Below are 111,957 nucleotides of genomic sequence, written 5' to 3' on the forward strand. Positions count from 1 at the left end.
ATCTGACCGACGTCGTCGGCCTGGCCGTCGCCGACGGCGTGCCCGTGTCGCACGCCCAGCCCTCGGCGGGCTGGGAGACCCTGGGGGTCAACAGCCGCGTCCAGCAGGCCCAGCTCGAACGCATCTGGCAGGGCGAGCAGGCGCGCGTGCTGCTGGAGCAGGGCGTCACCCTGGCGGATCCGGCCCGCTTCGACCTGCGCGGCTCGCTGGCGTGCGGACGCGACGTCTTCATCGACGTGGGCTGCGTCTTCGAGGGCGAGGTGCACCTGGCCGACGGCGTGCGCATCGGGCCGCATTGCGTGATCCGCGACGCGCGCATCGGCGCGGGCACCACGCTGGACGCCTACACCCACGTCGAGGGCGCGCGGGTGGCCGAGGCGGCCCGCATCGGACCCTACGCCCGCCTGCGGCCGGGGGCCGACATCGGCCCGGACGCCCACGTGGGCAATTTCGTCGAACTGAAGAAGACCCGCCTGGGCCGGGGATCGAAGGCCAACCACCTGGCCTACCTGGGCGATGCCGAGATCGGCGAGCGCGTCAACGTCGGCGCGGGCACGATCACCTGCAACTACGACGGCGTCAACAAGTTCCAGACCGTGATCGAGGACGACGCCTTCATCGGTTCGGACACCCAGCTGATCGCGCCGGTGCGGGTGGGCAAGGGCGCCACGTTGGGCGCGGGCACGACGCTGACGCGCGATGCGCCCGCGGGCGAGCTCACCCTGTCGCGGGCGCGGCAGCAGTCCGTGCCGGGCTGGAAGCGGCCGACGCGGAAGTCTTGAGCCTGGATTCGGCGCCTGGGCCCGCCATGCCGGTGCCATGTTCAAAGCGTGGCATCTCTCCACGTCGCGGCCTGCATGCCGCTCCGATTCGTCAGGCGCCGGGCAGTCCGCAGGGACTGCGCGGCGTCCAGACTCATCCCGGGCATCCGAATCGAACGGGACACTAGACGGGGACCGTCATGCGCATTCTGCATCTGAACATGGAAAAGGGCTGGCGGGGCGGCGAACGCCAGACCCTGCTGACCCTGCGCGGGCTGCGCGCGGGCGGCCACGAGGCCGCGCTGGCGGCGCGCGCGGGCGGCCCGCTGGCCGAGCGCGCCGCCGCCGAGGGCATTCCGGTGCACGCCTGCCGCGGTGCCCTGGGCCTGGCGCGCGTGCTGCTGACGGCAGGCTGGCGCTACGACGTGCTGCACGCGCAGACGGCCCAGGCCATGAGCCTGCTGGCGGCGCTGCGGCCGGTGCTGCGCGCCGCCCTGGTGTTCACGCGCCGCACGGCGTTCGACGATCCGGGAGCGGCGGGCCGCCACCGCTGGAAATGGGCGCGCGCCGACGCGCTGGTGGCGATCAGCGAGGCCGCGGCGGCGGCGCCCCGGGCGCTGGGCCTGGCCGTGACCGTCATCCCCAGCGCGGTCGAGGCCGCGCCGGCCGACCCCGGCGGGATGCGCGCGCTGCGGACGCGCTTCGGCCTGGAGGGCCGCCGCGTGCTGGCCACGGCGGCGGCGCTCAGCCCGGAAAAGGATCCGCTCACCCTGATCGAGGCGGTCGCCCTGCTGCGCCGCGATCATCCGGACGTGCTGTGCCTGCACTGCGGCGCCGACGGCGCGGCCGCCGACGCGGCGCGCGCGCGCGTGGCGGAACTGGGCCTGGAGGATCACTACCGGTTCGCGGGCTTTCTGCCGCAGGTGGCCGATGCGCTGGCGCTGGCCGAGGCCTACGTCAGCAGTTCGCGCTTCGAGGCGCTGGGCACCAGCGTGCTGGACGCCTGCCTGGCCGGCCTGCCGGTGGTGGCCACGGACGTCGGCGGGCACCGCGAGATCCTGGCGCCCGACTGCGGGCTGCTGGTCCCGGCGGGCGACGCCGCGGCCCTGGCGCGCCGCATCGCCTGGGTGCTGGACCATCCCCAGGCCGCCCGGGCCATGGGCGGGCGGGCGCGGGAGAGGGCGGCGCGGGAATACGCCGTGCCCGCCATGGTGGCGCGCTACGAAAGCCTGTATCGCGCGCTGCAGCGGGCGTAGCGCCCTGCGCCACCGTGGCGTCCTTCGCCTCCGGAGGGGGATGGCCCCGCAGGGCCGTCGGGCCGGGCCGGCTGCGCCTGCCCGCACCGGCCGCTACAGCGGCCGCAGCGTCTCGCGGTACTGCTGCGCGCGCTCGGCGTAGCTGCGCGCGCTTTCCGCCAGATTGGCGACTTCCTCGTCGCTGAGGGTGCGCACCGCCTTGGCCGGCGCCCCCAGGATCAGCGACCGTTCCGGGAAGGTCTTGCCTTCGGTGACCAGGGCGCCGGCGCCGACCAGGCTGTGGCGGCCGATCACGGCGCCGTTCAGGACCACGGCCTGGATGCCGATCAGCGCGCCGTCCTCCACCGTGCAGCCGTGCAGCATGGCCTGGTGGCCCACGGTGACGTTGCGGCCGATGCGCAGCGGCCTGCCGGCGTCCACGTGCAGCACGGCGCCCTCCTGGACGTTGCTGTTCTCGCCGATGGCGATGGGCTCGTTGTCGGCGCGGATCGCGGCGCCGGGCCAGACGCTGGCGCCGGCCCCCAGCGTGACGGCGCCGATCAGGGTGGCTTCGGCCGCCACGAAGGCGGACGGGTCGATGTGCGGGGTCAGGTCCCCCAGGGCGTAACAGGTCATCGGGTGGTCTCCGGGCGGGCCGCGCGGCGCGCGCGCCCGGCCGTCGAGGGGCCGGGCCGGCGCGGGCGGCGGGGTGTGTGCCGATCGTAGCACGCCCGCGCGGCGCGCCCGTCCGGCGTCATGGGCGGCCCTATAATCGCGCCATGACGACCCGCATCCTCATCGTACGCACGTCCTCGCTCGGGGACCTGGTGCACATGCTGCCCGCCATCAGCGACATCGCCCGGCACGTGCCGGATGCGTCGATCGACTGGCTGGCCGAGGAAGCCTTCGCCGAAATCCCGTCCTGGCACCCGGCCGTGCACGAAGTCATCCCGGTGGCGCACCGGCGCTGGCGCAGGCACTGGTGGGCGGCCGACACCCGGCGCGAGCGCGCGGCCCTGCGCGCCACCCTGGGCGCGCGCCGCTACGACGTCGTGCTGGACATGCAGGCCCTGATGAAATCCATCTGGCTGGTCCGCCAGACGCGCGGCGTGCGCCACGGCCTGGACTGGAAGTCCGCGCGCGAGCCGCTGGCCTCGCTGTTCTACGACGTGCGCCACCGGGTGGAATTCTGGCAGCCGGCCATCGTCCGCCAGCGGGCGCTGGCGGCGGCCGCGTTCGGCTACGCGGTCGAAGGGCCGCCGGATTTCGGCCTGCACGCCCTGACCGACGGCGTGGCGATCGAGCCGGCCGCCCTCATCATGCCGTCGGCCAGCCGCGACGACAAGCTCTGGCCCGACGCCGACTGGCGGCAGGTCTTCGACGACCTGCAGGGGCGCGGCCTGGCGCTGCGGCTGCTGGCCGGCAACGAGGCCGAGCAGGCGCGCGCGCAGGCGCTGATCCGCGGACGGGCGGACGCGGCCGTCCTGCCGCGCATGGGCCTGCGCCAGGTGGCGGACCAGCTCGCCCGGGCGCGGATCATGGTGGGCCTGGACAGCGGCCTGACGCACCTGAGCGCCGGCCTGGGCCGCCCGACCATCGGCATCTACAAGGCCTCGACCCCGGTGCGCACGCCGCTGCAGGGGCCGGCCTACACCGCCAGCCTGGGCGAACGCGGCCAGGCGCCCGACGCCGGCCGCGTGCGGGCCGCCATCGCCGAGGCCCTGGACGAGGCCCGGGCCGACCCGCCCCGCGCGGATTCCCCCGCCCCGATGGGCGGGGCCGGGTGAGCGGCGTGCCGGCCGCGGCCCGGCCGCGCGGGAGCGCGTGATGCGCGCGCTCTATTCCCTGCTGCTGCGCATCCTGTCGCCCCTGCTGCTGGCCTGGATGGCCCTGCGCGCCCGCCGCGCCGGCGGCCGCTGGTCGGTGCTGGGCGCGGCGCGCTTCGGCTGCTACCCGGGCGCCGCGCGCGATCCCGGCGCCGTCTGGGTCCATGCGGTCAGCCTGGGCGAGACCCGGGCCGCCCACCCGCTGATCCGGGCGCTGCTGGATCGCGGCCACCGGGTGCTGCTGACGCACCTGACGGCCACCGGCTGGGCCGAGGGCGGGCGCGTCTACGCGGCGGAGCTGGCCGACGGCCGGCTGCGCCAGGCCTGGCTGCCCTACGATTTTCCCGGGGCGGCGCGCCGCTTCCTGCGCCATTACCGCCCGGCGGTCGGCGTGCTGATCGAGCGCGAGGTCTGGCCCAATCTGGTGCATGCCGCCGCGCGCGCCGAGGTGCCGCTGGTGCTGGCCAGCGCCCGCATGTCGGCGGCCTCGCTGCGCGTCACGCTGCGGCTGGGCGCGCTGCTGCGGCCCGCCTACGGCGCGCTGACGCGCACCTACGCCCAGTCGCTGGCCGACGCCCGGCGGCTGGAGCGCGCCGGCGCGCGGCAGGTCGCCGTGTCGGGCAATTTCAAGTTCGACCTGCGGCTCGACCGCGAGCGCATGGACCGGGGCGCGGACTTCGCCGCCCGGCTGGGCCGGCGCATCGTGGTCATCGCCAGCACGCGCGAGGGCGAGGACGCGCCCTTCGTCGAGGCCATCCGGCGCGAGATCGAGCAGCGGCGCGCCCGCGGCGAAGACTGCGGCCGGCCGCTGCTGTTCATCCTGGTGCCGCGCCATCCGGAGCGCTTCGAGGCCGCCGCCGGGCTGCTGCGGGCCGCGGGCCTGCCCCATGTGCGGCGCAGCCGCCTGCTGGAACTCGGCGACGGCGGCAGCACGGCCGTCGAGGCCTGCCGGGACGCCGCCGTGATCCTGGGCGACACGCTGGGCGAGATGGCCTGGTACTACGCCTGCGCCCAGGTGGCGATCGTGGGCGGCAGTTTCGCGCCGCTGGGGGGGCAGAACTTCATCGAGGCCAGCGCCCAGGGCCGGCCGGTCCTGGTGGGGCCGCACACGGCCCATTTCGAGCAGGCGGTGGCCGACGCGCTGGCCGCCGGCGCCATCGCCCGGGCGGCCGATCCGGCCCAGGCCGTGCGCCAGGCCCTGCGGTGGCTGGACGATCCGGCCGCCCTGCACCGCGTGGGCGAGGCCGCGCGCGACTGGGTCCGGCAGCATGCCGGCGCGGTGACGCGCGTGGTGGACGGCATCGAGGACCTGCTGGCGCGCCCGCCGCGGCGCCCGCCCGGCGCCTGAGGTCCGGATCAGGAATCCGCGTCGGGCAGACGGGCCGGCATCAGGCCGTGGTATTTCCGGCCCAGCGCCAGCGTCGCCTGGAAGAAGCCTTCCTTGCAGCCGCAGTCGTAGCGGACCCCTTCGTAGCGGTGGGCCAGCACGCGGCGCTGCTTCAGCAGCTCGGCGATCGCGTCCGTGAGCTGGATCTCGCGGCCCACGCCGGCCTGGGTGTGGCGCAGGTGATCGAAGATTTCCGGTTCCAGGACGTACCGGCCGACGACGGCCTGGTTCGAGGGCGCGTCCTGCGGGGCGGGCTTTTCCACGATGCGTTCCACCCGCGTGTTGCGCGCGTCGATGGCCGTGCCGGCGATCATGCCGTACTTGCGGCTGTCGGCCGGGTCGATGGTCTGGATGGCGAGCACGCTGCCGTCGTGCTGGTGGGCGGCGTCCACCAGCTGGCGCGTGACGGAGGTGTCGGCGTCCAGCAGGTCGTCGGCCAGCAGCACGGCGAAGGGTTCGTTGCCGACGATGGGCTCGGCGCACAGGACCGCGTGGCCCAGGCCCAGCGGCTGGGCCTGGCGGGTGTAGATGCAGTGGACGTGCGGCGGCAGGATCGTGCTGATCGTCTCCAGCAGGGCCTGCTTGCCCTTGGCTTCCAGCTCGGCCTCCAGTTCGGGCATGCGGTCGAAGTGGTCCTCGATGGCCCGCTTGTGGCGGCCCGTGACGAAGATCAGTTCCGTGATGCCCGCGGCCAGGGCTTCCTCGACGGCGTACTGGATCAGCGGCTTGTCGATGACGGGGAGCATTTCCTTGGGCATGGCCTTGGTGGCCGGCAGAAAACGGGTGCCCAGGCCCGCGACGGGAAAGACGGCTTTGCGGATGGGTTTCATCAGGGGGTGGCGGTGGGAGGGATGGGTGCGCCCAGGATCAGGGCCTGCTGGTTGCGTTGCGACAGCGGCCGGGGCGTGCGCCCCTGCTCGGCCGGCGGTGGACCGAAGAAGCCCTGTCCGTAGGCCAGCAGCGCCAGGTTGGCGACGACGGCGAGTGTCAGCAGGAAACGCATGCGTGGATGGAAATGAGATGCGGAAACGCTGGTCAGTATATCAGCGGTCCTCCGCAGGTTCAGCGGCCGGGCCGGCCCCTGCCGGCGGGCGGGCCAGGCTGGCCAGGCCGTCCAGGACGGGGCTGTCCAGCCGGCACGGCGGCGCGGCGTCCGGGTCCATGCGCGCCAGCGCCGCCCGCAGTTCCGCCTGGACGCGCGGCCAGTCGCCGCCGCTCACGAACAGCAGCGGCCGTGCGCCGGAGCAGGCCTCGGCGGCCAGGCGCCGCTGGCGCAGCAGCGCGCCGGCCTGGGCGGCCGCGATGCCGCTGGCGATGGCGGCGTCGGTGTCGGTCGGGAAATCGACGGGCTCGCCCCGGGCCAGGGGCAGGTCGGCGGTGCCCTGGGACAGGCTGCGGGCCATCAGGGCGGCGCCCGGCAGGATCAGCCCGCCGATGAAGGCGGGTCGCCGCCCGCCGCCGGCCTGCGTCCGCCAGGCCAGGGTGTCGATCGTGGTGGCGGTGCCGAAGCTGGCCAGGATGCAGGGGGCGCCCGCCCGCCAGGCCGGCTCGTCCTCGACGTGTTGCAGCAGGCCCAAGAGGCCCAGCCAGCGGTCGGCCCCCAGCCGCGCCGGCTGGCGGTAGCCGTTCAGCAGCCGGTCGTGCCCGTCGCGGGTGTCGTGCCAGCGCACGGGCAGGTCCCAGGCGGCGCGGCAGGCCCGTTCCAGGGCGTCGCGCACCGCGCCGCCGGCGACGTTGGACCCCAGGATGCGCCGCGGCGTGAAGTCCAGGCGCGCGGCCAGGCCGGGCAGCTCCGCGTGTTCCAGGACCAGGGGCGGGGCGCTGCGGCGGGACTCGCCGGGCGCCAGCCAGGCGATCTTGACCCGGCTGTTGCCGGCGTCGATCAGCAGGATCATCGCTGCAGCCGCACGGAGATCTCGCCCACCGAGATGGCCTGCACGCCGTCGGCGTTGCGCAGCAGCAGGCGGCCGTCGCCGTCGATGCCGCAGGCCGCGCCCGTGTGGCGCAGGCGGCCGTCGTCGAGCACGTCCAGCATGCGTCCCGCCAGGCCGTCCACTTCCGCGTAGCGGGCGGGCAGGTCGGCGAAGCCCCGCGCGGTGGCGTGGTTCAGCGCGTCGTACCAGGCGCGGGCGGCGCAGGCGGCTAGGTCCGCGGCCGTGGCGTGCGCGGCGGCGGAGTCCTCGGCCGCGATTTCGGCCCAGTCCGCGATGCGCCGGTCCAGCGATTGCGAGAGGGCGCGCGCGTCCTCCAGGTTCAGGCCCATGCCGATGATGATGAGGTGGTGGTCGGCGGCCTGGGCGGTGCCCGAGCGGGTGGACTCGATCAGGATGCCGGCCAGCTTGGCCTGGTCCCAGAGCAGGTCGTTGGGCCACTTCATGGTCAGGCGCGTGCGGTGGCGGGCGTCGAGGCGCGTGCGCAGGGCCTGACAGGTGGCCATGCCGATCAGGGGGGCCAGCGTCGGCAGCTGGCGCGCCGGCAGGAAGACGTCGAAGGCGCAGGAAAACATCAGGTTGGCGCCGATGCGGTTCTGCCAGGTGCGGCCGGCGCGCCCGCGCCCCTGGGATTGCAGGTGCGTGCCCAGCAGCCAGGGACGGTCCGGCGGCCCGCCGTCGCGGCGCGCGAGCGCCAGCAGGTCGGCGTTGGTCGAGCCGGTCTGTTCCAGCCAGTCCACCTGACGGAACTGTGGCAGGATCTCGCGCAGGGTCGCGGCCATGACCCCGGGGGGCGGCAGGACGCGGGCGGGATCGGGGGAGGGGCCGGTCATATGGGTAGAATGGGGTCTGGAGCAGACAGGAGAATCCGCGCAGCCATGAGTTTACGCACAGAACAAGCCACATGCCAGGGTCTGGCCGGCCTGATCGAGTACACCGTGGATCATCCGGAGGACGCGCCCTCGGGCTGGGCGCTGGTGCTGCATCCGCACCCGCTGCACGGCGGCACCCGCGACAACAAGATCGTCACCACGGTGTCGCGCGCCTGCGTGCAGCACGGGCTGCTCGCCATCCGCCCCAACTTCCGCGGGGTGGGCGCATCGGCGGGCGCGTTCGACCGCGCGATCGGCGAGACGGCCGACATGGCGGCCGTCGTCGAGCATGTCTTCCAGGCCTGGCCCGAGGCGGCCGCCGGGCCCTGGGTGCTGGCGGGTTTTTCCTTCGGCTCGGCGGTGGCCGCCCAGCTGTACGCCGAGCTGGCCGACCGCGGCCTGCCGCTGCCGGCCCGCCTGATGCTGATCGGCTGCGCGGTCGAGCGCTTCCGCCATCGCCCCCTGTCGATGCCGTCCGATACGCTCATGATCCACGGCGAGCACGACGAGGTCGTGCCCCTGTCCGAAGGCATGGACTTCGCCCGGGCGCACCAGCTGCCCATGACGGTCGTGCCGGATGCCGGCCACTTCTTCCACGGCAAGCTGCTGATCCTGCGCCAGATCGTCCAGGCGGGGCTGCGCGGCCTCTGAGCCTGGTTTCCCGATCCCCGCTTCCCCGGTCCCGGGCCGCCGCATCCGCCAGCCGTCCGGCCTCGTCCGCCGGGCGCCCAGCCGCGTCCTCCAGCCGCTCAGCCGCGTCCTCCAGCCGCCCGGTTTCGTCCGGCGGTGCCCGGGCGGCCGCACAACGCGCCGCTGGCCGCCGGCGCGCCCGGGGGCATGTCGTTTCAGTTGCTTGCGTTTTGTCTCGAATTGGCCGAGCCGCGCGGCCGTGGCGGATTTTCGCCCTGCCTATAATGGGCGCTTGTCGTTTCTTCCCCATCCTGCCGCCGTCATGCCCATGAATGCCTTCCCGCCGCTCCTCCGTCGTTCCCGCCTGGCGCCCCTGGCGCTGGCCTGCTCGCTGCTGGTGTCCGGCGCGGCCTGGTCGCAGGTGGCGCCCGGGCCCGCCGCCGCGGCCGCATCCGCCCAGGCTCCGGCCTCGGCCGCGGCCCCGGCCGGCATCGACATGGTCAGCAGCCTGTCCAACATTCCCGCCCCGTCCCTGAACGCCAAGGCCTGGCTGACCCTGGACGCCACCAGCGGCCAGGTCATCGCCGCGCAGAATCCCCAGGAAGCCGTCGAGCCCGCGTCCCTCACCAAGCTGATGTCCGCCTACGTCATCTTCGAGGCCCTGGAAGACGGCCGGCTGAAGCTCGACCAGAAGGTCCACATCTCCGAAAAGGCCTGGAAGACCGAAGGCTCGCGCATGTTCATCAATCCGAACACGGACGTGTCGGTGGACGACCTGCTGCAGGGCATGCTGGTGCAATCGGGCAACGACGCCACCGTGGCGCTGGCCGAGGCCGTCGCCGGCAGCGAATCCGCCTTCGCCGCGCTCATGAACCAGCAGGCCAAGGCCCTGGGCATGAAGCACACCCACTTCACCAACGCCCCCGGCCTGCCCGATCCCGACCACATGACCACGGTCGAGGACCTGGCGATCCTGGCGCGGGCGCTGGTCCAGCGCTTCCCGCAATACCGGCACTACGACAGCCAGAAGGAATTCACCTACAACAACATCAAGCAGAGCAACCGCAACCGCCTGCTGTGGGCCGACTCCACCGTCGATGGCCTGAAGACCGGCCACACCCAGTCCGCGGGCTACTGCCTGGTGGCCACCGCGCTGCGCGACGGCCGGCGCGTCGTGTCGGTGCTGGTGGGCGCGGCCAGCGACGCCGCCCGCACCGAAAGCAGCCTGAAGCTGCTGAACTGGAGCTTCAAGAACTTCGACACGGTCAAGCTGCTGGACAAGGGCAAGCCGGCCGTATCCGCGCGGGTCTGGGAAGGCGCCACCGAAACCGCCGAGCTGGGCCTGTCCGATGCGCTGTGGGTGACGGTGCCGCGCGGCCGCGCCGAGGACATCAAGACCGAGGCGCGCTACACCCAGCCGCTGATGGCGCCCCTGACCGAGGGCGCGCAGGCCGGCACGCTGGTGATCACCCTGGACGGCAAGGAACTGGACCGGCGGCCGCTGCTGGTGCTGCATTCGGTGGAAGAGGCCGGGTTCTTCGGCCGGCTGCTGGACAAGATCCGCCTGATGTTTGAATAATGGTGTCATGAAACCGATCCGTCCCGAAGACTCCCTGATCGACTATCCCTGCGATTTCCCGATCAAGGTCATGGGGCGCGCGCATGAGGATTTCGCGCGCGCCATGACCGAGGTGGTGCTGGGCTTCGATCCGGCCTTCGACCCGGCCACCATCGAGATCCGCCCCAGTTCCAGTGGCAACTACCTGGGCCTGACCCTGACGGTGCGTGTCACCTCGCGCGAGCAGCTGGACGACCTGTACCGCGCCCTGCACGGGCACGAGATGGTGTCCGTGGTGCTCTAGGCGCGGGCCGGTCATGGTCATGCAGGCACCCGGGCAGACGCGCGTGCCGGCGCCCTTCTCGCCGGCGCCCGTGTCAGCGTCCATGCAGACGCCCCTGCGGACGCGCTGGCTGGACCGTCCCGCCCCCTATCTGCCGGTCTGGCAGGCCATGCAGGACTTCACCGAATCCCGCGGCGACGGCACGCCCGACGAACTCTGGCTGGTCGAGCATGCGCCGGTCTACACCCTGGGCCAGGCCGGCAAGCCGGAGCACATCCTCAATCCCCACGGCATTCCGGTGGTGCATTGCAACCGGGGCGGGCAGGTCACCTACCACGGGCCGGGCCAGGTCGTGCTCTACACCCTGGTGGACCTGCGCCGCCAGGGCGTCTTCGTGCGGGAATTCGTCTCCCTGCTCGAACAGGCCGTGCTCGACCTGCTGGCCGAGCTGGGCGTGGCGGGCGCCTGCCGCAAGCCCGGCGCCCCCGGCATCTACGTGCCCCAGTCGGCGCTGGCGCGGCCCCGGGGCGAGGCCCTGGCCAAGATCGCCGCGCTGGGGGTCAAGATCCGCAACGGCCGCGCCTATCATGGCGTGGCCCTGAACGTGGCCATGGACCTCGATCCCTTCCTGGGCATCAATCCCTGCGGCTACGAGGGCCTGCAGACGGTCGATCTGCGGGCCTGCGGCATCGAGGCCGACCTGGCCGCGGCCGGGAACCGGCTGGCGGAGATCTTTTCGGCGGCCTGGACGGCCGCCGGCCACCAAGGAGACGCACATGACGCAAGCCTCGAACGCCCCGGATGCCCCGAACGCCTCGAACGATCCGGTGCTGGATGAACGCCGCGACGGCGTGCTCACGCTGACGCTGAACCGGCCCGACCAGTTCAACGCGCTGTCCGAGGACATGCTGGCGGCGCTGCAGGCGCGCTTCGACGCCTGCCGGGACGACACCGGCCTGCGCGTGGTGGTGCTCGCCGCCAACGGCCGTGCCTTCTGCGCGGGGCACGACCTGAAGCAGATGCGCGGCCATGCCGGCGACCGGGACTACTACAACGACCTGTTCGGCCGCTGCGGCCGGCTGATGCAGTCCATCGCGCGCTGCCCGGTGCCGGTCATCGCGCGGGTCCACGGCACGGCGACCGCCGCCGGCTGCCAGCTGGTGGCCAGCTGCGATCTGGCGGTGGCCGCCGAGAGCGCGCGCCTGGCCGTCTCCGGCATCAACGTCGGCCTGTTCTGCGCCACGCCGGCCGTGGCGCTGACGCGCAACGTGCCTCTGAAGAACGCCTTCGAGATGCTGGTGACGGGCCAGTTCATCAGCGCCCGTCAGGCCGCCGAGCGCGGCCTGGTCAATCACGCCGTGCCCGATGCCGAGCTGGACCGCGCCGTGCAGGGGCTGGTCGACGCCATCCTGGCGAAAAGCCCGGTGGCGGTGCGCATCGGCAAGGCCATGGTCTACCGGCAGCTGGGCCTGCCGCTGGACCAGGCCTACGACTACGCCGCCGGCGTCATGGCGGAGAACATGCTGGCCGAGGACGTGGGCGAGGGCATCGACGCCTTCATGCAGAAGCGCCCGCCGCAGTGGCGCGGGCGCTGATGTCGGCCTCTCATTGATGCACCACAAGGCGCGGGAGCCCGCTCCTGCGTTCCAATGAAGGGGTCGTCCGAAACGGAGCCCCTCATGCCGCAGTCCCGATCTTCCCCCGATCCTCGTCCGGGCCGCGCCGCGCGCGCCGGCCTGCTGGCCGCGATGCTGGCCTGCGCGGCGGGGATGACCCCGGCGGCCGGCGCCGCGGCCGCTTCCTCCGCCGCTTCCGCTTCCGCCGCCTCCGCCGGCATCGAGGTCGTCGCCATTCCGAGCGGCGAATTCACCTACCAGGCGGCCGGCGAGTTCCTCGACCGGGGCCGGCCCGTGGACGCCCCGCGCGTCCAGGGCCGGGTCGAGCCGGGCCGGGCCATCATGCGCCGCCAGGTCAGCCAGGCGGAATACGCCCGCTGCGTGCAGGCGGGCGCCTGCAAGCGCCTGGACAAGGGCTTCCGGGACCTGAATTCGCCCGACCTGCCGGCCGTGGGCGTGAGCTGGGCCGACGCCACCGCCTACGCGGCCTGGCTGTCGCGCGAGACCGGCCAGCGCTGGCGGCTGCCGGTCTACGCCGAGTGGGTGCGCGCCGCCGCCGACCGCTACCGCGAGGAAGGCGCCCTGCCTTCGGATCCCGCCGATCCCGCCGTGCGCTGGCTGGCCGAGTACGAGCGCGAGATCGCCCGCAGCCGGGGCCGCATCAAGGCCACCCAGCCCTTCGGCCACTTCGGCGTCAACGCCCTGGGCCTGAGCGACATGGGCGGCAACGTCTGGGAATGGACCGACACCTGCTTCGCCAGCCACAGCGTGGGCGCGCTGCCCCTGGCGCCGCGCGAGAACTGCGGCGTGCGCATCCTGGCGGGCGCCCACATCGCCGCCATGGCCGACTTCATCCGCGATCCGCGCAACGGCGCCTGTTCCATCGGCCTGCCGCCGGCCAACCTGGGCTTCCGCCTGGTGCGGGAAGACTGAGCGCGCCATCCGGCGCGGCGGCCCGCGGGAGCGGGGGCGCCCCCCTGGCCGCCGGAAATGTTTGCGACATGTCAATACTTTCCACGAAACCTGAACGACGCCTGAACCGGCTTGATCCAGCGCAATGAGGGTAAACCCAGGCCATGACAAGATGGCAACGTCGAAACAAGACGACACATCAAATCAGGGAGTTGAACATGAAGGTTTTTCGTCTGTGTATGGCCGCCACCGCTCTGGCGTCCTTGCTGGCCGGGGGCGTCGCTCTGGCGGATCCCGCCGACAAGCTGGAGCACATCAAGCCCGTGCTCGTTGCGCCGCCCCATGTGATGGAACATGAACAGGCGACCAAGGCCAAGCCGCGCGTGGTCGAGTTCACGATGACCATCGAGGAAAAGAAGATCGTCATCGACGAAGAGAACGGCACGACGATGCAGGCCATGACCTTCAACGGCTCCATGCCCGGTCCGACCATGGTGGTGCACGAGGGCGACTACGTCCAGCTCACCCTGATCAACCCGGCCACCAACGCGCTGGAGCACAACATCGACTTCCACGCGTCCACCGGCGCCCTGGGCGGCGGCGCGCTGACCAAGATCAAGCCGGGCGAGCAGACCGTGCTGCGCTTCAAGGCGGACCGCACCGGCACCTTCATCTACCACTGCGCCCCCGAAGGCATGGTGCCCTGGCACGTGGTGTCCGGCATGAGCGGCACCCTGATGGTGCTGCCGCGCGACGGCCTGAAGGACCAGGACGGCAAGCCGCTGCACTACGACAAGGTCTACACCATCGGCGAATTCGACCTGTACATCCCGAAGGACGAGAACGGCAATTACAAGGAATACGACACCGCCCTGGAAAGCTACGGCGACACCACCGAGGTGATGCGCGGCCTGATCCCGTCGCACATCGTGTTCAACGGCAAGAAGGGCGCGCTGACCGGCGCGGGTGCCCTGACGGCCAAGGTCGGCGAGACCGTGCTGTTCATCCACTCCTCGGCCAACCGCGACACCCGTCCCCACCTGATCGGTGGTCACGGCGACTACGTCTGGGCCACGGGCAAGTTCATCAACAAGCCCGAACGCAACCTGGAAACCTGGTTCATCCCGGGCGGCACGGCCGGCGCGGCGCTCTACACCTTCAAGCAGCCCGGCATCTACGCCTACGTCAACCACAACCTGATCGAAGCGTTCGAGCTGGGCGCCGCCGGCCACGTCAAGGTCGAAGGCAAGTGGAACGACGATCTGATGAAGCAGGTCGTGGCCCCCAGCGCCATCAAGAACTAAACCACAGTACCCGGGGCGGCCCCGACGGCCGTCCCGACTCCGGAGATAGACAAAATGCTGAAGATCGTGAGCCTCACCGCCCTGTCCCTGGCCCTGCTGCCGGCCCTGTCGATGGCGTCCGACGCCGGAACGCTGAAGACCGGCGAGAAGCTCTACAAGAGCGCGTGTGTGGCCTGCCACAGCACCGGCGCGGCCAACGCGCCCAAGCTGGGCAACAAGCAGGCCTGGGCACCGCTAATCGCCAAGGGCATGGACGAAATGATGAACGTGGCGCTGCACGGCAAGGGCGCCATGCCCGCCCGCGGCGGCACCAAGGCCGACGACGCCACCCTGCGCGCCGCCGTGGAATACATGGTCAGCCGCGCGCAGTAAGCCCCCCACGAGGCGCCCGCTTCGGATTGCGGCATCTCCCCGCCTCGCCGCTTGCAAGCGGCTCGGATTCTCCAGGCATGGGTCAGTCCGCAGGGACTGACCTATGTCCTGTCCAATCCCTCGAAGCGGTAATGCGGCTCGGCCGCGCCGGGAGCGTACACGGCCCAGCGGGCCGTGTTTCCGTTCAGGTCGATGTCGGCGGTGGCCAGGGTGTTTTCCTGGTCGGTGTCGCCGGGCGACCGCCGCAGGATGGGTTCGGCGGCGTCGCCCGTGTCGGCCAGGATCGCCAGCGCGTCCGCGCCCTGCGCCAGCAGGGCTTCGCCGCGCGCCTGGCGGTGCGCCGACGAGGCGGTGATCACTTGCGGCAGGTCCTCCTGCGCCTGGTGCACGGCATGGTTGGCGTGGAGCAGCGGCGCGCGGGCCACGGGGCGGACGGATACGGCCGCCTGGCTGAATTCCACGCTCCAGGTCTGTGATTCGCCCGCCTGTCCCAGGCCCAGGTGGAACGCCCCCATGCGGCCATGCGCCTGCAGGATCGACACCGCTTCCCCCACCGACCCGGCGGCCAGCAGGGCGCGGGTCAGGACCATGCGCGGCATGCCCGCCGCGGCCCGGCGGGCGCGGATGTTGTTGACCGTCATCGCCAGGCCGGCTTCGTTGACGGCGAAGGTATGGCCGGGCAGCGAGCCCGGATAGACGAAGGACGCGAAGGCGGGTGCGCCGGCCGGCCGCACCTCGGCCAAGCCGCAGGCGCCGGCGAAGCCCGGGTCGCCGTCCTCGTTGTGGCTCAGGCGCCGCGGCGCCAGCACCGTGGTGCAGCCGTCGGGCGCCAGCGCCCAGAGGTCGCCGCGGCAGTTCCACAGGAAGACCTCGTCGGGCGGCAGGTCCAGGCCTTCGGCCAGGCCCGCCAATTCGTCCTCGATCCAGGGAAAGGCCTGGCGCAGCAGCGCGCGCATGGCCGGGACTTCCGGCCGGTCGCGGCAGGCCATGATCTGCGCCCAGGCATCCGAGCGGACCAGGTGGCGGTGGCAGGCCTCGGCCCCCCAGCGCCCCAGGGCGCGGCCGACGTCGCGGTGGGCGCCGCGGGCCTCGACCGGCAGCAGTTCGAGCGGGCGGGAATCGGTCGTGTCGTTCATTTCTTATCGTTCGTCGGTAGGCGCCGGTGGCGCGCAGTGGTGGCTCAGCGGTGCGGCGATGGCGCAACAGCGGCTCGTGGCCGGGCATCGATCGTTCATCGGTAGGCGCCGGTGGCGTGCAGCAGGGCTTCCGTGCGGCCCAGTTCGGCCAGGGCGGGCTCGCCCTGGCGGACCAGCAGCTGCTGGGCCAGCATCTCCACCAGCGCCTGGATCGCCACGGTGGTCGGGAAAAAGGAATGTCCCTGGGTGGAGAAGGTCAGCACGCAGTCGGCATGCAGCGCCATCGGGGCGAGCTGGCTGTCGCACAGGGCCAGCACCCGGCAGCCCCGCGAGGCCTCCGGTCCCGGGGGATTCGAGGGATCGCCGTGGCGCAGCGCCTCGGCCAGCTCGATGATTTCGCGGGAGTAGGGCGCATAGCCGATCAGCACCACGGTGTCCTCGGGCCGCAGGCGGTGCGTGTCCAGGCTCAGGGTGCCGCCGGTGTTGTGCAGCAGGTGCACGTCCGGACGGAACAGGCTGCACAGGTAGCGCAGGCTGAAGGCGGCCGGATAGCAGGAGCGGAATCCGGCGACCACGATGCGTCCGGCGTCGGCCAGCAGCGCCACCGCCCGAGCCATGACGGCCTGGTTGACGGGCTCCAGCGCCTGCAGGTTGAGCACCTGACGGTGGATGGCGGCCTGCCAGGACGCCTGCTCGGATTCCGGGCGGTGGACCAGGGACAGCGCGCGCGCCGCGTAGGCGCCGGGCGGATGGAGTTCCTGGGTGAAGACGGCCTTCAGGGCATCCCAGCCCGCGTAGCCCAGGTGCTGGGCCAGCCGCACCAGCGTGGCCGGCTGCACGCCGGCCAGGGCGGCCAGCTTGCGCGCCGACAGGGTCGAGACCTGCGTGGGGTGATCGATCAGGTAGCGCGCGCCCGCCTGGAACTGCGGGCTGAGGCCCGGATAGCGGGATTGGATGAGGCGGGTGAGTTCATCCAGCGAGTGGGGTGCCGACATAGTTGAAAGCCCGCCACGCCGCGCCTTCGGCTCGCGTCCGCCTCGCGGCCTGCATGCCGCTCGAAGGGACGCGTTTCGCCTTGGGACGGCCCGGCGGCAAAAAGAGGGTTGTAGAAAGCGGACCGGGGTATGAATTATACGTTGCTTGATCTATGATACACGAAACATCTGTTGAGCCACGCCATGACCCACGTATTCCATCGCAATCCCCAGCATACGCTCAAGCGCGCCGTGCGCGGCCAGGGAATTTCCCTGTTCGACCAGGACGGCCGCGCGTACCTGGACGCCTCGGGCGGGGCGGCCGTGTCCTGCCTGGGCCACGGGCATCCCGACGTGATCGCCGCCATCAAGGCGCAACTGGACGAGGTGGCCTACGCCCATTCGTCCTTCTTCACCACCCAGGCTTGCGAAGACCTGGCGGACTTCCTGGCCGGCGAGGCGCCGGGCGACCTGGACCACGTGTATTTCGTCTCCGGCGGGTCCGAGGCGGTCGAGGCGGCGCTGAAGCTCGCCCGCCAGTATTTCGTCGAGCGCGGTGAGACGGAACGCAGCCAGTTCATCGCCCGCCGCCAGAGCTATCACGGCAACACGCTGGGCGCGCTGGCCATCGGCGGCAACGCCTGGCGGCGCCAGCCCTTCCTGCCGCTGCTGGCGCCGGCGCATCATGTGTCGCCCTGCTACGCCTACCGCGACCAGTTGCCCGGCGAGACCGAGGAGCAGTACGCCGCCCGCCTGGCCGACGAGCTGGAGCGGAAGATCCTGGAGATCGGCGCGGAACGCGTGGCCGCCTTCGTGGCGGAAACCGTGGTCGGCGCCACCGCGGGCGCGCTGCCGCCGGTGCGCACCTACCTGCGCCGCATCCGCGAGGTCTGCGACCGGCACGGCGTGCTGCTGATCCTGGACGAGGTCATGTCCGGCATGGGGCGCACCGGCCATCTGTACGCCTGCGCCGAGGACGGCGTCGCACCGGACATCCTGGCCATCGCCAAGGGCCTGGGGGCGGGCTACCAGCCCATCGGCGCCATGCTGGCCAGCCGCCGCGTCTACGATACGATCGTGAACGGCAGCGGATTCTTCCAGCACGGCCACACCTACATGGGCCACGCCACGGCCTGTGCCGCCGCCCTGGCGGTGCAGCGCGTGATCCGGCGCGACGCCCTGCTGGACAACGTCCTGGCGCGCGGCGAGCAGCTGCGGACGCGGCTGCGCGCAGTCTTCGCCGACCATCCCAACGTCGGCGACGTGCGCGGCCGGGGCCTGTTCGTGGGCGTGGAATTCGTGCGCGACCGGGCCGACAAGTCCGTGCTGGACCCTGCCCTGAAGACGCACGCGCGCCTGAAGCGCCAGGCCATGGAAAACGGCCTGATGGTGTATCCCATGGGCGGCACCGTCGACGGCGTCCATGGCGACCACGTGCTGCTGGCGCCGCCCTTCATCTGCACGGCGGCCGACATCGACGAGATCGTCGCGCGGCTGGACCGCACGGTGCGCCAGGTGCTGCCCGCCTGAGCCCGGCGCGCACGCCTGGCTGCCCTTCTTCCCCGCCCTGCGGCCCGCCGGCCGGGGGGCGCCACGGAAACCCCCCGCAGACCCCACGGAGATCTTCATGGCCCGAATCGACTACGCCGACCTGAGCCGCGGCGAGGCGGCCGCGCTTGCGGACCGCATCGTCGCCGAGCGCGGCAGCGTGCTGCACCTGTACCAGATGCTGCTGCACAGCCCCCCGGCGGCCGAAGGCTGGCTGAACTACCTGACCGCCATCCGCCACCGCTGCGCCCTGGATGGCGCCATCCGCGAACTGGTCATCATGCGCATCGCGCACCTGAACCGCGCGCCCTACGAGGCCGACCAGCATGCGCCCATCGCCCTGCGCGAGGGGCTGCGCCAGGACCAGCTCGACGCCCTGGCGCTCGACGAAATCCCGGCGGACCGGTTCGATGCGCGCGAACGGGCCGTGCTGGCCTATGCGGACGCGATGACGCGCGCCGTGCAGGTGCCCGACGCCGTGTTCCAGGCCGTACGCGGGCATTTCCCGGACCGGGAGCTGGTCGAGCTGACGGCCACCGTCGCGGCCTACAACATGGTGTCGCGCTTCCTGGAGGCGCTGCAGGTGCATTCCGACGATCAGCGCTGATCGTCGCGCTCCCATAGGATGTCCGGCACTCCCGCCGCGCGGTTCAGGCGGCGCGCCAGCACGAAGCACAGGTCCGACAGGCGGTTCAGGTAGTGCAGCACGGGCGGGTTCACCGCTTCCTGGCGCGACAGCGCCACCACGGACCGTTCCGCCCGGCGGGCGATGGTGCGCGCCATGTGCGCATGCGCGGCGGCCGGGCAGCCGCCGGGCAGGATGAATTCCTGCAAGGGACCCAGTTCGGCGTTGTAGCGTTTCAGGGCCTCGTCCAGGCGCAGCACGTGTTCGTCCCGCAGCGCCGTCCAGCCCGGGATGCAGAGCTCGCCGCCCAGGTCGAACAGGTCGTGCTGGATGCGGTCCAGCAGGGCGTCGACGTCGGCGGGCAGGGCGGCGGCGCGCCACAGGCCGATGGCGCTGTTCAGCTCGTCCACGTCGCCCAGCGCGGCGATGCGCGGGGCGTCCTTGGGCACGCGGGTCTTGTCGCCCAGCCCGGTGGTGCCGTCATCGCCGGTGCGGGTGGATACGATGGAGACGCGGATCGACATGGCAGGCTCCTGTGGGTTCGGGTATGGGTTCCGGCCGGGATGAGAGACCGGGTTCGGGCGGATGAGGGCTGGGCAGGACGGATTCGGGCCGCGGCGGGCGGATTCGGGCGGATTCGGCTCCGGGTGAAAGGGCGGCGCGGTTCAGGCCCGCCCCGCGAGGCGCAGCAGGGCGTCGCCGGTGACGCGCACCACGCGCCAGTCGTCCAGGATCTCGCCGCCGTGGTGCTTGTAGAATTCGATGGCGTTCTCGTTCCAGTCCAGCACCACCCATTCAAAGCGGCCGCAGCCCAGTTCCACGGCCAGCGCCGCCAGGTGCCTGAGCACCCAGCCGCCCAGGCCGCGTCCCCGGTGGGCGGGGGTGATGTAGACGTCCTCCAGGTACAGGCCGCGCCGGTCCAGGAAGCTGGAATAGTTGTGGAACCACATGATGTAGGCGATGGCCGTGGCCGGATCCTCGGCGGTCGTGATGACCAGGCAGCGGGCGGCCGGCTCCGGGCCGAAGAAGCTCTGCCGCAGGCTGTCGTGCGTGGCCTGGAAGATGCCGGTCAGTTTCTCGAATTCCGCCATCTCGCGCATCAGGGCGTGAACGGCCGGGATGTCGGATTCGGTGGCGGGACGCAGGTCGTAGCCGGGGACGGGAGCAGGGGCGGAGGCGGGAACGGCGGCGGAGGCGGAGGCTGGGACGGACAAGGGGATCTTCTCGGTTTGCGGTATGCTGGAAGTGCCCTGGCGGCGTGTCGCCGGGCAGCAGAAAGGAGTTTAGCCCATGCGTTTCCATGCCTTGCGGACCGGGTTCGGGACGTGGCCCGGGATCAGGACTGGGATCCGGATCCGGGCCCGGTGCCTGGCGCTTGCCTGCGCCCTGCCCCTGGCGGGCGGGATGGCCGCGTCGCCGGCCGTGCTGGCGCTGGCGGCGGCCGGCATCTGGAGCCTGCCGTCCGCGGCGCGCGCGGCGGCGCCCGTCCAGGCCCAGGCCAGTGGCGAGGTGGTGCGGGTGAACGCCCCCGCCGGCAAGATCGCCATTCGCCACGGCGCCATCGACAAGCTCGACCTGCCCGCCATGACCCTGGTCTACCAGGTCGATCCCGCCCTGCTGGCGGGGATCGCGGCGGGCGACCGGGTCGAGTTCACGGCCGAGCGCGCCGGCGGCCGCTACCGCATCGTCGAACTGAAGAAGCGCTGAGGCAGCCGCGCCGCGCGGGGCCGCCCGCGCCTACAGCACGTAGCGCGCCAGGTCCTGGCTGCCGGCGGTCTCGGCCAGCTTGTCGTTCACGTAGGCGGCGTCGATCACCACGGTTTCCGCGCCCGGGCTGGCGGCCTCGAAGGACAGGTCCTCCAGCAGCTTTTCCATCACCGTGTACAGGCGCCGGGCGCCGATGTTCTCCGTGCGCTCGTTGACCTCGAAGGCCAGCTCCGCCAGGCGCCGCACACCTTCCTGGGTGAATTCCAGCGTCACGTCCTCGGTGGCGAGCAGGGCGGTGTACTGCTTGGTCAGCGAGGCGTCGGTCTCGTCGAGGATGCGCACGAAATCCTCGGCCGTCAGGGAATCCAGCTCCACGCGGATGGGGAAGCGGCCCTGCAGTTCCGGGATCAGGTCCGACGGGCGGGACAGATGAAAGGCGCCCGAGGCGATGAACAGGATGTGGTCGGTGCGCACCATGCCGTACTTGGTGTTGACGGTGGTGCCCTCGACCAGCGGCAGCAGGTCGCGCTGCACGCCCTGGCGCGAGACGTCGGCGCCGCCCTGCTCCTGGCGCGCGGCGATCTTGTCGATCTCGTCCAGGAACACGATGCCGTGCTGCTCGGCCAGCGTCACGGCGTGGGTGCGCAGGTCCTCTTCGTTGATGCGGCGCGCGGCTTCCTCCTCGACCAGCAGGCGGAAGGCTTCCTTGACGGACAGCTTGCGCGACTTGGTCTTGCCCTGGGCCAGGCCGGCGAACATGCCGCGCAGCTGCTCGGTCATTTCCTCCATGCCCGGAGGCGCCATGATTTCCATGTGCGGCGGCGTCTGGGCGACCTCGATGTCGATCTGCGTGTCGTCCAGCTTGCCTTCGCGCAGGCGCTTGCGGAAGATCTGGCGGGTGTTGTTGCCTTCCTCGCGCTCGGGCTCGCCGCGCGCGTTGCGCGGGGGCGGCAGCAGGGCGTCGAGGATGCGGTCCTCGGCGGCGTCCTCGGCCTGGGTGCGCACGCGGCGCATCTCGGTCTCGCGCGTCTGCTTGATGGCGACCTCGACCAGGTCGCGCACGATGGTGTCCACGTCGCGGCCCACGTAGCCGACCTCGGTGAACTTGGTGGCCTCGATCTTGATGAAGGGAGCGTTGGCCAGCCGGGCCAGGCGGCGGGCGATCTCGGTCTTGCCCACACCGGTGGGGCCGATCATCAGGATGTTCTTCGGCACGATCTCGTGGCGCAGGGGCTCGGGGACCTGCTGGCGGCGCCAGCGGTTGCGCAGCGCCACGGCCACCGACCGCTTGGCCTTGTCCTGGCCGACGATGTGCTTGTCCAGTTCCGAGACGATTTCCTTGGGGGTCATGGGGGTGGCATCAGACATGGAGGCGGGCCTAGAGCGTTTCGACGATGTGGTTCTGGTTGGTGTAGATGCAGATCTCCCCGGCGATCTCCAGGGACTTCTTGACGATGTCGGCGGGCGGCAGGTCGGTGGCGTCCAGCAGGGCGCGCGCCGCCGCCTGGGCGTAGGCGCCGCCCGAGCCGATGGCGGCGATGCCGTATTCAGGTTCCAGGACGTCGCCGTTGCCGGTCAGCACCAGGGTGTGTTCGCGGTCGGCCACGATCAGCATGGCTTCCAGCCGGCGCAGCACGCGGTCGGTGCGCCAGTCGCGGGTCAGTTCCACGGCGGCGCGCATCAGGTGGCCCTGGTGCTTTTCCAGCTTGGCCTCGAAGCGCTCCTGCAGGGTGAAGGCGTCCGCCGTGGCGCCGGCGAAGCCGGCCAGGACCTGGTCGTGGTAGAGCCGGCGGATCTTGCGGGCCGTGCCCTTGATGACGATGTTGCCCAGCGTGACCTGGCCGTCGCCGCCCAGGGCGACGTCTTCGCCGCGCCGGACGCAGACGATGGTGGTGGCGTGAAATTGTTCCATGCGGTTCCCTCGGGTGGAGAAGCCTACATGGGGGCGGGGCGCCGGCTTTTCAAGCGGCGGCGGGATGCCGGCCGCTGTCTGGTGCAAGTGTTATGTTATAACATTGCATTTCGTCCGGCCGAGGTGCCGGGCATCGGCGCCGGGGCGAGCCCGGCATTCCCGCCCCGAGGCACCGGCATTCCCGCTTCGCGGCATCGCAGCGTCTTGGAAGGAAAGGATCTGGAAATGAGCAGCAGGAAGGCACTGGCCGGGATCTGCCTGGCCGCCTGGGGGGCCATGGGCGCGGCGGCGGCCGCGGAGGAGACGGAGCCCGGGCGCCTTGCCGGCCCGGGGGAACGGCAGGTCGCCGAGTTGCCGGGCGTCGTCGTGACGGCCACCGATACCCCGCGCAGCCGGGCCGATGCGCCGGCCAGCGTCGCGGTGATCGAGGGCGAGGCGCTGCGCCGCCGGCCCGTCAACGACCTGGGCGACGCCGTGCGCGATACGGTCGGCGTCGATCTGGAAAGCGCCGGGCTGGGACGGCGCGGGATCTCCATCCGGGGCATGAGCGCCGGGCATACGCTGATGCTCGTGGACGGCCAGCGCATCAGCGCGTCCTCCTCGGCGATCGCCCATTCCGACTTCGAGCTGGGCTGGATCCCGACCGAAGCCATCGACCGGGTGGAGGTCGTGCGCGGTCCGCTGTCCTCGCTGTATGGGTCCGAGGCGCTGGGCGGCGTGGTCAACGTCCTGACCCGCGCGGCGACCGACCGCTGGGAAGGCTCGTTCAGCGGCTATGCGCTGTTCGGCGACCACGACCTGGGCGGCAAGCAGTACAAGAGCGGCTTCTACGTCGGCGGGCCGCTGGTGCCCGGCCGCCTGGGCCTGAACGCCTGGGGGGAATACCGGCACCGCGACGCGCTGCGGGATGCGGCCGACACGGCGCTCACCGCGCTGGACCGGCAGCGCGCGCAGAATGGGCACGTGGGGCTGGCCTGGACGCCGGATGCGCGCCAGCGCATCGACCTGTCCATGGACGCGGGCACCGAATCGCAGTCCGGCATCCGGGAAGCGTCCGCGGGGAGCCCCTATGTCGCCGACAACGACGTCCAGCGCCGCCGCTATGCGCTTTCGCACACCGGCCGGTGGAACTGGGGCGGAACGCGGGTCCGGCTGTACCGGTCCACGCTGTACCGCGAGGCGTGGCGCAGCGACGGCGCGGACTCGACGGGGCCGAACCGGTTCACCGACACCGTGCTCGACGGCCGGGCGGACGTGTCCGTCGGCCGGGCGCATCGGGTGAGCCTCGGCGCGGAGCTGCGGCGCGAGAGCCTGGAGGACCCGAGCGTGAACCGCGCGGGCCGCAAGGCCCAGAACCTGCGGGCCGTCTTCGGCCAGGACGAGATCCGGCTGGGGGAGCGCTGGGAACTGGTGCTGGGCAGCCGCTTCGACCATCATCCCGACTTCGGCTGGGAAGCCAGCCCGCGGGCCTACCTGCTGTTCCATCCAAGCGATGCGCTGACTTTCCGGGCGGGCGCGGGACGGGGCTTCAAGGCGCCGTCGCTCAAGCAGCTGTCGCCGGAATACGAGTCCTGGGCCGCCATGGGCGGGCGCGGCGTCATCCGCGGCAATCCGGACCTGCAGCCCGAGACCAACCAGTCCTACGAACTGGGCGCGGCCTACGACGGGGGCGCCTGGTCGGCGAGCGCGACGCTGTTCCACAACGACGTGAAGAACCTGATCGAGACCGTGCGGCAACCGGTCTGCGACGTGCGCGGGCGGGTCTGCCTGGACTACGAGAACGTCGCGCGGACCCGCCTGCGGGGGCTGGAGCTGACGGCCGGCGCCGAGCTGGCCCGGGACTGGCGGGTGGAGGCCAACTACACCCTGCTCGACGCCCGCGACCGGACGACGGGCGAGCGGCTGGCCGACCGGTCCCGCCACCGCGCCCATGCCACCGTGGAGTGGACGCCGCTGGCGCGGCTCTCGACCCGGCTGCGGGTGGAATACATCGGATCGCAGTACCGTTCGGCCACGCTCGACGACCGCCCCGGCCATACCCTGCTGCACTGGTATGCGGATTACGAACTCAGCCGCAGCCTGAGCCTGCACCTGGGCATCGAGAACCTGAGCGACGAGCGCCTGGCCAACGACGATGCCGACGCGTACGACCGCGCGGACGAGGGACGGCGCTTCTTCGCCGGCCTGACGGCGAGGTTCTGACGATGAGCCGGTCCGTTGAAATGCGCCGGCGGCCGGGCCGCCTGTCGCCGTGGTCGTGGCTGCCCGGGTTGCCGGGGCGGCTGCCGGGATTGCTGCCGGGGCTGTCGAGGCGGCCGGGCCGCCTGCCAGGACGGCTGCCGTGGCGGCTGCTGGGCGTGCTGTGGCTGCTGGGGCTGGGGTGGCTGCCGGGCCTGGCGGCGGGCGCGGCCGCATCCGGGCTTGCGCCCGCCGCGCCGGAGGCCGCCGGTGCCGGCGCGGCGACGGTGCTCGTGCTGCACGATGATTTCGTCTCGGCGGAGAAGTTCCAGCGCCTGCGGGACTTCGCCGGGCCGCAGGCCGTGCCCCTGGGCCACCTGGACGTCGATGCGGCCGAGCCTGGGCTCCTGTGCGCCGCGGTGCGGGCCGCCGCGCTGGTCGTGCTGGACGTGCCGCGCCCCGGGGACCGGACCCGGGTGACGCGGCGCCTGGGCCAGGCCTGCCCCTCCTCGGCGCCGGACGCCGCGCCCCGCCTGACGGTGGGGGGCGGTCCCCCAGCGGGGCAGGGGCTGGCGCCGCCCGTGGCCGGCGCGCTGGCGGCCCTGTATGCCGCCGGCGGCGCGGACAACTTCCGGCGCTTCTTCGCCCTGGCGCGGGCCGTGCGCGACGGGGGCGATCCGCCCGCGCACCTGCTCGCGGCGCCCCGCCGCCTGCCGCAGACCGGCTTCTATCATCCGCGCGCGCCCCGCGTCTTCGAGCGCGTGGAGGACTATCTGGCCTGGCAGGCGGCGCGGCGGGATGCCCCCCGTCCCGCCGCGGGCCGGGTCGCCTTCCTGATCCACGCCGGCGTGGTCGCCGACCTGCTGACCCGGGAAGTGGACGAACTGGTCGAGCGCACCGAAGCGGCCGGACTGCTGCCCCTCGTGTTCTGGGCCGACGCGACCGATCCGCAGGGCCTGGCGGGCATCCTCGGCCCGGGCCGCATCGACGTCCTGGTCAATCTCACCCACCTGCGCGACGGCGCGGCGCGGCGCCGGGACTTCCGGGCGCTGGACGTGCCGGTGATCCAGACGCTCCGCTTCCGCGACGGCGCGGCGGCCGACTGGCCCGCGGCCGCCAGCGGCGTGCCGTCCCGGACGGCCGCCGTGTTCCTGGCCGGCCCGGAGAGCTGGGGGGTCGGCGATCCGCTGGTCCTGTCCGCCTCGACAGCGGGCGTGAGCGACCTGCTGCCCGCCCAGGCCGATGCCCTGATCGCCAAGCTGCGCAGCCTGGTGGCGCTGCGCCGCACGCCGCCGGCGGACAAGAAGCTGGCGCTGATGTTCTGGAACTACCCGGCCGGCGAGAAGAACCTGGGAGCCTCGAACCTGAACGTTCCCCGCAGCATCGTCTCCATCCAGGCCGCGCTGGCGGCGCACGGCTACGATGCCGGCGCGCCGGTGGACGAGGCGCGGGCCATCGCGGCGGGCCAGCGGATGCTGGGCGCGCTGTACGGCAGCGTGGCGCCGGAGGCCCTGCTGGCCGAAGGCCTGGCCGGCCTGTATCCGCTGGAAGACTACGAGCGCTGGCTGGCCGGGCTGCCTGAGCGCCGCCGGACCGGGCTGCGCGCCCTGGGCGATCCCGCCCGGCACCGCGCGGTGCGCGAGATCGGCGGCCGGCGCTATTTCGTGATCCCGTGCTGGCGGCTCGGGCACCTGCTGGTCATGCCGCAGATGCCGCGCCACGCCGATCCTTGGGCCCACTATCACGATACCGCCAGCGTGCCCGACCCGCTCTACCTGGCGGCCTACCTGTACCTGCAGCGGCAGTACGGCGCGCACGCGCTGATCCACCTGGGCACGCACGGCACGCAGGAGTGGCTGCCCGGCAAGGACCGCGGGCTGGCCGCCGACGACTATCCCTGGCTGGCCGTGGGCAGCCTGCCGGTGTTCTATCCCTACATCCAGGACAATGTCGGCGAGGCGATCCAGGCCCGGCGCCGCGGCCGGGCGGTGACCATCAGCCACCAGACGCCGCCTTTCGCGCCGGCCGGGCTGTACGACGAACTGCGCGACCTGCACCAGCTGATCCACGAGTACCAGCAGCTCGATGGCGGCGCCGTGCGCGAACGGGCGGCCGCCCGGATCCGCGAGGCCGCCGCCGCGGCCCACCTGCACGAGGACCTCGGCTGGACGATGCCGCGCGCCGAGCAGGATTTCGAGGGTTTTCTGCGGGCCTTGCACGACCACCTGCACGAACTGGCGCGGACGGCCATGCCGCTGGGCCTGCACGTCTTCGGCCAGCCGGCCGAGCCCGCGCACCGCGTCTCCACCGTCATGCAGCAGCTGGGCGCGCCGCTGCTCGCGGCGCTGGGGATGGACCGCGGCGAGGCGTTCGCGGCCGATCCGGCCGTCCTGCCCGGCAATCCCGCCTACCAGGCGGTGCGCAGGATGCTGTCTTCCGGAGCCGTGTCTCCCGGCCTTGCGGCCGCGCCCTTGCCGGCCGCCGCGGCGGCCCTGGCCGCACGGGCGCGGGAGCTGGATCGCCGGCTGCGCGATACCGGTGAGAACGAAGCCCTGCTGGCCGGCCTGGCGGGCCGGTTCGTCGAGCCGGGCGCGGGCGGCGACCCGATCCGCAATCCCGACGCGGTGGGCGGCCGCAACCTGTATGCCTTCGAGGCCGACAAGATCCCGGCGCGCGCCGCCTACGACTCGGCCGCCACCGCCTATGCGCAGCTGATCGAGGCGTTCCGCGCGGCGCACGGCGGCGCCTGGCCGCGCAAGATCGCCTTCAGCCTGTGGGCATCCGAGGCGGTCCGCCATCTGGGCGTCACCGAGGCGCAGGTCCTGCATGCCCTGGGGCTGCGGCCGGTCTGGGACGAGGGCGGCCGCGTCACGGCGCTGGAGATCATCCCCGCCGCCGAACTGGGCCGTCCGCGCGTCGACGTGGTCGTCCAGGTCACCGGCGTGTACCGGGACCAGTTCGACGCCTTCATGCGGCTGCTCGACGATGCGCTGGCGCGCCTGGCCGCGCTGGACGAGCCGGGCAATCCGGTCGCCGGCCACAGCCGCGGCATCGAGGCCGCCCTGGCGGCGCGCGGCCTGCCGCCGGAGACGGCCGCGCGGGTCGCGCGCCAGCGCATCTTCGGCAGCGCGCCGGGATCCTACGGGACCGGCGTGCCCGATCTGGCGCGGCGCTCGGCCGAATGGGACGGCGATGCCGCGCTGGGGCGGCAGTTCCTCGACAGCAGCCGGCACGCCTACGGGCAGGGCGCCTGGGGCGAGGCGCCGGCAGGCGTCAATCCGCTGGCCGAGCAGTTGCGGGGCGTGCAGGCGGCGGTGATGTCGCGTTCGTCGAACCTGCACGGGGTGCTGTCGACAGACCACCCGTTCGAGTTCCTGGGCGGGCTGTCGGCCGCCGTGCGCCACCTGGACGGCCAGGCGCCCCAGCTGCTGGTGTCCGATCTGCGCGCGGGCGGCGCCCGGACAACCGGGCTGGCGGGCTTCCTGGCCGACGAACTGCGCACGCGCTACCTGAACCCCCAGTGGATCGCTGCCATGCGGCGGGAGGGCTATGCCGGCACGCTGGAAGTGCTGAAGGCGGCCAGCAACCTGTTCGGCTGGCAGGCGGCGGATGCCTCCACGGTGCGGGACGACCAGTGGCAGGCGCTGTTCGACACCTACGTCGCCGATGCCCGCGGGCTGGGAACGCCGGCCTGGTTCGAGCGGGACAACCCCGCGGCGCAGGCGCAGATCCTCGAACGCATGGCCGAGGCCATCCGCAAGGGCTACTGGGACGCCGGCGAGGCCACCCGGCGCGAACTGGCGCGGCGCTGGCTGGAACTGGAACGCCGCTTCGGCACCCATGCCGGGGCCGAGCCGACGCGCCGCTACGTGGCCGCCCTGGCGCAGGGCTACGGGCTGAATGCGTCTCCCGCGCCGCAGGCCGGCGCCGCGGGCACGCCGGAGGCGCCGGCCGATGCGCCGCGGCAACCCGTGCGCGGCCCCGTGCTGGAGCCGGCCGCCCTGCCCGCGCCCGCGCCGGAGCCGCCGGACCGCCGGCTGCGCGTGCTGGCGGCAATGCTGTGCCTGGTGTGCGGCGGCGCGCTGTGGCAGGCCGCCCAGGGGCGCCGTGCGCGCCGCACGGCCGCCGGTCCCGCCGATCTTTCTTCCCCCCGATCCATCCATCCCGCCGAGGGCATGCCATGACTCCGTTCGCCGAACTCGAAACCCTGATCTACGACGTCTCGCGCGTCTTCCTCGTCCCGGTGCTGCTGCTGATCGCAGGCGCGCTGGCCTATGCCCTGGCGATGCTGGGCGCCTTCGCCGTCGAGGCCTGGCAGCGCCGCCGCGGTACGCACCCGCGGGCGCTGCTGGCCCATGCGCGGCGGGCGGCTGCGGGAGACGGCCCGCCGGGCGTGGACAGCGACGACCTGGAACTCTGGATCATGCGGCGGCTGGAATGGCTGCGCATCGTGTCGCGCACGGCGCCCATGCTGGGCCTGATCGCGACCATGATTCCGATGGGGCCGGCCCTGCTGGCGCTGGGCGGCAACGACGCCGCCGCCGTGGGCAGGAACATGGTGGCGGCCTTCTCGGCCGTGATCCTGGCGCTGCTGGCGGCCAGCATCTGCTTCTTCGTCCTCGCCGTGCGGCGGCGCTGGCTGCTGCAGGATCTGCGCGAACTGGAGCGCATGCGCGCCGGAGGGAAGGCCTGATGCGGTTCCTGGAGGAAGAAGAGAGCGACCCGATGCTCTCGGTCATCAACATGATCGACCTGTTCCTGGTCGTGATCGGGGTGCTGATGGCGACGATCGCCCGGAATCCGCTCAATCCGTTTTCCGGCGCGCCGGTCGTGGTGGTCGAGCGCCCGGGCGAGGCCGGCATGCGCATCACCGTCAAGAACGGCAAGGAACTGACGCGCTACGAATCGAGCGGGGAAGTCGGCCAGGGGCTGGGCGCCCGCGCCGGCGTCACCTATCGTCTGGACGACGGACGCATGATCTACGTGCCCGAGGGGCCGACGCCCCCGGGAACGGATGCGCCCCGGGCGGGGCGCGCAGGAGGGGATCAGTCGCCGTAGAGCTTCTGGCGCATCTCGCGGCGTTCCTGCGCTTCCAGCGACAGGGTGGCGGTGGGCCGCGCCAGCAGGCGGGCGATACCGATGGGCTCGCCGGTTTCCTCGCACCAGCCGTATTCGCCGGCGTCGATGCGGGCGATGGCCTGCTGGACCTTTTTCAGCAGCTTGCGCTCGCGGTCGCGGGTGCGCAGTTCCAGGGCGTGTTCTTCTTCGATCGTCGCGCGGTCGGCCGGGTCGGGCACGTACTGGGTCTCGCGCAGGTTTTCGGTGGTGGCGCCGGCGTTGGTCAGGATCTCGTGTTCGAGCTGGTGCAGGCGGTCGCGGAAGAACGCCAGCTGGGCCTCGTTCATGTAGTCCTTTTCAGGCATCGCCAGCAGCTCTTTTTCCGTGAGCAGCTTACCCTGGGATTTGGTGCTGGATTTGGTAGCCATGTCGTGTCCTCTTCTTTATGTGCCGGGGCCTGTCTGCCGCGCCCGGAAGATCCGGCGGGGAGGCGGTGATGCGGCGTTCAGGCCAGGCATTGTTCGAGCCCCTGGGTGAAGATGTCCTGAGGCAGTTTACGGCCGATGAAGACCATGCGGGTATTCGGTTTTTCACTGGCGGGCCAGGGCTTGCCGGGCTCCGCGCCGAACATCATGTGGACGCCCTGGAACAGCATGCGCCGGTTGATGCCCTTGATGTACAGGATGCCCTTGTAGCGCAGCAGATCGGGGCCGTAGACCTGGACGATGCCGCTGAGGAAATCCTCCAGGCGTTCCGGGTCGAAGGCGCGGTTGGAGCGGAACACGAAGGCGCCGATCTCGTCGTCGTGGTGGGCATGGTGGTGATCGGGGTGGCCGCAGGCGGGACCGCAGGCGTGGTGGCCGTCCTCGTCGTCGTGCTCGTGATCATGGTGATCGTGGCCGTGGCCGTGATGGTCATGGCCGTGGTGGTCGTGGGCGGCGGCTTCCTCGGCGAGGAATTCCGGATCGATGTCCAGGATGGCGTCCAGGTCGAAGCCGCTCACGTCCAGCAGGGCTTTCAGGTCGGTCTCGCCGAAGTGCGCGGGCAGGATGGAGGCGCGCGGATTGATCCGCACCAGGCGGGCGCGCAGGGCCTGGTAGTCGGCCTCGTTGACCAGGTCCTTCTTGGAGATCAGGATGCGGTCGGCGAAGCCGACCTGGCGCTGGGCTTCTTCCTGGCGGTCCAGGGTGGCCATGCCGTGCTTGGCGTCCACCACCGTGACCACGGCGTCGAGCCGGTAGGTGGCGGCGATGTCGTCGTCCATGAAGAAGGTCTGGCAGACCGGACCGGGATTGGCCATGCCCGTGGTCTCGATGACCACGCGGTCGAAGCGCACGTCGCCGGCGGCGCGCCGGGCGGCGAGGTCGCCCAGGGTGCGGATCAGGTCGCCGCGCACGGTGCAGCAGACGCAGCCGTTGCTCAGTTCCACGACCTGCTCGTCGCTGTCCTGGACCAGCAGGTCGTTGTCGATGTTTTCCTCGCCGAACTCGTTTTCGATGACGGCGATGCGCTGGCCGTGGAATTCCGTCAGGATGCGGCGCAGCAGGGTCGTCTTGCCCGCCCCCAGGAAACCGGTGAGCACGGTGACGGGAATCAGGGAATCGGCGGATGGAGCAGTGTTCATGATGGCCTCGAATGCGATGCGCCATCCTCGCCCTGGCCGTTGCTGCGCCGGATGCAGGAGGTCTTGGCCTTCCCGGCGGCGGACTGGGGGATGTGGCGATCAGCATGCGATTACATCATAGGCCCGGGTTTAGGGCAAACCTGGGCCTCGGCCGTCCGGCGTATCAGCTTTGCCGGCAGCGGGGACAGAGCGCGCGCAGTTCGGTTTCCTGGCCGCTCAGCGTGTAGCCGGCCTGGGCGACGCAGGCGGCCAGGCGGCGGCCCAGGTCGGGGTCGCTGAGTTCGGCGACGCTGCCGCAGCGGGTGCAGACGACCAGCACGTCGTGGGGCGTGCCGCCCGCGTCGGTGCAGGCGCTCCAGGCGTTGATGACGTCCAGCCGGTGGATCAGGCCCTGTTCCGTCAGGAAATCCAGCGCGCGGTAGACCGTGGGGGGCGCGGCGCCGGGCTGCGCGGAGCGCAGGGCGTCGAGCAGTTCGTAGGCCTTGAGGCTGCCGGGGTGGTTCAGCAGCGTTTCCAGCACCAGGCGCCGCAGGGGCGTCAGCCGCGATCCGCGCTCGGCGCAGAGCCGTTCGGCTGTGTCCAGGCGCGCCGCGATCTCGTCGGGCGAGTGGGAATGGGCCTTCATATTCATGGGGTTATGTTATAACGTAACGGATCCGATACGCCATTGCGTGTATGCCACAGTCGATTATGTCCCATTTTCCCCCCTTCATCAGATCGGGCCGCTATCGCGGCTCCTCGCTGCTGCTGTCGGCCGGACGGCGCATGCGCCGCGCCGCGCTGGCCGTGCTGTTCCTGTGGCTGCTGACCGGCTGGGCGCTGCAATGGTGGTGAGCCCGGCGCCCGGCGCCGCGCCGCCCGCCATCGAGCTGCAGCAGCTCTGGCTGGGCTGGCGCGACCGCATCGCGGTGCGCGACGCCAGCGGCGCGTTCGCGCGCGGGTCGCTGACGGCGGTGGTGGGGCCCAACGGGGCGGGGAAATCCACCCTGATCAAGGCCATGGCGGGCCGCCTCAGCCCCATCCGGGGGCGCATCCGCATCGATCCGGAGATCGCGGGCGACCTGGCCTGCCTGCCGCAGTCGGCCGAACTGGACCTGGATTTTCCCATCAGCACCTTCGACCTGGTGGCCATGGGCGCCTGGCATCGGCTGGGCGCCTGGCGCGGCCTGGACGACGCGGGCCGGGACGCCGTCGAGGCCGCGCTGCGCGCCGTGGGCCTGGCCGGGCTGGGCCGCCAGCCGGTGAACACGCTGTCCGGCGGCCAGCGGCAGCGCGCGCTGTTCGCGCGGCTGATGCTGCGCGATGCGCGGGTGATCCTGCTGGACGAGCCCTTCGCCGCGGTGGACCGGGCCACGACGGAAGACCTGCTGGCCCTGCTGCACCGGTGGCACGGCGAAGGACGCACCCTGATCGCCGTGCTGCACGACCTGGACATGGTGCGCGCCTATTTCCCGCAGACCCTGCTGCTGGCCGGCCAGGTCGTGGGCTGGGGCGACAGCGGCCAGGTGCTGTCCGCGTCCAATCTGCACCTGGCCCGCCACCTGTGCGCCGCGGAGGCCGTCTGATGGACTTGTGGCACCTGCTGGCGCAGCCTTTCGTCGAATTCGGCTTCATGCGCCGCGCCCTGGCGGGCGCGCTGGCGCTGGCCTTCGCCGCCGGCCCCCTGGGCGTGTTCCTGGTGCTGCGCCGCCTCAGCCTGATGGGCGACGCCATGGCCCACGCCATCCTGCCGGGGGTGGCCGTCGGCTTCCTGACGGCCGGGCTGTCCATGACGGCCATGACGCTCGGCGGCCTGGTCACCGGCGTGGCGGTGGCCGTGCTGGCCGGCCTCGTGTCGCGCATGACGCCGCTGCGCGAGGACGCCAGCTTCGCCGCCTTCTACCTGGTGTCGCTCGGCCTGGGGGTGCTGCTGGTGTCCTTGAAGGGCACCAACATGGACCTGATCCACGTGCTGTTCGGCACCGTCCTGGGGCTCGGCGACGCGGCCCTGATCCTGGTCACCGTCGTCAGCAGCGTCACGCTGCTGGCGCTGGCCGCGCTGCTGCGCGTGCTGGCGATGGAATGCCTGGATCCCGGCTTCCTGCGCGCCGAGGGCCGGGCGGGCGCCTGGGCGCACATCGGCTTCCTGCTGCTGCTGGTGCTCAACCTGGTGGCCGGCTTCCAGGTGCTGGGCACCCTCATGGTGGTGGGCATCATGATGCTGCCCGCGACGGCCGCGCGGTTCTGGGCGCGTCCGGTGGGCGCCCAGATGGCGCTGGCCGCGGCGCTGGGCGCCCTGGCGTCCTACGCGGGCCTACTGGTGTCCTATCACGCGGACGTGCCCGCGTCGCCGGCCATCATTTTGTCGGCGGGCGTCCTCCATTTCCTGTCGGTCGCATTCGGGCCGCATGGCGGCGTGCTCCTGGCCCTGCGCGAGACGCGGGCGCGCCGCGCGCGGCTGCTGCAATCCATGAAGGAAGGCGGCCGGTGAAGATGCAAGGCGGCCGTTGAACGCACGCGGGTCCGGTGCCCGGTCGCCCCTGCGCGCGGCCGGCGGGCGTCGATTCCGGCCTGGGCCGCGCCCCGCGCCCGGCCCCCTTCAGTCCCGCAGCCGCTCGGCCGCGAACCGGCGCAGGATGGCCATGGCCGGCGCCTCGGTCCGGTCGGCCAGCGTGACGAGGGCGAAGCGGGCCGAGGCGTCCAGCGCCGGGCGCACCGCCAGTTCCGCCAGCCGCCCCGCGCGGATGTCCGGCCAGGCCGGGCCCAGGATGCCCAGGAAGATGGCGTCGCTCTCGCGGACCGTGTCCAGCAGGCTGTGGATGTCGTCGCAGCGCAGGGTCACCGCCTGTCGCGGGTCGGCCCTGGCGCCGTAGCGGGCGATCAGGCCGCGGGACACTTCCGCGCTCAGCGGCGTCGAGGCCAGCGGGTAGCGCCGCATTTCGGCGAAGGAGACGGCCGCGCCGGATTGCCGCAGCGGATGGTCGTGGCGGCAGATGAAGCCCGCGCGCATGTCGCTCAGCACCTCGATGACCAGGTCGGCGGCCGGCGCGACGCGGTGCACGTCGACTACCAGCGCGTCCAGCGCGCGCTGCCGCAGCTGCGGCACCTGCAGCTCCGTCGCGCCCGGCGAGATGCTGACTTCCACGCCGGGAAAGGTCCGCGCCATGTAGCCCAGGAACGGCCGCATCAGCATGGCGCTCGGCCCCGAGCCGAGCCCGATGCGCAGCGAGCCCATGTGGCCCTCGCGCAGGAATTCGGCGCTGCGGCGCAGTTCGGCGGCGTCGAGCACCATGCGGCGCGCGCGCTGCACGACCGCCTGGCCGAAGGGCGTCAGTTCGTTGCGCTTGCCCACGCGGTCGATCAGGCGCGCGTCCAGCGCGTCCTCCAGCGTCTGGATGCTGCGGCTCAGGGCGGACTGGGTGATGTGGTGCTGTTCCGCCGCGCGGCTGAAGGAGCCGGTGTCCGCCACGGCCAGCAGATGCTCCAGGTGGCGCAGGTTCATGAGTATCGCTCGCCAATGAGTTTTATGAATCCATTCAATGATAACTATGCATTGGACGAATTAAAAGCAGATTCATAAGATGCAAGGACCAGACAAGATGGCCGCACATGAGGCGGCACGTGAGGAGACTCGATCATGGCCAACAGCAGCACGGGCCGCGCGGCCGCGGCAATCCCTTTACCCCCGCGGACGCGCTCCGCGGGAGCGGAACACGGCGCGGCCTCCGGCCGGCCGGAGGTTTCACGCCGCGTCGTCGCGGCCACGGTGGCGGGCAACGCCATCGAGTTCTACGACTTCACCACCTACGCCTTCTTCGCCGTCTACATCGGCAAGACCTTCTTCCCGGCGTCCACGCCGTTCATGAGCCTGCTGCTGTCGGTGGCGGTGTTCGGCGTGGGTTTCGTCACGCGGCCCCTGGGCGGGGTGCTGATCGGCGCCCTGGCGGACCGGGCGGGCCGCAAGCCCGCGATGCTGCTGACCATCGCGCTCATCGTCGTGGGCACCCTGGGCCTGGCGCTGACGCCGTCCTACGACAGCATCGGCCTGGCCGCGCCCGTCATCGTCGTGCTGTGCCGGCTGATCCAGGGCCTGGCGCTGGGCGGCGAGGTCGGCCCCTCCACGTCCTACCTGATCGAGGTCGCGCCGCCGGGCCGGCGCGGGCTCTACGGCAGCTGGCAGCTCGCCAGCCAGGGGCTGGCCGCCCTCGTCGCCGGCATCATCGGCGTGCTGCTGACGCTGTCGCTGTCGCCCGAGCAGATGCTGTCCTGGGGCTGGCGGCTGCCGTTCCTGCTGGGGTCCGTGCTGATCTTCGTGGCGGTCTTCCTGCGCCGCCACATGCCCGAATCGCTGGACATGGACGACGGCCGTGCGCGCGCCGCCGCGCAGCCCCGGCCGCGCCTGCGCAACTACGTCCGCCCGGCCCTGCTCGGGGTGCTGGTGGTCATCGGCGGCACGGTATCGACCTACGTGTCCATGTACATGACGAGCTACGCCATCGTGACCCTGAAGCTGACGCCGGTCGTCGGCATGCTCGCCACCGTGACGTACGGCCTGGTGACGTGGCTGGGCTCCCTGCTGGGCGGCTGGCTGTCGGACCGCTACGGCCGCAAGCCCGTCGTGCTGTGGCCGCGCGTGGCACTGGCCGTGCTGACGCTGCCGGCCTTCCTGCTGCTGCTCGAACACACCAATCTCGCGACGCTGGCGTTGACGACGCTGCTGCTGGCCGGCCTGACCGCGATCAGCGGCGCGCCGTCGATCGTGATGATCCCCGAGCAGTTCCCCCGCCACGTGCGGGCGCTGGGCCTGTCGATCGTCTATGCGGTCGGCGTGGCGGTGTTCGGCGGATCCACGCAGTTCGTCGTCACCTGGCTGATCGAGGTCACCGGCAACCCGGCCGCGCCGGCGCTGTACGTGGTCGCCACCAGCGTCCTCACCATCGTGGGCATCGTGCTGCTGCCCGAAACCGGGGGGAAGCGGGCCCTCGTGGATTGAGGCGGCCATGGCCCGTTTTCCCCTTGTCTGTTCTTGATCGGAGTGTCGGATGAACGACCATCCCCTGCTGCATGCCGTCCGGACCTACGCGCGCGAGTTCATCGACCTGCGCCGGGACATCCACGGCCATCCGGAGCTGTCCTTCGGCGAGCACCGCACCGCCGAGCTGGTGGCGTCGCGGCTGAAGTCATGGGGCTACGAGGTCGAATGCGGCCTGGGCGGCACCGGCGTGGTGGGGCGGCTGCGCAAGGGCAGCGGCCGGCGCGCGCTGGGCCTGCGCGCCGACATGGACGCCCTGCCGATCCAGGAGGCGACCGGCCTGCCGTACGCCAGCCGGAATCCCGGCGTGATGCACGCCTGCGGCCATGACGGACATACCGCCATGCTGCTGTGCGCGGCCCGCGTGCTGGCCGAGTCGGGCGGGTTTTCCGGGACGCTGAACCTGATCTTCCAGCCGGCCGAGGAGTACGGCACGGACGACAGCGGGGCCGTGCGCATGATGGCCGACGGCCTGTTCCAGAAATATCCGTGCGACGCCATTTTCGCCATGCACAACATGCCGGGCTGGCCGCGCGGGCGGCTGGTGTTCCGCGAAGGGGCCATGATGGCCTCGTCCGACAAGGTCTGCATCACCCTCGAAGGCTGCGGCGGCCATGGCGCCCTGCCGCACAAGGCCGCCGATCCGGTGGTGGCGGCGGCCAGCCTGGTGATGGCGCTGCAGACCGTGGTGTCGCGCAACGTGGACCCCCAGGACACCGCCGTGGTGACGGTGGGGGTGCTGCGCGCCGGCCACGCCAACAACGTGATCCCGCAGAGCGCGCGCCTGGAGCTCAGCGTGCGCACGCTCGATCCCGAGGTCCGCCGGCTGGTCGAGCAGCGCATCGAGGCGCTGGTCCACGCCCAGGCGCAGAGCTTCGGCGTGACCGCGAGGATCGACTACCGGCGCGGCTACGCCGTGCTGGTCAACAGCTGCGCGGAAACCGAGTTCGCGCGCCTGATCGGCGAGGAGCTGCTGGGGGCCGACCGGATCGAGCGCCAGGGGCCGGCCCTGACCGGCAGCGAGGACTTCGCCTACATGCTGGAAAAGCGCCCGGGCAGCTACCTGCTGATCGGCAACGGCGAAGGGGACGAGGCCGGCGCCTGCATGGTGCACAACCCGGGCTACGACTTCAACGACGAGAATCTCGCCATCGGCGCCGCCTACTGGGTGCTGCTGGCGCGCCGGTTCCTGGCCTGAGCGCCGGACGGCGCGGCCGTGCGGGCCGGCCGGGGTGCCCGCGTCCTGGCCCCGGGACCGCGCCGGCCGTGGGACCGCGCCGGCCGTGGGATCGTGCCGATTCCAGTCTCGCGTCAATCTTCCGTCTTGCGGCGCGCCCGGGGGTGCGCCTGGTCGTAGCTGGCGGCCAGGTGCTGGAAGTCCAGCCGGGTGTAGATCTGCGTCGTGGAAATGTTGGCGTGGCCGAGCAGTTCCTGGACGGCGCGCAGGTCCTGGGCGGATTGCAGCAGGTGGCTGGCGAAGCTGTGCCGCAGGCTGTGCGGATGCACGTGCAGCGGCAGGCCGACGCGCTGCGCCAGGGCCTGCAGGCGCAGCTGCACCACGCGCGGACCGATGCGCTGGCCGCGTTCGCCCAGGAACAGCGCGGCCCGCGCGTCCTCGTCGGAGCGGGGGCCGAGCAGCGCGTCGCGGACTTCCAGCCAGGCCCGCAGGGCGGCCAGGGCCTGGCGGCCCAGCGGCACGATGCGCGTCTTGCCGCCTTTGCCCCGCACCACGGCCTCGCCCTCGTCGGCCTGGATCCAGCTGTGCGAGACGTGGCCGGGCGTGCGCACCGGCCGCCAGTCCAGGCCGACCAGTTCCGACAGGCGCAGGCCGCCGGAATACAGGATCTCGAACATGGCCATGTCGCGCCGCTCGACCGGGGTTTCGGCGGGCGGCAGGTGGCTGCGGTCCAGCAGGGCCTGGGCCTGGTCCACGGACAGGGCCTTGGGCAGGCTGTGCGGGATGCGCGGCGCGCGCACGCCGTGGGCCGGATTGCGCGTCAGGCCGGCGGCGTCCGCCCGCCATTCGTAGTAGCCGCGCCAGGCGGCCAGGGCGCGCGCCAGGCTGCGGGGCTGCAGCCCCGAGGCATGCAGCCGTCCCAGCGCCTGGCGGATGTGGGCCTCGCCCAGCGCGTCCAGCGGCTGGCCGGGAAAGCACTGCCGCAGCGCCCGCAGGTCGCGGCGGTAGGCGGCGATCGTATGGCTGGAATAGCGCTGCTGCGCCCCCAGCTCGGACAGCCAGGCCTCGGCCAGGGCGTCGTCCGGCGCGGTTTCTTCGGGGGTGGGTGCCGCCGGCCGCGCGGCGGGGGCCGCTGCCCCGACGCCGGCGCGCGGGCGCCGGCCTCCGGAACGCGCGTTCATGGCGATCCGCCGCTCAGGCCGCCTCGGGCGCCGTGCGGGCCAGCCGTCCCAGGGCCGCGCCCGCCAGCGAGGCGATCAGCGACAGGAAGGCCGTGCCCATGTCGGGCGTGAAGCGCCCGGCGTCGTCCGAGCCCAGGACCAGCAGGCCGACCGGCGCGGCGCCGTTCAGCGTGCGCAGGGGCAGGATCGCCAGCGAGGCGGGCTCGGACGCCAGCCAGCGGGCGGGCTCCTGGTCCTTGAGCGGGCCGCAGTAGGGCTGCGCCAGGCTCTCGGCGTAGGCGCGGATGCCGGCGTCCACATCCTGGGCGAATTCGCTGTCCGCCAGCGCGGGCAGGTCCCAGACCCGCAGGGCGATGGCGCTCAGGTCGAACTGGTCCGACAGGCTGCGGATGATGTGGGCCGGGATGCGGCTGGCGTCGGGCTCGGCCAGCATGCGCGCGCACCACTGCATGAGCGACTGGTTGATGCGCTCGTTGCCGCCGGCATTGTGCAGCAGCTGCATCAGCCGGTGCTCGTGTTCCTTGACGCGCGCGCGCAGCGTCAGGATCTGCCGCTCGCCCAGCGAGATCGCGCGGGCCTGGTGCGGGTGGGGCACGCTCAGCGAAGCGAAGACGTCGGCGTGCGTCTCGAAGAAATCGGGGTTGCGGCTGAGGTAGTCCGCCACGTCCTGGGCGGTGAATGCGTCCTGTGTCATGTGGGCTTTCCGTCAGTCAAGAAGGCGCGGCCGGTCAGAAGGACGCGACCAGCGCGTCGATGTCGATCCGGCCATGGAATACCGTGGTCGCCGGCCCCTGCATGCGCAGGACCTGGCCGTCCCATTCGATCCGCAGGACTCCGCCGCGCGTGTCCACCCGCACCGGGCTGTCCAGCAGGCCGCGTCGGATGCCGGCCACGGCAGCGGCGCAGGCGCCGGTGCCGCAGGCCAGCGTTTCGCCCGCGCCGCGTTCGTAGACCCGCAGGCGGATGTGGTGGCGGTCGATCACCTGCATGAAGCCCGCATTGACGCGCTGGGCGAAGCGGGGATGGGATTCGATCGCCGGCCCGATCCGGGCGACGGGATGCGCGTCCGCGTCGTCCACCTGGACCACGGCGTGGGGGTTGGAGATCGCCACCAGCGAGCACCAGGCCTCGCCCGCCTCGGGCGGCAGGTCCAGGCGGTACAGGGTGTCGCCGCCGCAGGCGCGGGTTTCCAGGCCGGCGGGATCGAAAGCCAGGTCCGCGGGCGCGAAGGCGGTGCGGCCCATGTCCACGCTCACCTGGCCGTCGTCGGCCTCGTGCAGCACGATCAGCCCCGTGGCGATCTCGGCGCGCAGCGGATTGCGCCGCGACAGGCCCTGCTCGTGCACGAAGCGCACGAAGCAGCGCGCGCCGTTGCCGCAGTGCTCGACCTCGCCGCCGTCGGCATTGAAGATCCGGTAGCGGAAGTCCGCGTCCGGATGCAGGGGGTCTTCGACCAGCAGGATCTGGTCGGCGCCGACGCCGCGATGGCGGTCGGCCAGCGCCCGGACGCGATCGGGCGTGAGTTCGATGGACTGGCGCACGCCGTCCAGGACGACGAAATCGTTGCCCGCGCCGTGCATTTTGGTGAAGTTCCAGATCATCGCAGCATTATCCTCTCAAACACGCCGGGCCGCTCGATGCGCACTGGATCGCGGGGAAGCGTCCCGGCGTGTTTCGATCTGTGCGCTCCTATGAAGCGCAATCAGAACGGCTCCACCGCGAGCAGGGTGTCGACGCGTTTCAATCCACGCGCCCCTGCGGAGCGCGCTTCACACCAAGCCGGCCTTCGTTGTGCTGCCCTACGACGAATACATCAAGCTCACCGGCGGGCAAAAGCCCGCTGGCCGCATCCCCGCCGATCGCACAACGCCTCACGAAGTCATGCGCCTATCCGTGAAGAACGACTGGAGCGTGATTCGCGCCTGGCGTGAGCATCTGGGCCTGACGCAAACCGAAATGGCGCGACGCCTGGAGATTCGCCAGCCAAGCTATGCTGCAATGGAAGCGCCAGACGCCAAGCCCAAGAAAGCGATCCGGGAGCGCATTGCCGCTGCGATGGGTGTCACGCTGGAGCAACTGGACTTCTGACGCCCCTGGGAAGGGCAATATAGGATCGCCCTCCCTCGTCTCGGTGATCCCCCGATAGGTCGTATTGGCGCTCTTGACCATGCGGGCCTGGACTTTCTCATACTCGTCGGCGCTTTCCAGGTCATATCCGCACGCCCTCACCGACCGGACAAAGGCGGCAAACACCATGTCCCGCCCAAAGGGAAACCTCTGCGTCGAAATCTGATTCGCAGCGCCCATCGTCACCACCCCCGTATCAAAAAGGCACAGAGGATAGTCGCGCATGAAGAACGAGGGCGGCGCGAATACGCCGCCCTTCCCTGTGATCAGCCTGCGCCTGTTACATGGCCCCAGGCGCAGACGCAGGCCCCGCCGAAGCCGCCGACCCGGCGCACATTCGACAGTAACCCTCCGAATGCCGCTGAGACAGGAAACGCTCCGGCCATCTTGATATAGTGTAATAATTACACTACTATACGCCTATGACGACCTATCCACCACACGACGACTGGCGTATCCGTATCAATGGCAACGAGCACGGCGTTCCTCATGTCCATGTCGAATTTCGCGACGGTAGCCGGGTATCGGTGTCCATCGAAACGTGCCGAGTCCTGGCGGGTGGCGTCACCCCGGCAAAGCGACTGATTCCTGCTCTCGAAGACATTCAGGAAAACACCACGAAATACATGACCGAATACCGGAGGCTGAATCCATGAAAACCCCACCGAACATCAAGGACGCCCGCATCGTCGGCCCCTTGACCGTAGAGATCGACTGGAGCACCGGTGAAACCCTGCGCGTCGATCTGTCCGATCTCGCCAACCCACCCTTCGATGCGCTGCGAAACGACGAGTTCTTCGCAAAGATGCAACGCGACGACTGGGGCCACGGCCTGGACTGGCCAGATGGGCTCGATATGGGCGCCGACCGCCTGTACGAGCTTGGCCGAGAACAAGCCGGGCTGCCCACGGCGTCGGAGTTCAACGCCTGGATGCAACGCAATGACCTATCACTGAGCGGTGCCGCCGAAACACTGGGCATGACCCGGCGCATGATCGCCCACTACCGCACCGGCAGCAAGCCAATCCCCAAGGTGGTCGGGCTGGCATGTAAATGGCTTGAGGTTGAGCGAAGCAAAAACCATGCTCCCAAGGGTGGGCATGCCTGACATCCACAGGTTTCAATCCACGCGCCCCTGCGGAGCGCGATCTGGCCGACTTGAGTTTGTCCGAGACATTGTTTGCATCGCGGCCGGACCGCATGACCTTGCATTTCCCTCAGAAGACGTTACCATTTTTCATATGATGTAACGTCCATGAGGATGGGTCAATAGAACCCCTTCTCCCCCTCCGGCCGCGTCTTGAACCTCCGGTGCACCCAGTAGTACTGCGCCGGATCGCGGCGGACCTCGTCCTCGATCAGGGTGTTCAGGCGGGCGGTGGCGGCCTCGGGGCCGTCGTCGCCGGGGAAGTCCTCCACGGGCGGGCCGACGTCCACCCGGTAGCGGCCCGTCTCGGGATCCAGGCGGCTGATGACCGGCACCACCACGGCGTCCCAGGCGGCGGCGATCTGCGCGGCCGACAGCAGGGTGGCGGCGGGCACGCCGAAGAAGGGAATGAAGGCGCTGCCCTGGCGGCCGAAGTCCATGTCCGGCAGGTAGTACACGGGGATGCCCTTGCGCAGGTGCCGGATCAGGCCGCGCACGCCGTCGTGGCGGCTGACCAGGTGCACCTGGTTGAAGCGCCCGCGCCCCAGGCGCACGATCTCGTCCACGTCGGCGTCGCTCTGGCGCGTGTACAGCGTGGCCGACTCCTTCAGGAACAGGGTCAGGCGCGTGGCCGCGGCGTCCAGGGCGATGAAGTGCGGCGCGAACATCAGGATGCGGCGCCCCTGGTCCAGCAGCGCCTGCAGGTGGTGCTCGCCGTGCAGTTCCACCGTGTTCATGATGCGCTCGGGCGCGCCGAACCAGCACAGGCCCCGGTCGACGAAGGACTGGGCCAGCAGACGGAAATGGCGGCGCGCCAGGGCGTCGCGCTCGGACGGCGACAGGCCGGGAAAGCAGCGTTCCAGGTTCACCCGGACGATGTGGGCGCGCGAGCGCAGCAGGCGGGGCGTGAGCCACCCCAGGAAGCGTCCCCAGCGCAGCCGCGCGGCGGTGGAGCAGCGGCCGAAATGGCCCAGGACGGCGCGCAGCAGGGGTTTTTTATCGAAAGCCATGGTCGGGAAAGCGGGGAAGGGCGGCGGCGCGGGCCGCACGCTCAGGCCGGTTCATGGGGCGCCGGCGCGGATTCGCCGGGGTGGGGCGGCGCATCGTCCGGCTGCTTGTAGCGGTTGTAGCTCCACAGGTACTGCTCCGGGAAGCGCCGGATCAGGGCCTCCATCGCCTGGTTGATGGCGGCGGCCAGCGCAGTGGGGTCGTCGGGCAGCGGCTCGGACAGGCGCAGGTAGTGGATGCGCCAGCCGCGCCCGCCCGGCAGGCGCTCGCCGGCGGTCAGGATCACGGCCACGCCTGTCTGCAGGGCGAGGCGCGCGGCCAGGGTCATGGTCAGGGCGTGGCGGCCGAAGAAGGGCAGCCAGACGCCGTCGCCTTCGCGTGGCACCTGGTCGGGCAGCATGCCCACGGCCTCGCCGCGCTTGAGGGCGCGCACGAATTCGCGCACGCCGTTGCGGTTGGCCGGCACGGCGCGCAGATTGTGCATGTCGCGCGCGGATTCGACGATGGGGTCCAGCAGCGGGCTGCGCGAAGGGCGGAACATCACCGTCAGCGGGCCGTATTGCGTCAGGTGGCGCGCGGTGATCTCGAAGCAGCCCAGGTGGGGTGTCAGGTACAGCACGCCCCGGCCTTCGGCCAGGGCCTCGCGCACCACGGATTCCTGGTCGCCGCCCGTCAGGGCCAGGCACTGCGGCGTGCGCCACCAGACCTTGGGGATCTCCAGGATCATGGCGCCGGATTCGGCGGCCGCGCGGCGGGCGAAGGCGGGGTCGGCATAGCCCGCCTGGGCGGCGTTAGCCCGCAGGCGGCGGCGGTAGCGGCCGGGGAACAGGTAGACGGCCGTGCCGAGCAGCCGGCCGATGGCCTGGAGCCAGGACAGGGGCAGCGCGGCCAGCAGGCGGACGAGGGACAGCGGCATGAAATGGAGAGGCGGTCTGGCTCCGGCGCGCCGCCCGGTCCGCGGATGCGCGGGCCGGGCAAACACCACACCGGGGAATATGCTTTCTTTCGGACGGTTTCCATTTTCGCTTAAAATGGCCGGGATCGCTGAGTTAACCGACAACTTGCGGAGCGATCACCCGGCGGCCCGATCCGGCCGGGCTCATTTCCGCTAAAGCGTCGCGCCCCGATATCCTGAAGAGGTGCAACGCGTTTCGTTCAACCTCGCGCCGGCGGACCCCGGCGTTTTTACAGGACGCATCGCTGTGGCAAACAACGATTTTCTCTTTACCTCCGAATCCGTTTCCGAAGGGCACCCCGACAAGGTCGCCGACCAGATCTCCGACGCCATCCTCGATGCGCTGCTCGAACAGGACCCGAATTCCCGCGTCGCCGCCGAAACCCTCTGCAACACCGGCCTGGTCGTGCTGGCCGGCGAGATCACCTCGACCGCCAACGTGGATTACATCCAGGTCGCGCGCGACACGATCCGCCGCATCGGCTACGACAACACCGACTACGGCATCGACTACAAGGGCTGCGCGGTGCTGGTCGCCTACGACAAGCAGTCCCCCGACATCGCCCAGGGCGTGGACCGCTCGCCGGAAGAAATCCTGAACCAGGGCGCCGGCGACCAGGGCCTGATGTTCGGCTACGCCTGCGACGAAACCCCCGACCTGATGCCCGCGCCGATCTGGTACGCGCACCGCATCGTGCAGCGCCAGGCCGAACTGCGCAAGGACGGCCGCCTGCCGTGGCTGCGCCCGGACGCGAAATCGCAGGTCACCTTCCGCTACGTCGACGGCAAGCCGGCCGAGGTCGATACCGTGGTGCTGTCCACCCAGCACCATCCCGACATCTCCCAGGCCGAGATCCGCGACGCCGCCATCGAGCACATCATCCGCCCGGTCTTCGCCGACGGCCTGCTCACGGACAAGACCCGGTTCCTGATCAATCCCACCGGCAAGTTCGTCATCGGCGGGCCGCAGGGCGACTGCGGCCTGACGGGCCGCAAGATCATCGTCGACACCTACGGCGGCGCCTGCCCGCACGGCGGCGGCGCGTTCTCCGGCAAGGACCCGTCCAAGGTCGACCGGTCCGCCGCCTACGCCGCGCGCTACGTGGCCAAGAACATCGTCGCCGCCGGCCTGGCGCGCCAGTGCCAGGTGCAGGTCAGCTACGCCATCGGGGTGGCCGAGCCGATCAACATCACGGTCTACACCGAAGGCACGGGCGTGATCCCCGACGAGCAGATCGCGCGCCTGGTGCGCGAGCACTTCGACCTGCGCCCCAAGGGCATCATCAACATGCTCGACCTGCTGCGCCCCATCTATTCCAAGTCCGCCGCCTACGGCCATTTCGGCCGCAGCGAGCCGGAATTCAGCTGGGAAGCCACCGACAAGGTGCAGATCCTGAAAGCCGCGGCCTGAGGACGGCGGCCGGCAGTACGGTTCGCGGCACACGGCCCGCACGGCCCGCTCCGGCGGGCCGTTTTCCTGGGTGCGCCCGGCGCATCTCCGCGCCGGGGCGGCCGCCCCTCCCTCGGGACGCGGACGGCTCGGGCGGTCCGGACGGTCGGAGCAATCCCGACTGTTAGGGCGACCCGGGCGGTTCGGAGGATCGGGACGGCCCGGGCGGCTCGAACGCCATCCGCTTCATGAAGGCGCGCAGGATGCGTTCGATGTCCTCGTCGCCCGGCGGGCTGCCCGCCAGCCGGTGCAGCGCACAGCCGTCGCACAGCGCCACGAAGCCGAAGGCCAGGTCTTCCGGACTCATGGACAGCGCCAGCCCGGCGCGTTGCGCGAAGGTCCGGGCGTAGCGGCCCACGGCCTCCAGCAGATCCTCCCGGAAGCGGCGGAAATGCGGCTCGAAGGCCGCGTCCCGCGCCGCGTGCAGCCGCGCCTCCAGCATCAGCGCCAGCCGCTGGGAATCCAGCTGCAGCCGCGCGTAGTGCGCCAGCAGCCGCGATTCCAGCAGGTCCCGGTGCGGCGGGCTTGCCTGGCTTTCGGGGGCGGGCGCGTCCAGCAGCGCCTGCAGTTCCGCCATGATGCGTTCGTGCTCGCACCGCAGCAGCGTCAGGAAGATGCCCGTCTTGTCCCGGAAATTGGAATAGAAGGCGCCCCGGGTGTAGCCGGCCTCCAGCGCGATCTGCTCGACGCTGGTGGCCGCGTAGCCCTGCGCGGCGAACAGGGTGCGCGCTGCGTCGAGCAGCCGCTGCCGGGTCTGTGCCCGGCTCTGCTCGCGGGTCAGGCGGATTTTCGTCTTCATGATGTCCGGATTGTAGGAACAAACCGTGGGTCCGCGCATGCGCGGATCCGGGCGCGCCTGCATCCCCGTGTCCGCATCCCGCCCCGGCCTCTGCGCTTCGGCGTCCGCGCTCCGGCCCCCGCGCTCCGGCACCTACCCGTCGGCTCCTGCGCTTCAAATACATCAATGTATTTGAATTCGATATTGTATTGAAATAAACTCCCCGTCGGCATGACGGCCGGCGAGCGCGCGGGCCGGGGCCGTTCGCCGGGTTGCCCGGCCGTCGCTCGCTGGGACGCACATGAAAGACATCCTCGCCCGTCCGCCGTACCGTCTGGTCCTGATCGCCGTCTGCGCGGCCCTGTCCGCCTGCGGCGCGCGCGAGCAGGCCGAGCCGCCGCCGCGTCCGGCGCCGACGGTCGAGGTCCGGCCCGATGCGGACCCCGCCGTCTGGACCGCGCCGGGCGTGATCGCCGCGCCCGAATCCATGCCGCTGTCGTTCCGGCAGGCGGGGCTGATCCTGCAGCGCCACGCGGGGCTGGGCGACGCCGTGCGCGCCGGGCAGCTCCTGGCGGAACTCGATCCCGAACTCTGGCGCCAGAACCTGGCGGCGGCCCAGGCCGCCCATCAGGCCGCGCGCGAAGCGCTGGACGTGGCCGAGCGGCAGGGGCGGCGCGACCAGGCCCAGGGGCGCGAGGGGCTGATCGCCCAGGCCCAGGCGGAACAGACGCGCGCCCAGCTGGCCCAGGCGCGGGCGCAGTACGAACAGGCCCGCCAGGCCCTGGCGCGGGCGCGCGACCAGATGGCCTACACGCGGCTGGCCGCCGGCCACGACGGCGTGATCGTCGCCGAGCAGGCCGGGACGGGCCAGAACGTCGCGGCGGGCCAGCCCGTGTACACCCTGGCCTGGGGAGACGGCCTGGAGGCCGTCGCCGACCTGCCCGCACGCCGCGTGGCGGGGATCGGGCCTGGCCAGGCGGCCGAGGTCGAGCCGATGGCGCTTCCGGGCGTGCGGCTGCCCGCCCGCGTGCGGGAAGTCGCCCGGGCCGCCGATCCGGCGAGCCTCGGTTTCCGGGTGAAGCTGCGGCTCGACGCGGCGGACCCGGCGCTGCGCCTGGGGATGACGGCCACGGTCCGCTTCCGGGCGCCCGCGGCCGGCGCGCCCCGCTACACCCTGCCCGCCACGGCGCTGTTCCATCGGGGAGACGGGCCGGCGGTCTGGGTCGTGGGCGCCGGGGGCGCGCTGGCCCTGCGGCCGGTCGAGGTCGCCGCCTATGGCGCCGACACCGTGACGGTCGCGGCCGGCATCGAGCCCGGCCAGATCGTGCTCGCCCAGGGTGCGCACACGGTGTCCGAAGGCCAGCGCGTCCAGGCCGTGCCCTACCGGCCCCATGCCGCCGCGCCGGCCGGAGGCGGCCGGTGAGCGGGCCGTCCGGGGCCCATCCGGCGGACGGGGGATTCAACCTGTCGCGCTGGGCGATCCTGCATCGCTCGCTGGTGATCTACCTGATCGCGGTCATGGTGGTGGCCGGCACGCTGGCGGGCCTGCGCCTGGCGCAGTCCGAGGATCCGCCCTTCACCTTCCGCGTCATGGTGGTCCAGACCCTGTGGCCCGGCGCCACGGCCGAGCAGGTGCGCGAGCAGGTCACCGACCGCATCGAACGCAAGCTGCAGGAAATGCCGCACCGCGACTACACCGCCAGCTATTCGCGGCCGGGCCAGTCCACGATCTTCTATTTCATGAGCGAGGCCGTGGATGCCCGCAAGGTGCCCGACGAGTGGTACCAGGTGCGCAAGAAGATCGGCGACCTGGCCGCCGAACTGCCCGCCGGCGTGGCCGGGCCGTTCTTCGACGACGAATTCGGCGACGTGTACACCAACATCTACGCGCTGGCGGGCGACGGCTACACGCCGGCGCAGCTGCGCGACCAGGCCGACATCCTGCGCACCGTGCTGCTGCGGGTGCCGGGCGTGGCCAAGGTCGATTATTTCGGCGACCAGGAAGAGCGCATCGAGGTCCGCATTCCCAACGCCGTGATGGCGCAATCGGGCCTGACGCCCGCGCGCATCAGTCAGGCGATCGCCGCGCGCAACGCCGTGGCCGACCCCGGCGTGGTATCCACCGCGTCCGACCGGCTGTACGTGCGTCCCACCGGGCAGTTTCACAGCCTGGAGGACCTGGCCGACACGCTGGTGCCCGCCGGCGACCGGCTGGTGCGCCTGGGCGACATCGCCGAGATCCGGCGCGGCGCGGCGCAGCCGCCGTCCACGCAGATGCGGCATGCCGGGCGGCCGGTGCTGGGCATCGGCGTGACCGCCGCCGAAGGCTACGACGTGGTGGACCTGGGGCGGCAGCTGCGCGACGCGGTGGCCGGCCTGCGGGAGCGGCTGCCGACCGGCCTGTCGCTGGAAGAAGTCGCCAGCATGCCCGACGCCGTGACGGCCTCGGTCGACGAATTCCTGCGCGCCGTGGGCGAGGCCGTGGCCATCGTGCTGCTGGTCAGCCTGGTGTCGCTGGGACTGCGCACCGGCATGGTGGTGGTGATCTCGATCCCCGTGGTGCTGGCGCTGACGGCGCTGGCCATGGACTGGATGGGCATCGGGCTGCACAAGGTGTCCCTGGGGACCCTGATCCTGGCGCTGGGCCTGCTGGTGGACGACGCCATCATCGCGGTCGAGATGATGGCCGTGAAGCTGGAGCAGGGCTGGGACCGGCTGAGCGCGGCGGCCTTCGCCTACACCAGCACGGCGTTTCCCATGCTGACGGGCACCCTGGTCACGGTCGCGGGCTTCCTGCCGATCGCCCTGGCGCGCTCGAACACCGGGGAATACACGCGCTCGATCTTCCAGGTGTCGGCCATCTCGCTGCTGGTGTCCTGGCTGGCCGCCGTGATCCTGATCCCGCTGCTGGGCCACGCCCTGCTGCGGCCGCACGCGCATCCCGCGCCGGCGGACGGCGCCGCGGCGCGCGACCTCTACGATTCGCCCTTCTACCGCCGGCTGCGGCGCTGGCTGCATGCCTGTGTGCGCCGCCGCGGCGGCGTCGTCGCCGTGACGCTGGCGCTGTTCGTGGCCGCGCTGGCGGCCTTCCGGCTGGTGCCGCAGCAGTTCTTCCCCGACTCGGCCCGGCCGGAGCTGCTGGTGGACCTGCGGCTGCGCGAAAGCGCCTCGTTCGAGGCGACGCTGGCGCAGGCGAAGCGCCTGGAGGCGCTGCTGGACGGACGCGCCGAGGTGGCGCGCGCCGTGGGCTTCGTGGGCACCGGCGCGCCGCGCTTCTACCTGCCGCTGGACGAGCAGCTGCCGTCGCCGAACTTCGCGCAGTATGTCGTCACGGCGAAGTCCATCGAGGACCGGGAAGCGCTCAAGCCCTGGCTGGAATCGGCGCTGCGCACGGAATTCCCGGCCGTGCGTGGGCGGGTGTCGCGCCTGGAGTCGGGTCCGCCCGTCGGCTTCCCGGTCCAGTTCCGCGTCAGCGGCGACGACGTCCCGCGCGTGCGCCAGGCGGCGGAGGCCGTGGCGGCCGTGCTGCGCGCCGATCCCCGCGCCCGCAACACGCAGTTCGACTGGGACGAGCCCTCGGCGCGCGTGTCGCATTTCGAGGTCGATCAGCAGGCCGCGCAGCGGCTGGGCATCGCCTCGCGCGACGTCGCGGATTTCCTCGCCATGACCCTGTCGGGCCGGCCCGTGTCGCAGTACCGCGAGGGCGACCGCCTGATCCGCATCGACCTGCGCGCGCCCGAGCCCGAGCGCGGCGATCCCGCGGCCCTGGCGCATCTGGCCCTGCCCTCGCCGCGCGGCGCCGTACCCCTGGAGGCGCTGGGCGGGATGCGCGAGGGGCTGGAGCACGCCATCGTCTGGGAGCGCGACCGGCAGCCCACGATCACCGTGCGCGCCGAGGTGGCGCCGGGCGTCGAAGGCATCGACCTGACGCGGGCCGTGGACGCGCGGCTCGCCGACATCCGCGCCGGCCTGCCGGTCGGCTACCGCATCGAGGTCGGCGGCGCGGTGGAAAGCAGCGCCAAGGCGCAGGCGTCGATCAACGCCCAGACTCCGGTGCTGGTCGTGGCCGTGCTGACCCTGCTGATGATCCAGCTGCAGCGCTTCTCCCGGGTGGTGCTGGTGGTCCTGACCGCGCCGCTGGGGCTGATCGGCGTGGTCCTCGCGCTGCTGATCTTCGGCAAGCCCTTCGGCTTCGTCGCCCTGCTGGGCGTGATCGCCATGTTCGGCATCATCATGCGCAATTCGGTGATCCTGGTGGACCAGATCGAGCAGGACATCGCGGCCGGCCATCGCCGCATCGACGCCATCGTGGACGCGACCGTGCGGCGCTTCCGCCCCATCACGCTGACGGCGGCGGCCGCCGTGCTGGCGCTGATCCCGCTGCTGCGCAGCGACTTCTTCGGCCCCATGGCCACCGCCCTGATGGGCGGCATCACCAGCGCCACCGTGCTCACGGTCTTCGTGCTGCCGGCCCTGTACGCGCTGATGTTCCGGGTCCGGGACGGGGATGAGGGCGGGGACGCGGGCCGCCCCGCGGGAGAAGCGCCATGAACGGCCGGCTGACGAGGGCGGCGGCCGTGCTGGGCCTGGCGTCGAGCCTGGGCCTGGCGGGCTGCGCCCTGGGGCCTTCGGGGCGGCCGCCGGCCGTGCCCGAACCGGCGCGCTACGTCGCGGGCCCGCCGCCGGATGCCGCGCCGGCGGACGGTCCCGAACTGGTGGCGGCGCAGGCGCCCGAGGCGTCCTGGTGGACGACGTTCGGCGCGCCCGAGCTGGATGCGCTGGTGGCCGAAGCGCGCGCGGCCAATCCCGACCTGGCCGCCGCGCGCGGGCGTCTGGAGGCGGCGCGCGAGGTCCTGCGGGCGCAGGTCGGCGCCACGGAACTGCCCTCGGTCGACCTGGGCGCCCAGGCGGCGCGCCAGCGCGCGCTCGGCCTGCCGCTGGAACTGCCGCCGCCCCTGCCCGAGCTGCCCCGCACCTCGCTCTACGACACCTTCGTCGGCCAGGCCCAGGTCCGCTACACCTTCGACCTGTTCGGCTCGATCCGCGAGCGCAACCGAGCCCTGGCCGAGCGGGTGGAGCAGCGTGCGGCCCAGTGGCGCGCCGCCCGCGAAGCGCTGGCGGCGAACGTGGTGTCCGGCGCGCTGACCCTGTCCGTGCTGCAGGCGCGCCTGCGCATCCTGGCGTCCGTGGCCGACGGCCTGCGGCGCGACGCGGCGGAGTCCGCCCGCCGCCAGGCCCTGGGCGCCGCGCCGCGCGCCGCCGTGTTGGACGCGCGCCGCCAGGCCGAGGCCGTGGCGGCGCAGATCCCGGGCCTGCGGGCGCAGGCGCTCACGCTCCGGCATGCCCTGGCCGTGCTGCTCGGGCGCACGCCCGACCGGGCGCCCGAGGCCATCCCCTTCGAGCGGCTGCGCCTGCCCGCGCGCATCCCCGTGCTGGTGCCTTCCGCGCTGCTGGCCGCGCGGCCCGACGTCCAGGCGGCGCGGGCGGCGCTCGCCGCGGCGGCCCACGACGCGGGCGCGGCGCGCGCCGACCTGTTCCCCAGCCTGACGCTGACGGCGGCCATGGGGCGCGGCGGCTACGACTGGCCGGCCGCGCTGTCGCCCGAGGGCGCCCTGTGGAGCCTCGCGGGCGGCCTGACGGCGCCGCTGTTCCATGGCGGCGCCCTGCGGGCGCAGCAGCGCGCCAGCCTGCGCGCCTACGCGGCGGCCGAGGACGATTACCGGAGCACGGTGCTGGCCGCCTTCCGCGAGGTGGCCGATGCGCTGGCCTCGCTGGAGCAGGCGGGCGCCGCGCAGGCCGCCGGGGACGCGGCCGCCGGGGCGGCCCGGGGCGCCGCCGCCGATGCCGCCCGGCGCGCGGCGCTGGGCGCGGTGCCGCCGTCGGCCGCCCGCGCGGCCGGCCGCCAGGCGGAGCTGGCGGAACTGGACGCCCTGGACGTGCGCGCGCAGCGGCTGCTGGAGGCCGCGCGCCTCTTCCACGCCATGGGCGCGGCGCCGTCCGCGGCGCCGTGAGGCGGGCGGCGGGGCCGCGGCCCGTGGGCGCGCCGGACGGCCCCTAGCGCCTGATTCCCGCCAGCGCCGCGAGCAGCAGCGCGGCGCAGAGATTGTGCGCCAGGATCAGCGCCAGCGGCGGAGCGGGCGCCGTGAGCGCCAGCCCCAGTATCGCCAGCAGCACGGGCAGGACCGCCAGCGCGGCGGCGAGGGCGCGGCCGCCCTGGCGCCGGACGCGCCAGGACAGCGTCAGCAGCAGCGCCACCAGCGCCAGCCCGGTGACGCGGTGCGTCGTCTGCAGCCAGGCGATGTCCGCGCCCATCAGGCTGCCCAGGGCGATCTGCGCCAGCACCAGCAGGATCGCGGGCCGCACCCAGCGCCGCGGCGGCGCCTGGCCGTCCCGGCCGCCCTGGCCGCCGCTTCCCGCGGGCGTGGGCGTGGGCGTCGCGGTGCGCGCCAGCCGCGTGCCCAGGGCGAACAGACAGAAGCCCCCGAGCAGGTTGCCCAGCGTCACGGCCGGGTGCAGCGACGATCCTCCCCAGCGCCCGAGCACCGCGAGAAACAGCGTCAGGCCCAGCATGCCCAGGACCAGCCGGCCTTCGGCCCGCAGGGCGGGGCGCGCGCTCAGGGTGGTCGCCAGCATGGCCAGCACCAGCAGCAGGGTCGCCGAGGCGGTCACGCGGTGCGCCATGCGCACGGCCGGCGAAGGCTCGCGCGCGCCGGCGGGCGGCTGCGCGCGCGGCGCCTGCGACAGCGAGTCCTGGCACTGGGGCCAGGGCTCGCAGGCCGGAGCGGTGCGGGTCAGGCGGATGTGGGCGCTCAGGCCGATGATGACGAGCACCAGCACGGCGCAGGTCCAGGCCATGCCGCGCAGCAGCATCAGCCGGCCGGCCGGGCGGGAAGGCGTGCGGCCTGGGAGGGGGGCAAGTTCGCTCATTCCTGCGGCTTCTCGAATGGGGATGGGGATGTTCCGGCGCCGCGGGCGCCGGCCTTTTCGGGCGTCCTCGGACGGGCCGTGCGGCATTTTCACATCCTTTGGCGGCGCGCCGGCGGACTATTTGCGTAAAACCCCGGGCTCATCCCTGAAAATTGATCTGGATCATGGCGCCGGTTTCTGCGGGTCCGGACAATCACAACACTCTGAAATAGATTTGTACCGGGCTTCCATTCCATCCCCCAATAAAAAGCCCCGGGAGGTTTCACGAGAGGAGAACAGCCATGGATCACCATGACGACGAAGACGAAAAAGTGCCGCTCATCCAGCAATTGCTGGACAGCCCCTTTCTATTGCTGTTTCTAGGTGTGGTCATCCCCATGGTCATCTACAACCTATGGGGCTTCATCGACATCCTGACGATTCCCGCAGCCAAATAAGGAAGCACCATGAGCGCAATCCTGCCCCCCTCGGAACGGCTGTGGTGGAAGCACCCGCTCGACCGCCTCGAAGCCACCTGGATCATCATCGCCTTCATCTGGTGCATGATCATGTTCTTCATGATGGTGTTCTGGCACGTCTACGGCAAGCAGAACCTGGCGACCGAAACCTACAAGACCAATCCCGCGAAATTCATGGCCCAGACGCAGGCCTTCGTGGACAAATGGACGGTCCGCACCGAAACCGAACAGAAAATCCCCGTGGTCGCGCCGCCCGAAGGCTCCGACATCTACCTGATCGCCCGGCTGTGGAGCTGGTGGCCGATCCTGGAACTGGAAAAGGGCAAGACCTACAAGCTGCACCTGACCGCGATGGACTACAACCACGGCTTCTCGCTGCAGCCCGTCAACATGAACATCCAGGTGGTGCCCGGCTACGAGCACGTGATCAAGGTCACGCCGACCGAGTCCGGCACCTTCTCCATCGTGTGCAATGAGTATTGCGGCATCGGCCACCACGAGATGGTGAGCCGCCTGTACGTCAAGTAAAACAGGGATCGACATGGCCACTCATACCACTTATCGCACGTGTCCGCGCTCGGGTCTGCAGTTCGAGGACCAGGCTGAAAAACTCATCAAGATCAACGCCGTCACGGCCATCTTGGCGCTGCTCGTCGGCGGCCTGCTGGCCATCGGCGTGGTGCTCACCCGCTGGCCCGCCGTGCACTGGCTGTCCGCCGACACCTTCTACATGGTGCTCACGGCGCACGGCCTGGACATGCTGATCTACTGGATGATCTTCTTCGAGATCGCGGTACTGTATTTCGCCTCCTCGACCCTGCTGCGCTGCCGCATCGCCACCCCGCGCATCGCCTGGCTCGCCTACGCGCTCATGCTCGTCGGCGCGGTGGTCAACAACATCGCCGTGTTCCGGGGCGATTCCAGCGTGATGATGACCTCCTATGTGCCGATGATGGCCCATTGGTCGTTCTATCTCGGGCTGATCGTGTTCGCCGTCGGCGCGCTGATCGCCTGCGGCGTGTTCTTCGGCACGATGGTCGTCGCCAAGCGGGAAAAGACCTACGAAGGCTCGGTCCCGCTGGTCACGTTCGGCGCCATGACGGCGGCGATCATCGCCGTCTTCACCCTGCTGTCGGGCGCCATCATCCTGATCCCGACCTTCTTCATGTCCATCGGTCTGCTGCAGAACGTCGATCCGCTGGTGTACCGGGTGATCTGGTGGGCGCTGGGCCACTCGTCCCAGCAGATCAACGTGGCGACCCACATCTCGATCTGGTATGCCGTGGCGGCCATCGCCTTCGGCGCCAAGCCCATGTCCGAGCGCGTCAGCCGCGGCGCCTTCCTGCTGTACATCCTGTTCCTGCAGCTCGCCAGCGCCCACCACATCCTGGCCGACCCGGGCGTCAGCACCGAATGGAAGATCGTCAACACCAGCTACTTCATGTATTTCGCCGTGCTGGCCTCGATGATCCACGCCCTGTCGATTCCCGGCGCCATGGAAGTCGCGCAGCGCGCCCGGGGCTTCAACAAGGGCCTGTTTGAATGGCTGCGCAAGGCGCCCTGGGGCAATCCCGTATTCTCCAGCGTCTTCATCTCGCTGGTCGGCTTCGGCTTCCTGGGCGGCATCTCGGGGGTGATGATGGGCACCGAGCAGCTCAACCTGCTCATCCACAACACCATCTACGTGCCCGGCCACTTCCACGCCACCGTCGTCATCGGCTCCACTCTGACCTTCATGGGCCTGACCTACTTCCTGATTCCGGTGCTGTTCCGGCGCGAGATCATCTCGCCCGACCTGGCGCGCATCCAGCCCTACCTCTTCGGCTTCGCGATGTACTTCTTCTGCCTCGTGATGATGGGCGCCGGCACGCTGGGCGTATCCCGCCGCCACTGGGACATGGCCTTCAACGGCCATGCGCTGGCCTACGAATGGCCGGGCGCGGCCTACCTGATGATGGGGCTGGTGGGCATCGGCGGGGTCGTGGCCATCATCGGCGGCGCGCTCTTCGTCTACCTGGTGATCGGCTCCCTGCTGTTCGGCAAGCGGCTCGACACCGGCGCGGTCAGCCCCCATTTCACGCCGGTCCAGCGCGCCGCGCCGACCCTCGCGGCCCAGACCTACGGTTCGGCGGGCTTCGTGGCGCCCGGCACCTTCGTCCTGGCCATGGTCTTCCTGCTGGCCTTCGTGCTCTACTACTTCGTCAACTGGAAGTACCTGAGCCAGCTGTGGGGCCTGAGTTGACGCGCGGGGCGCACCGGGGAAGATAAGTGGGGTCCGGCGGGTCGATTCTCTCCCGCGCATGGCGGGGATTTGCGGCATGCGGTCTGGGGCTGGCGCTGATGGCGGCGCCGGCCGCGGGCCGCGCCGAGGCGGCCGGGAATCCCGGGCTGGATCCCGGGCAGGCCCTGCGCCTCAGCCAGGCGGCGCTCGGGCGGCAGATCGGCGATCACATCCTGCTGGATCGCCAGGGCCGCCCGGTGGCCCTTTCCTCCTTCCGCGGCAAGCCCCTGCTGGTCAGCTTCATCTACACCGGCTGCTTCCAGATCTGTCCCGCCACCACCCGTTCGCTGCAGGAAGCCGTCGAGGCCCTGCAAAAGAGCGTGGGCGCCAGCCAGTTCAACGTCGTCAGCATCGGCTTCAACCAGCCCGCGGATTCGCCGCAGGCGCTCAAGGCATTCGCCACCCAGTACGGCATCACGACGCCCAACTGGGATTTCCTCAGCCCGCCCGCGGCCATCGTCCCCGCGCTGACAGCGGATTTCGGCTTCGCCTATGCGGCCACGCCGGCCGGCTTCGACCACGTCCTCCAGGTCTCGGTGCTCGACGCCGACGGGCGCATCGTGCGCCAGATCTACGGCGAGGACGTCGTGGCGGGCGAACTGGGCGAGCCGCTGAAGATGCTGCTCGCCGGCCTGCCCATGAACGCGGAAAACTCCGTGCTCGACAACCTGATGGACCGCATCCGCATCATGTGCACGGTGCTGGATCCGGAAACCGGCGCCTACCGGGTCGATTACACCCTGCCGGTCCAGATCGCCGGCGGCGCGACCTTCTTCATCCTGATGATGGCCTTCTTCATCAACGAATGGCGCACGAGCCGCAGGATTTCAGCCAAAAAGAGGGGCCGTGGCATCGCCTGACGCGCGCGCGTCCGATCCGCGTGCCGGGCGCCGCCCCCGCGGCCGGGTCGCGGCGCCGGCGCCCGGAGACGCAAGCCCCCATTCCCTAGGAGAGCCCCGATGAGGCGCGTTTTCGACTGGCTCGGCCAGGCCCTGCTGTATGGCTGTTTCGCCGTGGCGATCGGCGTCTTTTCGCGCTGGCCCGTCTACCACCCCCTGGGGCCCGACATGGCGCAGATCAAGGTCAGCTTCATGCACCACGGCGCGCGGCTGGCCGACTGCCGGCCCTACACCGCCGAAGAACTCGCCAAGCTCGCGCCCAACATGCGCGGGGCCGCGAAATGCGAACGGGAACGCTCGCCGGTGAGCATCGAGGTGGACCTCGACGGCCGGCAGGTGGTCAGCCACGTCTCCGCGCCCTCGGGCCTGTCGCGCGATGGCGCCTCCACCCTGTACCGGCGCCTGGACGTCCCGGCGGGCGAGCACCGCATCGCCGTGCGCTTCCGCGACGACCAGTCGGCCCGCGGAGCCGTCCAGCAGCATGAGGCGGTGGTCACGCTGGCGCCGGCCCAGGTGCTGGTGATCGATTTCAACGCCGACAAGGGAGGCATCGTCCTGCAATGAGCGCGAACCCCTGTCATGTGCCGGGCCTGCGGGCCGGCCCGGCCACTCCGCCGCCGGCGCGCCTGGGCGCGGACTACCAGCTGGACGTCTCCGGCGAGGCGCGCCTGGCGCTGGGGCGCGGCTGGCTCGGCCTCGGGCTGGCCGCGCTGATCGGCTCGGGCATCTTCTCGGTGCTGCTGGTGGCCTCGCGCACCCCTTACGTGAACCGCTGGCTGCCGGCCGCCGACTTCTTCCAGATTTCCCTGGTGCTGCATGTGGACCTGTCGGTGCTGGTCTGGTTCGTTGCCATGGCCGGCCTGCTCTGGAGCCTGTACGGCACCGCGCGCGCGCAATGGCTGGCCTGGCCGGGCCTGTGGATCACCGCCGCCGGCACGCTCGCCATGGCGCTGGCGCCCTTCCTGAACCCGGGCCAGCCCATCATGGCCAACTACATCCCGGTGCTCGAATCGCCGCTGTTCCTGGCGGGCCTGGTGATGTTCGGCCTGGGCGCGACGCTGCTGGTGCTGCGCAGCCTGCTGGCGGCACCCCGGCTGGGCATGCGCTACGACGGGCGGGCGCGCTGGGCTTCGGCCTGGGCGCGGCCGCCGTGGCCGCGGCCGTCGGCGTGCTCGGCTTCGCCTGGTCCTGGGCCGTGCTGCCCACCTCGCTGCACGGCAAGGCCTACTACGAGATCCTGTTCTGGGGCGGCGGCCATGCCCTGCAGTTCACCTGGACCCTGCTGATGCTGGTGGCCTGGCTGTGGCTGGCCAGTGCGTGCGGCGCGCGTTCCGTGCTGACGCCGCGCGTCACGGTCATGATGTTCTCCCTGGCGCTGGCGGGGGTCTTCGTCACGCCCTACGCCTATCTCGCCCACGACGTGGCGTCCGTCGAGCACCGCGCCCTGCTCACCTGGGCCATGCGCCTGGGCGGCGGCCCCGCCATCCTGCCGGTCGGCCTGTCGGTGGTCTACGGCGCGCTCGCGGTGCGGCTGCGCGCCCCCGAACAGCGGCCGCTGCGCGCGGCGCTGCTCGCCTCGGTGCTGGTGTTCGCCGCGGGCGGCGTGATCGGCATCTTCATCGCCGGCAGCAACGTGCGTATCCCGGCCCACTACCATGGCTGCATCGTCGGCGTGACGCTGGCGCTCATGGGGGTGGTCTACCGCGTCCTGCCCGCGCTGGGCTACCGTGCGCCGCAGGGCCGCATGGCCACCTGGCAGCCCTGGCTCTACGGCATCGGGCAGCTCATCCACATCACCGGGCTGGTCTGGTCCGGCGGCTACGGGGTGCAGCGCAAGGTGGCGGGCGCCGAGCAGGTGCTGCGCAGCACCGGCGAGGTGGTCGGCATGGGTATGATGGGGCTGGGCGGCCTCATCGCCATCATCGGGGGGCTGCTGTTCGTGGTGGTGGCGATCCGCGCCATGCGCCAGCCGGCGGCGCGCGACTCGAAGGCTTGAAGGGAATCCAATGATCAAGAGAATCCAGAGCCTGCTGCAATGGCTCTTCCTGCGCGTCGAAGGCATGTTCAACGCCGCGTTCGGCGACCGCATCAATCCCTTCTATCACCTGGGCGCCATCTCCTTCTTCCTGTTCTGGGTGGTGGGGGGCAGCGGCCTGTACCTCTACGTGTTCTTCGAGACCGGCATCGTCGACGCCTACGACTCGGTGATCGAGCTGAGCACCACGCAATGGTGGCTGGGCGGCATCCTGCGCAGCGTGCACCGCTACGCCTCGGACGCGATGGTGCTCACCATGGCGCTGCACATGCTGCGCTATTTCGCCTTCGACCGGTTCCGCGGGTTCCGCTGGTTCTCCTGGATGACCGGGGTGATGCTGATCTGGATGGTCTACGCCACGGGCATCAACGGCTACATGCTGCCCTGGGACCAGCTGGCGCAGTACGTCACCGTGGCCACGTTTGAATGGCTCGACTGGCTGCCGATCTTCGACGGCGCGCTGATGCGCAATTTCCTCTACACCGAGCACGTCGGCAACCGCTTCTTCACCCTGCTGTCCTTCATGCACGTGGGCCTGCCGCTGGTGGTGCTGATGGTCATGTCGATCCACGCGCAACGGGTGCCCAAGGCGCGCACCACGCCGCCGCGGGCCATCGCCGCCGGCCTGCTCGCCACGCTGGTGGCACTGTCGTTCGTGGCGCCGGTGCACAGCCAGGGCGGGGTCAGCGACCTGGCCCGGGCCGTCGCCCGGATCGAGCCCGACTGGTTCTACATGGCGGTCTTTCCGCTGATGACGCAATGGCCGATGGCCTGGGTGTGGGCCCTGGTGGTCGGCGGCTCCGTGCTGCTCGCGCTGCTGCCCTGGTGGCCGCCGCGGTTCCGGCGCGGCGAGCGGCGCATGGCGGGGCTCGTCATCCACGGCGGGCAAGGCACGAGCGCGCAGTTCCAGGCGCGCGAGGGCGAGACCATCCTCGACGCCGGCCTGCGGGAAGGCCTGCCGCTGTCCTTCGAGTGCCGCAACGGCGCCTGCGGCCTGTGCATCTGCACCGTCCAGCAGGGCGCCTACGACCACCGGCCCTACAGCCCCGGCGCGCTGACCGATGCCCAGAAGGCCCGCGGCATGGCCCTGATGTGCTGCGCCGTGCCGCGCGGCGACATGGTCGTCGAGGTCGAGGACGCCGTGGCGGGCGCGGGCACGGCCCGCACCGTGCGGGAATACACCGCCGTGGTCGAGCGCCTGGAGCCGCTCGCCCAGGACGTGATGCTCCTGGTCCTGCGGCTGTCGGAGGGCGCGGCGCTGGACTTCGAGGCGGGGCAGTACATCAACATCGTGCTCGACGACGGCCAGCGGCGCGCCTTCTCCTTCGCCAACCGGCCCGGTGCGGACGCGCTGATCGAGCTGCACGTCCGCCTCGTCCCGGGGGGACGCTTCACGACCCACGTGTTCCAGGGCATGAAGCCCGGCGACGTGGTGCGCTTCGAGGGGCCGCTGGGCCAGTTCACGCTGCGCGACAGCCGCCAGCCCATCCTGTTCGTGGCCGGCGCCACGGGCTTCGCGCCCGTCAAGAGCATCGTGGAGGACGCCTTCGCGCGCGGCGTGCAGCGTCCCATGCGGCTGTACTGGGGCGTGCGCCGGCGCGAGGACCTGTACATGCTCGAACGCTGCGAGCAGTGGCAGCGCGAGCACGCCAATTTCACCGTGGTGCCGGTGCTGTCCGAGCCCGCCGAAGGCGATGGCTGGACGGGGCGCACCGGCCTGGTGCACGAAGCCATCCTGGCCGATTTCACGGACCTGAGCGGCTACGAGGTCTATCTGTGCGGCTCGGTGCGGATGGTCGAGGCCGCGGCGCCGGCGTTCATCGCCCAGGGGCTGGACGAGAGCGTCTGCTTCTCCGACGCCTTCCTGCCGGCGTCGCGGCTGCCCGCCCAGCCGGCGTCCTGAGCCCCGCGGGGCGTCCGCGCCATGGCAGGGGCGCCCACGCTATAATCCGGACTTGCCCGAGGGGCGCTGCACCGGCGCGGCGGCGGAATCCGATGGATCCCGCCCGCGCCGCCAGGCTCGGGATTCCTTCTTCAAACGGCGCCCATCGCCGTCCTGCGCGGGCGGAGGTGGGCACGGCCGTGACACCCCCTTCGCCGGCGCAGGCTCTACAGGATCACCATGAGCACTGCACACGACTACGTCATCGCCGACATCGCCCTGGCCGACTGGGGCCGCCGCGAAATCGCCATCGCCGAAACCGAAATGCCCGGCCTGATGGCCACGCGGGAAGAATTCGCCGCGTCCCAGCCCCTGAAGGGCGCGCGCATCGCCGGCAGCCTGCACATGACCATCCAGACGGCGGTGCTGATCGAGACCCTGAAGGCCCTGGGCGCGGAAGTGCGCTGGGCCTCGTGCAACATCTTCTCCACCCAGGACCACGCCGCCGCCGCCATCGCCGCGGGCGGCACGCCGGTGTTCGCCGTCAAGGGCGAGTCCCTGGAAGACTACTGGCAGTACACGCACCGCATCTTCGACTGGCCGGGCGAACAGGCCAACATGATCCTGGACGACGGCGGCGACGCCACCCTGCTGCTGCACCTGGGCGCGCGCGCGGAGGCCGACGCCTCGGTCATCGCCCGCCCCGGCAACGAAGAAGAGCGCGTGCTGTTCGCCGCCATCGAGGCGCAGCTGGCCCGCGACCCGAAATGGTATTCCACGCGGCTGGCGCAGATCCGCGGCGTGACCGAGGAAACCACCACCGGCGTGCACCGCCTCTACCAGATGTCGCAGCGCGGCGAGCTGAAGATCCCCGCCATCAACGTCAACGACTCGGTCACCAAGTCCAAGTTCGACAACCTGTACGGCTGCCGCGAATCCCTGGTGGACGGCATCAAGCGCGCCACCGACGTGATGGTCGCGGGCAAGATCGCCGTGGTCTGCGGCTTCGGCGACGTGGGCAAGGGCTGCGCCCAGGCGCTGGCCGCCCTGCGCGCCCAGGTCTGGGTCACGGAAGTCGATCCCATCTGCGCGCTGCAGGCCTCGATGGAAGGCTACCGCGTGGTGGACCTGAACGACGCCGACGTGGTCGAGCAGGCGGACATCTTCGTCACGGCCACCGGCAACTACCACGTCATCGACCGCGACCACCTGTACCGCATGAAGGACCAGGCCATCGTCTGCAACATCGGCCACTTCGACAGCGAGATCAACGTCGCCTCGGTGGAAGACCTGCCCTGGGAGGAAATCAAGCCCCAGGTGGACCACATCATCTTCCCGGACGGCAAGCGCGTCATCTTGCTCGCCAAGGGCCGCCTGGTGAACCTGGGCTGCGCCACCGGCCATCCGTCCTTCGTGATGTCGGCGTCCTTCACCAACCAGACCATCGCCCAGATCGAGCTGTACACGCGCGGCGACCACTACAAGACCGGCCAGGTCTACGTGCTGCCCAAGCACCTGGACGAAAAGGTCGCCCGCCTGCACCTGAAGAAGCTGGGCGTGCGCCTGACGGCGCTGACGCAGAAGCAGGCCGACTACATCGGCGTGCCGGTCGCAGGCCCCTTCAAGCCGGATCACTACCGCTACTGAGGAGAGTTCCATCATGCTGCTGCTCGTCTGGATCCTGAACGCCGTGGCCCTGCTGGTCGTGGCCTACATCCTGCCCGGCATCACCGTGGCCTCGTTCGGCTCGGCGCTGATCGCCGCGCTGGTGCTGGGCCTGCTCAATGCCGTGGTCAAACCCCTGCTGATCCTGCTGACCCTGCCGCTGACCATCGTCACGCTGGGCCTGTTCCTGCTGGTGCTCAACGCCCTGGTGTTCTGGTTCGCCGGCTCCATCCTGAAAGGCTTCCAGGTGGACGGCTTCTGGTGGGCGGTGATCGGCGCGATCGTCTACAGCATCGTGTCCACGGCCCTGGCGGGGTTGCTGGCCTCATGAACGGTTCCGCCTCCGCGATCAGCCTGGAATTCTTCCCGCCGCGCGACATCGCCGCCCAGGAACGCCTGGTGCGCTCCGCCAAGCGGCTGGAGGCCCTGCGGCCGGCCTACGTCAGCGTGACCTTCGGCGCGGGCGGCTCCACCCGCACCGGCACGGCCGACACCGTGCGCATGCTGCAGAACCTGGGCGTGGACGTGGCGCCGCACCTGTCCTGCATCGGCGCGACGCGCGCGGAACTGCGCGCCATCCTGGACGACTACCGCGCGCGCGACATCCGCCGCCTGGTCGCCCTGCGCGGCGACCTGCCCTCGGGCATGGGCGGCGACACGGGCGAGCTGCACCACGCCGCCGACCTGGTGCGCTTCGTGCGCGAGCACTACGGCGATCACTTCCACATCGAGGTCGCCGCCTATCCCGAAATGCATCCCCAGGCCGAAAGCGCGGCGGCCGACCTGCGGCATTTCGTGGACAAGGTCCGGGCCGGGGCCGACGGCGCCATCACCCAGTATTTCTTCAATCCGGACGCCTATTTCGATTTCGTCGACCGGGTGCGCGCGCAAGGGCTGGACATCCCCGTCACGCCGGGCATCATGCCGGTGACCAACTACACCCAGCTGGCGCGCTTCTCGTCCATGTGCGGGGCGGAAATCCCGCGCTGGATGCGGCTGCGGCTGCAGGACTTCGGCGACGACAAGGCGTCCATCCGCGCCTTCGGCATCGAGGTGATCACGCGGCTGACCGCGCGCCTGCTGGAGCAGGGCGCGCCGGGGGCGCATTTCTACACCCTGAACAACGCCGACGCGGTGGCGCAGATCTGCGCCAACCTGGGGCTGGACGCCTGAGTTCCGGCGTGCCGGCCTCGTTGCCGCAGGCGCGATGAAGGCACGGCGATCCGCGGGCGGGTCCCGCGTCTACAGTTCCGGCGCCGGCACGGCCCAGCCCTTGTCGGTCAGGATCGCATCCAGGCGGACGTCGTGCGCGGCGGGGGCGTAGGCCTCGCCGCTCAGGTCGCCGCAGGCCCAGGCCACGCCCACCGTGGTGAACGCATGGCCGGCCGCCTTCAGCGCCGCCAGGGTGCGGTCGTAGTAGCCGCCGCCGTAGCCCAGGCGGTCGCCCTGGCGCGTGTAGCCCAGCGTGGGCACCAGCACGACGTCGGGGGCGGGGGCTTCGGGGCCGTCGGGCTCCAGGATGCCGTAGGCCCCGGGTTTCATGGGGGTGTCCGGCGTCCAGGCGCGGAAGCGCAGCGGCTGGCCGGGCGCCGCCACGACCGGCAGCGAGACCGTCAGGGTCTCGTCTTCCGCCCATTGGCGCAGCAGCGCCTGCAGGGCGGGCTCGTCGGCCATGGACCAGAACGCGGCGATGCCGCGCACGTCGGGGCGGCCCGATTCGCGCAGGCGGGTGCGGTTGGTCGCCAGCCAGGTGTAGAGGCGGCCGCGGATCAGCAGCGCGCCGCGCTCGCGGTCCTGGGGCGGCATCCCGGCGCGGCGCTGCTTGAGTCGCGTCCGCAGGGCGGCTGCGTTATCCTGTGCGTTCTGATTCATGTAGTGACTGGTTCGCGGGGTTTTTGGCCATGAGGCGAAGTTTCATAGGATATCCGGGATTCGCCGGGGATGCAGAGCCGGCCTCGTCCCGATCGCGTCATCGGTACATGGCCTGGGGCCTGGCGGCCCTGCTGGGCCTGTCGGGCTGCGCGGGCGCCCAGGCGCCCACGGCCGCCGAACAGCAGGCGGGCGAAGCCCCGCGCGTCGTCCTGGCCGCGCCGGCCTCGGACTCGCCCGCGCCTGCGCCCGCCGCGTCCGAAACCCTGCCGCCTCCGGTGGTGCCGGCGCCCGCGCCGGTGGTGGTGCCGCCCGCCGCCCGCCAGGCCGTCGTGGACGCCTACGAGGCCTTCCAGAAGCGGCGCTGGGCCGATATCGACCGCCTGGCGCCGCTGGCCGCCGCCGACCCGGTGCTGGGCCTGTATCCACGCTACTGGGCGCTGCGCAACCGGCTGCAGGACCGCGCCCGTCCCGTCCCGGACGCCGAAGTGCGCCAGTTCCTGGCCGACGCGGCCGGCACCTACCTGGACGAACGCATCCGCGCCGACTGGATCCTGGCGGCCACCCGCTCCGGCGACTACGTCCAGGCCCTGCGGGTGCCGGCGGTGGCCGAGCCCTCGGCGGCGGTGCGCTGCGCCCTGCTGCTGGCGCGCCACCAGAGCGGCAAGCGCGCCCGCGCGGCCGAGGTGCTGGACGTGTTCCAGCCCAATGCCGACTGCTGGGACCTGCTGGACCAGGCGGCGGCCGACCACATCCTCAGCCGCAAGGAGCTGAACGGCCTGCTGCGCGACACCCTGGAAAGCGGCAAGCAGGGCGACGCCGACCGCATGGCCGGCGTGGTGTTCGACGACGCGGCCATGGTGCAGTACGCCGCGCTGATGAAAAATCCGCGCAAATGGCTGGAATCCCGCGGCCAGCCGCGCGCCGCCGTGGATTTCGAGCTGGCCGCCATCGCCCTGTCGCGCCTGGCGCGCAGCGACGACCGGGCCGAGGCCGCGCGCACCATCCAGGAACGCTGGGCGGGCTGGATGCCGAAGGCCGACCTGCAATGGGTCTGGGGGCAGTTCGGCCTGGTGGCCGCGCTCAACGTCGATCCCGAGGCCGCGCGCTGGTACCGGCAGTCCGGCTTCGTGCCCATGACCGACTACAACCACGCCTGGGAAGTCCGCGCCGAACTGCGCGCCGCGCCCATCGACTGGGACCGGGTCGCCACGGCCATCCGCAAGATGAGCGGGCGGCAGGCCGACGAGCCCGTCTGGCGCTACTGGTACGGCCGCGCCCTGGCGGCCCAGGGCAATGCCGTGGCCGCGCGCCAGTACTACGAGTCCATCGCCGCCGAGCAGGGCTTCTACGGCCTGCTGGCGGCCGAGGAACTGGGCCGCACGCCGGCCCTGCCGCCGCAGCCCGCTCCCCTGGACCCGGCCTGGACCGCCCAGGCGCGGGCCAATCCCGGCCTGCGCCGCGCCGTGGCGCTGTTCGACCTGGGCTGGCGCAGGGAAGCCGTGCCCGAATGGAATTTCGCCCTGCGCGGCATGAGCGACGCCCAGCTGCGCGGCGCGGCGGAATTCGCCCGCGAGCAGCACATCTACGACCGGGTGGTGAACACCTCCCTGCTGACGCGCGGCGTGGCCGATTTCAGCCAGCGCTTCATCGCGCCCTTCGAGGGCCAGGTGGCCGCCAAGGCGCGCCTGATCGACCTGGACCCCGCCTGGGTCTACGGCCTGATCCGCCAGGAATCGCGCTTCATCACCGACGCCCGCTCGCGCGTCGGGGCGTCGGGCCTGATGCAGCTGATGCCGGCCACCGCGCGCCACGTGGCGCGCAAGATCGGCATGAAGGACTTCAAGCCCAGCCAGGTCAACGATTTCGACACCAACACGATCCTGGGCACGAGCTATCTCAACATGGTGCTGCGGGACCTGAGCGGCTCCGAGCTGCTCGCCACGGCGGGCTACAACGCCGGGCCGGGCCGGCCGAAACGCTGGCGCGCCCAGCTCCAGGCGCCGGTCGAAGGCGCGATCTTCGCCGAGACCATTCCTTTCACCGAGACCCGCCTGTACGTGAAGAACGTCCTGTCCAACGCGGTCTACTACGCGATGCTGTTCTCCGGCCAGCCCGATTCGCTGAAGGCGCGCCTGGGCACCGTCGACCCCATGGACGGGACGCGGACGGCGCGGCCGTGACCGCGCGCCGCAGCGCCGGCCACGCCGGCCCTGGCGAGGCCGGGCCGGGCCGGGACCGCGCGGCGCCGCCGGACGGCGGCCTGGATGCGGACGACCCGGCCGTCGCCGGCCTGGAGGTCTACATCGTCGGCGGCGCGGTGCGCGACGCCCTGCTGGGCCAGCCGGCGGGCGACCGCGACTGGGTGGTGGTGGGTGCCAGTCCCGAAATCATGGCGGCGCGCGGGTTCACGCCGGTGGGCGGGGATTTCCCCGTTTTTCTGCATCCGCGCACGCACGAGGAATACGCCCTGGCGCGCACCGAGCGCAAATCCGGCCGGGGCTACCGGGGCTTCGTGTTCCACGCCGGGCCGGACGTCACCCTGGAAGACGACCTGCGCCGCCGCGACCTCACGGTCAATGCCATCGCGCGGGCGCCCGACGGCGCGCTGATCGATCCCCTGGGCGGGGTGGCCGACGTGCGCGCCCGCGTGCTGCGCCACACGGGGCCGGCCTTCGTCGAGGATCCCGTGCGCCTGCTGCGCCTGGCGCGCTTCGCCGCGCGCTTCCACGATTTCTCCATCGCCCCCGAGACCCTGGACCTGTGCCGCGCGCTGGTGCGCGGCGGCGAGGTGGACGCCCTGGTGCCCGAACGCGTCTGGCAGGAGTTCGCCAAGGGGCTGATGACGGGCCACCCCGGCCGCATGCTGGACGTGCTGGCCGCATGCGGGGCGCTGGAGCGGGTCGCGCCCGGCCTGGCGTGGGACGGCGAGGTGCGCGCGGGCCTGCACGCGGCGGCGGAGCGCGGGCTGGATCTCGCCCAGCGCTACGCCCTGCTGTGCCGCGCCTCCGGGCCCGGCCTGCAGGACGCGCTGCGCGCGCCCTCGGCCTGCCGCGATCTGGCGCGCCTGCTGCCGGTGGTCCTGCAAGGCCTGGAAGGCGGCGCCGGCGGCGCGGAGGCCTGGCTCGGCCTGCTGGAATCCTGCGATGCGTGGCGCCGCCCGGATCGCTGCCGGGCGCTGCTCGAGGCGGCCTCCTGCGTGCGCGGGGACGTCGATCTCTCCGCGTGGGCGCGGCGCATCGAGGCCGTGCGCGCCATCGACGCGGGAGCGGTCGCGCGCGCGGCCGGGGGCGATCCCGCCCGCATCCGCGAGGACTTGCGCGCGGCGCGGCTGGCGGCGCTGGCGGGGGTCGGGGCGGGATGCTGAGGGATCGATCCGTCGGATGCAGCGGACGGCCCGGGACGGCACCGCCGGCGCACCTGGAAAGGTGCGAAAGGCGTGCGCCATGACTGCGGAGGATCGACCCATGGATGACCAGCCCGTCCTCGTCTTCGACTCCGGCATCGGCGGCCTGACCGTGCTGCGCGAGGCGCGCGTGCTGATGCCCGAGCGGCGCTTCGTCTACGTGGCCGACGATGCCGGCTTCCCCTATGGCGGCTGGGCCGAGGACGCCCTGCGGGACCGGATCGTGGACCTGTTCGACGGGCTGCTGCGCGACCATGATCCGGCCCTGTGCATCGTCGCCTGCAACACCGCCTTCACGGTGGCGGGCGCCGCGCTGCGCGCGGCCTATCCGGGCATGACCTTCGTCGGCACCGTGCCGGCCATCAAGCCGGCGGCCGAGCGCACGCGCTCCGGGCGGGTGTCGGTGCTGGCGACGCCGGGCACGGTGCGGCGCGACTACACCCGCGACCTGATCCAGTCCTACGCCTCGCAATGCCACGTGACCCTGGTGGGCTCGCCCCGGCTGGCGCGCATGGCGGAAGCCTACGTCCGCGGCCTGCCGGTGAGCGACGAGGCCGTGGCCGCCGAGATCGGCCCCTGTTTCGTGGAAGAAGACGGCGCGCGCACCGACATCGTGGTGCTGGCCTGCACGCACTATCCCTTCATGGCCAACGTGTTCCGCCGGCTGGCGCCCTGGCCCGTGGACTGGCTGGATCCGGCCGAGGCCATCGCCCGGCGCGCCCGCAGCCTGCTGCCGCGCCGCGCCGACGCCCTGCATCCGGAAGAGGACGACCTGGCGCTGTTCACCGGCGGACGGCCGGACTTCGCCACGCGGCGCCTGATGAACAGCTTCGGCTTGAAGGTGGGGTAGGGTAGGAAGCCGGGCGATGGCCCCGGCCTGGGATGCCTGGCCGTGTCCGGCCGCCTACAGCCGGTCGCGCCGGTCGCCGCGGGCGAAGCCCAGCAGGGGCGCGTCCAGGCCTCGGCCGACGGCCAGGACCTTGAACAGCTCGCCCATCTCGGCCTCGGACAGCAGGGTGTTCAGGGCGGTCAGCTGGCGCGCGCGCTGCGCGGGATCGTCGCCGGGGGCGCGGATCAGGTCCGTCAGGCCCGCGTTCATCAGGAAGCGCGCCTGGGACGTGTAGCCCAGCACGTCCAGGCCGCCGTCCAGTGCGGCGTCCGCCATGGCGGTGAAATCCACGTGGGCGGTGATGTCCTGCAGGCCGGCCAGGATCAGCGCCTGGTCGTGGGCATGGTGGCGGAAATGGCACATCAGCGTGCCGCGCAGGCGCTGGGGGTGGTAGTACTCGGCCCGCGGAAAGCCGTAGTCGATCAGCAGGGCGGCGCCGCGCCGCAGCCAGCGGCCCAGGTCGCGCACCCAGGCCTCGGCCTGCGGGTTCATTTCGGACTGGTAGCCGGGTAGGGGCGGCATGCGCGCGGCCAGGGCGGTGGCGGTGGGCGGCGGCGCCGGCCGCGCCGCCCAGCGGAAGGGCGCGGCGGCCTCGGGCCGGGCGTCCAGGGCGACGCCCAGCAGTTCGGGCTCGCCCGCGGCGTTCCAGCGGAACAGGACGGCGGGCATGGCGTCCAGGACTTCGTTGGCGACGACGCAGCCACTGAAGGCCTCCGGCAGCGCGTCCAGCCAGCGCACCTGGCCGGCCCGGTCCGACAGGCGGTCCCGCTGGCGGGCGCGCAGGTCGGCGGACAGTTCCAGGATGTCGTATTCGGCCTCGATGCCCAGGTCCCGCAGGGCGGGAATCAGCGCGGCGGCCAGGGCGCCCGAGCCGGCGCCGAATTCCAGGACGCGGGCGGACCCGCTGGCCTCCAGCACCTGGGCGACCTGGCGCGCGAGCGCCCGGCCGAACAGGGGGCTGGTTTCGGGAGCGGTGGTGAAATCGCCTTCGCGGTGGAACTTGGCGCTGCCGGCGCTGTAGTAGCCCAGGCCGGGCGCGTACAGGGCGGCTTCCATCCAGCGCTCGAACGGCAGCCAGCCGCCGGCGTCGCGGATGCGCTGCGCGAGCATGGCCTGGACGCGGGCGCCGTGGGCACGCGCATCGGCGTCGGGTTCCGGCAGGCCGGAGGGGGTGTGGACGGCGGGCGGTTCCATCATGGGGCGAGGCGGGAGATAGGACAGTCCCCTACGGATGAACCCGGACACGCGGCAGTCCCTGCGGACTGCTGCGTGCCTGGCGAATCGGAGCGGCCTGCAAGCCGCGACGTGGAGGGATGCCACGACTATAAAACAAAAGCCCCGGCATGTTGGTGCCGGGGCAGCGAGGCGATCAGATCACCGGATCAGGCAAACCGGGGACGCGCCGCGCGGGGCTGATCCTGGCGGGCCTGCCGCTTGAAGGACGGCTTGGCGCCGGCCTTGGCGGGGCGGGCGGCGCGCGGTGCGTCGCCGTCGCGGCTCGGGCGCGGGCCCGCGCCGTGCGGGGCGCGCTCGGCCTTGGCGTGGAAGGGGCGGCCTTCGCCACGCTCCGCGCGGGCGAACGCCGGCTTGTCCTGTTCCCAGGGCTTGCGGGCGCGCGCCGGGCGGGCGCCGTCGGCCTGGCCGTTCTGTTCCCAGGGCTTGTGGGCGCGCGCCGGGCGGCTGCCGTCGGCGGCCTGGGCGTCCTGCTGCCAGGCGGGCTTGCGGGCATGGACGGGGCGCGTGTCCTCGCCCGCCCGGGCATCCTGCTGCCAGGGCTTGCGCGCGCGCGGCGCGGCGCCGGCGGCGGGGCCGTCCTTGTGCCAGGGCTTGCCGTGGGGCTTGCCGCCTTGCGGGCGGGCGCCGCGGACGGGCTTGTCCTTGTAGGTGGGGCGCACGGACCGCTGCGGCTCCAGGCCGGGGATGGTTTCCATGGGGATGGCCTGGCCGATGAAGTGCTCGATGCGGCGGACCTTGTGGCGTTCGGCGTGCACCGCCAGGGTGATGGCCTGGCCATTGCGTCCGGCGCGGCCGGTGCGGCCGATGCGGTGCACGTAGTCCTCGGCCTGCAGGGGCAGGTCGTAGTTCACGGCGTGGCTGATGGTCTGCACGTCGATGCCGCGCGCGGCCACGTCGGTGGCCACCAGCACGCGCACCTGGCCCTTCTGCAGCAGGCCCAGGGTGCGGGTGCGCTGGCGCTGGTTCATGTCGCCGTGCAGGGCGGCGGCGGCGAAGCCCTCGTCGCTCAGGTGGTCGGCCAGGTCGTCGGCGCCGCGCTTGGTGGCGGTGAAGACGATGGCCTGGTCCAGGGTGGTGTCGCGCAGCAGGTGATCCAGCAGGCGCAGCTTGTGGGCCTTGTCGTCGGCGTACAGCAGGTGCTGGGTGATGTGGGTGTGCTTCTGGTGCGCGTGCGAGACCTCGATGCGCTTCGGTTCGCGCATCATGTTGGCCGCCAGGTGGGCGACCGTGCCGTCCAGCGTGGCCGAGAACAGCAGCGTCTGGCGCTCGGCCGGCGTGGCGCGGACGATGGTCTCGATGTCCTCGATGAAGCCCATGTCCAGCATGCGGTCGGCCTCGTCCAGCACCAGGGTCTGGACGGTGGACAGGTTCACGCGGCGCGCCTGCAGGTGGTCGATCAGGCGGCCCGGGGTGGCGACCAGCACGTCCACGCGGCGCGACAGGGACTTGATCTGGGCGCCGTAGGGCATGCCGCCGACCACGGTGGCGACGCGCAGGCCGTCGATCTGCTTGCCGTAGGCGCGGGCGGCGTCGGCCACCTGCATGGCGAGTTCGCGCGTGGGCGCCAGGACCAGGATCTGCACGCCGCGTCCGCCCGCGCCGGCGCGGTGGCTCAGGCGCTGCAGGGCGGGCAGCATGAAGGCGGCGGTCTTGCCGCTGCCGGTCTGCGAGGACACCATCAGGTCATGGCCGGCCAGCGCCTGCGGGATGGCGGCGGACTGGACGGAGGTGGGGGTGTCGATGCTCAGGTCGCGCAGGGCGGCCACGAGCTGGGGCGCGAGCCCCAGGGAGTCGAAGGACATGGTTTCCTTGCGCCCGCGCAACGCGGGCGGTGTGCCGCGGGGACCGGATGGACGTCCCCGCTGGGTTGCTGCCGCGGATGTCTGCCGGGCAAGAATCAGTCGCATGTGCCGACCGGATCAACCCAAACGGCACACCCGGCGCAAGGCCGATGGCATGAAACCGAGGTCAGAAGGTCAGAAAACAGGCAATTCGCAAGTTTGACATGGGGATTTCCCTGAGTCAATGAAAATTCTGGATTCGCCCTCTCGTTTTCCCCGAGTCGTGTTGGTTCGGCGACGAATCGGCCGGAATTCCGGCGGTTGCGCCTGTTGCATTCTGTTAGGCTATCTCCTGCACGCAATCGTTTCAGGTCTCAAGGGTTGAATCCGCATCATGATGCTTGACCATTTCTTCGTCACCGGCGCGGAGGCCGGTCCCATGGTCGAAGGCACCTGGCAGCCCGGGCTGGTCCTGCTGTCGGTCGCGGTGCCGATCTTCCTGTCCCTGATGGCGCTGCAGACCGCGCACATCGCCCGCCATACCCGCAGCCGCTTCTACCGCCACGTCGCCATCGGCACCGGGGCCGTCGCCCTGGGGGGCGGGATCTGGACCATGCATTTCATCGGCATGATGGCGTTCCACCTGCCGGCCCCCATGGTCTACCGCACGGACATCACCCTGCTGTCCCTGCTGCCGGGCCTGGCGGCCTCGTGGGTGGCGCTGTGGATGCTGTCGCAGCGCCAGCCGGCGCGCTGGCCGCTGATCGCCGGCGGCCTGTTGGTGGGCGCCGGCATCGGCGCGATGCACTACATCGGCATGGCCGCCATGCAGAGCACGCTGGAGATGCGCTACGACCCGCTGCTGTTCGCCCTGTCCATCGTCGTGGCGGTGGCGCTGGCGGTGCTGGCGCTGTGGATCCGCTTCGGCCTGCGCCGCACCTCGCTGGCGCGGCGGACGCGGTTCCTGATCAGCGGGGCGATCATGGGCGTGGCGATCGCCGGGATGCACTACACCGGCATGGCGGCCGTGCGCTTCTACGGCGAGGTGGGCGGAGCCGCGCACGGCATCTGGCTGGACACCACCTGGGCGTCGCTGGGGCTGGCGTCGATCAGCCTGACGGTGGCGGTGCTGGTCACGTCGCTGAACGGCCTCATCCGCACCCGCGAGCTGTACCGCGAGGTCGGCGAAAGCCAGTCGCGCCTGCAGGCCATCCTGGACACGGCCGTGGACGCCATCATCACCATCGACGGCCATGGCATCGTGCAGGAATTCAGCCATTCGGCCGAGCGCCTGTTCGGCTACCAGGCGGGGGAGGTCGTCGGGCGCAACATCAACATGCTGATGCCCGAGCCCTACCATTCCGAGCACGACGGCTACCTGCGGCGCTACCGCGAGACCGGGGTGACGCACATCATCGGCATCGGCCGCGAGGTCGTCGGGCGGCGCAAGGACGGCAGCCTGGTGCCGGTGCGCCTGGCCGTCGGCCGCGTGTCGCTGCCCACCCAGGAGATGCTGTTCGTCGGCATGCTGACCGACATCAGCGACAAGCAGGCGCTGGAGGCCTCCCTGCGCGAGGCGGCCGAGCGCGCCGAGCAGGCCGCCGCCGCCAAGGGCCATTTCCTGGCCAACATGAGCCACGAGATCCGCACGCCGATGAATTCCATCATCGGCTTCACCGACCTGCTGCTGCAGACGGACCTGCAGCCGGCCCAGCGCAGCCACCTGAACACCATCCGCCAGTCCTCGCGCAGCCTGCTGCGGCTGCTGAACGACATCCTGGACACCTCCAAGATGGACAGCGGCCGGCTGGAGCTGGAAAACCGCGATTTCTCGCTCAAGAGCCTGGCGATGCAGATCGAGTCCTCGCTGCGGCTGGGCGCGCAGGCGCGCGGTCTGTATCTCAGGACCCACTATCCGGCCGACATGCCCGAGCATTTCAAGGGCGACACCCTGCGCCTGCTGCAGGTCCTGACCAATCTGGTGGGCAACGCCATCAAGTTCACCGAGACGGGCGGCGTGGACGTGCTGTTCTCCCTGGAAGGCGGGGTGGTGCACGTGCGGGTGCGCGACACGGGCATCGGCATGAGTCCCGCGCAGGTCCAGTCCATCTTCGATCCCTTCACCCAGGCCGACGCCTCGATCAGCCGCCGCTTCGGCGGCACGGGGCTGGGCACGACGATCGCCCGCCAGCTGGTGGAGGCCATGAAGGGGCGCATCGAAGTCGAGAGCGAGCCCGGCCGGGGCAGCACCTTCCACGTGTGGCTGCCGCTGGCGCCGGGCTGCGCGCCCGACGAGCCGCCGTCCCCGGGCGGCGCCGCGCCGCTGCGGCCGCTGCGCGTGCTGATCGCCGACGACGTGGAGCAGAATCTGGAACTGCTGACGCTGGTGCTGCAGTCCGGCGGCCACCAGGTGGAGGCCGCGCGCGACGGCGAGCAGGCCGTGCAGGCCTTCCTGGCCGGCCGCTTCGACGTGGTCCTGATGGACGTGCACATGCCCGTCATCGACGGCCTGCAGGCCACCCGCCTGATCCGCCAGCACGAGCGCATTCACGGTCTGCCGGCCACGCCGGTCATCGCCCTGACGGCCAGCGTGATGGCCAACGACCGGCGCGAGGCGCGGCTGGCCGGCATGAGCGGCTTCGCCGTCAAGCCGCTGGACATTCCCCGGCTGTACGAGGAGATCGCGCGGGTGCTGGAAGGCCGGCCCGAGGCCGCCGACGATCCGCTCGCGGCCGGCCGCGCCGCGGCCCGGGCGATCGACTGGGACCGCGGCGTGGCGCTCTGGGGCGACCGGGCGCGGCTGGCCGACCGGATCCTGGCCTTCCTGGACGAGGCGCCGGGCAAGTACCCCCTGCCCGATCCGGGCGCGGACGCCGATCCCGAGGCCCTGCTGTTCAGCCTGCACGGCCTGCGCGGCGCGGCGGGCAATCTCGCCCTGATGGCGGTCTCGCAGCAGGCGGGCGAACTGGAAGAGCAGGGCCGGGCGGGGCACCTTGCCGACGCGCTGATGCGCCTGCCGCATCTGCGCGCCCTGATGGACGCCGCGCGCCAGGAAGCCAAGGCGGCCCGCCGGGATGCCTGCGCCGGGGCCGCGCCGGCCGCGTGCGGCCCGGCGCCGGCGGGCGCCGCCGATGCGGGCGGGGCGGCGGCGCCGGTCTCGGATGCCGGTCTGGAGGCCGCCGCCGCGGCGCTGCGCGCCGTGCTGGCGCGCAACGAGCTGGACGACGCCGTGCTGGGCGTCGTCTGCGCCGGCCTGGAAGCGCGCGGCGGCCATGCACGGGCCCGGGCCCTGCGCGAGGCCATCGACGCCTTCGAGTTCGAGCGCGCCGGCGCGCTGCTGGAGACGCCGCTCGCGCCGGCCGCCGAACCCGCCGCGCAGCCGGACTGAACCCGGACCCGATCGAGAATGGACGCTTTCATGGACGACAAGAAGGATGCGCGCCGCACCCTGCTGCTGGTGGACGACGAATCGACCAATCTCCAGGTGCTGCGGCATACCCTGCAGGCGCAGTACCGCCTGCTGTTCGCCAAGGACGGCCCCACCGCGCTGTCCCTGGTGCGCAAGGAGCGGCCCGACCTGATCCTGCTCGACATCATGATGCCGGGCATGTCGGGCTACGAGGTCTGCGAGGCCCTCAAGCGCGACGAAGGCACGCGCGCCATCCCGGTGATCTTCGTCACCGCGCTCAGCCAGGTGGCCGACGAGCACAAGGGGCTGGAACTGGGCGCGGTGGACTACATCACCAAGCCCTTCAACCCGCCGGTGGTGCAGGCCCGGGTCCGCACCCACCTGTCCCTGGTGCAGGCCGAGGAAGTCCTGGAAACCCGCCTGCGGATCATCCGCTGCCTGGGCGCGGCGGCGGAATACCGCGACAACGAGACCGGCCTGCACATCGTGCGCATGAGCCATTACGCCTGGCGCCTGGCGCGCGAGGTGGGCTACAGCGACGAGGCGGCCGACGAACTGCTCAACGCCGCGCCCATGCACGACGTGGGCAAGATCGGCATCCCCGACGCCGTGCTGCTCAAGCCCGGCAGGCTGGACGCGGCGGAATGGGCCATCATGCGCCAGCACACCGTGATCGGCGCGCGCATCATCGGCGAGCACCGCTCCAGCCTGCTGCGGCTGGCCGCCATGATCGCCCTGCGCCATCACGAGAAATGGGACGGCAGCGGCTATCCCGACGGCCTGGCGGGCGAGGCCATTCCGCTGGCCGCGCGCATCGTCGCGCTGGTGGACGTGTTCGACGCCCTGACCAGCGTGCGCCCCTACAAGCCGGCCTGGTCCATCGAGGACGCGGTGGCCCACATCCGCAAGGAAAGCGGCCGCCATTTCGATCCCGCGTTGGTCGAGGCGTTCATGCGCTGCCTGCCGGACATCCTGGAATTCCGCGCGCGCTGGGCGGACGAGCCGGCCACGCCCGAGGTGGATCAGGTCCGCTGATCGGGGGTTGCCTCCGGCCGGCTCGCGCCGTTCGCTGCGCCCGCAGACGGAGCCGGATGCCTCAAGGGGCCAGCGGGATCCGGGTGTCGAACTTGCTGCGCCGCGTGGCGAAGAAGCTGCGCACGTTGCGCACGCGCGGATCGCCCGTCAGGCAGCGCAGCGCCAGGGCCTGGTAGGCCGCCATGTCCGCCACCAGGGCGACCAGCATGAAGTCCGGCCCGCTGCTGACGCGATAGCACTGCTGGATGGCCGGCTCGGCCAGCAGCCGGGCCTCGAAGGCGTCGGCCTGCGCGGCCGCCTGCGCGTCCAGCGTGACTTCGATCAGGACCGTCAGGGCCGTCCCCATCAGGGCCGGATCCAGGATGGCCACCCGCCGCTGGATGACGCCCGCCCGGGTCAGGCGGCGCACCCGCCGCAGGCAGGTCGGCGGCGAGGTGTGCGCGCGCGCGGCCAGTTCCTGGTTGCCGAGGGCGCCGTCCTGCTGCAGGATGTCGAGGATGCGGCGGTCCAGGTCGTCGAGTTCGAGCTTGGGCATGAAGATGTTTCCGGGTCGCAACAGCTGTGAGCAGGATGCAGGACGCGAGGCCCCGCTTGATCCATTCAATTCATTTCCATGTAGTTCATGAAATCCGATTTCATGGATGATCTTATATGAAATCATATTCCATTTGAATGCTCAAATAGAAACCTTATTTCAGGCACTCCGGTCCACAATAGCGCAAAGCCGGGCCGGGTTCCGCCGGCCCCGTCTTTCCGGATCCTTTTTCCGGCCGCCTTCCCGAACCGTCTTTCCGTACCAGGAGCATTCCCCCATGTGTGGCATCGTCGGCGCCGTGGCGCAGCACAACATCGTTCCCGTCCTGCTCGAAGGCCTGCGCCGCCTGGAATACCGGGGCTACGACTCCTGCGGCGTGGCCGTGCACACGGGCACCGGCCTGCAGCGGGTGCGCAGCACCCAGCGCGTCGCGGAGCTCGCGGCCCAGGCCGCGCAGGACGGCGTCCAGGGCCTGACCGGCATCGCCCACACCCGCTGGGCCACCCACGGCGCGCCGCTGACGCACAACGCGCACCCGCATTTCTCCGGCCCGGACCAGGGCGCGCCGCGCATCGCGCTGGTGCACAACGGCATCATCGAGAACCACGACGCCCTGCGCACGGAACTGCAGGCCGCCGGCTACGTGTTCCAGAGCCAGACCGACACCGAGGTCATCGCCCACCTGGTGGACCACCTGTACGACGGCGACCTGTACGCCGCCGTGCAGCAGGCCGTGCGCCGCCTGGAGGGCGCCTACGCCATCGCCGTGTTCTGCGCCCAGGAACCGCACCGCGTGGTCGGCGCGCGCCAGGGCTCGCCGCTGGTCGTGGGCCGCGGCGCCGACGGCAACTACCTCGCCTCCGACGCGCTGGCGCTGGCCGGCACCACCGACCAGATCATGTACCTGGAGGACGGCGACGTGGTGGACCTGCAGCTCGCGCGCGTCTGGGTCGCGGACGCCCAGGGCCGGCCTGTGGAGCGGCCCGTGCACACGGTCCAGGTCCACACCGGCGAGGCCGAGCTCGGCCCCTACCGGCATTTCATGCAGAAGGAAATCTTCGAGCAGCCGCGCGCCGTGGGCGACACCCTGCAGGACATCGACGCCATCATGCCGGAGCTGTTCGGCGACGGCGCGCACGCCGCGTTCCAGGCCATCGACCGCGTGCTGATCCTGGCCTGCGGCACCAGCTACTACGCCGGCCTGACGGCGCGCTACTGGATCGAATCCGTGGCCGGCATTCCCGTCAACGTGGAGATCGCCAGCGAATACCGCTACCGCACCAGCGTGCCCGACCCGCGCACCCTGGTGGTCACCATCTCCCAGTCCGGCGAGACCGCCGACACCCTGGCCGCGCTCAAGCACGCGCGCAGCCTGGGCATGGACCAGACCCTGACCATCTGCAACGTGGCCACCAGCGCCATGGTGCGCGAATGCAAGCTGGCCTTCATCACCCGCGCGGGGGTGGAGATCGGCGTGGCCTCGACCAAGGCCTTCACCACCCAGCTGACCGCCCTGTACCTGCTGACCCTGGCGCTGGCGCAGACGCGCGGCCGGCTGGACGCCGCCGCCGAGGAACAGGCCATCAAGTCCCTGCGCCACCTGCCGGCCGCCGTGTCCGCCGTGCTGGCGCTGGAGCCCCAGATCATCGCCTGGGCCGAACGCTTCGCCAGCAAGGAAAACGCCCTGTTCCTGGGGCGCGGCATGCACTATCCGATCGCCCTGGAAGGCGCGCTGAAGCTGAAGGAAATCAGCTACATCCACGCCGAGGCCTATCCCGCCGGCGAACTCAAGCACGGCCCGCTCGCCCTGGTGACCGACGCCATGCCCGTCATCACCATCGCGCCGCACGACGAGTTGCTGGAAAAGCTGAAGTCCAACATGCAGGAAGTGCGCGCGCGCGGCGGCGAGCTCTACGTCTTCGCCGACGCGGATTCCCAGATCGCCAGCGCCGAGGGCATGCACGTCATCCGCATGCCCGAGCACTACGGCAAGCTCTCGCCCATCCTGCACACCGTGCCGCTGCAGCTGCTGGCCTACCACACCGCCTGCGCGCGCGGCACCGACGTGGACAAGCCGCGCAACCTGGCCAAGAGCGTGACGGTGGAATGAGCGGCCGCATGATCGTGTCCCGCCCGCACGTCCGCCACGTGGCGGCGCTCATATGACCGCCCCTGTGGCTCGTGCCGCCACGGCGCCCGTGCGCCGCAAGACTGTTTTCGCCATCATCGCCATGGCGTTGCTCATGATGTCGATCGATTCGACCATCGTGGCGACGGCATTGCACGCGATCCAGCAGGGGCTGCATACCTCGATCAACCTGGCGAGCCTGACCATCACGGCCTATTCCTTCGGTTTCGTGCTGATGCTGCCCATCAGCGGCAAGCTGGCCGAGCGGTTCGGCCGTCGCCAGGTCTTCGTGGCCTCCACGCTGGCATTCACGCTGGCCTCGTTCGGCTGCGGCATGGCCGACAACATCTATCTGCTGATCGTGCTGCGGGCCATCCAGGCCGCGGGCGGCGCCGGGTTCACCCCCACGGCCACCGGCATCATCGTGGAGCACTTCGGCGCCGCGCGCGACCGCTACGTCAGCCTGTTCGGCAGCATCTTCCCGGTGGGCGCGATGATCGGCCCGGTCTTTGGCGGGTATTTCGTCGCGTATTCGTCCTGGCGCGACGTGTTCTATGTGAACGTGCCCATCGGCCTGGTCATTTTTTTCCTGGCCCTCCGTTTCATTCCCCACGATCCGCCGTCCGAGGACCGCACCCGCCGCAAGATGGACGTGCCGGGGATCGTGCTGCTGGGCCTGAGCCTGCTGTCGGGCATGCTGGCGGCCACCGTTCTGGGCGAGCGCCAGGGCGGCGACAGCCTGCTCGGGTTCCTGGGGCTCCTGCTGGTGGCGGTGCTCTCGCTGCTGTTCTTCCTTCGCCATATCCGCCGCACGGCCGCCCCCTTCATCGCGCCCCGGCTGATCTACGGCCGCCACTTCGGCGTCGTGAATCTGGTGAACGTGATCTTCAGCGGCTTCGTGGTGGGCGCCATGGCGCTGGTGCCGTTGTACGCCACCAGCCAGTACGGTATCGATGCCGTGGGATCCGGCACGCTGCTCACGGCCCAGGGGGCCGCGGCCATGATCTGTTCCCTGGCGGCGGTGGCGCTGCTGCGCCGCACCGGCTATCACCTGCCGCTCTACGTGGGCAGTGCCGTCAGCATCGTGGGGCTGGTGGGGCTGGCGCTGCCACCGCTGGCGGGCACGCCCTATGCCTGGCTGGCGTTCTCGGCCTTCCTGGTCGGAGCGGGCAACGGCACCATCAATCCGGCCATGCGCAATGCCGGCCTGCAACTGGCGCCCGAATCGTCGTCGATGCTGGCGGCGCTGCGCACCTTGTCGCTGCAGACCGGTTCCATCGCCACGATCTCGATGGTGGCGGCGTTCCTGGCGTATCAGAGCAATCCGGGCGAGATCCTGGCGTGGGTCTATGCGATCCTGGCCGTCATCCGGCTGCTGGCGCTGGCTCTGGTGAAGTACGTCCCGGAACAGCGGGGCGCCTGGTAGGGCGCGATCCGTCTATCTCAGCCGCCCGCGCCGCAGGCGCACGATGCTGATCCAGGCGTCGATCGGCATGGGGCGGGCCAGCAGGTAGCCCTGCATCGCGTCGCAGCCGTGCTGCGCCAGGAAGGCGGCCTGGGGCTCGTCTTCCACGCCTTCGGCGACGACCCAGAAATCCAGCTGTCCGGCCATGGCGAGGATCAGGCGGGCGATGGCGATGCTGTCGGGGTCGTCGGGCAGGTTGCGGATCAGGCTCTGGTCGATCTTCAGCTCGAAGATGGGCAGCCGCATCAGGCAGGACAGATTGGAGTAGCCGGTGCCGAAATCGTCGATGGAAAAGCGGATGCCCAGGCGGTTCAGCTCGCGCATGCGCCGCGCCGTGGCCTCGACGTCCTGGATCCAGACGCCTTCCGTGATCTCGAAGATCATCCGGTTGCCGGGCGCGCCGGTGCGTTTCAGCAGGCCGCGCACGGCCTCGCCGAAGCCCGGGTCCATCAGGACCTTGGGGCTGATGTTGACGGAGACCGGATAGATCTCGTCCAGGTCCTGCAGGTTCAGCAAGGCGCGGCAGGCCACGTCCAGCGACCAGTAGGTCAGGTGGTTGATGAGGCTGCTTTCCTCGGCCAGGGGCACGAACAGGCCGGGCGAGACCGGGCCGTGCTCGGGGTGCGTCCAGCGCGCCAGCAGTTCCGCGCCCGTGACCCGGCCGTCGCGCGCGTACTGCGGCTGGATGTGCATGGCGAGCTGGGACGTGTTCAGGGCCAGGGTCAGGTCCTTTTCCATCCACAGGCGCTGCTCGAATTCGGTCTGCAGCGTGTGGTCGTAGAAGACGGTCCGGTTGCCGCCCAGCTGCTTAGCGCGCTGCATGGCCAGGTCGGCCTCGCGGATGGCGTCGCCGGCCGACGCGCCGCCGGCGTGCAGCAGGGTCAGGCCGATGCTGGCGGTGAAGACGCAGGCCTGCTCGCCCGGCTCCAGCGGCGTCGAGGCCAGGACGCGCCGCAGCCGTTCGGCGATCTTCAGCGCCTGGCGGGCGCCGGCGTCCGGGTCCGCGTCCAGCCGCGTGAGCAGCACCATGAATTCGTCGCCGCTGATGCGCGAGACCGTGTCCTGCTCCAGCGTGTGCTCCATCAGGCGGCGCGCCACTTCCTTCAGCACCTGGTCGCCGATGGCGTGGCTGCGGCTGTCGTTGAGCTTCTTGAAGCCGTCCAGGTCCAGGACCAGCACGGCGCCGCAGCCGCCTTCGAGGCGCGCGTCGAGCAGCGTGCGTTCCAGCCGGTCCAGCAGCAGGATGCGGTTGGGCAGGCCGGTCAGGGGATCGTGGAAGGCGTTGTGGCGCGCCAGTTCCTCGGCCCGCATGCGGGCGGTGATGTCGGTCAGGATCGTGCAGTACATGTCGGTCGCGCCGGCCGGATCGTACAGCGGCATCTTGACGGAGCGGAAGGTATGCACGCGGCCCGTCCGGGCGGAGGGCCGCCGTTCCTGGGCGACGAGGGTTTCGCCCCGTTTCAGGGCCGCGAGATCGGCGGCCGCGATGCCGTCGGCGCGCACGGGGCCGGGGGCCTGGCGGGGGTCGAGCGCCGCCGCCGGCGGGGCGGCGGGCAGTCCGGAGAATTCGCGGAACGGCCGGTTGGCGTAGCGGCAGCGCCGGTCGCCGTCCTCGATGCAGATGAGGTCGTCGATGTGGTCGAGCACGACGGCCAGGCGGTGGCCGGCCGTGCGCAGGCGCCGTCCTTCGCGGCGGGCCCGGCAGCGGACGTAGGCGGCGTAGGCCAGGGCGGCCAGCGCGGCGAGGACGGCGGCGGCCAGGACCTCCGGCCCGTATCCGGGCTGCGCCGCCGCGTCGGCCGGGCGCATTTTGGCATTGTCCCAGCGGGTCAGGATGCGGTAGTAGACGGAATCGGAGTCGGCCTTCCAGGCGCCCAGATGGCGCTCGATCGCCCGCAGGACGTCGGCGTTGCGGCCCTTGGGCGCGGCGTAATAGATGCCCGACGGCAGTAAGATGATGGGCGTGGCCGCGAGGCCGTACTGCGCGGCCGTGGCGTTGCCGTAGAAGAAATCGGAGGCGACGGCGTCGGCCCGGCCCGCCTGGGCGAGCTGGAAGCCCTGGATCAGCGAATCCACGGGAACCAGGCGGGGCCGGACGCCGAGGCCGGGCAGCATGGTTTCCAGGTAGCCGTATTCGACCGATCCCGCCAGGGCGGCCAGCCGCAGCCCGTTCAGGTCCTGGATGGCGTGGATGTCCTCGCCCTTGCGCACGTAGATGCGGGTCCAGGTCTGCAGGACCGGCGTCTGGTGGAAGTCGAAGAAGGCCGCGCGGTCGGAGGTCAGGGACACCGCGGGCAGCAGGTCGAGCTTGCCCTCGCGCAGCCTGCGCAGGCAGTCCTGCCATTCGCAGAGTTCGGTCTTCAGCGTCCAGCCTTCCCGGCGCGCGATCTCGGACAGGAGGTTGCCCAGGACGCCGTCCGGCTGCCCGTTGGGCGCGGCCGAGAGCAGCGGGCCCATGTCGCTGACGCCGATCGTCAGCGTCGTGGCCCGGGACGGATGCGGCGCGAGGCAGGCCGATCCCAGGAGGAAGAACAGGCAGGCGCGCGCGCTGACGGAACGGAAGCTGGCTTTCATCGGCGTTTCCCATGGGCCCTGGGGATTCTCCGGGCGAGCCCGTCCGGAGGATTCCATGCCGATCGATCTGGATTCGATTATAGGGGGCGTGCCGGACGGGATGGCGCGGGGCGGGGCGGTTGCACCGCCGAAACCGCGGTTTACCCGGGATTCCCCCAGTCCCGTTCGTCCACGTGCGCGTGCAGATGCCGCACGAAGGCCTGGGTGGCCGGCGGCGGGCTGGCGTGCAGGCGGTTGTAGACGAAGAACTGACGGCGGATCACCGGATCCTGCAGCGGTCGCATGCGCAGGCCGTACAGGTCCACCAGGGTCCGCGCGTAGGGCAACCCCGCCGTCACGCCCAGGCCGGCGCTCACCATGCTGAGCGCGGTGCTCATGAAGGCCACCTCGTGGCTGGGGTGGATGGCGGGGATTTCGCTTTCGGCCTGCCGGTACAGGTCCAGCGCCAGCCGGTTCGTGAACTGGCCCTGCAGGGCGATCAGGGGATAGCGCACCAGGTCGGCCCAGCGGATGCGCTCCAGGGATTCCAGCGGGTGGCCCGGCGGAAACACGGCCATGAAGGGCAGGTCGAACAGGGGATCGGCCGCCATGTCGGTCAGCCCTTCGCGGTGGGGGCCGATGCTGACGTCCACCTCGCCGCGCACCGCCTGGGCGATGGCGTTCTCGACGGCGCAGTCGAGCAGGTGGACCTGGATGTCGGGGTGCTCGCGGCGGAAGCTGGCGATGACCTCCGGAATCAGGGTGCTGGCCATCAGCTGGGGGGCGGCGATGCGCACGATGCCGCGGCGCAGGCGCTTGAGGTTGTCGATGTTTTCCAGCGCGCCGTCCAGGTCGCGCAGGATGCGGGTGGCGACGGAATGGAATTCGCGCCCGACTTCCGACAGCTGGATGCGGCGGGTGTTGCGGTCCACCAGGCGCACGCCCAGCTGGGTCTCCAGTTCCTTGATCAGGCCGCTCAGGGCCGACTGGGTGATGTGCAGGGATTCGGCCGCCCGGGTGAAGCCCCCCGTGCGGGCCAGCGCCGTGAAGGCGCGCAACTGGCGCAGTGTCACTTCCATCGGATTTCTCTATGAATCGATGAATAAAAACTGTTTGTATGATAGCTGGAAACTGCGTCTAATAGGGCATCACAAGCAAAAGCGATGCGCCGGCGCCGCCGTGGCCGCATCCGCACAGGAGACACGCCATGCCTTTCTCCCACCGGGATGAAGCCGATGATGAATGATGCCGCCCGCCTGATCATCCGCGGCTTCGAGATCCTGATCGTCGCCTGCCTGGCGATCATGGGCCTCCTGGTCTTCGGCAACGTCGTCTTGCGCTACGCCTTCAATTCCGGCATCGCCATTTCCGAGGAACTGTCGCGCCTGCTGTTCGTCTGGCTGATCTTCATGGGCGCGGTGCTGGCCTCGGCGCGGCGCATCCACATCGGCTTCGACACGCTGCAGCAGGCCGTCGGGCCGCGCGCGCGCCGGGCGCTGGTGGTCTTCACGGGCGCCCTGATCCTGGCCGGCTGCGCGATCTTCATCGTCGGCGGCTGGCGCCAGACCGTGATCAACCTGGGTAACACCTACCCGGTCCTGGGCATTTCCTACGCCTGGCTGTACGGCACCGCGCTGGTGTTCGGGGTGGCGCTGATCTTCCCGGTGTGCAACAACATCCGCCGGGCGCTGATCGGCATCGACGACGGCCTCACCGAAAACCTGGCCGACCGCATCGAAGGCCTGGCCGAGCGGATCGAGGATGATGCCGCGAAGGGAGACGGCAAATGACCGCGCTCGTCTTCCTCGGCTCGCTGCTGGGCCTGATCGCGCTGGGCCTGCCGATCGCCTTCGCCCTGATGTTCGCCGGAGTGGCGCTGATGCTGCTGACCGGGCAGTTCGACGCCCAGATCGTGGTGCAGAACGCCGTCGCCGGCGCCGACAATTTCGTGCTGATGGCCGTGCCGTTCTTCATCCTGGCGGGCGAGTTCATGAACGCCGGCGGCCTGTCCAGGCGCATCGTGGACATGGCCAGCGCCTTCGTCGGCCACCTGCGCGGCGGCCTGGGCTACGTGGCGATCTGCGCCGGCATCCTGCTGGCCAGCCTGTCGGGCTCCGCGGTGGCGGACACGGCCGCGCTCGCCGCCATCCTGGTGCCCATGATGCGCCAGGCCGGCTACGATCCGGCGCGCGCCTGCGGCCTGATGGCCGCCAGCGGCATCATCGCGCCGGTCATCCCGCCGTCGATCGGCTTCCTCATCTTCGGCGTGGTGGCCAACGTGTCGATCACCCGGCTGTTCCTGGCCGGCATCGTGCCCGGCGTGCTGATGGGGCTGTTCCTGACCGTGGCCTGGTGGTTCGTCGCCCGGCGGCAGAAAGTGGCGCTGACGCCCCGGGTGTCCTGGGGGCAGCGCCTGCGCCTGCTGGGGCAGGGCGGCTGGGCGCTGATGCTGCCGGTCATCATCATCGGCGGCCTGCGCTTCGGCATCTTCACGCCGACCGAGTCCGCCGTGGTGGCGGCCGCCTACGCGCTGTTCGTCGGCCTGGTGGTGTACCGGGAACTCAGCTGGCGCAAGGTCTACGAGTGCCTGCTGTCCACGGCGCAGACGACTTCCGTGGTGCTGCTGCTGGCCGCGCTGGCGATGGTCGCGTCCTACATGATCACCATCACCGACATCTCCGGCCAGGTGGGCGGCTGGCTGACCGCGCTGTCGGACCACCCGCTGGTGCTGGTCGCCGCCATGATGGTGGTGGTGTTCTTCGCCGGGATGGTGCTGGACTTCATCCCCATCGTGCTGATCTTCACGCCGGTGTTCATGCCCATCATCCAGGCGGCCGACATCGACCCCGTGTATTTCGGCGTGATCTTCATCATGAACTGCTCGATCGGCATGATCACGCCGCCCGTGGGCGTGGTGCTCAACGTCGTCAGCTCCGTGGGCAAGGTGTCCATGGCGCAGGCCACGCGCGGCATCGGGCCGTTCCTGCTGGCCCTGCTCGCGCTGCTGATCGCCCTGATCCTGTTCCCCGAACTGGTGACCGTGCCCGCCCAGTGGTGGCGCTAGCGTCCGCCGCCCCATCCGCTTCCACCCGAGGAGACATCCCATGAAAATCCGCACCACCCTGCTCGTCGGCCTGCTGGCCGCGACGCTGTCCGGCTCCGCCTGGGCGGCCGTCACCGCGAAATTCGCCGTCACCCTGCCGGAAAAATCCCACCAGGGCCAGGGCGTGGCCAAGTTCGTCGAACTGGTCAAGGCCAAGAGCCACGGCGAGATCGACATCAAGCCCTACTACAGCGGCGCGCTGGGCAACGACGTGCAGGTGACCTCCGCCCTGCAGGGCGGCACGATCGAGTTCACCGTGCCCCAGACCACCACCCTGACGGGCATGGTCAAGGCCTACGAAATCCTGGACTTCCCCTTCCTGTTCAAGAACAGCGAGCAGGCGGAGAAGGTGCTGGACGGCCCGGTGGGCCAGAAGCTGCTGGAAACCCTGCCCGCGCACGGGCTGGTGGGCCTGGCGTACTGGGAAAACGGCTTCTTCAACGCCACCAACAGCAAGCATCCGATCGCCAAGGCCGAGGACTTCGAGGGCCTCAAGTTCCGTTCGATCCAGGCCAAGATCACCCAGGAGACCATCAAGGCCCTGGGCGCCAATCCGGTGCCGCTGGCCGTGCCCGAGCTCTACACCGCGCTGGAGACGCGCACCATCGACGGCCAGGGCACGCCCAACGCCGTGATCGCCGCGCTCAAGCTCTATGAAGTGCAGAAATACCTGTCCATCACGCGCCACAGCTACGGCGCCTTCATCCCGCTGGTGTCCAAGGCCTTCTGGGACAAGCTCACTCCCGAGCAGCAGCAGATCCTGAAGGATTCCGCCGTCGAGGCCCGCACCTACCAGCGCCAGGTCGCGCGCGCCCAGGCCCAGTCCGCCAAGGAAACCATGGCCAAGCACGGCATGGAGATCAACGAGGTCAGCGATGCCGAGCACGACCGCATGCGCGCGCGGGTGCAGCCGGTGTGGCAGATGTTCATCCCCAGCGTGGGCCAGGATCTGTTCGACCAGGTCCAGGCCGAGTTGAAGTAAGCCCGTCCCTGGGCGCGGGGCCGCCGCTCCGCGCTTCCGGGCGCGCCCCGGCGGCCCGGCAACCGGAGTTTCCATGAAGTTTGCCACCTTGAAAAACGAGTCGCGCGACGGCCGCCTGGTCGTCGTGTCCCGGGACCTGGCGCGCTGCGTCGCCGTGCCCGAGATCGCGCCCACCCTGCAGGCGGCGCTGGACGACTGGGACGCCTGCCTGCCGGCCCTGCGCGCCGTCTCCGAGCGGCTCGACGCGGGACGGCACGAGGCGGCCCGCCCCTTCGATCAGGCCGCCTGTCATTCCCCGCTGCCGCGCGCCTATCAATGGGCGGACGGCTCCGCCTACCTGAACCACGTGGAGCTGGTGCGCCGCGCGCGCAACAGCCAGGTGCCGGAATCCTTCTTCACCGATCCGCTGATGTACCAGGGCGGCTCGGACAGCTTCATCGGCCCGCGCGACCCCATCGTCGCCGACACGGAGGACTGGGGCATCGACATGGAGGCCGAGGTCGCCGTCGTCACGGGCGACGTGCCCATGGGCGCGAGCCCGGCGCAGGCCGCCGGCGCGATCCGCCTGCTGATGCTGGTCAACGACGTGTCCCTGCGCGGCCTGATCCCCGGGGAGCTGGCCAAGGGCTTCGGCTTCTTCCAGTCCAAGCCGGCCAGCGCGTTCTCCCCGGTCGCCGTCACGCCCGACGAACTGGGGACCGCCTGGCGCGACGGCAAGGTCCACCTGCCGCTGCGGGTCGAGCTGAACGGCGAGCCCTTCGGCTGCCCGGACGCGGGCCAGGACATGAGCTTCGCCTTCCCGCAGCTGATCGCGCACGCCGCGCGCACGCGCCGGCTGGCGGCCGGCAGTATCATCGGCTCGGGCACGGTGTCCAACAAGCAGGGCGGGCTGCACGGCTCCAGCATCCGCAACGGCGGGGTGGGCTACTGCTGCATCGCCGAAGTGCGCATGTACGAGACCATCGAGGGCGGCGCCCCGGCCACGCCCTTCATGCGCTTCGGCGACCGGGTGCGCATCCACATGAGCGACGCCCGGGGCGAGGACATCTTCGGCGTCATCGAGCAGACGGTCGAGCGCCGCCCGGGCGCTTGAGGGGAGCCGTACCCATGCTGCAGCTCTATTCCTATTTCCGCAGTTCGGCGGCCTACCGCGTCCGGATCGCATTGGCCCTGAAGGGCCTGGATTACCAGGTCGTTCCGGTGCACCTGCTGCGCCACGGCGGCGAGCAGTTCGGCGAGGACTACCGGCGCCGCAATCCGGAAGGCCTGGTGCCGGCGCTGGCCGAGGGCGAGCGGGTGCTGACCCAGTCCCTGGCGATCATGGAGTACCTGGACGAGACGCACGGCCCCGCCTCCCTGCTGCCGGCCGACGCGCCGGGCCGCGCGCGGGTGCGCGCCCTGGCGCTGCACGTCGCCTGCGACATCCATCCGCTGAACAATCTGCGCGTCCTGCGCTGGCTGGCGCACCAACTGAAGATCGAGCAGTCCGTGCGCGACGACTGGTACCGCCATTGGGTGGAGCTGGGCTTCCGCGCGCTGGAGGCCCAGCTGCAGTCGCCCGCGACGGGGCGCTGCTGCCACGGCGACGAACCGGGCCTGGCCGATTGCTGCCTGGTGCCCCAGGTCTACAATGCGCGCCGCTACGATGTGGATCTGTCGGCCTTTCCGACGATCGCGCGCATCGCGGCGCATTGCGAATCGCTGCCCGCCTTCCAGGCGGCGCATCCGGACGCGCAGCCGGACGCGGAGTGACGGAGCGGCCGGCGGGGCGCCGTCCGTGGACGCGGGCCGCGGCCCCCGCGGAGCCGGTGCGCGCGAAGCGGCCGCCGGCCGTGTTTTTCGGGAGATCATCATGAGCACCACCCCTTCCCTGGAATACCAGAGCGGATTCGGCAACGAATTCGCCACCGAGGCCCTGCCCGGCGCGCTGCCGGCGGGCCGCAATTCCCCCCAGCGGGCCCCCTACGGCCTGTATGCCGAGCAGCTGTCGGGCACGGCCTTCACCGCGCCGCGCCACGCCAACCGGCGATCCTGGCTCTACCGCATCCGGCCGGCGGCCACGCACGGACCGTTCGAGCCGTCCTCCGCGGGCGCGCGCTGGCTGAGCCGCTACGACGAGGTCCCCACGCCGCCCGACCCGCTGCGCTGGGATCCGCTGCCGCTGCCCGGCGAGGACGCGGCCACGGATTTCGTGGACGGCATGGTGACCATGGGCGGCAACGCCGGCTGCGGCATCCACCTGTACGCCGCCAACCGCTCGATGCGGGACCGCTATTTCTACGACGCCGACGGCGAACTGCTGATCGTGCCGCAGCAGGGGCGCCTGGAGCTGGCGACCGAGCTGGGCGTGCTGCGGGTCGAGCCCCAGGAGATCGCCGTCGTCCCGCGCGGCGTGCGCTTCCAGGTGCGCCTGCCCGACGGCGCGGCGCGCGGCTACGTGTGCGAGAATCCCGGCGCGCATTTCCGCCTGCCCGACTTGGGCGTCATCGGCTCCAACGGCCTGGCCAACCCGCGCGATTTCCTCGCGCCCGTGGCCGCCTACGAAGACCTGGAGGGCGACTTCGAGCTGCTGGCGAAGTTCCAGGGCCGCTTCTGGAGCGCCCGCATGGATCATTCGCCCCTGGACGTGGTGGCCTGGCACGGCAACGACACGCCCTACAAGTACGACCTGCGCCGCTTCAACGCGATCGGCTCGATCACCTACGACCATCCGGATCCGTCGATCTTCCTGGTGCTGCACGCGCCCAGTGCCGTGCCGGGCGTGGACACCATCGATTTCGTCGCCTTCGCCCCGCGCATCCTGGCGATGCGGGACACGTTCCGGCCGCCCTGGTTCCACCGCAACCTGGCGGGCGAATTCATGGGCCTGGTGCACGGCCGCTACGACGCCAAGGCCGAGGGCTTCCTGCCCGGCGGCGCCTCGCTGCACAACACCATGACCGGCCACGGCCCCGACGCCGAGACCTTCGCCAAGGCCAGCGCGGCGGACACGTCCAAGCCGGACATCATCGCGGACACCATGGCGTTCATGTTCGAGACGCCGGTGGCGATCCAGGCCACCCGCCAGGCCCTGGAATCGCCGCAGCGGCAGCGGGAATACTACCGCTGCTGGCAGGGGCTGAAGAAGCACTTCGATCCGGCCAAGCGGTAGAACGCCCCTGCCTGCTCCCGTCGATCAAAAAAGATCGAGGGGAGTCGGGTGGAGGGGCGTGGCGCCGCCCGACTCGGCTTCCCGTCTTAAGAACTCAATTCACTCCTTCCACGAATCCAGGTACCCAGGCACCTTCACGCCTTCGGGGAACGTATCCAGTTCCAGCGGATAACGCGAATCGATCATCACCGCGACCTCGTCGGTGTACTTGCGCTCGCCCTTGTTGTTGGCCGCGGCGGCCGCGTAGGCCTTGGGGTGCGGGCCATGGTGGAAGCCCGAGGGGTGCAGCGTGAACATCCCCGGCTTGATGTTGTCGCGGCTGAAGAAATTGCCCTGGTGGTAGAAGATCGACTCGTCGAACTCGTCGTTGTTGTGATAGAAGGGCACCTTCAGCGCGCCCGGGTCGCTTTCGATGGGGCGCGGCGCGAAGGTGCAGACGATGATGGTGTTCGACAGGAAGGTCGCGTGCACCGTCGGCGGCAGGTGGTAGCGGTCCGACAGCAGCTCGCGGATGTCGCGCCAGTTCAGCTTCACCGGCACGCAGTCGCCGTGCCAGCCGGCCGTGTCCAGGAAATTGTAGGGGAAGGTCACCGTCGTGACCTGCTGGCGGCGCTTGGCGCGCACGCGGGTCTCGTGCTCGCCGTACTGCGCCTTGTAGGCTTCGTCGATCTTCGGCGTGTCCAGCACGGCCAGGTCGAACTGCGCGTGGCGGCCGGTGATGCCGCGTTCGGGGATCTGGAACAGGTCCTCGGTGGCCTCGATGGTCAGGACCTCGTTGCGCACCGATGTTTCCAGGCGCCAGGTGGTGCCGCGCGGGATGTTGATGTAGTCGCCCTCGCGGTAGCTCATGTGGCCGTAGTCGCAGAAGAACTCGCCCTCGCCGCGGTGGAAGAACAGGATCATGTCGCCGTCGCCGTTGCGCGCCAGATCCGGCATGGACACGTCGAATTTCCAGAAACAGACCTGCGTCTGGCCGTTGTGCATGAAGCGCCGCGCCTTCCAGGGGCAGGGCGCGCTGTCGTCCAGGCGGTTCAGGTCCAGCAGGGTGAGCTCCAGCGGGCCTTCCCATTTCGTCCATCCGGTGGGCTTGTGCGTGTGCAGGATGTGGCTGGCCGGGCCGAAGAAGCCGTTGCGGCCGTGCTCGCGTTCGTACAGGCCTTCGGGGATGTCGCAGTGGGCCTGGCGGGTGTGGATGCCTTCGGCCTTGGGGAAGGTGATCGGGTTCTTCATGAGGGTCTCCGATGTTATGAAATGATTAACAGTGTTATTATTCAAACAACACTGATAATCTAAAGCCTGAGGTATGGTGCGTCCAACAGTTTTTGGCGATGAGTGGATCGCCCGGGCTTCTGCTCACTGCCCCGGGGCGAAGGCACGCGATGACGCAGCCCGAGAATGAGATCCAGGGAATCCAGTCCCTGGAGCTGGGCCTGGAGCTGTTCGGCCTGCTGGCCCGCCAGGGGCGGCCGTGCGGCCTGTCCGACCTGGCCCGGCAGGCGGGGATGCACCGGGCCAAGGCCTACCGCTACCTGGTGAGCCTGGTGCGGGCCGGATGGGCGCGCCAGGATGCGGCCACCGGTCTGTACGACGTCGGCCCGGTCGTGCGCGACCTGGCGCTGGCGTGGCTGGCCCGCCAGGATCCGATCCGCCTGGCCGGCGCCGAAGCCCGCCTGCTGGCCCAGACGCTGGGGGATACCTGCTTCGTGGCGATCCTGGGGCAGGGCGGGGTCACGGCGATCCGGGTGTTCCAGCCAGCCCACACGGTGTCGGTCGGCGTCTCGGAAGGCGCCCTGCTGGACCCGGCCTCCTCGGCCACGGGGCGCCTGTTCGCGGCGTGGCTGCCGGTGGGCACGGAGCCGCTGTCCGAGGCCCTGCGCCGCGACATCCGCGCGCTGGGCCTGGCCGTGGTCGAGGGCGACCACGTGCCCGGCATCAATGCGCTGAGCGCGCCGGTGTTCGACGCCCAGGGGCAACTGCGGCTCAGCCTGACGCTGGTGGGGCCGGCTTCCTCGCTGCCGGCCGATGCGGGCGGCCCGGCGGCCAAGGCGCTGCTGGACGCCAGCCGCCGGGTCACGGCGGCGCTGGGCGGCCTCCCGTCCGCCTGAGTGCCGGCCGCGCGCCCCGGTGCCGGGGCCCGCGCCGCGGCGGTCAGAGCGAGATCGAGGCGAGCGGATCGTCCGAGGGAAAGCGCTGGCAGCCGTCGTCCAGCCGCTCGGGCACGGATCCGTCGGCCAGCTGCATGTGGCCGTCCAGGTGCTGTTCGGAAGGCTCGGCCAGGCGGCGGTACAGTTCGCGGCAGACCATGCGGGCCGACTGCCCCGGCCATTCCGGCGGCAGCAGGACTTCGGGCAGTTCGGGGTCGCGCAGCAGCAGGCGGCGGTAGTCGTGGATCATCAGCACCCGCAGCAGGAAGGCTTCCTCGGGCGCCGGCCTGACGGTGCGGTCGCGCCGCAGTTCGGCCAGCACGGGCAGGTAGTCGGAGACGAAGGCCGCGTAGGATTCGGCCAGGCGGTCGAGGTTCCAGGCGCGCGCGACCAGGTCGGCGTCCGAGGCCGTCAGGGTGATGCGGGCATCGGCCGCGAGCAGGGGCAGCAGGCAGTCCAGCATGTCGCCCAGGCCGTCGGCCACCAGCGTGTCGAAGGCGGCCTCCAGCTGGGTGGAGGGGTGCACGAAGCAGTCGCTGCCCAGGTTGCCGAAGCCCTGCCACTGCAGCGCCTGGCGCAGGCGCTCGCGCTGCCGGGTGTCGAGCTCGCCCACCACCAGGATCAGGCGCCAGCGGCGGTCCCAGATGGGCGCATGCGACGAATAGATGTGGCGCGAGGCTTCCTCGAAGCGCAGCCGGCCCGAGTCGGTGAGCACGTATTCCGCCCGGCGCCCGTGGGTGTCGGCCTGCAGCCACTGTTCCTTGCTGAGCCGGAAGACCGAGGTGCGCACCAGCCGCTCGTTCAGGCCCAGCGGTTCGAGCAGGCGGATCAGGCTGCCCAGCCAGATGCGTCCGCCGCGGGGCAGGACGGCGTCGCCGAAGACCGACATGATCAGCGAGCCCGCCCGCACCCGCTGCTGCTGGCGGAATCGGTCGATACGGTGCTGGATGGCTGGAATCAAGTGAGTCCTGAAGCGGGCCGCGGCGCTGCCCGGAATGGGTTAGGGGTACATGGGACGGTCAGCGGCCTTCCGCACGGGCGTTCTGGATGGTGAAGAAGCCTTCCTTGTGGATGAGCCGGTCCTGGGCGCCCAGGGCCTTGACGGCGGCCACGCAGTCGTCCACGAAGGCGGTGCCGCCGGCGATGAAGACGCTGTGCGCGGACAGATCGGGGTACAGGCCGGGCAGGATGCTGGTGATGCGCCCGTGCAGGTAGCCTTCCTTCCGTTCACGCGTGAGCGTGATTTTATAGTCAAAATTGCGATGCTTGGTCCGCCACCAGGCCATCATGCCCTGGCCGTAGACGTCGGCCTCGGTGCGGGCGGAGAAGATCATGTCCACCCGCTTGCGGTAGCCGCGCCCCAGGGCCGCCTCGGCCAGGTCCATGATGGGGGCCAGGCCGGTGCCGGCGGCCAGGCAGAGCACCGGCGTCTCGGCCGAGGGGTCGCCGGTGAAGGTGCCGTAGGCGCCGTTCAGCTTGACACTGTCGCCCACCTTGAGCGTGTCGTGGATCCAGCTGCTGGTGACGCCGTCGTCGGCGCGGGCCACCTGCAGGATGATCTCGCCGTCGGGCCGGGGGGCGTTGGCGATGGAATAGGCGCGGCGCGGGATGCCGCTGCGTTCGTCGCCCAGCGTGACGTACTGCCCCGGCCAGTAGCGGATGGGCTGGCCGACCGGGCGCAGGCGCAGTTCGAGCGTGCGCGAGGCCACCTCGCGGCGGTCGATGAGCACGAACAGCGCGTTTTCGCGCGGCGGGATCAGCTTGGGCAGGGCGTCGGCCGTGCCCCATTCGATGACCATTTCCTCCGAGAGCGGCTTGGCCATGCACATCAGGCCGTAGCCCTGGCGGCGTTCCTCGGCGGTGAGCGCCATGTCGAGCACCATGCCCTGGTCGTACTGGCCTTCCAGCACCTTGACCTTGCATTCGCCACAGGCCCCCGCCCGGCAGTTGTTGGGCAGTGCGTAGCCGGCCTTTTCCAGGGCCATCAGTACCGTGTCGCTGCCTTTGCATTCCACGGTTTTGCCGGAGGGTTGAATGACGATGCGTGCCATGAGCGTGTCCGTAATGGAGGTGTGTCAATTGAGACGGGCCCGGCCGCCCTGCGGGACGGTCGAGCCCGGGATGCTGCGCGGGGATCAGAACACCGGGATGATGTCGTCCATTTCGACGTCGGAGATTTCCTCGCCGGTGATGCCGACCTCGGGGATGGCCGGGAACGGAATGTTGTAGTGATCCAGGACCCCCTTCAGGTTGATGATGGCCTGGCGCCAGTTTTCACGCTTGGCCTCGACGGTGGGGATGCCGAAGCCGGCGTTGCGGGCGATTTCCTCGGCTTCGCGCTGGTTGGCGATGAAGTCGGAGGGCAGGTCCCAGAAGTCCGCGGGCGGCTCGTACAGCACGGCCGACAGGAACAGGTAGCCGGCGCGGATCTGCTTGGTGACGATGGCCTTGTGCTCTTCGCTGATGCCGGGGTAGTCGCGTTCCATCACGGCCATACAGATGGCCATGTGGCGGCCCTCGTCGCGGCCGATGTTCTTGAAGGCTTCCTTGAACACGGGTTCGCGGGAGTTCTCGTACATCTGCTTGAAGATGGTGGCGGCGGCGATCTCGCCCATCAGGAAGGAGCTGAACAGCACGGCCAGGTCGTACTTGGGCACGGCGGTCTTGTAGCCGTTCCAGTAGCGGGCGCCGTTGAAGTACAGCCACTTGGCGTTCTTCTGCAGGCGGCGGCCGATGTCGGTCTTGGGTTCGTAGGTGAGGGGATCGGGGTGGTCGAGCAGCTTGGTGATCGACAGGCCGCACATGATCTCGTGGTTCTGCTCGTCGCTGGTGACGGAGAAGAAGCACTTGCGGACGGGGTCTTCCTCATGGACCTCGTAGGTCTTGATCAGGGCCTCGGCGAACACCGGGGGCGCGGAGGCGTCGAACACCGACAGCAGCGTCCACCAGTAGGCGATGCATTCGCGCTCTTCCCAGGTGTAGCTGTCGAGGTCGAGGGTGTCCCAGGGCAGTTCCTCGGGCTTCCAGTACTCGCGCAGCGAGGCTTCCCAGACTTCCTGCAGCTTTTCGGTCTTGCGGTGCCAGGACAGGGGGTAGACGTTGGGCTGCTCGATTTCCGGCGGAAATTCCATCTTGTCGGCAAAGCGTTCCTTGCTGGACATAAAGGCTCCTTTGGGGATGATGTGTACGAAGGGTGGAGGTGAAGCTGAAATCCGTATCGCCCGGTTCCGATCAGGCGTGCCGTCATCATGTTACTTCCAAAGCCTGTTTGTCAATTTATTTGTATCGCTTGATACCTAGGGTTTTCCTTTACTCGTCATCAATTGAGTGCTGAAAATATATTCCTTCGCTCGGAAACCCTTATTTCATGCGGGTATCATAAAAAACGATGAGTTCATCGGCTGATCCGATAAATAAAATCAGGCCTAAAAGATTCATCTGAAAAGTGATACATTATTTTCAGGTTGAAAGTTCATTTTCGTATTCAGACGATCAAGACCGGCCCCAGGCCCGGTACCGGAGGACCCCATGTCACACCCCCTGCTGGAACGGCACCGCCCCCTGCTCGACCAGGCGCTCGCCACCATCGCCACCCGCGGCTACTGGTCCGCCTTCGCGGAATCGCCCAGCCCCAAGGCCTACGGCGAAGAGGCGCCCGAGGCCGGCCGCGCCGCCTTCGAGGCGCATCTGGGCAAGGCCTTCGAGCTGGACCAGCCCGGGCAGTGCGGCTGGCACACGGACGAGACCTCGCCCTACGGCGTGGCGCTGGACGTCCGCTACCCGGTCTGCGATCCGCAGGCGCTGGTGGCGGCGGCCCAGGCCGCCATGCCCGCGTGGCAGGCGCTGGGCGCCGAGGGCCGCGTGGGCATCTGCCTGGAAGTGCTGCAGCGCCTGAACCGCCAGAGCTTCGAGATCGCCCATGCGGTCATGATGACCAGCGGCCAGGGCTGGATGATGGCCTTCCAGGCCGGCGGCCCCCATGCGCAGGACCGCGGCCTCGAAGCGGTGGCCTACGCCTGGCGGGAAATGTCCTTCATCCCGGCGCAGGCCACCTGGGAGAAGCCGCAGGGCAAGCACCCGGCCCTGGTCATGCAGAAGCACTACGAGATCGTCGGCCGCGGCGTGGGCGTGGTCATCGGCTGCGCCACCTTCCCCACCTGGAACACCTACCCGGGCCTGTTCGCCGCCCTGGCCACGGGCAATCCGGTCCTCCTCAAGCCGCACAGCAACGTCGTGCTGCCCGCGGCCATCACCGTGCGGACGATCCGCGCCGTGCTGGCCGAAAACGGCCTCGATCCGAACCTGGTCGCGCTCTGCCTGCCGCCCGACCGCAAGGCGGCCCAGGCGCTCTACACGCATCCCGAGGTGCGCTCCATCGACTACACCGGCAGCAACACGTTCGGCCAGTGGCTCATCGACCACTGCCGCCAGGCCCAGGTGTACGCCGAGCTGGCGGGGGTCAACAGCATCGTCATCGACTCCACCGACGACTACCAGGGCATGCTGCGCAACCTGGCCTTCACCCTGTCCCTGTATTCGGGCCAGATGTGCACCACCTCGCAGGCGCTGGTGGTGCCGGCGGGCGGCATCGAGACCGACGAGGGCCACAAGAGCTTCGAGCAGCTGGGCGAGGACCTGGCCGGCGCCATCGACAAGTTCCTCTCCAAGCCCGAGGTGGCCCAGGCGGTGCTGGGCGCCATCCAGTCGGACGACACGCTGGCGCGCATCGATGCGGCCGGCAGCGGCGCCATGGGGCGGGTCGTCCTGGCCCCCCGCAGCCTCGAATACGCCGAGTTCCCGCGGGCGCGGGTCCGCACCCCGGCGCTGCTGGCCTGCGAGGCCGACGAGGCCGGGCACTACGCGCAGGAGCAGTTCGGCCCCATCAGCTTCCTGGTGCGCGCGCGCGACACCGATGCCGCGCTGGCGCTGGTCGAAGACCTCACGCGCCGCCACGGCGCCCTGACCCTGGCCGTCTACAGCAGCCGGGAAGCGGTGATCGAGGCCGCCACCCGGGTGTCCTGGCGCGCGGCCGTGGCCCTGTCCATCAATCTGACGGGCGGCGTCTTCGTCAATCAGTCGGCCGCCTTCTCCGACTTCCACGGCACCGGCGGCAATCCGGCCGCCAACGCCTCGTATGCCGATTCCGCCTTCGTCGCCAACCGCTTCCGGGTCGTGCAGCGCCGCCGCCACCCCTGATCCGCCAAGGTTTCCCATGACATACCAGAACATCCGTTTCTCCATCGAGCAGGGCATCGCCCGCCTCACCCTGTCGCGCCCCGACAAGCTCAACAGCTTCACCGAAGCCATGCACCTCGAAGTGCGCGACGCCCTCGACCGGGTCCAGGCGGACGCGGCGGCCCGCGTCCTGGTGCTCGGCGGCGCCGGGCGCGGCTTCTGCGCCGGGCAGGACCTGGCCGACCGCGCCATGCAGATCGGCGCGGGCGAGGCCCCCGACCTGGGCGCCACCGTCGAGACCTTCTACAAGCCGCTGGTGCTGCGCCTGCAGAACCTGCGCGTGCCCACGCTGGCGGCCGTCAACGGCATCGCCGCGGGCGCCGGCGCCTCGCTCGCGCTGGCCTGCGACCTGGTCGTGGCCGCCGAATCGGCGTATTTTCTGCAGGCCTTCAGCAAGGTCGGCCTGATCCCCGACACCGGCGGCACCTGGGTCCTGCCGCAGCGCGTCGGCATGGCGCGCGCCATGGGCCTGGCGCTGCTGGCCGAGCGCCTGCCCGCGCGCCGGGCGGCCGAATGGGGCCTGATCTGGTCCTGCGTGGCCGACGACGCCTTCGCGGCGGAAATCGACCGGATCGCCGCGCAGCTGGCCCAGGCCCCCACCCTCGCGCTGGTGCGCACGCGCCAGGCGATGCAGGCCGCGCCGTCCCATACGCTGGAGCAGCAGCTCTCCATGGAGGCGGGCATCATGCGCGAGCTGGGCTGGCGCAAGGACTACGCCGAAGGCGTGGCGGCCTTCCTCGAAAAGCGGCCCGCCCGCTTCACCGGGGAATAAGCCCATGACCGCATTGTCCAGCCGCATCCCGGTCGCCGTCGTCGGCGCCGGCACCATGGGCGCCGGCATCGCCCAGGTGGCCGCCCTGGCGGGGCACCCCGTCCTGCTGCACGATACCCGCCCGGGGGCCGCGGCCCAGGCCATCGCCGGCATCGGCCGGGGCCTGGAGGCCCTGGTGGGCAAGGGGCGCCTCGACGCCGCGCTGGCCGGACGCGCCCAGGCGGCCCTGCGTCCGGCCGACACGCTGGAAGCCCTGGCGGGCTGCGGCCTGGTGATCGAGGCCATCGTCGAGCGGCTCGATGCCAAGACCGGCCTGTTCCAGGCGCTCGAAACCCTGGTGGCGCCCGACTGCCTGCTGGCGACCAACACTTCGTCGATTCCCGTCACCGCCATCGGCGCGGCGCTGCGGCGCCCCGAACGCCTGGGCGGGCTGCATTTCTTCAACCCGGCCCCGCGCATGCCGCTGGTGGAAATCGTCTCCGGGCTGGACACCGGCCCCGCCGTCGCCCGCACGCTGGCCGACACGGCGGCCGCCTGGGGCAAGACGCCGGTCATGACCCGCTCCACGCCGGGCTTCATCGTCAATCGCGTGGCCCGTCCCTTCTACGGCGAGGGCCTGCGCCTGCTGCAGGAGCAGGCCCTCGACCCCGCCACGCTCGACCACGTGATGCGCGCCTGCGGCGGGTTCCGCATGGGGCCGTGCGAGCTCACCGACCTGATCGGGCAGGACGTCAACGCCGCCGTCAGCCACACGGTCTGGACGGCCTTCCACCACGCCCCGCGGTTCGAGCCCTCGATGCTGCAGCAGGAACTGGTGGCCGCCGGCCGCCTGGGCCGCAAATCCGGCCGGGGCTTTCACGATTACCGCGAAGGCGCCTCCGCCCCGGCGCCCCGCCTGGCGGCGCCGCAGCCCTGTCCGCGCAGCATCACCCTGTACGGCGACGGCCCGCTGGCCGCCGCGCTGGGACGCCGCCTGCAGGCGGCCGGGCATGCCTTCGAGCAGGCCGCGCCGCGCGACGACGGGCGCTGCGCGCAGGCCGACGGCGCCTTCCTCTACCAGACCGACGGCCGCACCGCCACCCAGCGGGCGCACGAGCTGAACCAGCCCGCCACGCTGCTGCTCGACCTGGCACTCGATCCCGATACGGCCGCCTGCATGCCGCTGGCGGCCGCCCTGCAGTGCCCGGACGCGGCCCGCGCCGCCGCCACGGGCCTGCTGCAGGCCGCCGGCTTCGAGGTGGCGCCCATCGGCGACGCCCCGGGCATGGTCGTCATGCGGACCGTGGCCATGCTCGTCAACGAGGCCGCCGACACCGTCGCCCAGGGCGTCTGCAGCGCGGCCGACGTCGATCAGGCCATGCTGCTGGGGGTCAATTACCCCATCGGCCCGCTGGCCTGGTGCCGCCGCATCGGCGCCGGCACGGTCGGCACGGTGCTGACCCACCTGCAGCGCAGCTGCGGCGAACGCTATCGCCCCTGCGTTGCCCTGCAATCCGCCATCCACTCAGGAAGACCTCTCCATGACGCATGAAGCACTCGCCCCTCAGACTCTGGCCGAAACCGTGGCGGCCGCCATGTGGTCGCGCGATCACACCGCCCAGGCGCTGGACATGCACCTGGACTCCATCGCGCCCGGCAGCGCCCGGCTGTCCATGACCGTGCGGGGCGACATGCTCAACGGCCATGCCATCTGCCATGGCGGCATGATCTTCACGCTGGCCGACACGGCCTTCGCCTATGCGTGCAACAGCGACAACCACAACACCGTGGCCTCGGCCTGCCACATCGACTTCCTCGCGCCGGCCCACGAGGGCGACCGCCTGATCGCGCACGCCCAGGCGCGCACCCAGGGCGGGCGCACCGGGGTCTACGACATCACGGTGCACAACCTGACGACGGGCCGCGACATCGCGCTCTTTCGCGGCAAGTCGCACCGCATCCAGGGCATGGTCACCGACACGCTGTCGCCCGACAAGCCCTGAGCCGGGACAAGATTCAGACAAGACCAGGAGACTCACCCCATGACCGCAAAAACCCCGCAGCCCGGGGATCTTTCCCCCATCGAAACGGCCAGCCGCGACGAGATCGCCGCCCTGCAGCTCGAACGGCTGCGCAAGACGCTGCGCCACGCCTACGACAACGTGCCGCACTACCGCAAGGCCTTCGACGCCAAGGGCGTGCATCCCGACGACCTCAAGCGCCTGGAAGACCTGCGGAACTTCCCCTTCACCACCAAGGAAGACCTGCGCCAGAACTATCCCTTCGGCATGTTCGCCGTGCCGCGCGAGCGCCTGGCGCGGCTGCACGCCTCCTCGGGCACGACGGGCAAGCCCACCGTGGTGGGCTACACGCTGAACGACATCAGCACCTGGGCCGACCTGGTCGCGCGCTCGATCCGCGCGGCCGGCGGCCGGCCGGGCGACACCTGTCACGTCGCCTACGGCTACGGCCTGTTCACCGGCGGCCTGGGCGCGCACTACGGCGCCGAGCGGGCCGGCTGCACGGTCATCCCCATGTCGGGCGGCCAGACGGAAAAGCAGGTGCAGCTCATCATGGACCTGAAGCCCGACATCATCATGGTGACGCCGTCCTACTCCCTGGTGATCGCCGAGGAATTCGACCGGCTGGGCATCGCGCCGGAAGACATCTCGCTGCGCGTCGGCATCTTCGGCGCCGAGCCCTGGGGCGAGGGCATGCGCCACGAGATCGAGCGCAAGCTGGGGCTCGACGCCGTGGACATCTACGGCCTGTCGGAAGTCATGGGGCCGGGCGTGGCGCAGGAATGCATCGAGACCAAGGACGGCCCGGTCATCTGGGAAGACCATTTCTATCCCGAGATCATCGATCCCGACACCGGCGAAGTCGTGCCCGACGGCGAGGAAGGCGAGCTCGTCTTCACCTCGCTCACCAAGGAAGCCCTGCCCATCGTCCGCTACCGCACGCGCGACCTGACCCGCCTGCTGCCGCCCACGGCGCGCAGCTTCCGCCGCATGGGCCGCATCACCGGCCGCTCCGACGACATGCTCATCATCCGGGGGGTGAACGTGTTCCCCACCCAGATCGAGGAACAGATCCTGCGCGACCCCCTGCTCAACGGCAACTACCAGATCATCGTCTCGCGCGAGAATCTGCTCGACAATGTCGAGATCCGCTGCGAACTGCAGCACGAGCAGGACCATGCCTCCGCGGAGGCCATGGCGCGCTCGGCCAAGCAGCTCCAGCACCACATCAAGACCAACATCGGGATCAGCACGCTGGTCACCGTCATGCACTACGGCGAACTGCCGCGCACGCAGACCGGCAAGGCCAGGCGCGTGTTCGACAAGCGTCCGAAACAGGATTGAACCCATGGATGCCTTTCTCTGCGATGCGGTCCGCACCCCCATCGGCCGCTACGGCGGTGCCCTGGCGGGCGTGCGGGCCGACGATCTGGCCGCCCTGCCGCTGCAGGCCCTCGTGCAGCGCCACCCGGAACTCGACTGGGGCGCGGTCGACGACGTGATCCTGGGCTGCGCCAACCAGGCGGGCGAGGACAACCGCAACGTGGCCCGCATGGCGGCGCTGCTGGCCGGGCTGCCCGAGACGGTGCCGGGCACCACCCTGAACCGCCTGTGCGGTTCGGGCATGGACGCCATCGGCACCGCGGCGCGCGCCATCCGCGCCGGCGAAGCCCATCTCATGCTGGCGGGCGGCGTCGAATCCATGTCGCGCGCGCCCTTCGTCATGCCCAAGGCCGAGCAGGCCTGGTCGCGCACCGCGGCGGTGTACGACACCACCATCGGCTGGCGCTTCGTCAATCCGCGCATGGCCAAGGCGTATGGCACGCATTCCATGCCCGAGACGGCCGACAACGTGGCGCTGGACTTCGGCGTGTCGCGCGCCGACCAGGATGCCTTCGCCCTGCGCAGCCAGCAGCGCTGGGCGCGGGCGCAGGCGGCGGGCCGCTTCGCCGACGAGATCGTCCCGGTGCGCATCCCGCGGCGCAAGGGCGAGGACCTGGTCGTCGATACCGACGAGCATCCGCGTCCCGACAGCACGCCCGAAGGCCTGGCGAAGCTGCGCGGCATCAACGGCCCCGACCTGAGCGTCACCGCCGGCAATGCCTCGGGCGTGAACGACGGGGCCTGCGCGGCGCTGCTGGCCTCGGCGCAGGCCGTGCGGCAGTACGGCCTCAGGCCGCGGGCCCGCATCCTGGGCATGGCGGCCGCGGGCGTGGCCCCCCGCATCATGGGGGTCGGCCCGGTCCCCGCGGTCCGCAAGGTGCTGGCCCGGACCGGCCTGCGCCTGGAACAGATGGACGTCATCGAGCTCAACGAAGCCTTCGCCGCGCAATCCCTGGCGGTGCTGCGCGAGCTGGGGCTGCCCGATGACGCTCCGCACGTGAATCCGAATGGCGGCGCGATCGCCATCGGCCATCCGCTGGGCATGAGCGGCGCCCGGCTCGTCACCACCGCCGCGGCCGAGCTGGTCCGGTCCGGCGGCCGTTATGCCCTGTGCACCATGTGCATCGGCGTGGGCCAGGGCATTGCCATGATCATCGAAAACCCCACCCCTCAAGGAGACAAACCATGAAATCCTCCACCTGGCGCTGGATGGCCGGCTTCGCCCTGGCCACCTTCGGGCTTACCGCCCAGGCGGCCGATCCGATCAAGATCGGTTCGGTCCTCTCGACCACCGGCCCGGCCGCCTTCCTGGGCGACCCGGAAGCCAAGACGCTCGAAATGTACGTCGAGTCCATCAACAAGGACGGCGGCGTGCTCGGCCGCCAGCTCCAGCTCGTGCACTACGACGACGGCAGCGACGCCAACAAGGCCAACGGCTTCACCAAGCGCCTGATCTTCGACGACAAGGTGGACGTGATCATCGGCGGCACCACCACCGGCGCCACCATGTCCATGGTGCCGCTGGTCGAGAAGGCCGAGATCCCCTTCATCTCCCTGGCCGGCGCCGTGGTCGTCATCGATCCGGTCAAGAAGTGGGTCTTCAAGATGCCGCACACCGACCGCATGGCCGCGGAAAAGGTCTTCGAGGACATGAAGAAGCGCGGCATCTCGAAGATCGCCCTGGTCAGCGAAACCAGCGGCTTCGGCCAGTCGGGCAAGAAGGAATCCGAGACGGTCGCGTCCAAGTACGGCATCGACATCGTGGCCCAGGAAGTCTACGGCCCGAAGGATACCGACATGAGTCCGCAGCTCACCAAGATCAAGAACAACCCCGCCGTCCAGGCCGTGTTCATCTTCGGCCTGGGCCAGGGACCCGCGCTGGTGCAGCGCAACTACAAGCAGCTGGACATCAAGCTGCCGGTGTACGAGTCGCACGGCGTGTGCTCGGAAGAGTTCATCAAGCTCGCCCGCGATGCGGCCGAAGGCACCCGCCTGCCGTGCGCGGCCCTGGTGGTGGCCCAGGACCTGCCCGACAGCGATCCGCAGAAGCCGGTGGTCACGGGCTATGCCAAGGCCTTCCAGGAACGCTGGAAGCAGGACGTGTCCACCTTCGGCGGCCACGCCTATGACGGCCTGATGGTCTACCTCGACGCCGTCAAGCGCGCCGGCTCCACCGACAAGGCCAAGGTGCGCGACGCCATCGAGAGCACCAAGGGCCTGATGGGCACGGGCGGCGAATTCAACATGTCGGCCACCGACCACATGGGCCTGGACCTGAGCGCCTTCCGCATGCTCGAAATCAAGGGCGGCCACTGGACCCTGACCCAGTAAGCCGGTCCGCGCCAGGCCGCCGGGCTTCCGGCCTGGCGGCCGTTGCCCCGGATGCCCGCACCCGCCTGCCGCGCCCGTGCGGGCATTTCATTCGGGAACGTGCGAAGGCCTGCGGAGGCATTCGGGGATAGCCCTAATATTTACGAATATCTTAGTGAATTAGAATTCTCTCGACGATCCATGGAGCAGGGCGCACGGGCGCACCGGCCGGATCCGCCCGATCCGCCTGATCGCCGGCACCGAGCCCCCTGCTTTTTCATCGAAATCGGACATCCCGGCGATCCGGCGATGTTCGCAATACAGACAGCCTGCGCGGGTCCCGCCTCCGATCCGCCGGTGCTCGTGGGAGACAATCCGTGCAAGCCGAGTTTCTGCAGTTCCTGTTTTCCGGCCTGACCGTCGGGGCGACGTACGCCCTGGCGGCCCTGGGCTTCAACCTCATCTACAACGCCAGCAACGTGATCAACTTCGCCCAGGGCGAATTCATCATGCTGGGCGGCATGCTGGCGGTGTTCTTCACGCAGGCGGGACTGCACTGGGCGCCGGCCTTCGCGCTGGCCGTGCTGGTGCCCGCGCTGGTGGGCGTGCTGATGGAAAAGCTCACGATCGAGCCCGTCAAGAACGCCGACACCGTCACGCTGATCATCATCACCATCGGCGCCTCGCTGGTGCTGCGCGGCCTCATCCAGGTCTGGCTGGGCAAGGGCGCCCACAGCCTGCCGCCCTTCTCCGACCACGCGCCCCTGTCGATCCTGGGCGCCACGCTGCTGCCCCAGAGCCTCTGGGTCTTCGGCGTGACGGCGCTGGTGGTCGCGCTGCTCTGGTACTTCTTCAGCCGCACCCTCATGGGCAAGGCCATGCTGGCCACGGCCTTCAATGCCGTCGCCGCGCAGCTCGTGGGCATCAGCACCGGCTGGGTGCTGCTCATGAGCTTCGCGCTGGCCGCCGCGCTGGGGGCGCTGGGCGGCATCCTCATCACGCCCATCACGCTCACCTCGTTCGACGTGGGCATCATGCTGGGCCTCAAGGGCTTCGTCGCCGCCGTGGTCGGCGGCCTGGGCAACGGCCTGGGGGCCGTGGTCGGCGGGCTGCTGGTCGGCGTGCTGGAGGCCATGGGCGCCGGCTACATTTCCTCGGCGTACAAGGACGCCATTCCGTTCGTCCTGATCCTGCTGATCCTGTTCTTCATGCCGCGCGGCCTGTTCGGCGGTCTTTCCACCGATCGGGTGTAATCATGAGTCGTCGCTCCCTCCTGGGCCTGATCGTGCTGGCCGCGGTGCTGGCGGTCACGCCGTTCCTGGTGCCCAACAGCTACTACCTGGACATCGTCATCCGCATGGCGATCAATGCCGTCATCGTGCTCAGCCTGAACCTGCTGGTCGGCTATGCCGGCCAGATCAGCCTGGGCCATGCGGGCTTCGTGGGCATCGGCGCCTACGCCTCGGCCGTGCTGCCCACCCACTTCGGCTGGCATCCCCTGCCGGCCCTGGCGGCCGGGGCGCTGGCCGCCGGCGTGCTGGCCCTGCTGGTGGCGCGTCCCATCCTGCGCCTCAAGGGCCACTACCTGGCCATGGCCACGCTGGGGCTGGGCATCATCATCAACATCGTCATCCGCAACGAAGCCGCCTGGACGGGCGGCCCCGACGGCATGCCGGTGCCCTCCATGGGCCTGTTCGGCTTCGATCTCATGAGCGACCGCCAGTGGTACTGGGTCGTGGCCGCCGTGCTGCTGCTCGGCGTCTGGGGCGCCCTGAACCTGATCGATTCCCCCTTCGGGCGCGCCCTGCGCGGCCTGCACGGCTCGGAGATCGCCTCGCAGGTGGTGGGCATCGACGTGCCCCGCTTCAAGACGACCATCTTCGTGCTGTCGGCCGTGGTGGCCAGCATCATGGGCAGCATCCTGGCCCATTACGTCGGCTTCGTGACGCCCGACGTGGCCAACTTCTTCCACTCGATCGAACTCGTCACCATGGTGGTGGTGGGCGGCATGGCCTCGGTGTTCGGGTCGGTGCTGGGGGCCGTGCTGCTGACGGCGCTGCCCCAGGCGCTGGCCACCTTCGAGGGCTGGGAAATCGTCGTCTTCGGCGCCATCCTGATGCTGTGCATGATCTTCCTGCCGCGGGGCCTGGTGCCCACCCTGGCGGCCCGCCTGCGCCTGGAGAACTGAGCCATGGCACTGCTCGAAGTCAAAGACCTTTCCATCCGGTTCGGCAACGTGCGCGCCGTCCAGGACGTCAGCTTCTCGGTGGACGAGGGCGTCGTGTATTCGGTCATCGGCCCCAACGGCGCCGGCAAGACCACGCTGTTCAACCTGATCACCGGCATCTACCGGCCCACCGCCGGCAGCATCCGGCTCGACGGCAAGGACATCCAGGGCCACAACCCCTGTGAACTGGCCGCCCTGGGCGTGGCCCGCACCTTCCAGAACCTGCAGGTCTGGATGAACATGAGCGCGCTGGAAAACGTCATGGTCGGGGCCCACCTGCACCTGGACAGCAGCGTCTTCAAGGCCCTGCTGCGCCTGCCTTCGCTGCGCCGCCGCGATCTGGCGCTGCGCGAGGAGGCGGCCGAGCTCATGGCCTTCGTCGGGCTGGAATCCTACGTCCACGCGCGCGCCGACAGCATGCCCTACGGCGCCCTCAAGCGCCTGGAAATCGCCCGTGCGCTGGCCATGAAGCCGCGCCTGCTGTTCCTCGACGAGCCGGCGGCGGGCCTCAATCCCAAGGAAACCCAGGAAGTCGACGCGCTGGTGCGCCGCGTGGCCGCCACGGGGGTCACGATCGTGCTGGTCGAGCACGACATGAAAATGGTCATGAACCTGTCGGACCGCATCCTCGTGCTGGACTACGGCAAGCGCCTGGCCGAAGGCACGGGGCCGGAAGTCCGCCGCAATCCGGACGTCATCGCGGCCTATCTGGGCGGCCACGCCTGAGCGGGGAAACCATGCACGCACTCGACATCATCCAGGAAGAACACCGCAACCTCTGGCGCATCGCCACCACCATGGACTGGGTGGCCAACGAGCTGGAGGCGGGCCAGCCGGTCGAAGAAGGCTTTTTCACGGCCTTGTTCGACTACATCCAGGAATTCATGGACGGCTGCCATCACGCCAAGGAAGAGCAGTACCTGTTCAGCGCCATGCACCGGCGCGCGCCCGAGGCCGTGGCCGCGGTGCTCGATCCGCTGGAAAAAGAGCACCGCGACGGCCCGCAGAGCCTGGCCGCGCTGCGCGGCTTCCTGGGGCAGGGCAGCCTGGCCGCCCAGCCCGCCTTCATCGCCGGCCTGCGCGAATACGCCCGCCAGCTCAAGCAGCACATCCGCACCGAGGAAAAGGACGCCTTCCCCCTGGCGCGCGAGATCCTGCTGGACGAGGACTGGGAAGGCATCACGGCGGCGTTCTCCGACCACCGCGACCCGCTCTTCGGCGAGCAGGCGCGCGCCGAATACCGCGAGCTCTACCACCGCATCGTCGCCCTGGCGCCCGAGGCCATCGGCCTGGGCGGCCGCCAGGCCGGCGGCTTCCAGCACCTGTCGCGCGGCCGCGAGCCGCTGCTGCAGGTGCAGGACCTCGAATCCTGTTACGGCCGCATCCAGGCGTTGAAGGGCATCAGCCTGGAAGTCCACAAGGGCGAGCTGGTGGCCCTGGTGGGCGCCAACGGCGCGGGCAAGACGACCTTCCTGCGGGCGCTCTCGGGCATCCAGCCGATCAGCGCGGGGCGGATCCGCTTCGCCGGCCAGGACATCTCCCGCCAGCGCGCCGACCGGCGCGTGCGCGCCGGCATCTGCCACAGTCCCGAAGGGCGCCAGGTCTTCGGGCCTCTCAGCATCGAGGACAATCTGCGCCTGGGGGCCTACCTGCGCCCCCCGGCCGGCGTCGCGGCCGACCTCGAACGGGTCTACACGATGTTCCCGGTGCTGCACGAAAAGCGCCACCTGCCGGCGGGCACCCTGTCGGGCGGGCAGCAGCAGATGCTGGCCATCAGCCGGGCGCTCATGGGGCATCCGCGCCTGCTGCTGCTCGACGAGCCCTCCATGGGCCTGGCGCCGCTGCTGGTCGAGGAAGTCTTCAACGTCATCCGCACCCTGAAGGCGCAGGGCATCACGATCCTGCTGGTGGAGCAGAACGCCTTTGCCGCCCTGGGCATCGCCGACCGGGCCTACGTCCTGGAAACCGGCCACATCGTGCTCTCGGGAACGGGCCAGGAAATGATCAGCAACGAGCAGGTGCGGGCGGCCTATCTGGGCATGTAGCGCGCCGCCGCAATTTCTTCCCATCGTCATGAACCCATGAACCATACCTACCAGCACCAGAACCAGCCCTATCGGCCGCCGCCGGAGCTGCGCTCCGGCCAGCCCGGCCACCACCCGGTGGTGGTCGTGGGGGCGGGGCCGGTGGGCCTGGCCGTCGCCATCGACCTGGCCCAGCAGGGCCAGGCCGTGCTGCTGCTCGACGAGGACAGGACCGTGGCGGTCGGCTCCTGCGGGGTCTGCCACGCCAAGCGCACCCTCGAAATCCTCGACCGCCTCGGGGTGGGCGACGCCTGCGTCGAGAAAGGGGTCGGCTGGAACGTGGGCCGCACCTTCTTCCGCGACGAGGAAATCTACAGCTTCAACCTGCTGCCGCAGCCCGATCACCAGCGCCCCGGCATGATCAACCTGCAGCAGTACTACCTGGAAGATTTCCTGCTGCAGCGCGCCCGCGCCCTGCCCGCGCTCGAACTGCGCTTCTGCAACAAGGTGACGGCGGCGCGGCCCCACGAGCGGGGCGTCTCCCTGCAGGTCGAAACCCCCGATGGCGCCTATGCCGTCGAGGCCGGCTGGCTGATCGCGGCCGACGGCGCGCGCAGCGCCGTGCGCCGCATGCTGGGCCTGGAGGCCGAAGGCAAGTACTTCATGGACCGGTTCCTCGTGGCCGACGTCCTCATGAAGGCCGATTTCCCCGCCGAGCGCTGGTTCTGGTTCGACCCGCCCTTCCATCCGGGGCAGTCGGTGCTGCTGCATCATCAGGCCGACAACGTCTGGCGCATCGATTTCCAGCTGGGCTGGGACGTGGACCCGGAAGTCGAAAAACGCCCCGAGAACGTGATTCCGCGCATCCGGGCCATGCTGGGCGAAGAGCACGACTTCGAGCTCGACTGGGTGGGGGTCTATACCTTCCAGTGCCGGCGCATGGCGAAGTTCCGCCACGGGCGGGTGCTGTTCGCCGGCGATGCGGCGCACCAGGTCTCGCCCTTCGGCGCGCGCGGCAGCAATTCCGGCATCCAGGACGCCGACAACCTGGGCTGGAAACTGCGCTTCGTGCTGCAGGGGCTGGCGCCGGAACGCCTGCTCGATTCCTATTCCGACGAGCGCATCGTCGCCGCCGACGAGAACCTGCAGCATTCGTCGCGCTCGATGGACTTCATTTCCCCCCGCACCAGGACGGCGCTGGCATTCCGCAATGCGGTGCTGGGCCTGGCGCGGCACTATCCCTTTGCCCGGGCGCTGGTGAACTCCGGGCGCCTGTCCGTTCCCACCCTGCTAGAGGAGTCCGCTTTGAATACACCCGATACCGCGCCGTTCTCCAGTGACATGATCCCCGGCGCCCCCTGCGACGACTGCCCCATGCGGGCGCAGGTCGCCCATTTCTGGCTGCTCAGCCGCCTGGGCAACGACTTCAAGCTGCTGGTCTACCTCCAGAACCCGGCCGACGTGACCGAGGCGGATGCCCTGCAGGGCCTCATCGCCGGGCCGATGCCCGTGGACGTCATCCTGGTCACCCCGGCCGGCGGACGCTCGCCGCACGGCTTCAAGGTCATGGAGGACTACACCGGCCGCTTCGCCGAGCGCTACGATGCGCAGCCCGGCTCGGCCTGGCTGATCCGGCCCGATCAGCACATCGCGGCCCGCTGGCGCCGGCTCGACGTGGCCCAGGTCCGCCAGGCCCTCGACCAGGCGACCTGCCAGCAGGGCTGACCGGCATGGGGCTCAATCTGAACCTGAACCTGGGCGAGCCCGGCAAGCACTACGTGCGCGCCTACACGCCGGGCGACGACTTCTACGCCGAACTGATCGAGCTGCACCGGGACCTCAGCGACGAGCAGAGCGTGCAGGTCAACGCGCGCCTGATCCTGCTGCTGGCCAACCACATCGGCGACCTGTCGATCCTGCGCGAGGCCATGGCGATCGCGCGCCGGGACCTCTGAGTCCGGGCGCGCGGCATCGGCGGGCGGCATCGGGCGGGCGCGCCGGGATGCCGGAAGGCTCCGCAGGCGCGGGCCTGCGGGCGGCGCCGCGCCCGCCCTCCGGGCGCGGCTTCAGGCGCGGAACGGCAGCATGCGGCGCAGGGTGTCGTCGCGGCTGAGGTAATGATGCTTCAGCGCGGCCAGGGCATGCAGGCCGATCAGCGCGTAGCCGACGTTGGCGATCAGCTTGTGGACGCCGATCACGGCCTTGCCCAGGGCCTTGTCCTCCGCCGTCAGGGAGGGCAGGGGGATGCCCCAGACGTGCGCCGTGCCGCCCATGGCGCTGATGGCGAACCAGGCCAGCAGGGGCAGGGCGATCAGCAGGGCGTACAGCGCCGCGTGCATGATGCCGGCCGAGATCCGCTCCCATTGCGCGGGCGGCGGAACGATGGCGGGCGGGCGGCTGAACAGCCGCACGGCCAGGCGCGCCACCGTCAGCGCCAGGATCGTCATGCCGCAGGACGAGTGCAGCATCCGCATGACGGCGCGTTCCGGGCTGTCCTTGGGAAACAGGCCCTTGAATTCCATCGCGGCGTAGACCACCACGATCAGGAGCAGGGTGATCCAGTGCAGGGCGATGGCGGAGCGGCTGTAGCGGGCGGGGGCGGACATGGAGCGGATTCCGGAAGGGCGGTTGGCGGAGGCGCCATGATCGCCCGCGCCGCATGAACCGAAGATGAACGGACGGGATTGCGCGGCGGGGCCGTGCGGGCGGACCGTGTCCATGCTCGCCGGACAGCGTGCCTGCGTCCGTGCGGGACGGCGCGGCTCAGGCGCGCGCCCAGCCGCGGCGGATCGGCCAGGCGAAGACGAAGCGGTAGGCCGGCTCGATGCGGCGCCGCAGGGCGGGGATCAGCGTGTGCCGCAGCGGCAGCCCGATGGCCGCGGCCGCCACGCCCGTCACCAGGCCACCGGCCATGTCCAGCGGGAAATGGATGCCCATGTAGATGCGCGCCCAGGCGATCGGCAGCGCGGCCAGGGCCAGGATCAAGGCGGCCTTGCGCCGCGCCGGATGCAGCGCCAGGCCGGCGCAGACCGCCCAGGCGAAGCTCAGGTGGTTGCTGGGAAACGAGGCGTTCGGCTTGTGGTCCAGGTACTGGTGGCCCAGGCCGATGACGAAGGGGCGCGGGTGGAACCAGGCCTTGGAGATCGCCCAGGACAGCAGCATGGCGATGGACGCGCTCACGACCGCCTGCAGCACGGCGTCGCGTCCGGCGGCGTCCGCCCGCAGCCAGCTCAGCGCCAGGTACAGGGGGAACAGGTAGATCAGGCCTTTGGCGAGGATCCCGCCCAGCAGCAGGGCGGCGGCCGAGGGATGGCTGGCGTTGATCCACAGGAACAGGGTGTCGTTCAGGGTTTCCATGCAGGGGACGGGCGGCGTGTCGGGGAGGGCAGCATAGCATCGGCCCGGCCCGGATGGCGTATCCGGATGAAAAAGGGGCCCCCCACGCTGCGCAGCCTGCGGCTGCTTGCTGCCCCCACGCCGCGCAGGCTGGTGCTCGTGGTCAGTGATCGCCGGGCACGTGGCCGGTGCCGGCGACGAACACGGACTGGCGGTCGGAGTTGCCGAGGGTCAGGTGGTTGAACAGCAGGTTCAGGGTGATGGCCATGATCGCGGCCGAGCTGATGCCCGAGTGGAAGATCGTGGCGACCCAGGCGGGGAAATGGGCGTAGAACTCGGGCGCCGCGATGGGGATCATGCCGAAGCCCACGGAAGTCGCCACGATGATCAGGTTCATGTTGTTTTCGTAGTTCACCCGGGCCAGGGTGCGGATGCCGCTGGCCGCCACGGTGCCGAACAGCACCAGGCCGGCGCCGCCCAGCACCGCCGTGGGCACGGCGGCGATGAAGCGGCCGATCACCGGCAGCAGGCCCAGGACCAGCAGGATGAGGCCG

General features: G+C 70.8%; 104 protein-coding genes, 1 pseudogene and 1 riboswitch (2 of these 106 running past the window's edge). Of the genes and pseudogenes, 70 read left to right on the top strand and 35 right to left on the bottom strand.

Translation table 11 applies throughout. The features are described 5' to 3' along the window. Positions 1 to 782, top strand: partial view of a bifunctional UDP-N-acetylglucosamine diphosphorylase/glucosamine-1-phosphate N-acetyltransferase GlmU gene (glmU, locus tag BN940_RS02000; protein ID WP_043679604.1) — the 3' portion only. The gene continues 586 nt to the left of window position 1, outside the view; only the last 782 of its 1,368 coding nucleotides appear in the window; the start codon falls outside the window, past its left edge; it ends in the stop codon at positions 780 to 782. A 179-nt stretch (positions 783 to 961) separates the two neighbouring features. Then, the gene (locus tag BN940_RS02005) at positions 962 to 2,017 is read left to right on the top strand and encodes a glycosyltransferase family 4 protein (protein ID WP_043679607.1); all 1,056 of its coding nucleotides are present in this window, start codon (positions 962 to 964) and stop codon (positions 2,015 to 2,017) included. 93 nt (positions 2,018 to 2,110) lie between these two features. Here BN940_RS02005 and BN940_RS02010 read toward each other — a convergent pair whose 3' ends face one another. Next, complete coding sequence (locus tag BN940_RS02010; protein ID WP_043679609.1) at positions 2,111 to 2,632, bottom strand: gamma carbonic anhydrase family protein; 522 nt, start codon at positions 2,630 to 2,632, stop codon at positions 2,111 to 2,113. A 143-nt stretch (positions 2,633 to 2,775) separates the two neighbouring features. Here BN940_RS02010 and waaC point away from each other — a divergent pair, with 143 nt between their 5' ends. After that, positions 2,776 to 3,783, top strand: coding sequence for a lipopolysaccharide heptosyltransferase I (gene waaC, locus BN940_RS02015; protein ID WP_052355527.1), 1,008 nt, complete (start codon positions 2,776 to 2,778; stop codon positions 3,781 to 3,783). Positions 3,784 to 3,823: 40 nt separating this feature from the next. Then, positions 3,824 to 5,170 (top strand): 3-deoxy-D-manno-octulosonic acid transferase, encoded by a 1,347-nt coding sequence (locus tag BN940_RS02020; RefSeq protein ID WP_323029389.1) that lies wholly within the window; start codon positions 3,824 to 3,826, stop codon positions 5,168 to 5,170. 8 nt (positions 5,171 to 5,178) lie between these two features. Here the strand turns inward: BN940_RS02020 and galU are convergent, their stop codons facing one another. Genes galU through BN940_RS02035 form a run of 4 tightly spaced genes read right to left on the bottom strand, consistent with a single transcriptional unit; the run spans position 5,179 to position 7,973 of the window. Next, complete coding sequence (gene galU, locus BN940_RS02025; protein ID WP_043679613.1) at positions 5,179 to 6,039, bottom strand: UTP--glucose-1-phosphate uridylyltransferase GalU; 861 nt, start codon at positions 6,037 to 6,039, stop codon at positions 5,179 to 5,181. Further along, positions 6,039 to 6,212, bottom strand: coding sequence for a hypothetical protein (locus BN940_RS19370; protein WP_170288551.1), 174 nt, complete (start codon positions 6,210 to 6,212; stop codon positions 6,039 to 6,041). Before BN940_RS19370 ends, galU begins: the two co-directional genes overlap by 1 nt. A 40-nt stretch (positions 6,213 to 6,252) precedes the next feature. Then, positions 6,253 to 7,104: a type III pantothenate kinase gene (locus BN940_RS02030; RefSeq protein WP_043679615.1), complete on the bottom strand. Its 852-nt coding sequence runs from the start codon at positions 7,102 to 7,104 to the stop codon at positions 6,253 to 6,255. Next, positions 7,101 to 7,973, bottom strand: a complete 873-nt coding sequence (locus tag BN940_RS02035) for a biotin--[acetyl-CoA-carboxylase] ligase (protein ID WP_043679617.1) — start codon at positions 7,971 to 7,973, stop codon at positions 7,101 to 7,103. The genes BN940_RS02030 and BN940_RS02035 overlap by 4 nt, the downstream gene beginning before the upstream one ends. 45 nt (positions 7,974 to 8,018) lie before the next feature. Between BN940_RS02035 and BN940_RS02040 the strand changes: the two genes are divergently transcribed. The 8 genes from BN940_RS02040 to BN940_RS02075 all read left to right on the top strand — a co-directional run bounded on the left by BN940_RS02040 (position 8,019) and on the right by BN940_RS02075 (position 14,687). Beyond that, positions 8,019 to 8,663 (top strand): alpha/beta hydrolase, encoded by a 645-nt coding sequence (locus BN940_RS02040; RefSeq protein WP_043679619.1) that lies wholly within the window; start codon positions 8,019 to 8,021, stop codon positions 8,661 to 8,663. A gap of 307 nt (positions 8,664 to 8,970) precedes the next feature. Then, on the top strand, positions 8,971 to 10,221 hold the full coding sequence (locus tag BN940_RS02045; RefSeq protein WP_242404249.1) for a D-alanyl-D-alanine carboxypeptidase family protein: 1,251 nt from the start codon (positions 8,971 to 8,973) through the stop codon (positions 10,219 to 10,221). 7 nt (positions 10,222 to 10,228) lie between these two features. Continuing rightward, entirely contained in the window at positions 10,229 to 10,504 is a 276-nt protein-coding gene (locus BN940_RS02050) for a DUF493 family protein (RefSeq protein ID WP_043679621.1), read from the top strand. Between the two features lie 82 nt (positions 10,505 to 10,586). After that, positions 10,587 to 11,321, top strand: a complete 735-nt coding sequence (lipB, locus tag BN940_RS02055) for a lipoyl(octanoyl) transferase LipB (protein WP_084330793.1) — start codon at positions 10,587 to 10,589, stop codon at positions 11,319 to 11,321. After that, positions 11,260 to 12,078, top strand: a complete 819-nt coding sequence (locus BN940_RS02060; RefSeq protein ID WP_043679626.1) for an enoyl-CoA hydratase — start codon at positions 11,260 to 11,262, stop codon at positions 12,076 to 12,078. Before lipB ends, BN940_RS02060 begins: the two co-directional genes overlap by 62 nt. Positions 12,079 to 12,162: 84 nt before the next feature. Beyond that, complete coding sequence (locus tag BN940_RS02065; RefSeq protein ID WP_052355528.1) at positions 12,163 to 13,032, top strand: formylglycine-generating enzyme family protein; 870 nt, start codon at positions 12,163 to 12,165, stop codon at positions 13,030 to 13,032. Positions 13,033 to 13,250: 218 nt separating this feature from the next. Continuing rightward, entirely contained in the window at positions 13,251 to 14,315 is a 1,065-nt protein-coding gene (gene nirK, locus BN940_RS02070; RefSeq protein WP_198408285.1) for a copper-containing nitrite reductase, read from the top strand. Positions 14,316 to 14,369: 54 nt separating this feature from the next. Then, a complete protein-coding gene (locus BN940_RS02075) occupies positions 14,370 to 14,687 on the top strand; it encodes a c-type cytochrome (RefSeq protein WP_052355529.1) in 318 nt (105 codons plus the stop codon). A 101-nt stretch (positions 14,688 to 14,788) separates the two neighbouring features. Here the strand turns inward: BN940_RS02075 and BN940_RS02080 are convergent, their stop codons facing one another. Continuing rightward, positions 14,789 to 15,823, bottom strand: a complete 1,035-nt coding sequence (locus BN940_RS02080; protein ID WP_052355530.1) for a C45 family autoproteolytic acyltransferase/hydrolase — start codon at positions 15,821 to 15,823, stop codon at positions 14,789 to 14,791. A gap of 95 nt (positions 15,824 to 15,918) precedes the next feature. Continuing rightward, positions 15,919 to 16,818, bottom strand: a complete 900-nt coding sequence (locus BN940_RS02085) for a MurR/RpiR family transcriptional regulator (RefSeq protein ID WP_043679632.1) — start codon at positions 16,816 to 16,818, stop codon at positions 15,919 to 15,921. Positions 16,819 to 17,001: 183 nt separating this feature from the next. Here BN940_RS02085 and BN940_RS02090 point away from each other — a divergent pair, with 183 nt between their 5' ends. Both BN940_RS02090 and BN940_RS02095 read left to right on the top strand, forming a co-directional pair. Further along, positions 17,002 to 18,327 (top strand): aspartate aminotransferase family protein, encoded by a 1,326-nt coding sequence (locus BN940_RS02090; RefSeq protein ID WP_043685533.1) that lies wholly within the window; start codon positions 17,002 to 17,004, stop codon positions 18,325 to 18,327. A 97-nt stretch (positions 18,328 to 18,424) separates the two neighbouring features. After that, entirely contained in the window at positions 18,425 to 18,952 is a 528-nt protein-coding gene (locus tag BN940_RS02095; RefSeq protein ID WP_043679633.1) for a carboxymuconolactone decarboxylase family protein, read from the top strand. Here the strand turns inward: BN940_RS02095 and BN940_RS02100 are convergent. Both BN940_RS02100 and BN940_RS02105 read right to left on the bottom strand, forming a co-directional pair. Next, positions 18,943 to 19,494 carry a cob(I)yrinic acid a,c-diamide adenosyltransferase gene (locus BN940_RS02100; RefSeq protein ID WP_043679636.1) on the bottom strand — a complete coding sequence of 184 codons (552 nt, stop codon included), beginning with the start codon at positions 19,492 to 19,494 and terminating at the stop codon, positions 18,943 to 18,945. The genes BN940_RS02095 and BN940_RS02100 overlap by 10 nt on opposite strands. Positions 19,495 to 19,635: 141 nt before the next feature. Beyond that, entirely contained in the window at positions 19,636 to 20,070 is a 435-nt protein-coding gene (locus BN940_RS02105; protein ID WP_052356016.1) for a GNAT family N-acetyltransferase, read from the bottom strand. 304 nt (positions 20,071 to 20,374) lie between these two features. On the opposite strand from BN940_RS02105, the gene BN940_RS02110 reads away from it, so the two are divergent. Continuing rightward, complete coding sequence (locus BN940_RS02110; RefSeq protein ID WP_043679638.1) at positions 20,375 to 20,677, top strand: copper-binding protein; 303 nt, start codon at positions 20,375 to 20,377, stop codon at positions 20,675 to 20,677. Between the two features lie 30 nt (positions 20,678 to 20,707). On the opposite strand, the gene hslU is transcribed toward BN940_RS02110, so the two are convergent. Together hslU and hslV are read right to left on the bottom strand one after the other, a co-directional pair. Then, the gene (gene hslU, locus BN940_RS02115; RefSeq protein ID WP_043679641.1) at positions 20,708 to 22,027 is read right to left on the bottom strand and encodes an ATP-dependent protease ATPase subunit HslU; all 1,320 of its coding nucleotides are present in this window, start codon (positions 22,025 to 22,027) and stop codon (positions 20,708 to 20,710) included. 28 nt (positions 22,028 to 22,055) lie between these two features. Then, a complete protein-coding gene (gene hslV, locus BN940_RS02120) occupies positions 22,056 to 22,589 on the bottom strand; it encodes an ATP-dependent protease subunit HslV (RefSeq protein WP_043679644.1) in 534 nt (177 codons plus the stop codon). 225 nt (positions 22,590 to 22,814) lie between these two features. Between hslV and BN940_RS02125 the strand changes: the two genes are divergently transcribed. The 4 genes from BN940_RS02125 to BN940_RS02140 are packed head-to-tail and all read left to right on the top strand — an operon-like array spanning position 22,815 to position 29,825. Then, a complete protein-coding gene (locus tag BN940_RS02125) occupies positions 22,815 to 24,791 on the top strand; it encodes a TonB-dependent receptor domain-containing protein (RefSeq protein WP_043679647.1) in 1,977 nt (658 codons plus the stop codon). Positions 24,792 to 24,793: 2 nt separating this feature from the next. Continuing rightward, positions 24,794 to 28,951 carry a cobaltochelatase subunit CobN gene (gene cobN, locus BN940_RS02130; protein ID WP_242404251.1) on the top strand — a complete coding sequence of 1,386 codons (4,158 nt, stop codon included), beginning with the start codon at positions 24,794 to 24,796 and terminating at the stop codon, positions 28,949 to 28,951. Then, positions 28,948 to 29,460 (top strand): MotA/TolQ/ExbB proton channel family protein, encoded by a 513-nt coding sequence (locus BN940_RS02135; protein ID WP_043679650.1) that lies wholly within the window; start codon positions 28,948 to 28,950, stop codon positions 29,458 to 29,460. The genes cobN and BN940_RS02135 overlap by 4 nt, the downstream gene beginning before the upstream one ends. Beyond that, positions 29,460 to 29,825 (top strand): DUF2149 domain-containing protein, encoded by a 366-nt coding sequence (locus BN940_RS02140; RefSeq protein ID WP_052355531.1) that lies wholly within the window; start codon positions 29,460 to 29,462, stop codon positions 29,823 to 29,825. The genes BN940_RS02135 and BN940_RS02140 overlap by 1 nt, the downstream gene beginning before the upstream one ends. Here the strand turns inward: BN940_RS02140 and dksA are convergent. The 3 genes from dksA to BN940_RS02155 all read right to left on the bottom strand — a co-directional run bounded on the left by dksA (position 29,813) and on the right by BN940_RS02155 (position 32,074). Continuing rightward, positions 29,813 to 30,253, bottom strand: a complete 441-nt coding sequence (gene dksA, locus BN940_RS02145) for an RNA polymerase-binding protein DksA (protein WP_043679653.1) — start codon at positions 30,251 to 30,253, stop codon at positions 29,813 to 29,815. The two genes, BN940_RS02140 and dksA, sit on opposite strands and share 13 nt — an antisense overlap. Positions 30,254 to 30,330: 77 nt before the next feature. After that, the gene (locus BN940_RS02150; RefSeq protein ID WP_043679656.1) at positions 30,331 to 31,449 is read right to left on the bottom strand and encodes a CobW family GTP-binding protein; all 1,119 of its coding nucleotides are present in this window, start codon (positions 31,447 to 31,449) and stop codon (positions 30,331 to 30,333) included. Between the two features lie 163 nt (positions 31,450 to 31,612). Further along, positions 31,613 to 32,074, bottom strand: a complete 462-nt coding sequence (locus tag BN940_RS02155) for a Fur family transcriptional regulator (protein ID WP_043679659.1) — start codon at positions 32,072 to 32,074, stop codon at positions 31,613 to 31,615. A 65-nt stretch (positions 32,075 to 32,139) separates the two neighbouring features. Here BN940_RS02155 and BN940_RS19180 point away from each other — a divergent pair, with 65 nt between their 5' ends. From BN940_RS19180 to BN940_RS02165, 3 genes are read left to right on the top strand one after another with little or no spacing between them, the layout of a single operon-like run. Continuing rightward, entirely contained in the window at positions 32,140 to 32,283 is a 144-nt protein-coding gene (locus tag BN940_RS19180) for a hypothetical protein (RefSeq protein ID WP_158386219.1), read from the top strand. After that, a complete protein-coding gene (locus BN940_RS02160; RefSeq protein ID WP_052355532.1) occupies positions 32,274 to 33,014 on the top strand; it encodes a metal ABC transporter ATP-binding protein in 741 nt (246 codons plus the stop codon). The genes BN940_RS19180 and BN940_RS02160 overlap by 10 nt, the downstream gene beginning before the upstream one ends. After that, a complete protein-coding gene (locus tag BN940_RS02165) occupies positions 33,014 to 33,919 on the top strand; it encodes a metal ABC transporter permease (protein ID WP_043679660.1) in 906 nt (301 codons plus the stop codon). The genes BN940_RS02160 and BN940_RS02165 overlap by 1 nt, the downstream gene beginning before the upstream one ends. Before the next feature lie 108 nt (positions 33,920 to 34,027). Here the strand turns inward: BN940_RS02165 and BN940_RS02170 are convergent, their stop codons facing one another. After that, positions 34,028 to 34,930, bottom strand: a complete 903-nt coding sequence (locus tag BN940_RS02170) for a LysR family transcriptional regulator (protein ID WP_043679662.1) — start codon at positions 34,928 to 34,930, stop codon at positions 34,028 to 34,030. Between the two features lie 135 nt (positions 34,931 to 35,065). Here BN940_RS02170 and BN940_RS02175 point away from each other — a divergent pair, with 135 nt between their 5' ends. Further along, the gene (locus BN940_RS02175; RefSeq protein ID WP_043679664.1) at positions 35,066 to 36,421 is read left to right on the top strand and encodes an MFS transporter; all 1,356 of its coding nucleotides are present in this window, start codon (positions 35,066 to 35,068) and stop codon (positions 36,419 to 36,421) included. Positions 36,422 to 36,470: 49 nt separating this feature from the next. Then, positions 36,471 to 37,658: a M20 aminoacylase family protein gene (locus BN940_RS02180; RefSeq protein WP_043679666.1), complete on the top strand. Its 1,188-nt coding sequence runs from the start codon at positions 36,471 to 36,473 to the stop codon at positions 37,656 to 37,658. A gap of 113 nt (positions 37,659 to 37,771) precedes the next feature. On the opposite strand, the gene BN940_RS02185 is transcribed toward BN940_RS02180, so the two are convergent. Genes BN940_RS02185 through dapF form a run of 3 tightly spaced genes read right to left on the bottom strand, consistent with a single transcriptional unit; the run spans position 37,772 to position 40,419 of the window. Further along, positions 37,772 to 38,818 carry a tyrosine recombinase XerC gene (locus BN940_RS02185; protein ID WP_052355533.1) on the bottom strand — a complete coding sequence of 349 codons (1,047 nt, stop codon included), beginning with the start codon at positions 38,816 to 38,818 and terminating at the stop codon, positions 37,772 to 37,774. A 13-nt stretch (positions 38,819 to 38,831) separates the two neighbouring features. Then, on the bottom strand, positions 38,832 to 39,512 hold the full coding sequence (locus BN940_RS02190; protein WP_043679667.1) for a DUF484 family protein: 681 nt from the start codon (positions 39,510 to 39,512) through the stop codon (positions 38,832 to 38,834). A 34-nt stretch (positions 39,513 to 39,546) separates the two neighbouring features. Then, positions 39,547 to 40,419: a diaminopimelate epimerase gene (gene dapF, locus BN940_RS02195; RefSeq protein WP_043679669.1), complete on the bottom strand. Its 873-nt coding sequence runs from the start codon at positions 40,417 to 40,419 to the stop codon at positions 39,547 to 39,549. 190 nt (positions 40,420 to 40,609) lie between these two features. On the opposite strand from dapF, the gene BN940_RS18190 reads away from it, so the two are divergent. From BN940_RS18190 to BN940_RS02205, 3 genes are all read left to right on the top strand, one after another. After that, complete coding sequence (locus tag BN940_RS18190; protein WP_242404252.1) at positions 40,610 to 40,906, top strand: helix-turn-helix transcriptional regulator; 297 nt, start codon at positions 40,610 to 40,612, stop codon at positions 40,904 to 40,906. 461 nt (positions 40,907 to 41,367) lie between these two features. Continuing rightward, entirely contained in the window at positions 41,368 to 41,601 is a 234-nt protein-coding gene (locus tag BN940_RS18195; RefSeq protein WP_084330457.1) for a DUF4160 domain-containing protein, read from the top strand. Further along, positions 41,598 to 42,053, top strand: coding sequence for a DUF2442 domain-containing protein (locus BN940_RS02205; protein ID WP_043679673.1), 456 nt, complete (start codon positions 41,598 to 41,600; stop codon positions 42,051 to 42,053). The genes BN940_RS18195 and BN940_RS02205 overlap by 4 nt, the downstream gene beginning before the upstream one ends. Before the next feature lie 158 nt (positions 42,054 to 42,211). Here BN940_RS02205 and BN940_RS02210 read toward each other — a convergent pair whose 3' ends face one another. After that, positions 42,212 to 43,102, bottom strand: coding sequence for a lysophospholipid acyltransferase family protein (locus BN940_RS02210; RefSeq protein ID WP_043685548.1), 891 nt, complete (start codon positions 43,100 to 43,102; stop codon positions 42,212 to 42,214). Between the two features lie 41 nt (positions 43,103 to 43,143). Continuing rightward, positions 43,144 to 44,016 (bottom strand): lysophospholipid acyltransferase family protein, encoded by an 873-nt coding sequence (locus BN940_RS02215; RefSeq protein WP_043679676.1) that lies wholly within the window; start codon positions 44,014 to 44,016, stop codon positions 43,144 to 43,146. 286 nt (positions 44,017 to 44,302) lie between these two features. Between BN940_RS02215 and metK the strand changes: the two genes are divergently transcribed. Further along, positions 44,303 to 45,466 (top strand): methionine adenosyltransferase, encoded by a 1,164-nt coding sequence (metK, locus tag BN940_RS02220; protein WP_043679679.1) that lies wholly within the window; start codon positions 44,303 to 44,305, stop codon positions 45,464 to 45,466. A 163-nt stretch (positions 45,467 to 45,629) separates the two neighbouring features. Here the strand turns inward: metK and BN940_RS02225 are convergent, their stop codons facing one another. Next, on the bottom strand, positions 45,630 to 46,304 hold the full coding sequence (locus BN940_RS02225; protein ID WP_043685550.1) for a TetR/AcrR family transcriptional regulator: 675 nt from the start codon (positions 46,302 to 46,304) through the stop codon (positions 45,630 to 45,632). A gap of 280 nt (positions 46,305 to 46,584) precedes the next feature. Here BN940_RS02225 and BN940_RS02230 point away from each other — a divergent pair, with 280 nt between their 5' ends. Genes BN940_RS02230 through BN940_RS02240 form a run of 3 tightly spaced genes read left to right on the top strand, consistent with a single transcriptional unit; the run spans position 46,585 to position 52,294 of the window. Further along, positions 46,585 to 47,706: an efflux RND transporter periplasmic adaptor subunit gene (locus BN940_RS02230; protein ID WP_052355535.1), complete on the top strand. Its 1,122-nt coding sequence runs from the start codon at positions 46,585 to 46,587 to the stop codon at positions 47,704 to 47,706. Further along, complete coding sequence (locus tag BN940_RS02235) at positions 47,703 to 50,834, top strand: efflux RND transporter permease subunit (protein ID WP_052355536.1); 3,132 nt, start codon at positions 47,703 to 47,705, stop codon at positions 50,832 to 50,834. Before BN940_RS02230 ends, BN940_RS02235 begins: the two co-directional genes overlap by 4 nt. After that, on the top strand, positions 50,831 to 52,294 hold the full coding sequence (locus tag BN940_RS02240; RefSeq protein ID WP_043679682.1) for an efflux transporter outer membrane subunit: 1,464 nt from the start codon (positions 50,831 to 50,833) through the stop codon (positions 52,292 to 52,294). The genes BN940_RS02235 and BN940_RS02240 overlap by 4 nt, the downstream gene beginning before the upstream one ends. 43 nt (positions 52,295 to 52,337) lie before the next feature. Here the strand turns inward: BN940_RS02240 and BN940_RS02245 are convergent, their stop codons facing one another. Continuing rightward, positions 52,338 to 53,210, bottom strand: coding sequence for a COX15/CtaA family protein (locus tag BN940_RS02245; protein WP_052355537.1), 873 nt, complete (start codon positions 53,208 to 53,210; stop codon positions 52,338 to 52,340). 281 nt (positions 53,211 to 53,491) lie between these two features. On the opposite strand from BN940_RS02245, the gene BN940_RS19375 reads away from it, so the two are divergent. From BN940_RS19375 to metF, 11 genes are all read left to right on the top strand, one after another. Beyond that, entirely contained in the window at positions 53,492 to 53,647 is a 156-nt protein-coding gene (locus tag BN940_RS19375) for a hypothetical protein (RefSeq protein ID WP_170288503.1), read from the top strand. A gap of 9 nt (positions 53,648 to 53,656) precedes the next feature. Next, positions 53,657 to 54,196 (top strand): cupredoxin domain-containing protein, encoded by a 540-nt coding sequence (locus tag BN940_RS02250; RefSeq protein ID WP_043679684.1) that lies wholly within the window; start codon positions 53,657 to 53,659, stop codon positions 54,194 to 54,196. A 13-nt stretch (positions 54,197 to 54,209) separates the two neighbouring features. Continuing rightward, entirely contained in the window at positions 54,210 to 55,910 is a 1,701-nt protein-coding gene (locus BN940_RS02255; RefSeq protein WP_043679686.1) for a cbb3-type cytochrome c oxidase subunit I, read from the top strand. 98 nt (positions 55,911 to 56,008) lie between these two features. Further along, complete coding sequence (locus tag BN940_RS02260) at positions 56,009 to 56,809, top strand: SCO family protein (protein WP_084330459.1); 801 nt, start codon at positions 56,009 to 56,011, stop codon at positions 56,807 to 56,809. A gap of 99 nt (positions 56,810 to 56,908) precedes the next feature. Next, positions 56,909 to 57,412, top strand: coding sequence for a hypothetical protein (locus BN940_RS02265; RefSeq protein ID WP_043679690.1), 504 nt, complete (start codon positions 56,909 to 56,911; stop codon positions 57,410 to 57,412). Beyond that, on the top strand, positions 57,409 to 58,134 hold the full coding sequence (locus BN940_RS19610; protein ID WP_242404253.1) for a cbb3-type cytochrome c oxidase subunit I: 726 nt from the start codon (positions 57,409 to 57,411) through the stop codon (positions 58,132 to 58,134). The genes BN940_RS02265 and BN940_RS19610 overlap by 4 nt, the downstream gene beginning before the upstream one ends. After that, positions 58,044 to 58,844: a cbb3-type cytochrome c oxidase subunit I gene (locus BN940_RS19615; protein ID WP_242404345.1), complete on the top strand. Its 801-nt coding sequence runs from the start codon at positions 58,044 to 58,046 to the stop codon at positions 58,842 to 58,844. The genes BN940_RS19610 and BN940_RS19615 overlap by 91 nt, the downstream gene beginning before the upstream one ends. Positions 58,845 to 58,854: 10 nt before the next feature. Then, positions 58,855 to 60,786, top strand: a complete 1,932-nt coding sequence (locus BN940_RS02275; RefSeq protein ID WP_043679693.1) for a cytochrome b N-terminal domain-containing protein — start codon at positions 58,855 to 58,857, stop codon at positions 60,784 to 60,786. A 52-nt stretch (positions 60,787 to 60,838) separates the two neighbouring features. Continuing rightward, positions 60,839 to 60,937, top strand: a riboswitch (S-adenosyl-L-homocysteine riboswitch). Positions 60,938 to 61,005: 68 nt separating this feature from the next. Next, complete coding sequence (ahcY, locus tag BN940_RS02280) at positions 61,006 to 62,412, top strand: adenosylhomocysteinase (protein WP_043679696.1); 1,407 nt, start codon at positions 61,006 to 61,008, stop codon at positions 62,410 to 62,412. A 10-nt stretch (positions 62,413 to 62,422) separates the two neighbouring features. Next, complete coding sequence (locus BN940_RS02285; RefSeq protein ID WP_043679699.1) at positions 62,423 to 62,761, top strand: phage holin family protein; 339 nt, start codon at positions 62,423 to 62,425, stop codon at positions 62,759 to 62,761. Then, a complete protein-coding gene (metF, locus tag BN940_RS02290) occupies positions 62,758 to 63,603 on the top strand; it encodes a methylenetetrahydrofolate reductase [NAD(P)H] (protein WP_043679702.1) in 846 nt (281 codons plus the stop codon). Before BN940_RS02285 ends, metF begins: the two co-directional genes overlap by 4 nt. A 69-nt stretch (positions 63,604 to 63,672) precedes the next feature. Here the strand turns inward: metF and BN940_RS02295 are convergent, their stop codons facing one another. Beyond that, positions 63,673 to 64,302 (bottom strand): 5-formyltetrahydrofolate cyclo-ligase, encoded by a 630-nt coding sequence (locus BN940_RS02295; RefSeq protein ID WP_043679704.1) that lies wholly within the window; start codon positions 64,300 to 64,302, stop codon positions 63,673 to 63,675. A gap of 107 nt (positions 64,303 to 64,409) precedes the next feature. Here BN940_RS02295 and BN940_RS02300 point away from each other — a divergent pair, with 107 nt between their 5' ends. From BN940_RS02300 to murI, 3 genes are all read left to right on the top strand, one after another. Beyond that, positions 64,410 to 66,482 carry a lytic transglycosylase domain-containing protein gene (locus BN940_RS02300; protein WP_052355538.1) on the top strand — a complete coding sequence of 691 codons (2,073 nt, stop codon included), beginning with the start codon at positions 64,410 to 64,412 and terminating at the stop codon, positions 66,480 to 66,482. An 80-nt stretch (positions 66,483 to 66,562) separates the two neighbouring features. Next, complete coding sequence (locus BN940_RS02305; protein WP_043685563.1) at positions 66,563 to 67,666, top strand: tRNA nucleotidyltransferase/poly(A) polymerase-related protein; 1,104 nt, start codon at positions 66,563 to 66,565, stop codon at positions 67,664 to 67,666. Positions 67,667 to 67,766: 100 nt separating this feature from the next. Further along, positions 67,767 to 68,555, top strand: a complete 789-nt coding sequence (gene murI, locus BN940_RS02310; protein ID WP_162177835.1) for a glutamate racemase — start codon at positions 67,767 to 67,769, stop codon at positions 68,553 to 68,555. A 54-nt stretch (positions 68,556 to 68,609) separates the two neighbouring features. Here the strand turns inward: murI and BN940_RS02315 are convergent, their stop codons facing one another. Beyond that, positions 68,610 to 69,788, bottom strand: a complete 1,179-nt coding sequence (locus BN940_RS02315; protein WP_043685565.1) for a class I SAM-dependent methyltransferase — start codon at positions 69,786 to 69,788, stop codon at positions 68,610 to 68,612. 188 nt (positions 69,789 to 69,976) lie between these two features. After that, positions 69,977 to 71,632, bottom strand: coding sequence for a DEAD/DEAH box helicase (locus BN940_RS02320; protein ID WP_052355539.1), 1,656 nt, complete (start codon positions 71,630 to 71,632; stop codon positions 69,977 to 69,979). A 373-nt stretch (positions 71,633 to 72,005) separates the two neighbouring features. Between BN940_RS02320 and BN940_RS02325 the strand changes: the two genes are divergently transcribed. Beyond that, positions 72,006 to 74,999 (top strand): MHYT domain-containing protein, encoded by a 2,994-nt coding sequence (locus BN940_RS02325; protein ID WP_084330460.1) that lies wholly within the window; start codon positions 72,006 to 72,008, stop codon positions 74,997 to 74,999. Positions 75,000 to 75,029: 30 nt separating this feature from the next. After that, entirely contained in the window at positions 75,030 to 76,055 is a 1,026-nt protein-coding gene (locus BN940_RS02330; RefSeq protein WP_043685573.1) for a response regulator, read from the top strand. A gap of 61 nt (positions 76,056 to 76,116) precedes the next feature. Here the strand turns inward: BN940_RS02330 and BN940_RS02335 are convergent, their stop codons facing one another. Next, entirely contained in the window at positions 76,117 to 76,590 is a 474-nt protein-coding gene (locus tag BN940_RS02335) for an Lrp/AsnC family transcriptional regulator (protein WP_052355540.1), read from the bottom strand. 277 nt (positions 76,591 to 76,867) lie between these two features. Between BN940_RS02335 and glmS the strand changes: the two genes are divergently transcribed. Further along, on the top strand, positions 76,868 to 78,700 hold the full coding sequence (gene glmS, locus BN940_RS02340; protein WP_043679712.1) for a glutamine--fructose-6-phosphate transaminase (isomerizing): 1,833 nt from the start codon (positions 76,868 to 76,870) through the stop codon (positions 78,698 to 78,700). A gap of 52 nt (positions 78,701 to 78,752) precedes the next feature. Further along, positions 78,753 to 80,144, top strand: coding sequence for an MFS transporter (locus BN940_RS02345; protein ID WP_043679715.1), 1,392 nt, complete (start codon positions 78,753 to 78,755; stop codon positions 80,142 to 80,144). 12 nt (positions 80,145 to 80,156) lie between these two features. Here the strand turns inward: BN940_RS02345 and BN940_RS02350 are convergent, their stop codons facing one another. Continuing rightward, entirely contained in the window at positions 80,157 to 82,757 is a 2,601-nt protein-coding gene (locus tag BN940_RS02350) for an EAL domain-containing protein (RefSeq protein WP_043679718.1), read from the bottom strand. 140 nt (positions 82,758 to 82,897) lie between these two features. Continuing rightward, a complete protein-coding gene (locus tag BN940_RS02355) occupies positions 82,898 to 83,815 on the bottom strand; it encodes a LysR family transcriptional regulator (protein ID WP_043679720.1) in 918 nt (305 codons plus the stop codon). A gap of 156 nt (positions 83,816 to 83,971) precedes the next feature. On the opposite strand from BN940_RS02355, the gene BN940_RS02360 reads away from it, so the two are divergent. The 6 genes from BN940_RS02360 (at position 83,972) to hmgA (ending at position 89,972) form a co-directional block, all read left to right on the top strand. Then, a complete protein-coding gene (locus BN940_RS02360; RefSeq protein ID WP_158386221.1) occupies positions 83,972 to 84,526 on the top strand; it encodes a TRAP transporter small permease in 555 nt (184 codons plus the stop codon). Continuing rightward, positions 84,523 to 85,800 carry a TRAP transporter large permease gene (locus BN940_RS02365; protein WP_043679723.1) on the top strand — a complete coding sequence of 426 codons (1,278 nt, stop codon included), beginning with the start codon at positions 84,523 to 84,525 and terminating at the stop codon, positions 85,798 to 85,800. The genes BN940_RS02360 and BN940_RS02365 overlap by 4 nt, the downstream gene beginning before the upstream one ends. Positions 85,801 to 85,840: 40 nt before the next feature. Further along, positions 85,841 to 86,821 (top strand): TRAP transporter substrate-binding protein, encoded by a 981-nt coding sequence (locus BN940_RS02370; protein ID WP_043679726.1) that lies wholly within the window; start codon positions 85,841 to 85,843, stop codon positions 86,819 to 86,821. 73 nt (positions 86,822 to 86,894) lie between these two features. After that, positions 86,895 to 87,914, top strand: coding sequence for a fumarylacetoacetate hydrolase family protein (locus tag BN940_RS02375; RefSeq protein ID WP_043679729.1), 1,020 nt, complete (start codon positions 86,895 to 86,897; stop codon positions 87,912 to 87,914). A gap of 17 nt (positions 87,915 to 87,931) precedes the next feature. After that, a complete protein-coding gene (gene maiA, locus BN940_RS02380) occupies positions 87,932 to 88,573 on the top strand; it encodes a maleylacetoacetate isomerase (RefSeq protein WP_148305019.1) in 642 nt (213 codons plus the stop codon). 100 nt (positions 88,574 to 88,673) lie between these two features. After that, positions 88,674 to 89,972, top strand: a complete 1,299-nt coding sequence (hmgA, locus tag BN940_RS02385; protein WP_043679734.1) for a homogentisate 1,2-dioxygenase — start codon at positions 88,674 to 88,676, stop codon at positions 89,970 to 89,972. A gap of 99 nt (positions 89,973 to 90,071) precedes the next feature. Here the strand turns inward: hmgA and BN940_RS02390 are convergent, their stop codons facing one another. Next, on the bottom strand, positions 90,072 to 91,202 hold the full coding sequence (locus BN940_RS02390; RefSeq protein WP_043679737.1) for a homogentisate 1,2-dioxygenase: 1,131 nt from the start codon (positions 91,200 to 91,202) through the stop codon (positions 90,072 to 90,074). Between the two features lie 149 nt (positions 91,203 to 91,351). On the opposite strand from BN940_RS02390, the gene BN940_RS20060 reads away from it, so the two are divergent. Then, the gene (locus BN940_RS20060; RefSeq protein ID WP_052355543.1) at positions 91,352 to 92,077 is read left to right on the top strand and encodes an IclR family transcriptional regulator; all 726 of its coding nucleotides are present in this window, start codon (positions 91,352 to 91,354) and stop codon (positions 92,075 to 92,077) included. Between the two features lie 43 nt (positions 92,078 to 92,120). Here BN940_RS20060 and paaX read toward each other — a convergent pair whose 3' ends face one another. From paaX to BN940_RS02410, 3 genes are all read right to left on the bottom strand, one after another. Continuing rightward, positions 92,121 to 93,077, bottom strand: a complete 957-nt coding sequence (paaX, locus tag BN940_RS02400) for a phenylacetic acid degradation operon negative regulatory protein PaaX (RefSeq protein ID WP_184142424.1) — start codon at positions 93,075 to 93,077, stop codon at positions 92,121 to 92,123. 58 nt (positions 93,078 to 93,135) lie between these two features. Then, a complete protein-coding gene (locus BN940_RS02405) occupies positions 93,136 to 94,167 on the bottom strand; it encodes a 2Fe-2S iron-sulfur cluster-binding protein (RefSeq protein ID WP_043679740.1) in 1,032 nt (343 codons plus the stop codon). Positions 94,168 to 94,251: 84 nt separating this feature from the next. Beyond that, on the bottom strand, positions 94,252 to 95,277 hold the full coding sequence (locus BN940_RS02410; RefSeq protein ID WP_052355544.1) for a hypothetical protein: 1,026 nt from the start codon (positions 95,275 to 95,277) through the stop codon (positions 94,252 to 94,254). Between the two features lie 367 nt (positions 95,278 to 95,644). Here BN940_RS02410 and paaN point away from each other — a divergent pair, with 367 nt between their 5' ends. The 14 genes and pseudogenes from paaN (at position 95,645) to BN940_RS02475 (ending at position 110,022) form a co-directional block, all read left to right on the top strand. Further along, positions 95,645 to 97,312, top strand: coding sequence for a phenylacetic acid degradation protein PaaN (paaN, locus tag BN940_RS02415; RefSeq protein WP_043679743.1), 1,668 nt, complete (start codon positions 95,645 to 95,647; stop codon positions 97,310 to 97,312). 16 nt (positions 97,313 to 97,328) lie between these two features. After that, on the top strand, positions 97,329 to 98,123 hold the full coding sequence (paaG, locus tag BN940_RS02420; RefSeq protein WP_043679746.1) for a 2-(1,2-epoxy-1,2-dihydrophenyl)acetyl-CoA isomerase PaaG: 795 nt from the start codon (positions 97,329 to 97,331) through the stop codon (positions 98,121 to 98,123). Between the two features lie 4 nt (positions 98,124 to 98,127). After that, the gene (locus BN940_RS02425) at positions 98,128 to 99,654 is read left to right on the top strand and encodes a 3-hydroxyacyl-CoA dehydrogenase (RefSeq protein ID WP_043679749.1); all 1,527 of its coding nucleotides are present in this window, start codon (positions 98,128 to 98,130) and stop codon (positions 99,652 to 99,654) included. Beyond that, positions 99,644 to 100,105 carry a hydroxyphenylacetyl-CoA thioesterase PaaI gene (paaI, locus tag BN940_RS02430; protein WP_043679752.1) on the top strand — a complete coding sequence of 154 codons (462 nt, stop codon included), beginning with the start codon at positions 99,644 to 99,646 and terminating at the stop codon, positions 100,103 to 100,105. Before BN940_RS02425 ends, paaI begins: the two co-directional genes overlap by 11 nt. Before the next feature lie 39 nt (positions 100,106 to 100,144). Further along, positions 100,145 to 101,467 carry a phenylacetate--CoA ligase PaaK gene (gene paaK / locus BN940_RS02435; RefSeq protein ID WP_043679755.1) on the top strand — a complete coding sequence of 441 codons (1,323 nt, stop codon included), beginning with the start codon at positions 100,145 to 100,147 and terminating at the stop codon, positions 101,465 to 101,467. A gap of 4 nt (positions 101,468 to 101,471) precedes the next feature. Continuing rightward, positions 101,472 to 102,695 (top strand): 3-oxoadipyl-CoA thiolase, encoded by a 1,224-nt coding sequence (pcaF, locus tag BN940_RS02440; protein ID WP_043679758.1) that lies wholly within the window; start codon positions 101,472 to 101,474, stop codon positions 102,693 to 102,695. After that, the gene (locus BN940_RS02445) at positions 102,692 to 103,837 is read left to right on the top strand and encodes an ABC transporter substrate-binding protein (protein ID WP_043679761.1); all 1,146 of its coding nucleotides are present in this window, start codon (positions 102,692 to 102,694) and stop codon (positions 103,835 to 103,837) included. Before pcaF ends, BN940_RS02445 begins: the two co-directional genes overlap by 4 nt. 356 nt (positions 103,838 to 104,193) lie before the next feature. After that, a complete protein-coding gene (locus BN940_RS02450; protein ID WP_043679764.1) occupies positions 104,194 to 105,069 on the top strand; it encodes a branched-chain amino acid ABC transporter permease in 876 nt (291 codons plus the stop codon). Positions 105,070 to 105,071: 2 nt separating this feature from the next. After that, positions 105,072 to 106,004 carry a branched-chain amino acid ABC transporter permease gene (locus BN940_RS02455; RefSeq protein ID WP_043679767.1) on the top strand — a complete coding sequence of 311 codons (933 nt, stop codon included), beginning with the start codon at positions 105,072 to 105,074 and terminating at the stop codon, positions 106,002 to 106,004. 3 nt (positions 106,005 to 106,007) lie between these two features. Next, a complete protein-coding gene (locus tag BN940_RS02460) occupies positions 106,008 to 106,769 on the top strand; it encodes an ABC transporter ATP-binding protein (protein ID WP_043679769.1) in 762 nt (253 codons plus the stop codon). A gap of 11 nt (positions 106,770 to 106,780) precedes the next feature. Further along, positions 106,781 to 107,176 (top strand): annotated as a pseudogene (locus BN940_RS19635) (hemerythrin domain-containing protein); the annotation flags it as partial. Positions 107,177 to 107,386: 210 nt separating this feature from the next. Continuing rightward, the gene (locus BN940_RS19640) at positions 107,387 to 108,088 is read left to right on the top strand and encodes an ABC transporter ATP-binding protein (protein ID WP_242404293.1); all 702 of its coding nucleotides are present in this window, start codon (positions 107,387 to 107,389) and stop codon (positions 108,086 to 108,088) included. 36 nt (positions 108,089 to 108,124) lie between these two features. After that, positions 108,125 to 109,792, top strand: a complete 1,668-nt coding sequence (locus BN940_RS02470) for an FAD-dependent oxidoreductase (RefSeq protein WP_043679772.1) — start codon at positions 108,125 to 108,127, stop codon at positions 109,790 to 109,792. A 5-nt stretch (positions 109,793 to 109,797) separates the two neighbouring features. Beyond that, the gene (locus tag BN940_RS02475; RefSeq protein WP_043679776.1) at positions 109,798 to 110,022 is read left to right on the top strand and encodes a DUF2783 domain-containing protein; all 225 of its coding nucleotides are present in this window, start codon (positions 109,798 to 109,800) and stop codon (positions 110,020 to 110,022) included. Between the two features lie 111 nt (positions 110,023 to 110,133). Here the strand turns inward: BN940_RS02475 and BN940_RS02480 are convergent, their stop codons facing one another. The 3 genes from BN940_RS02480 to BN940_RS02490 all read right to left on the bottom strand — a co-directional run. Then, positions 110,134 to 110,673: a cytochrome b gene (locus tag BN940_RS02480; protein ID WP_043679779.1), complete on the bottom strand. Its 540-nt coding sequence runs from the start codon at positions 110,671 to 110,673 to the stop codon at positions 110,134 to 110,136. A gap of 157 nt (positions 110,674 to 110,830) precedes the next feature. Then, positions 110,831 to 111,424: a phosphatase PAP2 family protein gene (locus BN940_RS02485; RefSeq protein ID WP_043679782.1), complete on the bottom strand. Its 594-nt coding sequence runs from the start codon at positions 111,422 to 111,424 to the stop codon at positions 110,831 to 110,833. Positions 111,425 to 111,566: 142 nt separating this feature from the next. Continuing rightward, on the bottom strand, positions 111,567 to 111,957 hold the end of the coding sequence (locus BN940_RS02490) for a nucleobase:cation symporter-2 family protein (protein ID WP_242404254.1). Its footprint extends 983 nt past the window's final position; 391 of the gene's 1,374 nt are visible here — the last part of the coding sequence; its start codon lies off the right edge, out of view; its stop codon occupies positions 111,567 to 111,569.

It is taken from the genome of Castellaniella defragrans 65Phen (assembly GCF_000612685.1).
GTDB lineage: Bacteria > Pseudomonadota > Gammaproteobacteria > Burkholderiales > Burkholderiaceae_B > Castellaniella > Castellaniella defragrans.

Bases quoted from the DNA above. Each gene is read 5' to 3' on its own strand.
- BN940_RS19180 (WP_158386219.1), top strand. From the start codon at position 32,140: ATGTCCCATTTTCCCCCCTTCATCAGATCGGGCCGCTATCGCGGCTCC.
- hslV (WP_043679644.1), bottom strand. From the start codon at position 22,589: ATGGAACAATTTCACGCCACCACCATCGTCTGCGTCCGGCGCGGCGAA.
- BN940_RS02040 (WP_043679619.1), top strand. From the start codon at position 8,019: ATGAGTTTACGCACAGAACAAGCCACATGCCAGGGTCTGGCCGGCCTG.
- dksA (WP_043679653.1), bottom strand. From the start codon at position 30,253: ATGGCTACCAAATCCAGCACCAAATCCCAGGGTAAGCTGCTCACGGAA.
- glmS (WP_043679712.1), top strand. From the start codon at position 76,868: ATGTGTGGCATCGTCGGCGCCGTGGCGCAGCACAACATCGTTCCCGTC.
- paaG (WP_043679746.1), top strand. From the start codon at position 97,329: ATGACATACCAGAACATCCGTTTCTCCATCGAGCAGGGCATCGCCCGC.
- pcaF (WP_043679758.1), top strand. From the start codon at position 101,472: ATGGATGCCTTTCTCTGCGATGCGGTCCGCACCCCCATCGGCCGCTAC.
- BN940_RS02255 (WP_043679686.1), top strand. From the start codon at position 54,210: ATGGCCACTCATACCACTTATCGCACGTGTCCGCGCTCGGGTCTGCAG.
- BN940_RS02335 (WP_052355540.1), bottom strand. From the start codon at position 76,590: ATGCCCAAGCTCGAACTCGACGACCTGGACCGCCGCATCCTCGACATC.
- BN940_RS02475 (WP_043679776.1), top strand. From the start codon at position 109,798: ATGGGGCTCAATCTGAACCTGAACCTGGGCGAGCCCGGCAAGCACTAC.
- BN940_RS02345 (WP_043679715.1), top strand. From the start codon at position 78,753: ATGACCGCCCCTGTGGCTCGTGCCGCCACGGCGCCCGTGCGCCGCAAG.
- BN940_RS19370 (WP_170288551.1), bottom strand. From the start codon at position 6,212: ATGCGTTTCCTGCTGACACTCGCCGTCGTCGCCAACCTGGCGCTGCTG.
- BN940_RS02180 (WP_043679666.1), top strand. From the start codon at position 36,471: ATGAACGACCATCCCCTGCTGCATGCCGTCCGGACCTACGCGCGCGAG.
- BN940_RS02190 (WP_043679667.1), bottom strand. From the start codon at position 39,512: ATGACACAGGACGCATTCACCGCCCAGGACGTGGCGGACTACCTCAGC.
- BN940_RS02100 (WP_043679636.1), bottom strand. From the start codon at position 19,494: ATGTCGATCCGCGTCTCCATCGTATCCACCCGCACCGGCGATGACGGC.
- BN940_RS02105 (WP_052356016.1), bottom strand. From the start codon at position 20,070: ATGCGCGAGATGGCGGAATTCGAGAAACTGACCGGCATCTTCCAGGCC.
- BN940_RS02010 (WP_043679609.1), bottom strand. From the start codon at position 2,632: ATGACCTGTTACGCCCTGGGGGACCTGACCCCGCACATCGACCCGTCC.
- BN940_RS02365 (WP_043679723.1), top strand. From the start codon at position 84,523: ATGACCGCGCTCGTCTTCCTCGGCTCGCTGCTGGGCCTGATCGCGCTG.
- BN940_RS02005 (WP_043679607.1), top strand. From the start codon at position 962: ATGCGCATTCTGCATCTGAACATGGAAAAGGGCTGGCGGGGCGGCGAA.
- BN940_RS02170 (WP_043679662.1), bottom strand. From the start codon at position 34,930: ATGAACCTGCGCCACCTGGAGCATCTGCTGGCCGTGGCGGACACCGGC.
- BN940_RS02080 (WP_052355530.1), bottom strand. From the start codon at position 15,823: ATGAACGACACGACCGATTCCCGCCCGCTCGAACTGCTGCCGGTCGAG.
- hslU (WP_043679641.1), bottom strand. From the start codon at position 22,027: ATGACCCCCAAGGAAATCGTCTCGGAACTGGACAAGCACATCGTCGGC.
- BN940_RS02045 (WP_242404249.1), top strand. From the start codon at position 8,971: ATGAATGCCTTCCCGCCGCTCCTCCGTCGTTCCCGCCTGGCGCCCCTG.
- BN940_RS02090 (WP_043685533.1), top strand. From the start codon at position 17,002: ATGACCCACGTATTCCATCGCAATCCCCAGCATACGCTCAAGCGCGCC.
- BN940_RS02030 (WP_043679615.1), bottom strand. From the start codon at position 7,104: ATGATCCTGCTGATCGACGCCGGCAACAGCCGGGTCAAGATCGCCTGG.
- BN940_RS02175 (WP_043679664.1), top strand. From the start codon at position 35,066: ATGGCCAACAGCAGCACGGGCCGCGCGGCCGCGGCAATCCCTTTACCC.
- BN940_RS02370 (WP_043679726.1), top strand. From the start codon at position 85,841: ATGAAAATCCGCACCACCCTGCTCGTCGGCCTGCTGGCCGCGACGCTG.
- BN940_RS02050 (WP_043679621.1), top strand. From the start codon at position 10,229: ATGAAACCGATCCGTCCCGAAGACTCCCTGATCGACTATCCCTGCGAT.
- BN940_RS02250 (WP_043679684.1), top strand. From the start codon at position 53,657: ATGAGCGCAATCCTGCCCCCCTCGGAACGGCTGTGGTGGAAGCACCCG.
- ahcY (WP_043679696.1), top strand. From the start codon at position 61,006: ATGAGCACTGCACACGACTACGTCATCGCCGACATCGCCCTGGCCGAC.
- BN940_RS02330 (WP_043685573.1), top strand. From the start codon at position 75,030: ATGGACGACAAGAAGGATGCGCGCCGCACCCTGCTGCTGGTGGACGAC.
- lipB (WP_084330793.1), top strand. From the start codon at position 10,587: ATGCAGACGCCCCTGCGGACGCGCTGGCTGGACCGTCCCGCCCCCTAT.
- BN940_RS02155 (WP_043679659.1), bottom strand. From the start codon at position 32,074: ATGAAGGCCCATTCCCACTCGCCCGACGAGATCGCGGCGCGCCTGGAC.
- hmgA (WP_043679734.1), top strand. From the start codon at position 88,674: ATGAGCACCACCCCTTCCCTGGAATACCAGAGCGGATTCGGCAACGAA.
- BN940_RS19375 (WP_170288503.1), top strand. From the start codon at position 53,492: ATGGATCACCATGACGACGAAGACGAAAAAGTGCCGCTCATCCAGCAA.
- BN940_RS02350 (WP_043679718.1), bottom strand. From the start codon at position 82,757: ATGAAAGCCAGCTTCCGTTCCGTCAGCGCGCGCGCCTGCCTGTTCTTC.
- BN940_RS02215 (WP_043679676.1), bottom strand. From the start codon at position 44,016: ATGCCGCTGTCCCTCGTCCGCCTGCTGGCCGCGCTGCCCCTGTCCTGG.
- waaC (WP_052355527.1), top strand. From the start codon at position 2,776: ATGACGACCCGCATCCTCATCGTACGCACGTCCTCGCTCGGGGACCTG.
- BN940_RS02355 (WP_043679720.1), bottom strand. From the start codon at position 83,815: ATGGAAGTGACACTGCGCCAGTTGCGCGCCTTCACGGCGCTGGCCCGC.
- BN940_RS02095 (WP_043679633.1), top strand. From the start codon at position 18,425: ATGGCCCGAATCGACTACGCCGACCTGAGCCGCGGCGAGGCGGCCGCG.
- BN940_RS02265 (WP_043679690.1), top strand. From the start codon at position 56,909: ATGAGGCGCGTTTTCGACTGGCTCGGCCAGGCCCTGCTGTATGGCTGT.
- BN940_RS02485 (WP_043679782.1), bottom strand. From the start codon at position 111,424: ATGGAAACCCTGAACGACACCCTGTTCCTGTGGATCAACGCCAGCCAT.
- paaK (WP_043679755.1), top strand. From the start codon at position 100,145: ATGACCGCAAAAACCCCGCAGCCCGGGGATCTTTCCCCCATCGAAACG.
- BN940_RS02245 (WP_052355537.1), bottom strand. From the start codon at position 53,210: ATGAGCGAACTTGCCCCCCTCCCAGGCCGCACGCCTTCCCGCCCGGCC.
- BN940_RS02425 (WP_043679749.1), top strand. From the start codon at position 98,128: ATGACCGCATTGTCCAGCCGCATCCCGGTCGCCGTCGTCGGCGCCGGC.
- BN940_RS02260 (WP_084330459.1), top strand. From the start codon at position 56,009: ATGGCGGCGCCGGCCGCGGGCCGCGCCGAGGCGGCCGGGAATCCCGGG.
- BN940_RS02160 (WP_052355532.1), top strand. From the start codon at position 32,274: ATGGTGGTGAGCCCGGCGCCCGGCGCCGCGCCGCCCGCCATCGAGCTG.
- BN940_RS02320 (WP_052355539.1), bottom strand. From the start codon at position 71,632: ATGTCCTTCGACTCCCTGGGGCTCGCGCCCCAGCTCGTGGCCGCCCTG.
- BN940_RS02360 (WP_158386221.1), top strand. From the start codon at position 83,972: ATGATGAATGATGCCGCCCGCCTGATCATCCGCGGCTTCGAGATCCTG.
- BN940_RS02295 (WP_043679704.1), bottom strand. From the start codon at position 64,302: ATGAATCAGAACGCACAGGATAACGCAGCCGCCCTGCGGACGCGACTC.
- BN940_RS02020 (WP_323029389.1), top strand. From the start codon at position 3,824: ATGCGCGCGCTCTATTCCCTGCTGCTGCGCATCCTGTCGCCCCTGCTG.
- BN940_RS02230 (WP_052355535.1), top strand. From the start codon at position 46,585: ATGAAAGACATCCTCGCCCGTCCGCCGTACCGTCTGGTCCTGATCGCC.
- BN940_RS02125 (WP_043679647.1), top strand. From the start codon at position 22,815: ATGAGCAGCAGGAAGGCACTGGCCGGGATCTGCCTGGCCGCCTGGGGG.
- BN940_RS02240 (WP_043679682.1), top strand. From the start codon at position 50,831: ATGAACGGCCGGCTGACGAGGGCGGCGGCCGTGCTGGGCCTGGCGTCG.
- BN940_RS02300 (WP_052355538.1), top strand. From the start codon at position 64,410: ATGGCCTGGGGCCTGGCGGCCCTGCTGGGCCTGTCGGGCTGCGCGGGC.
- BN940_RS02315 (WP_043685565.1), bottom strand. From the start codon at position 69,788: ATGGAACCGCCCGCCGTCCACACCCCCTCCGGCCTGCCGGAACCCGAC.
- BN940_RS02185 (WP_052355533.1), bottom strand. From the start codon at position 38,818: ATGAACGCGCGTTCCGGAGGCCGGCGCCCGCGCGCCGGCGTCGGGGCA.
- BN940_RS02410 (WP_052355544.1), bottom strand. From the start codon at position 95,277: ATGTCCAGCAAGGAACGCTTTGCCGACAAGATGGAATTTCCGCCGGAA.
- BN940_RS02085 (WP_043679632.1), bottom strand. From the start codon at position 16,818: ATGTCGGCACCCCACTCGCTGGATGAACTCACCCGCCTCATCCAATCC.
- BN940_RS02390 (WP_043679737.1), bottom strand. From the start codon at position 91,202: ATGAAGAACCCGATCACCTTCCCCAAGGCCGAAGGCATCCACACCCGC.
- BN940_RS02135 (WP_043679650.1), top strand. From the start codon at position 28,948: ATGACTCCGTTCGCCGAACTCGAAACCCTGATCTACGACGTCTCGCGC.
- BN940_RS02405 (WP_043679740.1), bottom strand. From the start codon at position 94,167: ATGGCACGCATCGTCATTCAACCCTCCGGCAAAACCGTGGAATGCAAA.
- BN940_RS02480 (WP_043679779.1), bottom strand. From the start codon at position 110,673: ATGTCCGCCCCCGCCCGCTACAGCCGCTCCGCCATCGCCCTGCACTGG.
- BN940_RS02060 (WP_043679626.1), top strand. From the start codon at position 11,260: ATGACGCAAGCCTCGAACGCCCCGGATGCCCCGAACGCCTCGAACGAT.
- paaI (WP_043679752.1), top strand. From the start codon at position 99,644: ATGACGCATGAAGCACTCGCCCCTCAGACTCTGGCCGAAACCGTGGCG.
- paaN (WP_043679743.1), top strand. From the start codon at position 95,645: ATGTCACACCCCCTGCTGGAACGGCACCGCCCCCTGCTCGACCAGGCG.
- BN940_RS02140 (WP_052355531.1), top strand. From the start codon at position 29,460: ATGCGGTTCCTGGAGGAAGAAGAGAGCGACCCGATGCTCTCGGTCATC.
- BN940_RS02065 (WP_052355528.1), top strand. From the start codon at position 12,163: ATGCCGCAGTCCCGATCTTCCCCCGATCCTCGTCCGGGCCGCGCCGCG.
- BN940_RS02035 (WP_043679617.1), bottom strand. From the start codon at position 7,973: ATGACCGGCCCCTCCCCCGATCCCGCCCGCGTCCTGCCGCCCCCCGGG.
- metF (WP_043679702.1), top strand. From the start codon at position 62,758: ATGAACGGTTCCGCCTCCGCGATCAGCCTGGAATTCTTCCCGCCGCGC.
- BN940_RS02445 (WP_043679761.1), top strand. From the start codon at position 102,692: ATGAAATCCTCCACCTGGCGCTGGATGGCCGGCTTCGCCCTGGCCACC.
- BN940_RS18195 (WP_084330457.1), top strand. From the start codon at position 41,368: ATGACGACCTATCCACCACACGACGACTGGCGTATCCGTATCAATGGC.
- BN940_RS02225 (WP_043685550.1), bottom strand. From the start codon at position 46,304: ATGAAGACGAAAATCCGCCTGACCCGCGAGCAGAGCCGGGCACAGACC.
- BN940_RS02210 (WP_043685548.1), bottom strand. From the start codon at position 43,102: ATGGCTTTCGATAAAAAACCCCTGCTGCGCGCCGTCCTGGGCCATTTC.
- BN940_RS19610 (WP_242404253.1), top strand. From the start codon at position 57,409: ATGAGCGCGAACCCCTGTCATGTGCCGGGCCTGCGGGCCGGCCCGGCC.
- BN940_RS02075 (WP_052355529.1), top strand. From the start codon at position 14,370: ATGCTGAAGATCGTGAGCCTCACCGCCCTGTCCCTGGCCCTGCTGCCG.
- BN940_RS02455 (WP_043679767.1), top strand. From the start codon at position 105,072: ATGAGTCGTCGCTCCCTCCTGGGCCTGATCGTGCTGGCCGCGGTGCTG.
- BN940_RS02375 (WP_043679729.1), top strand. From the start codon at position 86,895: ATGAAGTTTGCCACCTTGAAAAACGAGTCGCGCGACGGCCGCCTGGTC.
- nirK (WP_198408285.1), top strand. From the start codon at position 13,251: ATGGCCGCCACCGCTCTGGCGTCCTTGCTGGCCGGGGGCGTCGCTCTG.
- BN940_RS20060 (WP_052355543.1), top strand. From the start codon at position 91,352: ATGACGCAGCCCGAGAATGAGATCCAGGGAATCCAGTCCCTGGAGCTG.
- BN940_RS02150 (WP_043679656.1), bottom strand. From the start codon at position 31,449: ATGAACACTGCTCCATCCGCCGATTCCCTGATTCCCGTCACCGTGCTC.
- BN940_RS02470 (WP_043679772.1), top strand. From the start codon at position 108,125: ATGAACCATACCTACCAGCACCAGAACCAGCCCTATCGGCCGCCGCCG.
- galU (WP_043679613.1), bottom strand. From the start codon at position 6,039: ATGAAACCCATCCGCAAAGCCGTCTTTCCCGTCGCGGGCCTGGGCACC.
- BN940_RS02205 (WP_043679673.1), top strand. From the start codon at position 41,598: ATGAAAACCCCACCGAACATCAAGGACGCCCGCATCGTCGGCCCCTTG.
- BN940_RS02460 (WP_043679769.1), top strand. From the start codon at position 106,008: ATGGCACTGCTCGAAGTCAAAGACCTTTCCATCCGGTTCGGCAACGTG.
- BN940_RS02325 (WP_084330460.1), top strand. From the start codon at position 72,006: ATGATGCTTGACCATTTCTTCGTCACCGGCGCGGAGGCCGGTCCCATG.
- murI (WP_162177835.1), top strand. From the start codon at position 67,767: ATGGATGACCAGCCCGTCCTCGTCTTCGACTCCGGCATCGGCGGCCTG.
- BN940_RS02165 (WP_043679660.1), top strand. From the start codon at position 33,014: ATGGACTTGTGGCACCTGCTGGCGCAGCCTTTCGTCGAATTCGGCTTC.
- cobN (WP_242404251.1), top strand. From the start codon at position 24,794: ATGAGCCGGTCCGTTGAAATGCGCCGGCGGCCGGGCCGCCTGTCGCCG.
- BN940_RS02110 (WP_043679638.1), top strand. From the start codon at position 20,375: ATGGCCGCGTCGCCGGCCGTGCTGGCGCTGGCGGCGGCCGGCATCTGG.
- BN940_RS02275 (WP_043679693.1), top strand. From the start codon at position 58,855: ATGATCAAGAGAATCCAGAGCCTGCTGCAATGGCTCTTCCTGCGCGTC.
- dapF (WP_043679669.1), bottom strand. From the start codon at position 40,419: ATGATCTGGAACTTCACCAAAATGCACGGCGCGGGCAACGATTTCGTC.